Raw genomic sequence first — 115,343 nt, 5'->3', positions numbered from 1 at the left:
TGCCGGTATGACTGCGGGTGCCGGTGCGGCTACCAGTCCATGGGCTCGTCCGGCTCTTCGGGTTCTGGCCACTCGTCGTCGGCCGTGCCTGAGCCCCAGGCTGCGCCGCCCTTCGAGGTGGGTTTGGGCTTTGGTTTTGGCGAGGGGGCCGGGACAGGCTCGGTGGTTACGCCGTCGGGTGGGGTGGCGGTGGCGACGGCTTCGAGGATTTGGTCGCCGTATTTGGCCAGTTTGGCTTGGCCTACGCCGCTCAGGGCGCCCAGGGCTGTGAGGGTGGTGGGGCGGGTGGCTGCTATGGATTTGAGGGTGGCGTCGTGGAAGATCACGTAGGCCGGGACGCCTTGCTCGCGGGCCTGTTGGGCTCGCCAGTCTCGTAGGGCCTCGAAGAGTGGAGCGGCCTCTTCGGGAAGGTCTACCGTTTGCCTGGCCTTCGCGGTTGGGGCCGCCGCCCTTGTGGTTGCGCGGGGTGGTGTCGGGTCCTTGCGCATGAGGACCTGGCGTTTGCGGGAGAGGACCTCGGTGCTGGTTTCGGTCAGCACCAGAGTGGAGTACTCGCCCTCTACGGCCAGGTGGCCTTGGGCGAGTAGTTGGCGGACTACGCCTCGCCACTCGCTTTCGTTCAGGTCGTCGCCTATCCCGAAGGTGCTGAGCTGGTCGTGGTCGAACTGGATGACCTTGGCGGTTTTGCGGCCCAGGAGGATGTCGATGGCCTGGCCCGCGCCGAACTTCTGGCCTCGTTCGTTGCGCAGGCGCCAGACCGTGGAGAGGAGCTTTTGGGCCGCTACCGTGCCGTCCCAGGATTCCGGTGGGGTCAGGCAGGTGTCGCAGTTGTTGCAGGGGACGCCGGACTCGCCGAAGTAGTCGAGCAGCATGGTGCGGCGGCACGTGATGGTCTCGCAGAGGGCCAGCATCGCGTCCAGGTGAGCTTGGGCGCGGCGGCGGAAGGCCAGGTCGCCTTCTGAGGACTCGATCATCTTGCGTTGCTGGACCACGTCGCTCAGGCCGTAGGCCAGCCAGGCGGTGGACGGCAGGCCGTCGCGGCCCGCTCGGCCCGTTTCCTGGTAGTAGCCCTCGACCGACTTGGGGAGGTCGAGGTGGGCCACGAAGCGGACGTCCGGCTTGTCGATGCCCATGCCGAAGGCGATGGTGGCGACCATGACCAGGCCGTCCTCGCGGAGGAAGCGGGCCTGGTTGCGCTGGCGCGTCTGGGCGTCGAGGCCCGCGTGGTACGGGAGGGCCTGGATGCCGTTGGCCACCAGGAACTCCGCGATCTTCTCCACCGAGGCGCGGGAGAGGCAGTAGACGATGCCCGCGTCGCCGGGGTGTTCGGTGCGCAGCAGGTCCAGGAGCTGCTTCTTCGGCTCCTTCTTCGGGACGATGCGGTACTGGATGTTGGGGCGGTCGAAGCTCGAGACGAACTGGCGGCCATCGCTCAGGTCGAGGCGCGTGAGGATTTCCTCGCGCGTGGCCTCGGTGGCGGTGGCGGTGAGGGCGATGCGGGGGACCTTGGGCCAGCGTTCGTGCAGCTGGGTCAGGGAGAGGTAGTCGGGGCGGAAGTCGTGGCCCCACTGGGAGACGCAGTGCGCCTCGTCGATGGCGAACAGGGCGATCTCGCCCTGGTCGAGCAGGCGCAGGGTGGCCTCGGACGTCAGGCGTTCCGGGGCCAGGTAGAGCAGGTCGAGCTCGCCGTGGACGAACTCGGCTTCCACCATCCGGCGCTCGTCGTAGGACAGCGAGGAGTTCAGGAAGCCCGCGCGCACGCCCAGGGCGCGCAGGGCGTCGACCTGGTCCTGCATCAGGGCGATGAGCGGCGAGATCACCACACCGGTGCCCGGCCGGACCAGGGCGGGGACCTGGTAGCACAACGACTTGCCGCCGCCGGTCGGCATGAGCACGAGCGCGTCGCCGCCCGCGATCACGTGCTCGACGATGTCGGCCTGGTCGCCGCGGAACTCGGGGTACCCGAAGACGCGCTGCAGCACCTGCAGCGCGTCTCCGAGAACGACATCGTCGGTGGAACCCATGCCGCCGATGCTAGCGAGCAGCACCGACAGTGCGGGCCGCTAGCCCAACTTGCTCGTCGTACCAGCGGAAACGCTGGTGGCGGTCAGCTGGTCGGCCGATGCCGACGGCACCGAGCCGGCCAACGGGATCCGCACCGTCGTACCCGCCAGGTCGACGGTCAGCTTCGGCAGCTGGCTCGGCCGCACGATCGCGCTCGAGTCGGTTCCGCCGATCAGCAGGCCCAGCCGGTGGCCCACCGGGAGGACGTGGTCCGTTGTGGACAGTCGGAACGTCATGCTGTACTTCGTTCCCGGCGTGATCGTGCGCGGGGTGGAGAGCGACGAGTAGTTCGCGAGGTCCGCCCAGCCGCGCGCGATGATCTGCGCGTCGACCTCGCCCGACGTCGCTTCCGTATCGCGGTAGCAGGCGTCATCGCCCGTACGGCTCTCGCCCCAGCACGACTCCGTGGTCAGGGTCCGGATGCCCTCGCCGGTCCGCACCTGAGCCGGGCCGTAGTCGATGAGGTACGCCGTCAGGTGCGCGGTCGGCGTCGACGACGACACGCTCACCGTGATCGACGACGTGCCCGCGACGCGCAGGTCCGACGTCAACGGTGCCGTCGAGTAGATCACCCTGCCGGTGTTCGAGCCGGAGAGCCAGGTGGACGGCGTCGCGTTGCCGTTGTCGGTGAACACCGCCGTGCCGGTGCCGGGTGTCGTGCCGAGGCCCGAAGCAGAAGGACGCAGCACGGTGCCGACGGTGCCTGCGGGTGGCCACTTCTCGTCGTCCGCCCACTGGTTCGGCGCGCGCTCCGCGGACACCTGCGGTTCGTTCTCGATGCCGTTCGGCACGTTCAGCAGCCAGCGGTCGAACCACCGGTGCAGCGTCGCGACCCACTCGCCGCGCCGGAAGTCGAACGGGTCGACGTGCGCGGTCTGCGAGAACCAGAGCTTCTTCGGCACGGCAGCGGGCACCGCGTCCCAGAACTGGCCGAACTGCAGCGTCTTCACGTTCAGGTCGTTCTGCCCGTGCACCGCGAAGATCGACGCCTTCACACGCGAGGCGTTGCGCACGAAGTCACGGGCCTGCCACATCGCCGTGTAGTCGCCATTGGCAGGAGAACCGTTGGTCATCTGCGTACGCACGGCACCACACCGCGAGCGCGCGTTGGAGTTCTCGAACTGCGAACCCAAACCGGTCGGCGAGCTGTAGCTGGGATACGCGACGCCGTCCGAGCGGAACCAGTCGTACCACGAGCTGATGGCCGCGATCGGCACGATGGTCTTCAACCCGTCGATACCCGTCGACGCGACTCCGTTGGCGATCGAGCCGTCCCACGACTTGCCGATCATGCCGACGGCGCCGGTCGACCACGAGGCCGTCTTCGTCGTGGTGCCGCTCAACGTGGTGTAGCCGGTGCGACGGCCGTTCAGCCAGTCGATCACTGCGGTGCCGGACGCGATCTCCGACTGGCCGCCGACGTCGACGCAGCCGCGCGACCGGTTCGTGCCGAGGAAGTCGACCAGCACGACGGCATAGCCGCGCGGCACGAAGTAGTTGTCGTAGAAGAGCGGGAACTTCACCGGCACGCCGGCGGAGTCGTAGGTCTTGACCTCGCTCTCGTTCCCGCGGCCCGCACTCTGGTAGTACGGGCTGGCCTCCATGATCACGGGCACGCGCCCGGTCGTGGACGGCCTGATGATGTCCGCGGTCACCCGGTCTCTGGTGCCGTCGCCGTCCAGGTCGAGGCCTGAGTCGACGTAGACGGTCTCGCGGACCGCGTCGGCCATCGAGTGGATCGGCGCGGACACGCCGCCGGACAGGGAGAACGCCGGTGTCGCCGCTGTGGCAGGGATTGGCGTGAGGGTCAGGGCCCCTGCTAACGCCACTACAACACGAACACGGTTCATGAAGATTCACGCTATGGAGTGACGTTGTCACCCGTCAGAGCCGAAAGGATTGATCCTTCCCGGTTGCGTCAACCACGTCCGGTGGCGAATATTCGACCTTTGTGGGCTTCACCTTCGAACCGGCGCGGACCCGAGTCGTCTTCGGCCGCGGCACCGCCGCCTCCGTGCGCGACGAGGCCGAGCGGCTGGGCGCGACGAGGGTTCTGCTGATCGCCCGGCACGGCGGCGACGAGGTGGCGGCCGAGCTCGGCCCGTTGCTGGCGGCACGGTTCACGGGCGCGGCGATGCACACGCCGGTCGAGGTCACGGAGCGCGCGCTCGCGTTGTTGCGCGAACACGGCGCAGATGGCGTGGTGTCGGTCGGCGGCGGGTCGAGCACGGGGCTGTCGAAGGCGCTCTCGGCGCGCGCGGGCGTCCCGCAGATCGTCATTCCGACGACCTACGCGGGTTCCGAGGTGACCCAGGTGCTCGGGGAGACGGCGTCAGGGCTGAAGAAGACACGGCGTGACCCGGCGATCCAGCCCGACACGGTGATCTACGACGTCGACCTGACGCTGGACCTGCCGTTGGACGTCACGGTCACGAGCGCGCTCAACGCTCTCGCGCACGCCGTTACCGCACGTGGCAACGAGAACCCGTTGATCGACGCCATCGCCACGAAGGCGATCGAGGGCATTTTGCACGCTTTGGGCGGAAATCCCTCCACTGTGGATGCCCGGACGGAGCTGTTGCACTCGGCCTGGCTCGCGGGGACATGTCTCGCCAACGTCCCCATGGGACTGCACCACAAGCTCGCGCACGTTCTGGGCGGTTCGTTCGGTTTGCCGCACGCCGCGACGCACGCGGCCCTGCTCAGCCACACGGCGCCCGCGGACCTGTCCGAACGGATCCACGACACGGCCACTCGGTTCGGCACGGCGACGTCACTGCGGGAACTGGGGATGGTGGAGTCCGATTTGTCCAGGGCTGCGGAGATTTCCGAGCATCCTGACGCCTTGCGGGTGTTGACCAACGCCTGGCGCGACGTGCCAAGTGACTGACGGGTTGTCATTCTTAAGGCTGATGTTCACAGCTCTGAACCAAGACCAACCTCCGATGTGAAACCTGAAGATCTGCTGATGAAATAGAGGGGTGCTCAGCCCTCTCGATCTGTCGCTGGTAAACGGGCCGATCCCTGTCGCCGCGACGGTCGCTGCCGCCGCAGCTCTGACCTACCTCGCGATCAGGAAAAACCGGACCTGGTGGACCAGGGTGCTTCCGATCGTGCTGCTGGCGTGCGCGGTGGCCGTGTCCGGGCTGACCTACGTGGTCGACCACGTGTGGAAGCCCTGGCCGGAGCCGTTGCCGATGATCCTGACGATCTGGGCGGGCGCCGCGTTGACCGCGCTGTCGCTGGCGGCCGTGCGGCTGCGCACGGGGCGATGGTACGTCCGCGTGCTCAACGTGTTGCTGGCGGTGGGCGTCGCCACGAGCGCGATGGTCGCGACGAACGCGCACTTCGGCCAGTACCCCAACATGCGCTCGGTGCTGGACGTCTTCCGGAACAACCGGGTCGATCTCAACGAGGCCGCTCCTCCCCCTGCCACCGTGGTCGACGTGCCCGCGAGCAGGAAGCTCGCCGACGTCTGGAAGAGGCCTGACGACCTGCCGGACAAGGGCACCGTCACCGAGGCTGGAATCCCCGGCGCCTTCCCGGCACGGCCGGCGTGGATCTACCTCCCGCCCGCGTACGCCACGACGCCGCGCCCGAAGCTGCCGGTCGTCGTGCTGCTCGCGGGTCAGCCCGGCCACCCGCGCGACTGGTTCGACGGCGGCCGGATCACCGACAACCTGGACGCGTTCGCGCGTCAGCACGACGGGCTCGCCCCCATCGTCGTGGTGGCCGACCAGCTCGGCGCGCCGACCGCGAACCCGCTGTGCCTGGACTCGAAGCTGGGCCAGTCGGAGACGTACCTGGCTCGTGACGTGCCGGCGTGGATCAAGCAACGGCTGACCGTCGACGAGCGCCGCGAGGCGTGGACCATCGCGGGCTTCTCTCAAGGCGGCACGTGCGCGGTGCAGCTGGCCGTGCGCGCGCAGGACGTGTACGGAAACTTCGTCGCCCTCGCTCCTCAGCGCGAGCCCACGCTCGGTACGCGGCAGGAGACGGTGAAGGCGGCGTTCGGCGGCGACGAGGCGGCGTTCCTCCGGGTCAACCCGATGGACCTGCTCGCGCGCCAGCGTTTCCCGCAGACCGCGGGCATCATCGTCGCGGGCCGCGACGACGCCACGTACCGCAAGGCGGACGCGGAGGTGTTCGAGGCCTGTCGCAAAGCCGGAATGGACGCGCTGTGGAAAGAACTGCCGAACGGACACGACTGGAACATGGCTCGAGAGGGCTTCTTCGGGTCGCTGCCGTGGCTCGCTGGACGAACAGGGCTGGTCAGATGATCAGCCGGCTGTTCCGCACGGCACCCCTGACGTGCGTCTTCCTGATCGTGTTCTGGACCGTCGGTGCGCTGACCGGCGGTATCACCGGCAATGACAACCAGCTGCTCGCGCAGGTTGGGTTCGGCACCGACAGTCCGTTGTGGACCGTGTTCAGCTCGGCGCTGTGGTCGATGGATCTGCTGGGCTATGTGGGGACCACGGTTCTGTTACTGGTCTTCGGCCCGTTGGCCGAGCGTTCGTTAGGTGGGCTGCGCACGACGGCGATCTTCCTTTCCTCGCACGTGATCGGCTCGTTCCTCGGGCTCGGGGTCGTGCTGCTCGGCCGGGACGTGCACTGGTCGTGGCTCGACTCGCTGGTGGGCGGTGTCGCGGCCGGGCCGTCGATCGGCGGGGTGGGACTGGTGCTCGCGCTGACGTTCCGGATGCCGCCGCTGTGGAGGCGCCGGGTCCGCCTGCTGACGATCTTGTCGGTGCTGGTGCTTACCCTGTACTCGGGTTGGCTGGAAGATGTGCTCCGGCTGTCCGGTGGCGTGGCCGGGCTGTTGATCGGGGCTTTGTTCCTGAAGAGCAAGACGGTGCACAAGCCGAGCTCGTTCCACGAGACGCGGGTGCTGGTGGCGCTGCTGCTCGCGGCGTCGGCGCTCGGGCCGGTGGTGGCGATGATGTCGCCGTACCCCAACGGTCCGCTGGCGTGGTTCACCGACGTCGTGGCGGTCACCCAGCCGTCGCAGGACTACGTCGACGAGGTGTGTGCCTCGGACGCGGTCGAGCTGTGCCGGACGATGCTGATCCAGCTGTCGTACGGCCGGTTCCCCGCGCTCGTGATGTCACTGCTGCCGGCGTTGCTGCTGCTCGTGCTGGCGGAAGGGCTGCGGCGCGGCCGGCGGTTCGCGTGGTGGTCGGCGCTCGTGTGCAACGTGGCGTACGCCGCGTTCATCGGGTGGTACGTCGTCGACACGGCGCGGATTCCGGACGCCGGTGCCCTGGAGATGACGTTCTCCTTCGGCATCACGATGCTGGCGCCGCTCGCGATCACCCTCGTGCTGCTGATGACGCGCAAGCACTTCGCCGTGCGTCTGCCTCGGCACGCCGTCAGGAAGTTCTGGCGGTTCACGCTGGGCAGCGTCGCGTTGCTGTCGGCGCTGTACGTGTTCGGCGGGTACCTGGTCCGCGACGAGTTCACACCGCAGCCGGGTTTCGTCGAGCTGCTCGCGGACCTGCCGACGCGGTTCCTGCCGCCGGGGTACCTCGACCTGGTGCCGCTGCAGTACTACGCGGAGGGCTTCGTCGGCTCGCTGCTGTACGAGTACACCGGCGTGGTGTTCTGGCTGATCGCGTTGGCCGGTCTGCTGATGGCGTCGTGGCAGGCGTGGCCGTCTTCGGGCGAGAAGGAGGCGGAGCACGCCCGTGAGCTGATGCGGCGCTACGGCGGTTCGTCGTTGTCGTACATGACGACGTGGCGTGGCAACCAGTACTGGTTCACGCCCGACGGCGAGACGGCCATCGCGTACCGGGTCGTGGCGACGATCGCGCTGACGATCGGCGACCCGATCGGTCCGGCGCGGGTCGAGGCCGTGCGCGGGTTCGCCGAGTTCTGCCAGGAGAACGGCTGGACGCCGTGCCTGTACAGCGTGGGAACGGAGACGAGGGAGGCGGTGGAGGGTCTCGGGTGGCAGGCGGTGCAGGTCGCCGAGGACACCGTGATCGAACTGGACGAGCTGAGCTTCACCGGCAAGAAGTGGCAGGACGTCCGCACGGCGCTGAACAAGGCCGCGAAGGCCGGCATCACCGCCGAGTGGTGCACCTATGCCGACGCGCCGTTCGCGATCACCGACCAGATCCGGTCGATCTCGGCGGAGTGGGTGGCCGACAAGGGTCTGCCGGAGATGGGCTTCACGCTGGGCGGGCTGGAGGAGCTGACCGGCGACGGTGTTCGCTGCCTGCTCGCGGTCGATGGTGACCGCACGGTGCACGGCATCACGAGCTGGCTGCCCGTGTACGCCGACGGTGAGGTCGTCGGGTGGACCCTCGACTTCATGCGCCGCCGCACGCACGGCTTCCGCGGCTCGATGGAGTTCCTGATCGCCTCTGCCGCACAACAACTTCAGACCGAGGGCGCCCGGTTCCTGAGCCTGTCCGGCGCGCCACTGGCCCGCCTGGACCGCGGTGAGCGACCCAGGGCGCTGCAGCGCGTCCTCGACTTCACCGGGCAGGTGCTCGAGCCGGTGTACGGGTTCCGCTCGCTGTTCGCGTTCAAGGCGAAGTTCCAGCCGTCCTACCGTCCGATGTTCATGGCGTACCCGGACTCCGCGGCGTTGCCCCGCATCGCGAACGCCATCAGCCGCGCCTACCTCCCGCACCTCAACGCACGCCAGGGACTTCGCCTCGCGACCAAGATGATCATCCGCACCCGTGGTCGCGTGACCACGCATGGCCGAACCGGCTAGTCCGAAAGGGTGGTGAGGTGATCCTCGCCGTCGCGGCGGTGCGCCACTGAGCGAAGATGCGCCGATGACCGTGCGGGGCAATCTGCCTGCCCAGACCACGACGTTCATCGGCCGCCGGGCGGTGCTCGCCGAAACCGAGGCACTCCTCGGCAGAGCCCGGCTGGTCACGCTGGCCGGTGTCGGTGGCGTGGGCAAGACGCGCGTCGCCGTGGAGATCGGGCGTGCCGTGGCACGAGCGGCGGCGTTCCAGCACGGGGTCTGGATGGTGCCGCTCGGAGAACTCGGCGATCCTGCGTTGCTGGCGCGCACGGTCGCGGCCGAGCTGCGGATCGTCGACAACTCGGCGGACGCGGGTCTCGGCCGGCTCGTGGAGTCGTTGTACGACAAACACATGATGCTCGTCCTCGACGGCTGCGAGCACCTGCTGGAGCCGGTGCGGCATCTCGTGCACCACCTGTTGCGCGACTGCGAGGGGCTGACGATCCTCACGACCTCGCGCGAGCCTCTCGGTGTCTACGGGGAGCACGTGCTGCGGGTGCCGCCGATGGCCGACGACGCCGTGGAGTTGTTCCTGGAACGGGCGTCGGCGGAGAACGCCCCGGCGCTGGACGGACTGCCGCTCACGATCGAACTGGTGGCCGCGTGGCCGGCCGACTTGCGCGCGCAGTTCGCGGGCGACGTGACCTTGGAGCAGGCGCTCGAGTGGTCGGCGCGCCACTGTACGGACGACGAACGGCGGCTGTGGGCGGCGCTGTCGGTGTTCCCGGCGGAGTTCGACGTGGCCGCGGCCGAGGCGGTGGCGGGCGGGGACGTGCGGGAACCGTTGTCCGCGTTGGTCCGCAAGTCGATCGTGGTGGCGACGACGAGCACCACCCGCTATCGGTTGCTGAACACCGTGGCGCAGTTCGGCGCACGTCTACTCACGGACGCTGACGAACCGTTGCGGCGGCACGCGTTGCACTACAGCGCGTTCGTGGACGAGGCGACGCGCTCGTGGTTCTCGCCGGACGAGGCGCTGTGGATGGGACGGCTGCGCGAGGAGTGGCCGAACGTCCGCGCGGCGATCGGGTACGCGCTGAAGACTCCCGGCCTGGCCGAGATCGGCGCTGTCATGGCGATGAACGTGCAGCGCACCCGTTTCACGACGTTCACGGGCATGCTCGGTCAGGCGCGCGACCTGCTCGCGATGGCGCGTGAGGTGATCACTGAGCCGCCGTTGCGCACCTCGCTGCTGGCCCACTGCGCGTACCTGGAGCAGGTTCAGGGCGACATGACCGCGGCGATTCCGTTGATGAACGAGGCCCGTGCGTTGCCCAGGCGCACGTTGACCGACATACACCTGATGATCGTCGAGGCCACGCATCTGTTCTTCGTCGAGGGCTCACCGGACTGCGTGCCGTTGTACGCGCACGTCGTCGAGTTGTGCCGCCAGTACGCGTCACCGGGCGACGCGTACATCACCGAGCTGATGCATGCCATGGCGTCGTGTTTCCTGCTGGATGCCGAAGCCGCGGAGAAGGCCACGACCGGTCTGATCAGGCTGGCTCAGAGCGACTGGTCGCACGCCTGGGGACTGTGGCACCAGGCCCTCTACGAGCTGCTGCACGGCGACCCGGCCCAGGTGCATCCGCTGGCGGTGGAGTCGTTGCGGCTCCAGCTGACGCTCGGCGACAGGTGGAGTCCCGCGTTCAGCCTGTGGCTGCTCGCCTGCGCGTGCGCCGAGCTGGGGGCGTACGACCGCGCGGCCCGGCTGCTCGGCGCGCTGCGCTCGCAGGAACGCGTCTCGCGGATCTCGTTCGCGAACCTGAGCCCGTTCCACAAGATCCTGGAACGCACGGACCGCACCGTCCGCCGCGCTCTCGGCGACGACTACCCGGTGATCACAACGCTGGGCGCGGACCTGCGCTACGAGCAGGCGATGGAGTTCGCGCTCGAACCGGTGCCGGACTCCGAGCGACGACCGGCCAAGCCCGCGTTGCCCGGCGGGCTGACCAGGCAGGAGTTCACGATCGCCGGTCTGGTCGCGGAGGGTCTCACGTCGAAGCAGATCGGGGCGCGGCTGTTCATCTCGCCGCGCACGGCGGACCGGCACGTGGTCAACATCCGCGTGAAGCTGGGGCTGCCGAACCGGATGTCGCTCGCCGCCTGGCACCGCTCGGCGACCGGCTCCTGACCGGTCAGCGGGCGTCCGCCGCCGTCTTCACGCCGAACGCGATCAGGGCGGACGCGGAGATGCGGTCGAGCACGTTTCGCTGGCGCAGCAGGAAAGCGCGGGCGCGACCGGCGGCGGTGATCAGGATCGGGAACCACAGCAGGCCGATGCCCAGGTGGATCGCCACGAGGACCCCGCCCCACGCCGGCTGTCCCACCGGGAGGAACTGCGGGAGCAACGAGATGTAGAAGACGCCCGGCTTGGGGTTGAGCAGGTTCGTGAGGAGTCCGACCCGGACGGCCGCGCGCACGGACGGCACCGGGGCGGGTTCGTCGAGCTCGGCCGGGCGCCGCGAGTTCCACAACGCCTTCACGCCCAGGTAGATCAGGTAGGCGGCGCCGAGCCAGCGGACGATGTTGTAGGCCAGTTCGGACGCCTGCAGAAGCGCGGTCAGGCCGACCAGGCCCGCGGTCGCCCACACGAGGCAGCCCAGCGTGCTGCCGAGGACGACGCCCATCGCGGCACGACGGCCCACCAGCAGGGCCGTCCGCAGCACCAGCAGGGTTTCCAGGCCCGGCGTGATGACGGTGAGCAGCGCGACGAGGGTGAAGCTCAGGAGCGCGGTGGTCGACATGGCGTCATGAGAACACGGGAAAGCCGTACCGCCGGAGGAATTAACACGGCGGACACGATCACACCGGCTTGGTGTGGCGGCAGATCGCCGGAGCATCCTCGGGGGTCGCGCGCCACAGCTCCACCATCACCGGTGCCAGGCCTTGACGCCCATCCGCCCGGTGCTGCCGAGGTCGATGTGGATGTCCTTCTGCGGCGAGGCCGGCGACAACGACTGGACGGTGCCGCCGGGCGCGGCCGCGATGTCGACGTGGCTACCGACCTGCGGCGGGTCGACCGACGTGTAGGTGTTCCTCCACATGAACGCGCTCTTCGCCGTCTCCCCCGGCTGCACCACGATCCGTTGTGGCGCGTCGTCGAACCCCTCGACGACGGCGATGCCACCCGAGCCGTCGATGATCTCGACGGCCAGCGGCTGCCAGTGCTCGTCGAGCAGCTTGACCTGCGGGTAGCCGTTGAGCTCGACCGGTTGCGTGCCGCAGTTGAGCATCTCGACCGACATGACGCGCAAGCCCATCGCCGCGTCGGTGTAGCCCGCGGTGAACCGCACCCCCGTGGCGCACGACGGTTCGCCCGACGTCGGTGTGGCCAGCGAAATCGGCTGTGCGACGGCCGGATCCGGCAACGGCCGCAAGTCCAGGCGCGATCCGCACCCGGCCAGGACGGCGAGCGCGGCCAGCACCACGAGAATCCTGCCCCCAGTTCTCATGCAGCCGATCATGCCACGAGCGGATACCCGAGTTGGCCGAACAGGTTGGTCGGTCAGCACGAGACGTCACACCAACAGCGTGATGTGGGGTTCCACGCCCAACAACGCGCGGCCGCACGCCTCCATGTTCCACGGCGGGTTGACCATCGCGTGCCTCACCGCACTGCTGCACGGCGTGGGCGACGCGGAGCCGGTGCTGGGCTCGCGTCCGGTAGTGCAGCCCGGAGGTGTCGATCCAGGCGGTGGCCTCGGCGATGGCGATCTGCAACGCCGGGGAGTCGCACTGGCGCTGGTAGGTCGTGAACGAGACGGGCCGATCAGGTAGGTGAGCAGGGTCGGGAGCAGCACCGAGCAGCTGGTGAAGTACCCGATCACCCAGGGGAGTGGTCAGATCCGCGCAGATCACGACCGGTGGTGTCGTAGACGATGCCGGGTTGACGAGCGCGACCACGACGAGACCGGCGATGGTCACGAGGGCCGCCAGCAGGGAGAGGATCTTTCCGGAGAATCTCTTCATGACGAACCTCATGCAGAGAGGTGGCCTTGGCATCAAGCACCGAACCGGGACACGTCCCGGCCGATACGAGGTATAGACCAATCAGACTTATAGTTGACATCGACTAGTCAGAGTTGGATAGTTGACTTCAACCAAGGAGGTCGAGTTGCGCCGCAAGGTGTCGAACCCGCTGGCCCTGGCCGTGCTGGCCCATCTCGTGATGGGTCCGCAGCACCCGTACGAACTGGGCAAACAGCTCAAGGAGACGGGCAAGGACCGCAACATCAAGTTCAACCGCGGCTCGCTCTACATGGTCGTCGAGCAGCTGCGGAAGGCCGGGTTCGTGGCCGAGCAGGAGACCGTCAAGGACACCCAGCGGCCCGAACGCACGATCTACGCGCTGACCGACGAAGGCCGCGCCGAGCTGTACGACTGGATGCGCGAGCTCGTTCGCGACCCGGTGCACGAGTACCCGCAGTTCGGTGTGGCGCTGTCGTTGATCTCGGTGCTGGATCCGGCGGAGGCCGTGGAGTTGCTCCGCGCCCGCTCCGCCGCACTGACGAAGGACATCGAGAACACGCGCGCGATGGTGGGCAAGGCGACCGGCGACGGGGTCGAGTGGATCTTCCTCGTCGAGGAGGAGTACCGAATCTCGTTGCTGGAGACCGAACTCCGGCTGGTCGAGAAGCTCACGGGGGAACTGGCGAAAGCCGACTACCAGCACAGGTGGCAGGAGATCTTCGGGAGGTAGCAGTGAAGGCGTTGATCATCGGGGGCGGGATCGCTGGGCCGGTCACGGCACTCGCCCTGCGCAAGGCGGGCATCGACTCGGTCGTGTTCGAGGCGTACGACGGCACCGCGGACGGCGTCGGCGGGATCCTCAGCGTGGCGCCGAACGGCTTGGCGGCGTTGCGGATCGTCGGGCTGGACTCCGATTTCGGCGAGCCCGTCCGTCGCATGGTCATGGCGGACAACAGAGGCCGCGTGCTGGGCAGCATCGAGGGTGAGCCGAGCCGGGTGGTGTGGCGGCCCGATCTGTACCGCCGCCTGCGTGATCTCGCGACGGCACAACAGATCAAGGTCGAGCACGGCAAGCGCCTGGTGGACGTGCAGACCCACGAAGACGGTGTCGTCGCGACGTTTTCCGACGGCAGCACCGAATCGGGCGATCTGCTGGTCGGTGCCGACGGCATCCGCTCGACGGTCCGCACGATCATCGACCCGGCCGCTCCCGGTCCCGAGTACGTCGGCCTGCTGGGGTTCGGTTCGTACGCCCTGAACAGCGGCGTGCGCTGCGATCCCGAGACGATGTACTTCGTCTTCGGCAGCTCGTTCCTCGGCTACTGGGCCCAACCGGACGGCACCATCGCGTGGTTCAACAACCTCGCGGTCCCGGAACCGATGACGACGGCCGAGATCGCCGCCGTTCCGAGCAGCACCTGGATGGCGCGGCTGCGCGAGGCGTACGGGGACGACATGCCGGCGAAACAACTGCTGGCGCACAGCGAAACGGTGATCGGCGGCCTTCCGCTGGAGATCATGCCGAGCGTCCCGCGCTGGCACCGCGACCGCATGGTGCTCGTCGGCGACTCGGCCCACGCGCCCAGCGCCAGCTCCGGCCAGGGCGCCTCGCTGGCTGCGGAGTCCGCCGTGCAGCTCGCCCGGTGCCTGCGCGACATCCGGGACATCCCAACGGCTTTCGCCACCTACGAACGCCTGCGTCGACCACGTGTGGCCGCCATCGCGGCTCGCGCGGCCCGCACCAACAGCAACAAGCGCGGCATCGGCCCGATCACCCGGCTGCTGATGCCGTTGGTGATGAAGACCGTGGGACAGCGGGCGTTCACGAGGGACCAGAACTACCGCATCGACTGGGACGCTCAGGTCAGCCGGTAACCGTGCGCGGGCCGGTTCGCCATGCCGTACCTCGGCTGCACCTCGGCTTTCCCGATCGTCACGAGGTGCTCCAGATAGCGGCGCGCACTCACGCGCGACAACCCGGCCCGTTCGCCGACCTCCTGTGCCGAGAGGTCGTTCTCGCTGTCTCGCAACGCATCCGTGACGAGGCGCAGCGTCACGGCCGACAAACCCTTGGGCATCGACGGCGTGCGCGGGCGGTTGTGCAGCATCTGGTCGACCTCGTCCTGGTCCAGCACCTGCCCGAGCCGCTCCACCTCGATGCGCTGGGCGAGGTACTCGCGCATCCGGTCGACGAACGCCGTGCGCGTGAACGGCTTCACGAGGTAGTTGTCCACTCCCCTGGACATGGCCTGCCGCACGGTTTCCCGTTCCCGCGCGGCCGTGACCGCGATGACGTCGACCGGCGGGCCGCTGCGAGCGCGCAACCGGGCGAGCACCTCGAGCCCCGACATGTCCGGGAGGTGGATGTCGAGCAGCACCAGATCGGGCCGCAACTCCTCCACCGCCCGCAACGCCTCGCCGCCGCGGTGCGCCTCGCCCACGACCTCGAACTCGGGCATCGCTTCGAGGAAGCCGCGGTGGATCGCCGCCACGGCGAAGTCGTCGTCGACGACCAGGGTCCGCACGCTCATCGGTTCCCCGTTTCCGGCAGCCACACGTCGAAGGACGCACCGCCGAGCTCCGAGTCGGTGATCGCCACGCGGCCGCTGCGCCGGGTGACCACCCTCGACACCAATGCGAGACCAATCCCCCGGTCGGCGTCCTTGGAGCTGACGCCCAAGTCGAAGATCCGGCCGCGTTGCGACTCGGCCACTCCCGGCCCGTCGTCGTCCACGACCATCCGCACACCTCGATCCGACGAACGGACCAGCACGCGCACGATGCCTCCGGTCTCCACGGCGTCCACCGCGTTGTCCACCAGGTTGCCGAGCACGGTCAGCGCGTCGTCCCCCGCCCGGATGTCCACCGAGCTCTCCGGATCCAGGCGCAGCTCGACGCCGCGTTCGTGTGCGGTCGAGGACTTGGCGAGCAGCAACGCCGCCAGCGCCGGATCCGCGTTCGCGCCGTCGATGATGTCCGCGGTGATCGAGCCGGCTCCACCGACGCGTTCGATGTAGGCGACGGCGTCTGCGGGCCGATCCAGTTCCAGCAACCCGCCGATGACGTGCAGGTGGTTGGAGAACTCGTGAGCCTGCGCGCGCAACACCTCGGTGACGGTGCGCTGGCCGTCCAGTTCGCGCAACGCGTCGTGCAGTTCGGTGCGGTCGCGCAACGTCAGCACGACGCCGACGGCCCGGCCGTGCGTCTTCGCGGTCATCCTGTTCGCGACCAGAACCCGTTCTCCCGCAAGGACGAGCCGGTCCGCGACGTCGTCGTCGCCGCGCGCCAGGTCAAGCAGCCCGTCGTCGAGGACCTCGGCCGCCGGTTGTCCGCTCGGATCCTCCGTCAACCCCAGCAGGCGCATCGCCTCGTCGTTGACCAGCGCCAGCTTCTCCCGATCGTCAACGGCGACAACGCCTTCGCGGATGCCGTGCAGCATCGCGTCCCTGGTTTCCAGCAGCTGCGCGATCTCCGCCGGTTCGAGCCGGAACGTGCGGCGCCGCACCAGTTGCGTGACCAGGGCCGCACCGAGCACGCCGACCAGCGCGGCGGCGGCCAGCCAGCCGATCAGCTCCGGCAGGTCCTCCGCCAGGTCGTCGGACAACTGGCTCTCCAGGATCCCGACCGAGGCCATGCCGATGATCCGTCCGTCGGTGGCGCGCACCGGGACCTTCGCCCGCAACGACGTGCCGAGCGTGCCGGTCTCGGTACCGACGAACACCTCGCCGGACAACGCGGTGCTCGGGTCGGTCGAGACGCGCTCGCCGATGCGACTGGGATCCGGGTGCGCGTACCGGACGCCGTTGCGGTCGGTGACGACGACGTACGTCACCTGTGACGCCTTGCGAATCAGTTCCGCCAACGGCTGGATGGTCGCGGCCGGGTCCGGCGCGTCGAAGGCCTGCACGACGGTGGGCAGCTGGGCCACGCTCTCCGCCACCGACAGCATCCGGTCCTTGTACGCCTCGCGGATCCGATCACTCTGCAACTTGGCCGCGAACAGCCCGGCGGCACAGGTCGTCATCAGCACGATGACCACCTGCAACACCAGCAGCGACACGCCCAGCGAGACGGACCGGCGAAACATGGAGTGCATTCTTGCTCAATCCCTGTGAAACAGGTCACGAACAAAACGACCAATACGTCTTTTACGACCGATGCTCGGCTTCTCACTCCAGCGCTACCTACCGTTCCCGCCCAACACCGGCAACGAAGCTGAGGAGTGGGCTCGATGAGTGCAGGCTGGAGACGCGCGGCAGTGGTCGCCGCGGTCGGACTGGTGCTCGCGGGATGCGGTCAGGCGGCGAAGAGCTCCGGCGGTGGTGACACCATCGGCAAGCTGGAGATCATGGCGCCGGCCGACCCCGGCGGCGGCTGGGACCAGACGGCGCGTGCCATGCAGGCGGCGGTGACCGGGTCGAAGCTCGCCGGATCCGTGCAGGTCAGCAACGTCGGCGGCGCGGGTGGCACGGTCGGTCTGCAGAAGCTGTCCAACGAGAAGTCCGACTCGTACCTGATGATCACGGGCTTGGTCATGGTCGGCGCGGTCGAGACGAACTCGTCGAAGGCGCGGCTCGAGGAGACGACGCCGATCGCCCGGCTGACGGCCGAGGACGAGGTACTCGTGGTACCCGCGGACTCGCCGTACAAGACGACGGAAGAACTCCTGGCCGCCGTTCAGGAGAAGGGCAAGGGCGTGTCGATCACCGGCGGTTCGGCCGGCGGCACCGACCACATCCTCGCCGGGATGTTGCTCAAGGCGAAGGACATCGACCCGGCCAAGCTGAACTACGTGCCCTACTCGGGCGGTGGCGAGTCGCTGGCCGCGTTGCTGGGCAAGAAGGTCGACGCGGGCATCTCCGGCATCGGCGAGTACCGCGAGCAGATCAAGGCGGGCAAGCTGCGCGCGCTCGGCACGTCCGGGCCCGCCCAGGACCAGACGCTGAAGGTGCCGACGTTCAAGGAGCAGAACCTCGGCGTCGAGCTCACGAACTGGCGCGGTGTCGTGGCACCGGGCGGAATCTCGCCGGAGGCCAAGAACCGGCTGACCAAGCTCGTGACCGACATGCACGCGAGCGAGCAGTGGAAGGCCGAGCTCACGAAGAAGGGCTGGACCGACACGTTCCTGAGTGGCAGCGAGTTCTCCACGTTCCTCAACAAGGAGATCGGCCGCATCCGCCCGGCGCTGCAGAACATCGGGCTCGTGAAGTGATTGCCGAGAAGGTCGAGGAGTACGCGTTCGGCGGTCTGGTCGCGGCGATCGGTGTTTTCACCCTCGTCGACGCGACCACGATCGCCGCACGTGCGGACAACGCGGTCGGGCCGCGCGCTTTTCCTTACGCGGTAGGGGCTCTGCTCCTCGCGACGGGAGTGGCGGCGATCGTCGCCACCGCCCGCGGCAAGCTCGGCCAGGCGGAGGAGGGCGAGGACGTCGACGCGGGCGTCCGCACCGACTGGGTCACCGTGGGCAAGCTGGTGGCCGTGCTCGTGGCTCATCTGGTGCTGATGGGCCTGGTCGGCTGGCCGGTCGCGGCGGCCGTGCTGTTCTTCGGGGCGGCGTGGACGCTCGGCGCGGTGTGGTGGCGCGCGCTGCCGGTCGCGGTGGTGCTGGCACTGGTCGTGCAGGTGGTGTTCGCGTGGGGTCTGGGCCTGTCGCTGCCCGCCGGGATCTTCGAAGGGGTGCCGTTCCTCGATGGATAGCATCACCGCTCTGCTGGAGGGTTTCGCCACCGCCGCGCAGCCCGCTTACCTGCTGTACGCGCTGCTGGGCGTCACGCTCGGCACGGCCGTCGGCGTGCTGCCGGGCATCGGTCCCGCGATGACGGTGGCGTTGTTGCTGCCGTTGACGTACTCGCTCGACCCGACCGCGGCGTTGATCATCTTCGCGGGCATCTACTACGGCGGAATGTACGGCGGGTCGACGACGTCGATCCTGCTGAACACGCCGGGTGAGTCGGCGTCGATCGTGACAGCGTTGGAAGGCAACAAGATGGCGCGCGCCGGACGTGGCGCGGCAGCACTCGCGACGGCGGCGATCGGGTCGTTCGTGGCTGGCACGATCGCCACCGTGCTGCTGACGCTGCTGGCGCCGACGATCGCCGACATCGCCGTGGCGCTGGGTCCTGCCGACTACGTGGCACTGATGGTGGTCGCGTTCACGACCGTGGCGGCACTGCTCGGATCGTCGCCCGTGCGCGGCCTGGCGTCGTTGGGTCTCGGGCTCTTCATCGGCCTGATCGGCACGGACACCCTGTCGGGACAGCAGCGGTTCACGCTCGGTGTGTCGACGCTGGCCGACGGCATCGACGTGGTCGTGGTGGCAGTGGGCGTGTTCGCGGTCGGCGAGGCGCTGTACGTGGCGTCACGGCTGCGGCACGGGCCGATCGAGGTGATCCCGGTCGGCGGGAAGTGGATGACCCGTTCGTTCTGGGCGCGTTCCTGGAAACCGTGGCTGCGCGGCACGTTGATCGGGTTCCCGATCGGCACCGTGCCGGCCGGTGGCGCGGACGTGTCGACGTTCCTGTCCTACGCGGCCGAGAAGAGGCTGTCGAAGCGGCCGGACGAGTTCGGGCACGGGGCCATCGAGGGCGTGGCGGGTCCGGAGGCGGCCAACAACGCCGCCGCGGCAGGCGTTCTGGTGCCGTTGCTGACGCTGGGCCTGCCGACGTCGGCGACCGCCGCGGTGATCGTGGCGGCGTTCCAGAGCTACGGCATCCAGCCGGGACCGTTGCTGTTCACCAACAACTCGGCGATGGTGTGGGCGCTGATCGCGTCGCTCTACATCGGCAACGTGATGCTGCTCGTGCTGAACCTGCCGCTGGTGAAGATGTGGGTGAAGGTGCTGCAGATCCCGCGGCCGTACCTCTACGCGGGCATCCTGCTGTTCGCGGCGCTGGGCACCTACGCGGTGAACTTCGTCGTCGACGACCTGATCGTGCTGCTGGTGATCGGTGTGGCCGGGTTCTTCATGCGGCGGCACGGTTATCCGGTCGCGCCGCTCGTCGTCGGGCTGATTCTCGGGCCGATGGCGGAGGAACAGATCCGGCGCACACTGCAGATCAGCGAGGGCTCGCTCGGCGCGTTGGTGACGAGCCCGTTCGCGGCGGTCGCCTACAGCGTGCTCGTCGTGCTGCTGGCCGTGGCGATCGTGGTTCGGCTGCGCCGGAAGAAGGTGGAGTCGCTGGTGTGAATCTTCGGATCAAGTGAATTAATCTCTGGAACACCATAGAAATGGTTACCAGGCACCAGGACCTGCTCTAAGGTCTCGGCGGTGAAATTCGGAGTGCTCGGCCCGTTGACCGTGACCACCAGCGACGGTGTGCCCATCACGGTCGGCGGTGCCAGGCAACGCAGCCTGCTCGCCGTGCTGCTCTTCCACGCCGGCAACCCGATCTCGGTCAGCCGCCTGATCGACACGATGTGGGACGGCGCACCGCCGAAATCGCATCTGTCCAATCTGCACACTTACATCTCCCGGCTGCGCGACCGGCTCGACGGCGTGCGAATAGATCACTTCGACGGCCAGTTCTGCCTGCGCCTGCCCCCGGACTCGCTGGACCTGCTGCGGTTCCGGGACGAAGCGGAGGCGGGCAGGCGAGCCGGCCGCAGCGGTGATCCGGCCGCGGCGGCCGAGCACTTCCGCACCGCGCTGGCGCAGTGGCGGGACCGGCCGCTGCCCGACCTCAGCGTTCCGGGGCTGGAACCGGAGATCACCGAGCTGGAGGCGACCAGGCTGAACCTCGTCGAGGAATGCTTCGCCGCCGAGCTCGCGATCGGGCGAGGCGGTGAGCTGGTCGGCGAGCTGCAGGCGGCGGTCGCCGAACATCCGACCAGGGAACGGTTGTGCGGCCAGCTGATGACCGCGCTGTGCGACGCGGGCAGGCAGGCCGACGCGCTCGCGGTCTACCGGACCGCGCGCGCCACCCTGGTCGACGCGCTCGGTGTCGAGCCGGGCCCCGAACTGCGGCAGTTGCACGAGAAGATCCTGCGCGGTGAACCGCCGCGCCCCTCGACGGTGGCACGCACCGGGTTCCCGATCTGCCAGCTGCCGCCGGACGTCGCCGACTTCTCCGGCCGGGCAGCGCTGCTCGCCGAACTCACGAACGCCTTGCGCGCCAAGACTTCCACCGTCCCCGTCGTCGTGCTGACCGGCAAGCCGGGCGTGGGGAAGACCGCACTGGCCATGCGCGTCGCCCATCAGCTGCGCGCCGAGTTCCCCGACGGTCAGTTGTTCACCCGGCTCTCCGGTGCCACGCGCGAGCCGAAGCAGGCACACGACGCGCTCGCCGGGCTGCTGCGCGCCACCGGGGCGTCCGGGTCGTCGATCCCGGACGACCCGGAGGAACGCGCCGCGCTGTTCCGCGCCAGGCTGGCCGACCGCCGGGTGCTCCTCGTGCTCGACGACGCCGCGAGCCCGCATCAGGTGCGGCCGCTGCTGCCCGGCACGCCCGGCTGCGCGGTCCTGGTGAGCAGCCGGGCCAGGTTGAGCGGTCTGGCCGGCGTGCAGCGGTTCCCGGTGCTGCCGTTCACCGACGACGAAGCGCGGCACTTCCTGGAACAGGTGGCCGGGCCCGCGCGCGTCGGTGCGGAACCGGCCGCGGCGAGCCGGGCGGCGGCGATGTGCGGCAACCTGCCCCTGGCGTTGCGGATCGCGGCCACCCGGCTCGCCACCAGGCCGCAGCTCAGCCTGCGGTACCTGGCCAGGCGGCTGAGCGACGAGCGGCATCGGCTGGACGAGCTCGCGATCAGCGACCTGCAGGTCCGGGCCAGCCTGGCGGTCAGCTACGACGCGCTGACCCCGTTGGGGCGCAAGGCGTTCCGTCGGCTGAGCCTGCTCGGCCCGCACAGCGTGCCCGGCTGGGTCGTCGCGGTCCTGCTGGACACGACGGACGCGGACGGCGTGCTCGAGGAGCTCGTGGAAGCCAGCCTGCTCGACCCTGCCGGCTCCGACGCGACCGGGGAGCCCCGCTACCGCATGCACGACCTGCTGCGGGTCTTCGGCACCGAACGCGCCGAGACCGAGGACACCGAGGCCGACCGGCTGCGCGCGTGCCGCCGCGTGGTCGACGCCGCGCTGTCGTTCGCCGACGCGGCCGCCAGGCGGATGCCGCGGACGTTCACCCTGTCCAGGTTGACCGACGTCGTCGCCGCACCGGCGGTTCCGGTGCACGACCTGATCGACGACCCGGTCGCGTGGTTCACCGCCGAGCAGTCGAACCTGATCCACCTCGTGCGGATGGCCTGCGCCCGCGGGTGGCACCACGAGGCCGCGCTGCTCACCGAACGCCTCGACGTGAAGCTGTGGAGCAGGAGCGAGTGGGCGGAAATGCGCACGCTGCACGAAGTTCTGCGGGACTCCGACGAGCGCACCGCGGCCAGGGCCGAGTTCGTGCTCACCCTGATCGACGCGCATCGCGGCCACCACGACCAGGTCGCCGTCCGGTTCGAGCGGTGCTGCAAGGAGTTCGAACGACTGGGTGACCTGCACGCGCTGGCCTGCGCGTTGAGCAACTACGCCCACTTCCTCGCGCTGACCGGGGAAGCCGAACGGTCACTGCCCGACGCCGAGCGCGCGATCGAGCTGTTCCACGCCGAAGGTGACGGCTTCGGCGAAGCCGCGGCCTGCCGGTCGGCCTCGATCACGCTGGGCAGGCTCGGCCGGTTGCCGGAAGCGCTGGCGCACAGCGAGCGTTCGCTCGCGCTGGCACGGGAGCTGAACGAGGACCGGCAGATCGCGCTCGCTCTGAGCGAGGTGGCCTGGGTCCGGCTGCTGACCGGTGAACTGCCCGGTGCCCGCACCGCCGGAACGGACGCGGTGACGCTGTTCCGTGCTCTCGGCGAACGTTCCGCGCTGGCCAACACGTTGTACGACCTCGGTCTGGTCGAGGCCAGGCTCGGGCACCGCGACGGCGCCGTGCGGTGCTTCGAGGAGAGCGGCCGGCTCGCCCGCGAGATCGACGAACGACCGCTGATGGCAGCGACCGCCCGTGGCCTCGCCGCCGCCCGGATCGGCACCAGGGAAGCGGTTTCCGCGTTGCGGGACAGCCTCGAGATCTTCCGGGACCTGGCCGTCGACTCGGAACAGGCCATCACGTTGCACCTCCTCGCCGACGCGCTCGACGCAACCGGTTCGTCCGGTGCCGACGCACGCGCCGAGGCCGACCGGTTGACTGACCGGCCGGACCTCGTCACGAACGTCAAGCTGGACGCGCTGCTCGCGCTGTCCACTGAGGACTGAGCGTCAGACTCCGGTGCAGACGACCGACGCGAACGGACCCTTGTCCGTCTTCGTCGACACGACCTGGCCGTCGACGGTGATCTTGCACGTCACCGTGCCACCGTCCTCGCCCGCGGTCACGGTGAGCATGCCGCCCTTGTAAAAGCCCTTGTTCTCGGTCTCCTTCGACCACGGCAGGGTCGCCACGGTCTCTTCCTTGGGGTTGAGCGTCTCGCCGTAGCTCACGTCGACGTTCTTGGCGTCACCGGTCACCTCGTACTTCACCTTGGCGACCTTGTTGACCTCGTCGTTGACCTCGTTGACCGCGGAGCCGATCACGGCGACCCACACGATGCAGACGGCGAGGCCCACCACGGAGGCGATGATGCCGATGATCGAAAGCCACTTGTTGGTGGCCTTGCCCTTCTTCACGCGGACGACACCGACGATGGAGAAGACCAGGCCGAGGATGACCAACGGCCAGGCAATCATCCCGACGAACGGGATCGGCGACAACACCAGACCTGTCAAGCCGAGCACGAACCCGGTGATGCCCAAGCCGTTGCGGGGCTGCTGCTGCACGGGGTTGTGCGGCGGCACGGGCGGCTGGTAGGTCTGCTGGGACACGGGTGTTCCTTTCAACTGACAAATGCGAATGACCCGGAGGTCGTGGAACACCCTGCCGAGCGCCACCACACGCACCGTGCACATCTCGCACACAGTTCGTGGTTCCGCCCACAGCAGAACGGCTGCCCCGGGCCGCCCGGCTGCTGTCACCATGACGTCATGGCGGAGATCCTGGACTTCAACCGCACTCCCGAGCCGTTGTGGCGCGAGGCTCTGGGCCGGAAGCTGCGCGAGGCCAGAGAGGAGCGCGGCGACCGCCTGGTCGACGTGGCCGAGCGGGCCGGCATCTCGGTGCAGTACCTGTCCGAGATCGAGCGCGGCCGCAAGGAGCCGTCGAGCGAGATGATCGCCGCGGTCACCGGTGCGCTGGGCATCGACCTGGCCGATCTGCTGATCGGGATCGCCGGCCAGGTCCGCCACTTCCACCAGCAGGTGCAACACTTCCAGACGTCGCGGCCGATCGGACGTCCGTCCGGCCCCGTGCTCATGGCTGTCGCCTAACGCTGTTCGAGCACCTGGTCCGCGAGGCCGTACTCGACGGTGCCCGCCGCGTCGAACACGCGGTCCCGGTCGGTGTCGTGGCGCAGTTCGGCCACGCTCCGGCCGGTGTGGCGGGACAGGATCTCCTCCAGCTGCGTGCGCACCCTGACCACCTCGTCCGCCGCGAGGATCAGGTCGGGGATCGTGCCACGCCCTTGCGCCGCGGGCTGGTGCAGCACGACCCTGCTGTGCGGCAACACGGCCCTGCGCCCCGCCGCGCCCGCCGCGAGCAGCACCGCACCGGCCGCCACCGCCTGGCCCACGCACGTCGTCGCGACCGGCGCCTTGATGTAGCGCATGGTGTCGTAGAGCGCGAGCATCGCCGACGGGTCGCCGCCCTCGCAGTTGATGTAGAGGTTGATCTCCAGGTCCGGGTTGTCGGACTCGAGGTGCAGCAACTGCGCGATCAACGCGTTGGCGACCCCGGAGTCGATGGCGGTGCCGAGGTAGACGATCCGCGAGCTCAGCAGGTGCGAGTAGACGTCCATGATCCGCTCGCCGCGCGCGTCCCGCGTGATCACGTTGGGAATCGTGTAGCTGCTCATGCGACGGCTCCCGAGTGCAGACCCAGCTTGTGCGTGCGAACAGGAACGACCTGCGCGAGGTCGCTGACGATGTGGTCGATGAAGCCGTACTCGCGCGCCTGCGCGGTGGTGAACCACCTGTCGTGCAACGAATCCGTGAAGATCCGGTCGAACGGCTGCCCGGTGTCCTCCGCGATCAGCCCGAGCACGGTGTCCCTGGTGTAGCGCAGGTCGTCCGCCTGCACCTCGACCTCGACCGCCGAACCGGCGATGCCCGCACTGCCCTGGTGCATCAGGATCCGCGCGTGCGGCAACGCGAACCGCTTCCCCTTGGTGCCTGCGGAGAGCAGGAACTGCCCCGCGCTGCACGCCAGACCGAGCGCCAGCGTCGCGACGTCGCACGGCACCAGCCGCATCACGTCCCGGATCGCGAGCATCGAGGGCACCGAACCGCCCGGCGAGTTGATCCACAGCGCGATGTCCTGCCGCGGATCCTCACTCGCGAGCGACAGCAGCTGTGTCGCCAGCACCGTCCCGTTGTCGTCGTCGAGCGGGCCGTCGAGAATCAGCACCCGCTGACTGAAGAACCGTTCCCGCAGCCCAGGGCTGAAGAGCTTCTCGTTGTTCGTCATGCCTCCGACGATGCCGTTGCGCCTCGGCGGTTCGCTGCTTTCTCTGCTCTGGGCAGATCAGCTCTCAGCAGGCACGTACAGCGGTGGTGATGAACGACCGCGTCATGTCCGGGCCGTCGGGGCACACGCTCGTGGGTTGGCGGATTGACTAGTAGAGCGTCGCGGCTTGGTTGTGCTGCACGTCGCTGCCGAGATGGCGGTAGAGAAATGCCGACGCAAACGTTTGCTGATCACCCCGACTGCCGCCAACCGTGCAGTTGGCAGCCAGGAGAGCGCGATCTTCATGATCGAAGCGCGGCTGCCTGCCCGCATCACCCTCACTGTCACATCCCAAGAGATAGCTGCAACAAGCTACTGGTCTTGCCACGTTCGATCGCGGGGACCACTACCTCACCCCGTCGCGCAGGCCGTTCCGTTGAGCGTGAACGATGCCGGGGCCGCGTTCCCACCGCGCAGGGATCCGAGGAACCCGATCGACACCTCGCCGCCGGGCGCGATCGTCGCCGTGTAGTGGACGTTGGTCGCCGTGACGGCCGCTCCGCGCTGCGACGAGGTCGCGTTCCACATCTGCGTCACGGCCTGACCGTCGCTGAACGACCATCGCAGCGTCCAGCCGTTGATCGCGGCGGAGCCCGTGTTCCTGATCGTGACGCCGCCCTGGAACCCGCCCGGCCACTGCCCGCTGATCCGGTAGGCGACCGTGCACGGCGGCGGCACAGGAGCGGGAGCGGGGGCAGGCGCGGGGGCAGGCACGGGCGCGGGCGGAGTCGTCGCAACGGGAGGCACATCCGTCGTCACGACGACCGGCTTCGTCGGCTGAACACGCTTCGGTGACGTACCGGCCGTGGCGATCGTCGGCGTGGCGGCCACGCCGTTGCAGGGCGGCCCCCACAGCCCGCGCTTCTCACGCGCCGCGGTGGCTTCGGCGTCGGCAAGCGCACCGGCGGCGTCCTGCGCACGCAGCACACCCTCGCGCACGGCGAGAGACGCGTAACTGGTTCCGTCCTCAAGCCACAGATTGACTTCGCCGGGAATGATCGAGGTGACGCGAACCGGCTTGTCCACCAACGTTTTCGTGGCAAAGGCGATGGCCGCGGCAGCCCAGCACACCGCAGGTTCCGCCAGGAACGAAATGCGAGCCCGCTGACCGCTCTCGAGTTCCACGGTGCGCCCGTCGACCACCTCGCGCACCAACATCGGCACGTTCTCCTGCGCCTCGGTGATCAACGTGGGCGGTCTCAACGGCACGCGGGTGACCAACGGCGGCGCCGGGCTCTCCGCCGTGCACGCACACACGAGAAGAACCATGAGAAATGACAAGAACTTCCGCACCACCAGGGCTCCCGACGCGGTCGTTGAAACTTTGACGACCGTAGCGCCTCCCGGCCACCACCGAATCCGCCGTTCGGCCTTGATCAACTACGCGAAAGGGAGTTGTGGACAGTCCTCAAGCGACCGACGTCCTTTGTGGACCAGCCCCCACCGAGCCACACCACGGCCCCGCACACCCACAAAGCCGAGAGCGATGCCGCGGGCGAGATCACCCAGCACGCCGAAGCCGTACCCCGTGTAGAGGTTCCGACACGGCGACAAAACAAACAGCCGGTCATCCAAAGTGGTTGACCCGAGGCGGGGTCCGGGGGCGTAGCCCCGGCTGGGGTCTGGAGGCTCGGCCCCCAGAAAACACTCGAAGGGCGAGGTGGTCCGCGCTTTTTGCGGACACACCTCGCCCTTCGACCTTCGATGCCCCCGGTGCGACTCGAACGCACACTGGACGGATTTTGAGTCCGCTGCCTCTGCCGATTGGGCTACGGGGGCGTAGCTGAGTGAACTCTAGCGGATCACGCCAGCCAGTTACGCGCGGGGCTCCTATGACTTGACGAGCCGCCCGATGGCCGCTGACGCCTCCGCCAGCTTCTCGTCGGCCACGGATCCCCCTTCGGCGACCGCCTGCGCCACACAATGCTTCAAGTGCTCGTCGAGCAACCCCAGCGACACGGCCTGGAGGGCCTTCGTGGCCGCCGCGATCTGAGTGAGGACGTCGATGCAGTATTCGTCGTTCTCGACCATGCGCTGCAGGCCGCGGATCTGTCCCTCGATGCGGCGCAGTCGCTTGAGGTATGCGTCCTTGTCCGCGGTGTACCCGTGCATCGCTCCTGACCTTCCCTACCCCTGGTGGGTATGTCGAGGATACCTGGACCGGATGGGGGTGCGTTATGTGCAACGCTGCTCCGTCAGCGGGAATGGTGAAGCGTCCGGCAAGCCCAGCAACAGGCCGAAGTGAGACGACTAGCTGCACATTTTGGACCCATAACACCCGTGTGGTTTACCGGGGTAAATGCCCCGACCGGGCGGTTGGGGTCACATTTTAGCGGCGAAAGGTTCGCCGTTTTTCCTCTTGTGGACTATGGTGTTGTCGGAGCACGTGGTTACGTCGAGGATCCGCGTGCTATGTGAGTACCCAACGGAGGAACAGTGGCACAGCAGACCGTCGTCCAACTCATCGACGACCTCGACGGCGGAGAAGCCGACGAGACCGTGACCTTCGCACTTGACGGTGTCGAGTACGCCATCGACCTGTCGAAGGGAAATGCGGAGCGGCTTCGCGAGTCGCTGGCGGACTTCGTCGCCAAGGCTCGTCGTGCGGGTGGCCGCAAGCAGCGCAAGGGCACCGGCAAGTCCACGGTGAAGGCCAGTGACAAGGCGGAGGCGCAGCGCATTCGTGACTGGGCTCGTGCGCAGGGGCACCAGATCTCGGACCGCGGCCGGATTCCGCAGAACCTGGTTGTGCAGTTCCAGGAAGCACACGCCTCCTGACCTGCGCAAACACGCGAGGTTTCCACACGTCGGCCGGGTCTCCGGCCGACGTGTTAACCCGTCTGAGGATCAAACACACTCTTGTTCGTTCACACTCGCGCTATACCCCGGAACGTGGGATCAACGACCGGGAAAGTGCGCTCCGAACAGGCGTAACACCGCAGTCGCCTTGACCGCTGTCTCCTCGAATTCCTCGTCGGGGTCGGACAGCGAGATGACCGCTCCGCCCACGCCGAAACTGACCCGCTCGCCGTTCGCGACGAGCGTTCGGATGACGATGCTGAAGTCGGCGGCTCCGTTGAGCGAGAAGTAACCGAGCGCTCCCGAGTACACCCCGCGTGGACCGGCTTCCAACCCATCGAGGATCTGCATGGTCCGGATCTTCGGGGCACCGGTCATCGAACCACCGGGAAACGCGGCTCGAACACATCGGACGGCAGAACTGTCCGGCCGAAGACGTGCCCGCACGGTGCTCACCAATTGGTGCACGGTCGCGTAGGTCTCGACGTCGAACAACCGCGTCACCTCGACAGAACCCACTTCCGCGCACGTGCCGAGATCGTTGCGGACGAGGTCCACGATCATCAGGTTCTCCGCACGGTCCTTGACCGAACGGGCCAACGCAGTGCGCAACATCTCGTCGTCCCACGCATCAACACCTCGGGGACGCGTGCCCTTGATCGGCGATGACTCGACGACACCATGTCGGTCTACCCGGATAAATCGTTCGGGTGACGTGCTGAGCACGGACAGTTCACCGAAACGCAGCAACGCGCCGAACGGAACGGGATTGGCGGCGCGAAGCAGCCGATAAGTGTCCCAAGGGTCGAGCGGGGCTCGACCGGACGTCACGCACGACATCATGTTCGTCAAGCACGCCTCGTAGGTCTCCCCCGCCGTGATCGCTTCCTGGCACGCGCTGATCAGCTTCAGGTAGTGCGCGCGCGGATGCCGCAACGTCACCTCGGACACCGCGGGCCGGGAAGGCTCATCCGACGGCCGCAGATCGGCCAGAACGGCCAGAACGTCGTCGAACCAGGTGTCATCGGTCAACGACAGCAAATACACGCACTCATCAACGTGGTCGATGACCACCGCACGGTCCGCGAACACGAACGACGCGTCGGGTTGTTCCGCGCGGTGGGCGAAGTCGCCGCCGCACTCCGCTTTCAGCTCGTAGCCGAGATATCCGACCCACCCGAGTGCGAAGTCGAACGGCACATCGGGCTGTTCGACTCCCCACGCCGCGACGTCGTCGTCCATCCACGAGAAGAAGGACGGACACGGCACAGCCTTGCCGTCGATGGTGAGCATCTGGTCCGGCACCGAGTACTGCGCGACACGCGCGAGAGGCCCCGACGCGTCCCCCATGAACGAGAAGCGCCCGCCGGACCCGCTGTCCAGCCAGAACGCGGTCCCAGAAGCCCCGTGGAGCGCCGAGAACGCCTCCTCCGGGTCCACTGCCACGTCGAGCCGCCGGACGTGCACAGGGCGCTTCTGAGGCGCTGGACGAACCAGCACCGGTTCGGGCACGGCGGCGGTCCGCGTCGGGGTCAGCGCGCCGAAGTTCGCGAGCATCTCCCGCCCGAAGTCGGTGCAGATCGACTCGGGGTGGAACTGCACACCCCACGCGGGCCGGTCGAGTGCGCGCACACCCATCAGCACGGAGTCGTCGCTCCACGCGATGGCTTCCAAAGAAGAAGGCAGATCCGTGACGGCCAATGAGTGGTACCGCACGACGTCCAAAGGCGACGGCAGCCCGGCGAACACGTCGACACCCGTATGTGTGACCGGCGAGACGATCCCGTGGCGCGGCACGGGCGCGGGACCGACCGTGGCGCCGTACGACAGGCACAGGCCCTGATGCCCCAGACAGACGCCAAGCAACGGGATCTCGGCGTGGTCGATCACCGCGCGGCAGATGCCGAAGTCGGCGGGCTCACCCGGCCGGCCCGGTCCTGGTGAGATCACCACGTTGTCGAACGACCGCAGCGAGGCAAGCCGAAAGCGCGGGTCGTCGTTGTGGACGACCACGGGCTCGACACCGTTCACCTCAGCGAGGTGCTGGAAGAGGTTGAACGTGAACGAGTCGTAGTTGTCGATGAGGAGAGTCCGCATTGCAATACGGCACTCTACCTGCCAAAACACCCGAACAGAGCAACGAGAGAGGGCGGCCACAGACGTGACCGCCCTCCGGACTGCTTCGGCGACTCAGCTCCCGAGGACGAACTTCGGATCCGCCGCGAGCGCCGCCAGTTCAGGAGACAGGAACGGCTCCGCGTCCAGCGCCGGATACCCCCCGTAGCGGTACTCGGCCTCCTGCATGATCGTGACTGTCCAGCCGTTGGCCGCCCGGTAGGACGCCCAGGTGCCGGCGCCTCGTTCGGGGCTCGCGGCAGAGGCGACCCCGACCTGCTTCCCGCCGACCTCGACGATCTTGCATTCGGCGTTGTCCACGCCCTGGAAGCGCTTGGCCAGGGCGCACGGGTCGGTCGGATCCTTCGGGTTCGGCATCGACACGTTGGCCATCAGCCTGCCGACCTTCTCTCCCTTGCGCACCGGCACGTACGCCGTGTACGTCCATACTTCCGGCTTCTGCCCCTTGTCCGTGGAGATCTGCGCCTGGGCGTGGAGCATGCCGCCGTGCATGCGGGGATCCTTGTACTTCAGATCCGGTGTGTCGTACCCGGCCGGCGCGGACGCCATGAGCAGGTTCAACAGCTGCTTGCCCCGGTCGGCCTGCGGGCCGTTGGTGGCCGTGCGGTCGCTCTGTCCGACCGGCCACTTGTCGCCCCACTGCGTGTCCGGCATCCCCGCGTTGGAGCTGCTGCTGCTCGGCCCTGCACCCGTCAGGTACTCCTGCGTACCCTTCGGGTTGAGCGCGAACGCCGACCCGAGGCCGACGCCGACCACGAGCACCGCGACCACGGCACCGACGATCGACGACCGCCGCTTCGACCTGGCCCTGCGGGCCACGTCGAGCGCCCTGCCGGGATCCATGGCAGGCGGCGGGCTGCTCGCCACCACAACGTCCTCGAAAGCCCTTTTGAGGTCCTGTTCGTTCATCGAACCCTCTCCTGCTGTGAGAGCAGGCCGCGCAGCGTCTGCAGCCCCCGCGCGGCCTGACTCTTTACCGTTCCTTCCGAACACCTGAGGACAGCCGCCGTCTGTTCGATCGACATGTCCTCCCAGTACCGCAGGACGAGGCACGCACGCTGTTTCGGAGGCACCTTCGCCAGAGCCTCCAGCAACATCATCCGGTCCTCGGGGTACGTGCCCGGTGGAGCTGCCGAGTCGGTGAGCTCGTCGCTCGCCGACTCGAACCGGAACCACCCGCGCCGTCGCTCGGACAGGAACGTCCGCACCAGAATCTGCCTGGTGTAGGCGTCCAGCGCCTCGTGCCGTTCAACCCGCTTCCACGCCAGGTAGAGCTTCGTGAACGCCTGCTGCACGAGGTCTTCCGCGCGATGCCAGTCACCGCACAGCAGGTAAGCCGTGCCGCGCATGGCGTCGGAACGGGCCGCGAAGTAGTCCTGGAACGCGGCGTCCCGATCACTCATCAGGTTTCCCCCTATCTGCGGTACCGGGTTACTCACGCCGCCTGCGGCCCTGCGGGTTGCATCAACCTGAACGACTTTTCCGGCGTGGCTTGGCGAGGGTGCCACCGGCTGTGACGGTTCGCGTGCCGAAAGTGAGATCACGGCGTCGTCGATCAAGTCCGCAGCGGCGAAACGCATACTGATGTCGTGATTTTCCTGTTGCTCCTGGGGGTCCCGACCGCGCTTGGCCACGTGTACCTGTGGCGTCGGCTGGTCGTGGACACGACGCGCCCGCTCACGCTCGGCCGGCGTATTGGCACGTGGGCCATCGTCGGGGCGTTCGCGCTGTTGATGAGCACGCTGGTCGTGACGCGACGGGTGCCACCGGAGTACGGGAAGTTCTTCGCCTGGCCGGGGTTCGTGTGGCTCGCCGTGCTGTTCTACCTGGCCATCGCGCTGGGAATCGCGGAGATTCCCCGCCGGATCCTGCTGAAGCGAGCAACGCTCGTGCCGGCCGCCGTGGGCGCCGAGCCGGTCGAGGTGGTGCCGGACCCGTCGCGGAGGCTGTTCATCTCGCGGTCGGTGGCCATCGGCTCCGGCATCGCGGCGGGCAGCGTCGTCGGCTACGGCATGACGCAGGCCCTGGGCGCGCCGCAGCTGCTCACCGTGCCGGTGACGCTGGACAAGCTCCAGAAGTCCCTGTCGGGCTTCCGGATCGCGGTGGTGAGCGACATTCACCTCGGGCCGCTGCTCGGCCGGTCGCACACCGAACGGATCGTGCGGATGATCAACGAGCAGGACGCCGACCTCGTCGCGATCGTCGGTGACCTGGTGGACGGCACAGTCGCCGAGCTCGGCGAGGCCGCGGCGCCGTTGCGGGACCTCGTGCCCAGGCACGGCAGCTTCTTCGTGACGGGCAACCACGAGTACTTCTCCGGGCACGAACAGTGGATCTCGGAGCTGGACCGGCTCGGCGTGAACCCGTTGCGCAACGAGGGTTTGACAGTTGCCGGTGGCATCGAGCTCGCGGGTGTGAACGACGTGACCGGCAAGTCCTACGGCGACGCGCCGGACTTCGAGCGCGCTCTCACGGGCCGCGACCGGAAGAACCCGCTCGTCCTGTTGGCACACCAGCCGGTGCAGGTCGGCGACGCGGCTTCACGCGGCGTCGACCTCCAGTTGTCCGGCCATACACACGGTGGACAGATGGTGCCGTTCAATTTCGTGGTGCCAGTGCAGCAACCCAGCGTCGCGGGGCTGTCGAAGGTGGACGACACGTGGCTGTACGTCAGTCGTGGCGCGGGTTTCTGGGGTCCGCCGGTGCGCGTCGGCGCGCCGCCGGACATCACGATGATCGAACTGCGTTCTGCTGGCTAAGTCACACTCGGCCGGATGGATTGCGCACTTGGGGTGTCCAGGCCGTAGAGTGGACGGCCGTGCCCGCGTACGGACCGCGAGGCGGATGAAGGGGGAACCCTGGGGAAATGACCGAGAGCTTCGCCGTTGACCGGCGTTACGAGGCAGAGGCTCGTATTCGGCGTTTCCTGGACCAGGAGAACCCGTCGACACCGTGTCTGGTGATCGACCTCGAGACGATCCGCGCGCGCTACCAGGCCATCCACGCGGCACTGCCGTCCGTCGACATCTACTACGCCGTCAAGTCGAACCCCGAGGCGGACGTGGTCGGCACGCTCGTGGCCGAGGGTTCGCGGTTCGACGTCGCGTCGCCCGCGGAGATCGACCTGTGCCTCGAGCGCGGCGCCTCGCCCGCGACGATCTCCTACAGCAACCCCATCAAGAAGGCCGCGGACATCGCGTACGCCTACTCGCGCGGGGTGCGACTGTTCGTGTCGGACAGCGAGCAGGACGTGCGGTTCGTGGCCGAGCACGCGCCCGGTTCGTCCGTGCTGGTACGGATTCTCGTACAGAGCAAGGGTTCCACCTATCCGTTCGGCAACAAGTTCGGTTGCGATCCGGAGATGGCGACGGATCTCTTGCGGCTGGCGCACCAGTTGGGACTCGTTCCTTTGGGTGTCGCTTTCCACGCGGGCTCGCAACAGATGTCCGTTTCCGGCTGGGACTCCGGCATCGCCGACGCCGCGCTGATCGCCGCCAAGCTGCGTGCGGAAGGCATCGAGACGTCGACGGTCAACCTGGGCGGCGGCCTTCCCGCCGTGTACCAGGACTCCACGCCCTCACTCGAGGCTTTCGCCTCTGCCATCGAGGCGTCGATCGCACGACACTTCGGTGATGTGCGTCCACGCGTGATGATCGAACCCGGCCGTGCGATCTCCGCGGAGGCCGGGATGATCCGCTCCTCCGTCGTGTTGGTGTCGCGCAAGTCCTATTCGGACGAACGCCGCTGGGTGTACATCGACATCGGCCGCTACCAGGGCCTCGCCGAGACCGAGGGCGAGGCGATCGCGTACCGTCTGCGGACCTCGCGCGACGGTTCCGCGACCGGCCCGGTCGTGCTGGCGGGCCCGACGTGCGACGCGGACGACGTGATCTACCAGCACACCCGCTACGACCTGCCGCTCGACCTCGAGGCCGGTGACCACGTGGACATCCTCCACGCGGGCGCCTACACGTCCTCGTATTCGTCCGTGTGCTTCAACGGCTTCCCGCCGTTGGCCACGTACTGCATCTAAGTCCGTAGTTATTCACATAGTTTGGAGTGATTGATGTCCGAAGCGCCCTGTCAGACCGAGGAGACCGTCGGTTTGTTCGCGGGACAGCACGTACTTGCAGAGCTCTCGGGTGTGAGTGCCGAACTGCTCGATGACGAGCAGTTCCTGAAGCACGCCCTTGGTGAGGTTCTCACGCAGGCCGACGCAACGGTGCTGGAGGTGATCTCCAAGAAGTTCGATCCCCAAGGAGTCACCGTGCTGGCTTTGCTGTCGGAATCCCATGCGTCGATCCACACCTATCCCGAAGTCGGGTCGGTGTTCGTCGACGTGTTCACCTGCGGTACTCGTGCGAAACCCGCGCTGGCCGTCCAGCTACTCGCTGACGCCCTGGGCGCCGCTCACGTGAGCACGGATCTCGTCACTCGTGGCATCAAGGAGCACGCCGCGTGAACACCATCAACGAGCCGCTCGCCGAGGGCATGACGCGCCACTGGCGAGTGGACGAGGTGCTGGTCGACACCAAGACCGACTTCCAGCACCTGGTGATCGCCCGCACGGCCCAGGGCGTGTCGCTGTTCTGCGACAACGACCGCCAGTCGACGGAGTTCAGCCAGCTGACCTACCACGAGGCCCTGATGGTGCCGGCGCTCCTGCTGGCCGACCAGGTCGAGCGCGTGCTGGTCATCGGCTCCTCCGAGGGCGTCGTGTGCCAGATGGCGGTTCAGCACGGTGCCTCCGTCGTCGACCACATCGACATCGACGAGCAGGCCGTGAAGCTGTGCGCGGAGCACCTGCCGTACGGGTACACGCTGGAGGAGCTGGCACTCGCCGAGAAGGGCGAGGGTCCGATCCGCGTCCAGTACATCGACGGGTTCGAGTACATCCGCACGACGTCGGAGAAGTACGACATCGTGCTGGTGGACCTGCCCGACGAGCGCGAGGAGGAGGCGCAGCACAACCGCTTGTACGGCGCCGACTTCCTGCGCATGTGCAAGGCCCTGCTGCGTCCGGGCGGCGTCGTCGTCAACCAGTCCGGCTGCCAGACGATGTGGCGCAACACCACGCTGATCCGCTCCTGGCAGCGGTTCAACGAGGTGTTCGATACCGTTGCCTACTACGGCTCCGACGAGCACGAGTGGGCGTACCTGTTCGGCCGCGCGGACGTGGTCGAGGACCCGACCGCGCTGATGGTGGAGCGGTTGCGGACGGCCGGGTACCAGCCGGAGTCGATCGACGACCTCGCGCTGGTCGGGAACAGCATTCCGCCTTACCGGGTGCGGCAGTCGCTGGCCTGACGGTTCGGCTTGTGAGAGGGGCGCTTCCCGTTGCGGGAGGCGCCCCTTTTGCTGTTTCCGATCGCGCCCTGGTGGTGACTGCGGATCCATGGTGTCGGGGTGCGGGCGGGACCGGTCCTGGTCCCGCCCGCATCGCTCAGGACAGGGACTGCTTGAGGAAGTCGACCTGCAGGAGGAGCAGGTTTTCGGCCACCTGTTCCTGCGGCGTCATGTGCGTGACGCCCGAGAGCGGCAGCACGGTGTGGGGGCGGCCCGCGGCCAGCAGGGCGTTGGAGAGGCGCAGGGTGTGGGCTGCCACCACGTTGTCGTCGGCCAGGCCGTGGATGATCATCAGTGGGCGGGAGAGCTTGTCGGCGTCGGCGATCAGGGAGTTCGCGTCGTACACCTCGGGCTTGTCGTCGGGGTGGCCCAGGTAGCGCTCGGTGTAGTGGGTGTCGTAGAGGCGCCAGTCGGTCACCGGGGCGCCGGCGATGCCCGCGTGGAAGACGTCCGGGCGGCGCAGGACGGCCAGGGCGCTGAGGTAGCCGCCGTACGACCAGCCTCGGATGGCCACGCGGGTCAGGTCCAGGTCGGGTTCGAGGGCCGCGGCCGCGTGGAGGGCGTCCACCTGGTCTTCCAGGGTGGCGCCGGCGAAGTCGTGGGCGATGGCGCGTTCCCAGGCGAGGCCTCGGCCAGGGGTGCCGCGGCCGTCGGCCACCAGGACGGCGAAGCCCTGGTCTGCCAGCCACTGCGAGGCGAGGAACGCGTTCTGGGCCGACACCACGCGCTGGGCGTGCGGGCCGCCGTACGGGTCCATCAGGACCGGGAGCTTGGTTCCCGACGTGTGGCCGGTCGGGAGCAGGAGGGCCGCGCGGATCTTGCGTTCGCCCAGGGTCAGCATTCGCGGGGACGCCTTGAGCACCGGGGTCTCTGCCCACGACTCGATGACGTAGTCGCCGACGGTCGCTCGGGCGCCGAACCTGTCCAAAGTGGCCGAAATCAGCACGATCGTGCTGCCGCCCCGGACTGCGGTGTGCACACCGTCCTCAGTGGACAGTTGCTCCACCTTGGCGCCGACCGAGTAGACGTGCGTCTGGGTCGGGTCGTCCGACGACGCGGCGATCAGGATCGAGTCGCCCGCGATGTCGAGGACACGGCGCACCTGGAGGCCCTCGGTGAGGATGTCGTCGCCCACCTGCAGTGCGTACTCGTCGCCGTTGCCCACGATCCGCACCAGGCGGCCGTCCGGGGTCCACGCCGGAGCGCCGTCGGTGACCTCGAGCCACGTCGGGTCGGTCTCGGTGACGAGGTCGGACACCGCGCCGGTGTCCGGGGTCAGGGCGTGGATCTTACGAGTGCGCTGGTCACGGGTCTGGGTGGTGATCAGCGGGGCGCCGCCGGAGGACCAGTGCACGTCGTTCAGGTAGTCGAACTCGAGCAGCACCGGGACGAAGGTGCCGTCCAGCGACACCACGTGCAGCGACACGGTGGCGTTGGTGGTGCCGGCGGCCGGATAGGCGATCTCGGTGGCGGCGGTGGCCGGGTTGGCCGGGTCGGCGATGTACCAGCGCTGCACCGGGGCGTTGTTCACGCGCGCCGCGATGAGGCGGGTGCCGTTCGGCTCCCACCAGTAGCCGCGGTAGCGCGACATCTCCTCGGCCGCGATGAACTCGGCCAGGCCGAACGTCACGTCCTCGCCGTCGGGGACGGCCACGGCGTAGTCGTCGCCCGAGTCGAGCTCGACCACGCGCAGGGTGCCGCGGGTGACATAGGCCACACGCGAGCCCGTCGGGTCGACGCGCGGGTCGATGACGCCGCCCTCGGTCGGCAGTTCGCGGACGGCGCCCTTCACGAGGTCGGCCACGAACAGGCGGCCGGACAGCGCGAACGACGCGACCGTCGCGTCCTTCGACAGCGCGTAGCCCACGATGCCCGCGCCGGACTCACGCGTGCGCTCGCGGCGGGCCTTCTCCTCCGCCGGCAGGTCCTCGGGGTCGGTCAGCAGCTGCGCCGGGTCGGCGAGCAGCCTTTCGGCGCCGGTGGCCGTGTTCAGCTCCCAGAGGCCGTTCGCACGGCTCGTGGCCGTGGCCGGACGCAGGAAGAAGACACGTTCCCCGTCTGACGACACCGCGAAGGTCCGGGGTGCGCCTACGGTGAACCGCTGGGTGCGCGCCTGTTGGCGCGGGAAGGAGATGTCGTTGCCCACCCGCCCACACTAACCCGCGGGCCTGCGCCAGACCGGTGCCGTGAGGCTTTCTGCCTGGCGCGATACAGACCAGTCGGCGGGTTGTGAACACGCGAGGGCACGACGCGAGCACGGCCCGCGAGGAGCTGTGGCGAGACGAACCGGGTGGCGCATGGAACACGCCGCGTGGCACGAATCGGCTCGTGCGTCGAACGCACTCGGCACAGCCGAAACGAGCCGGACTGCGCGGAACATGCTGCACGGCACGAAACCGCCGCGCGCGAACCACACCGCAGCCCAACCACGTCACCGCGCAGCCGACACCGCCACACCTACCCCACGCGACTGCGCGGAGGCAGCGGCACGAACCCGCTCGTGCGCCGGACGTACTCGGCGTAGCCGGGACGCCGGGACATGATGTCCTTCTCCAGCAACGGTTTGCCGGTGCCCTTCGCGAGCAGCCACGTCATGATCACCGGGCCGATGATCGTGAGCGCGGCGGGCCACGAGTGCAACGCGAACAGGTACAGGCCCCACCACACGACGGCGTCGCCGAAGTAGTTGGGATGCCTTGTGTAGCGCCACAGTCCGCGGTCCATCACGGCGCCCTTGTTCGCCGGGTCCAAGCGGAAACGGGAGAGCTGCCAGTCGCCAACGGCCTCGAAGATGAAGCCGACCATCCACACGCCAGTGCCCGCCCAGTCTAGCACTCCGATCGGGGCCGAAAGATGCTGTGCGGCCTGGATCGGGAGCGACACGATCCACATCAGAGCGGCCTGGATGAGGTAGACGCGGTACATCCGCAGGCGCGGGTTTCCGTTGGCACGCCTCAAAATGTCTTGGTAGCGGGGGTCTTCGTCCTTGCCGGAGTTGCGCACGAAGATGTGCACTCCCAGGCGTAGGCCCCACACCGCGGTCAGGGCAGTCACGAGCCACTGCCGAGTTGGTTCGCCCTCCGCGAACAGCAAGGTGATCACCGCGATCACTGCGAAGCCGGGACCCCACGCGGAGTCGATCAGGTCGTATCTGCGTCGCGCGTCCGCGTACAGGAACAGGCCGCTGAGCAGCAGGAAGACAGCTGCCAAGCTGATCAGGAAGCTCATCACGCCACCAGTTCGCGGCGCACGCTCGGCATGCCGCTGCGGCCGTGTTCGCTCCTGCGCACCGCGAGGATCTGGTCCACGCCCATCCGCCCCTCCTCGAACGTCAGCGCGCCGCCCGCGAGGTAGAGCCGCCACACGCGCGCCTGTCCCTCGCCGACCAGTGCGACGACCTCGTCCCACCGGTCTTCCAGTGTCTGCGACCACGCCTGCACGGTCCAGACGTAGTGCTCGCGCAACGCGTGGACGTCGCGGATCTCGAAGCCGGCGCTTTCCAGAAAGCCTGTTGTCTGGCTGACGGGTCGCATGTGCATGTCCGGCGCGACATAGGACTCGATGAACGCGCCACCGCCGGGTGCGTTGCGGCCACGGGACATCTGTTGCAGCAGCAGGCGGCCTTCCGGCTTCAGCAAACGGAAGAGCGTGGAGGCGTAGGTCGGGTAGTTCTGCTCGCCGACGTGTTCGCCCATCTCGATGGTGGAGATCGCGTCGAACGGGTCGTCGCGGACTTCGCGATAGTCCTGCAGGCGCACCTCGACGCGGCCCTCCAGGCCCTCTGCGGCGATGCGCGCGAGGATGTGGTCGCGCTGTGAGGCGGAGATCGTGACGCCGGTGGCGTGCACGCCGTAGTCGCGGGCCGCGTGGATGATCACCGATCCCCAGCCGCAGCCGACGTCGAGAAGCCTCATCCCTGGTCGTAGATCCAGCTTGCGGCACACCAGATCCAGCTTGTTGTGCTGGGCCTGGGCCAGCGAGTCCGATGAGGACGCGAAGTAGCCGCACGAGTAGGCCATGCTCGGGTCGAGCACGATCTGGTAGAACGCGTTGCTGAGGTCGTAGTGGTGCGAGATGGCGTCCCGGTCGCGCGGCTTCGTGTGCAGGGCGCCGCGCAGCCGTGCCTCCTCGCGAGGCGCGGACGGGTTGGGGCCCAGCACTTTCAGGCGCAATGCAAGTTTCACGACCTCGGAGATCCGCGGCCGGCGGGTGACGCCGCGCCGCACGAGGCCCCAGATGTGGGACAGGCCGACAGCGAGGTCGCCCTCGACGTCGAGCTCGCCGCTCACGTACGCGCGCGCGAGACCCAGCTCGTTCGGGCTCCAGACGAGGCGGCGGAGAGCGTCGCGAGAGCGGATCACGAGCACCGTGCCGTCCTGCGGGCCCGCCGCGCTTCCGTCCCACGCCCGAATTCCGATCGGCAGCGGCGCGCCCAGCACGCGTTCGGCCATTCCTGCCAGCTGACCAGCGACGACCACCCTGCACCTCCTGCGTGACCTGGCTCCGCCAGACGTTCGAGACGGGAGAAGGTTCGGTTCGTTTCTGAACCGAGACGCGACCACGCCCGTATGGCCTCGATAGAGCGAACGACGGACAAGGAGGACATGAGTGTGATCCGACGTAACCGCATTGCCATCGGGCTCGCCGCGGGGCTGGCAGTTGTGCTGGGTCTGGGTGTCTGGAGTGCCACGGGAAGTGGCACGAACTCGAAACCGGTGGCACAGACCGAAACCGACCTCGGCGTCCTGGGCGACTACGGCGACACGGGTCAGGCCCCGGTACTCCAGGAGCCCGCTCAGGCGCCACAGACCCCTGTTCAGCAGCAGGCACCCGAGACACCGGCCGCGCAGCCCCCCGCCGCGCAGCCCCCCGCCGCCGCCCCGGTGAGCACTCTGCGCCTGGTCGGCAAGGCGGTCGACAAGATGGGCATGGTCGTCCAGGACGGCGACGGCCGCACCATGTACCGCTTCGACAAGGACACCCCGAAGCCGGAAGGCAAGTCGAACTGCAACAACCAGTGCGCCGTCACGTGGCCGCCACTGCTGTCGGACACCATCCCGCAGCTCGAGGGCATCGACCCGAAGCTCGTCTCGCTGATCACCCGCGCGGACGGCAAGAAGCAGGTCGCGATCGACGGCTGGGCCATCTACGCCTACTCGAAGGACCCGGCTCCTGGCAAGTGGGCCGGCCAGGGCGTTGGCGGCACCTGGTTCGTGATCCAGCCGGACGGCAAGCGCAACGTCGAGTGCCTCCCGCCCGGTGTGACGGCTCCCGCTGCGTAAAGACTCCCGTTAGGACGGTCCATCTGAGACACACAACACCCTGACACGGTGACACCCCGGCCCTGGGGAAGGGGCCGGGGTTCCCGTCGTTTCGCTCTCCTGCAAGAGCCCGCCTGAGCCGAGCCAGGCGGGCTCTTGCGTGTCCATCGTGCGGACGACGATCGCAGAATCGGCCACGACAAGGCGACGTGCGGATCGGCCTCAACCCCGCGGTGTGCGACGTGGTCGCGCGCACGAAGGCGATGAGTGGCGGCTCGGTGCTGGTGGTGGCGAGCATCGCCGGCCTGACCGGTGCGCCGGACATGCGGCGAAGCACCCCAGATCGGGGCTGGTGCGGTCCGTGGCTTGGACCGCGCCGCACCACGCGGTACCCGACGGTCTGGTCGGCACGAGGGCGCTGGCAGCCTGCCTCTCGGATCTGCCGACCGCCAGCGGTGACGAGTCGAGGTCACCGACGTGTGCACGCTCGCGCAGGGGTCCCCCTGGCCGGGAAACCCCTCGCAACTCACCCTACTCAGCAGGTCTGACAGTGCCCTGAACAGCGAAAAGGGGGCCCGTCGGCCCCCATTCACGTCAAGCGGTCAGAGCGTCGGGTACAGCGGGTGCTTGGCCGCCAGCACCTCGACGCGGGCGCGCAGCTCGTCGAGTGCGGCACCCGGCTTCAGGGCCTCCGCGATGATGTCGGCGACCTCGGTGAAGTCCACCTCGCCGAAGCCGCGCGTCGCGAGTGCCGGCGTGCCGATCCGCAGGCCCGAGGTGACCATCGGCGGGCGCGGGTCGTTGGGGACGGCGTTGCGGTTGACCGTGATGCCGATCTGGTGCAGCACGTCCTCGGCCTGCTTGCCGTCGAGCTCGGAGTTCACCAGGTCGACCAGCACCAGGTGGACGTCGGTGCCGCCGGTCAGGACCTTCACGCCCGCGGCGGCGACGTCCGGCTGCGAGAGGCGGTCGGCGAGGATCTTCGAGCCCTCCAGCGTGCGGCGCTGGCGGTCGGCGAACTCCGGCGAGGCGGCGTGCTTGAACGCCACGGCCTTGGCGGCGATCACGTGCTCCAGCGGGCCGCCCTGCTGGCCGGGGAAGACCGCAGAGTTGATCTTCTTGGCGATGTCCGCGTCGTTCGACAGGATCACGCCACCGCGGGGGCCGCCGAGGGTCTTGTGCGTGGTCGTCGTCGTCACGTGCGCGTGCGGGACGGGCGACGGGTGCAGACCCGCGGCCACCAGGCCGGCGAAGTGGGCCATGTCCACCATCAGGTAGGCCTCGACCGAGTCGGCGATGCGGCGGAACTCGGCGAAGTCCAGCTGGCGCGGGTAGGCGGACCAGCCGGCGACGATCAGCTTCGGGCGGTGCTCCTGGGCGAGGCGCTCGACCTCGGCCATGTCGACGCGGCCGTCCGAGTCGGAGACGTGGTACGGCACGACGTTGTAGAGCTTGCCGGAGAAGTTGATGCGCATGCCGTGGGTCAGGTGACCGCCGTGCGCGAGGTCCAGGCCGAGGATCGTGTCGCCCGGCTGCAGCAGCGCGAACATCGCGGCCGCGTTGGCCTGCGCGCCCGAGTGCGGCTGGACGTTGGCGAAACCGGAACCGAACAACGACTTGATGCGCTCGATGGCGAGGCGCTCCACGACGTCGACGTGCTCGCAGCCGCCGTAGTAGCGGCGGCCGGGGTAGCCCTCGGCGTACTTGTTGGTGAGCACCGAGCCCTGCGCCTGCAGGACGGAGACCGGCGTGAAGTTCTCCGAGGCGATCATCTCGAGGGTGCCCTGCTGGCGAGCCAGCTCGGCCGCAACGGCCTGCGCGACCTCGGGGTCGTACTCCGCGAGGGAGGCGTTGAACTGGTCGGACATCTGGAGGATCTCCCTACTTGGCGCGCTTGTAGAACGGAAGTGCGACGACCTCGACCGGCTGCTTCTTGCCGCGGACGTCCACCAGCAGTTGGGTGCCGGGCTCGGCACTCGCCTTCGTCACGTAGGCCATGGCGACGGAGTAGCCGAGGGTCGGGGAGAGCGCACCCGACGTCACCTCGCCCACGACCTCGTCGCCGTTCAGCACCGCGTACCCGTGCCGCGGGGCGCGGCGCTCCGGCGTCTTCAGTCCCACGAGGACCGAGTCCACACCGGACTCCGCCACCTTCGTCAGCGCGTCGCGGCCCACGAAGTCGGCGGGCTTGTCGAGCTTCACGACGCGGCCGAGGTTCGCGTGGTACGGCGTCAGCGACGTCGTGAGCTCGTTGCCGTACAACGGCATTCCGGCTTCGAGACGCAACGTGTCGCGGCAGCCGAGACCGCACGGCTTGAGCTCGTGCTCTGCACCGGCCTCCAGCAGTGCGTTCCAGACGGCCGCGGCGTCGGCGGGCGCCAGGAAGAGCTCGAAGCCCTCCTCGCCCGTGTACCCGGTGCGCGCCAGCAGCGCGTCGACGCCGGCGACCTTCGACGGGTAGGACGCGTAGTACTTGACCGTGGAGAGGTCGGTGTCGGTCAGCCCGGAGAGGATCTCGACCGACTTCGGGCCCTGGATCGCGATCAACGCGTAGTCGGTCGACTTGTCCGTCACGACGGTGTCGAACCCCGCGGCGCGCTCGACGAGCGCCTCGGCGACCACGAGAGCGTTGGAGGCGTTCGCGACGACCATGAACTCCTCGTCGCCGAGGCGGTACACGATCAGGTCGTCGATCACGCCGCCGTCGGCCTGCGTGATCATCGTGTAGCGGGCCTTGCCGACCGCCAGCGCCGAGATGTGGCCGACGAGCGCGTAGTCGAGCGCCTCGCCCGCCTGCGGTCCGGTCAGCACGATCTCACCCATGTGCGTGAGGTCGAACAGGCCTGCGGTGGTGCGCACCGCGTGGTGCTCGGCGAGCTCGCTCGAGTAGCGCAGCGGCATCCGCCAGCCCGCGAAGTCGGTGAACATCGCGCCGAGCTGCTCGTGCTCGGCGTTCAGAGGCGTGAGGCGGGACATCAGAACGCTCCTCCAGGGTGCGCCGAAGAGCCGGACGAGGCCGGCTGAGGCAACAGAAGAATGACACGGTCCATCGGAGACTCCTCTTCCAGAGCAGCCTCCCCCTCTGTCATGAGCCTGAGAGCTTCGCCACCGGAGTGGCTTGCACCGTGGGCGAGGCCGATGGGCCTGCTTTCCAGAGTTGCCTTCGTCGTGCGGTATCTGTGCCTGAGAGATTCCGGGGAGGAGTTGCTCCTTCGGCGTCCCCACCGAAGGGGACTCTCCCGCGCGACATCGACGGCCGTGTTCAGTTGGTAGCCCCAGACGCTAGCAGGCCAAACGTCACAGCGGCACGCCCTGCGCGGTCTTCTCGACCACCTTGCGCTCCGCCCAGAACGACAGGAACGGCACGGTGCCGGCGAGCAGCACCAGCGCGGTGCCCTTGATCGACCAGCGCAGCTTCAGCGCCAGGTCGACGGAAATCACCAGGTAGATGGCGTAGAGGAAGCCGTGCACCGGGCCGACGACCTTCATGAACTGGCCCATGTCCGCCGCGTACTTGAGCACCATGGCCACGCACAGCAGCAGCAGGAAGACACCGACCACGTAAGCCATGACCCGGAACCGGGTCAACGCACCCTTCATCTGCCCGCCTTCGCTCAACGACCGTCCCGCGCGTTGAGGTCCGCGAGCATGCGGTTGTAGGCCGCGAGCTCCGCGTCTTCTTCGTCGTCGAAGTGCTCGACAGGCGCGGGTTTGACGGCGTCAACCGTAGTCACCGGCTCCCGCGCCGACACAACCGGCTCCGGCTCGGAGAGAGCCTCGTCACGGCGCTGCCGTGCGAGCTTGCGGAAGCGCCACACCATGAAGGCGGGGAAGAGGCCGAAGAGCGGCCACTGGAGCACGTAACCGAGATTCTGGAACGTGCCGCTGGCGGACTCGAAGCGCTGCCACTGCCAGTACGCGAGCCCGCAACACACAACGAGAGCGATCAGGCAGAGAAACCCGATCAGGATCCGCTGGGGAGTGAGGAGGCCGCGCACGACCTCCAGACTACTTGGGGATGGCTCCCGCCTCCGAGAGCCTGCCCCTCGAACCACTTGGGTGAGGCCCCCGATCAGGAGGCCGCCCGTGAGGGATGAAACTCAGGGCTGCCGAATCCTCGACAGCCCGTTCACTACTACGCCACGCCGTCCCGGCGCTGCCTCTGCAGACGTGCGACACACCAGGCCGCGGCCGAGCCACGGCGGAGGTGCTGGAGAACCGTCATCGGTCCCAGGCGCCTCCCGAGGTCGGCAGGGGTCAGGCCCGCCGCGCGGTAGTCGAGCGCGCGCTGGTCCAACGGGCTGATGCCCGCGTCCCACCACTGCTCGGCCTCGCTGACGTCGCCGACCAGCTGCCAGTAGCTCGCCGCGGCAGCGAGCAGTGCCTCGGGTGCCTCCGGCGCCCGCTTGCGCATCGCGGCCACGTAGGCCGGATCCGCCGAGTCGACCTTGACCAAGCCGCGCGACCCGCCCTTGTTGCCTCCCCGCTGCACGGGGATGCCAGGCGCCGAGGGGGGAGCCTCCGCGAGCCACGCGTTCTTGATCCGGTTCACCTCCTGCATCTCTGCGTCATCAGACCGTTCAGCCGCCCACTGCTTCAACAGCTCGTGGACCCCGGAGTCCTCGACCATCCATGCCTCCTCGTCGGTCGGGGATCGGCCATTGCAGCGGAAGGTATTCGGTAGGTCTGACAATCGCCAGACCCTGAATCCCCAGAACACCCGTTACCAGTGCGTGATTGGCCTCATTCCACCCATCCGGTCCAACGCGAACGGCCGAGGATCACCCTGGGTCACCGGCTGATCGGGGCGGCCGTCCCGAAGAGGCTCCTGATGAAGGTGATGATCGACTCCGCGCCCTGACGCAGCCAGCCGAGTACCTGCTGGACCGCGGCTGCGGACTGCTCGGGCTGGGTGATCAGGAGGAACAGCACCAGCGCGACGCCCGCCAGCACTAGCACCTTCTTGAGGTTCACAGGTACCTCTCCGTCCATGTCGCTCACAGCTGAGGCGGCGGACCGCCCATGTCACCCGTCATGGTCCCTCATTCACCCGCAAGATGAACAACGACCACGCCCAACTGGTCCTAGGATCCACCAGCGGCGCACGCCTACACGACGGGGAATGTCACCCGAATGGCGGCTAAAGAGGGCCAGATCCAGCGCCGATGTCCTGGTCACGAGGTGAACACGGACACCCTCGCATCCCACAGCTTGGACCAGACACTGTTGCACCGAGCCTCACCCGGATGCCGACCCACCGGCATCACGCTCTGTCACCCCGCCGTGTCCTTATTAATGCGCACCCGAGCATTCATCCAATTACTCCTGCCCGCTGCAGTTCCATAATTTGGGCATCCGCCACACCCATGTCGGCAAGCACTTCCCGAGTGTTCGCTCCGGTCGAAACCGGAGGCGTCGGAACGGACGTCGGAGTGCGGCCGAACCGGGGAGCGGGCGCCGGGTGCAGCGCGCCGGAGACGTCGACGAACGTGCCACGTGCCTCGTTGTACGGGTGCCGCGCCGCCTCGGAGGGCGTCAGCACCGGCGCCAGGCACGCGTCCGTGTCCCGGGCGAGGTCGGCCCACTCGTCACGGGTCCTGGTCTTGATCGCCGCCGCGATGCGTTCGCGCAGCTCAGGCCAGTTCGCCGGGTCGTTGCGCGACGGTGCGTCCTCCAGTCCCAGCACGCGTACCAGGTCGGCGTAGAACTTCTCCTCCAGCGCACCGATGGCCACGAACCGCCCGTCCGCGGCCTCGTAGACGTCGTAGAACGGCACACCGCCGTCGAGCATGTTCTCACCGCGCGCACCGGACCACATGCCCGCGTTCTTCATCCCGTGCAGGAACGTCGTCAGCAACGCCGCGCCGTCGACCATGGCCGCGTCCACGACCTGACCGCGCCCCGAGCGTTCCCTTTCATACAGTGCCGCGAGCACGCCGAGGGCGAGCAGCAGCCCTCCCCCGCCGAAGTCGCCGAGGAGGTTGATCGGGAACGACGGCGGCCCGCCGGCTCGTCCGAGAGGCTCCAACGCGCCGGCGACCGCGATGTAGTTGATGTCGTGTCCGGCCCGGTCGGCGAGCGGTCCGTCCTGGCCCCAGCCCGTCATGCGCCCGTAGATGAGGCGCGGGTTGCGGGCGAGGCACTGCGCCGGCCCGATGCCCAGGCGTTCGGTCACGCCCGGCCGGAAGCCCTCCACCAGCACGTCCGACCGCTCCACCAGCCGCAGCACCAGCTCGGCACCCTCCGGCTTGCGGGTGTCGATCGCGACCGACCGCCTGTTGCGTCCCAGGAAGTCACCGGGGACCGTCGAGCGGCTCCCCGGTTTGTGCACCTGGATCACGTCCGCGCCGAGGTCGGCGAGCACCATGCAGCCGAACGGCGCGGGCGCGAGACCCGCGAGCTCGATGACGCGAAGTCCCGCCAGCGGCCCGCTCCCGGAAATAGTCACAGGGACCTCGCGATGATTTCCTTCATGATCTCGTTCGTGCCGCCGAAGATCCGCTGCACACGGGCGTCGGACCAGGCACGCGCGATCGGGTACTCGTTCATGTAGCCGTAGCCGCCGAAGAGCTGCACGCACTCGTCGACGACCTTGCCCAACCGGTCACTGGCCCACCACTTGGCCATCGCCGCGGTCGGCACGTCGAGCTCGCCGCGCAGGTGCTTCTCGATGCACTCGTCGATGAACGCCCTGGTCACGGCCGCTTCGGTGGCGCACTCGGCGAGCTTGAACCTGGTGTTCTGGAACTTCATCAGCTCCTTGCCGAACGCGGTGCGCTCCTTCACGTACTTCAGCGTCACGTCGACGGCCGCCTCGATGCCCGCGATGCAGCAGACGCCGATGATCAGGCGTTCCTGCGGCAGCTGCTGCATGAGCTGGACGAACCCGAGGCCCTCGGTCTCGCCCAGCAGGTTCCCGACGGGCACGCGGACGTCGTCGAAGAACAGTTCCGCGGTGTCCTGGCCCTTCATGCCGACCTTGTCGAGCACGCGGCCGCGGCGGATGTCGTTCTCCACGACGATCAGCGAGATGCCCTGGGCGCCCTGCGACGGGTCGGTCTTCGCCACCACGATCACCAGGTCGGCGTGCACGCCGTTCGTGATGAACGTCTTCGAGCCGTTGATGACGTACTCGTCGCCGTCCCTGACGGCCTTCGTGCGGATGCCCTGGAGGTCGGAGCCCGCGCCGGGTTCGGTCATCGCGATCGCGCCGACGTACTCGCCGGACGCGAGCTTGGGCAGCCAGCGCAGCTTCTGGTCCTCGGAGCCGTAGGAGTTGAGGTAGTGGGCGACGATCCCGCTGTGGACGCTGTTGCCCCACGAGCTGTCACCGGCTCGCGCCTGCTCCTCGAGCAGCACGGCCTCGTGTGCGAACGTACCGCCGCCGCCTCCGTACTCCTCGGGAATGCTCAGGCACAGCAGCCCCAGGTCGCCGGCCTTGCGCCACAGGTCGCGGTCGACCTGCTTCTGCTCGGCGAAGCGATCCTGGTGCGGCGCGACCTCCTTCTCCATGAACGTGCGGGCCAGCCGGCGCAACTGGTCCAGGTCGCTGTCCATCCACCGCGATCGACGCTCTGCCATGCCTTCCACGAAACCACCGGGCGGTGATCCACGCCATGACCGGCGCGCCAGGCCGTCACCCGAAAAACTGAGCGAAAAAACCACCTCGGTCGGCCAGACTGCTCGATGTGCGGATCCACCAGATCACGCCGGACGAGTGGCGGCTGTGGCGCGACATCCGGCTGGAGGCGCTGGCGAGCGACCCCGCGGAGTTCGGCTCGACGCTGGCCCGTGAGCAGGAGTACGGCGAGAACGAGTGGCGCGAGCGCATCGTCGGAGGCCTGAACCTCGTCGCGCTGGACCCCGGCCCCGTCGGCCTGGTGGGCGCCACCTCGAAACCCGGCGACCTCCACCTCTACTCGATGTGGGTGCGGGACTCCCATCGCGGCAGAGGTGTCGGAGAAGCGCTGGTCAAGGCCGTGCTCGCGTGGGCAGCCGAGGAAGGCTGGAAGGTCGTGCGGCTGCGCGTCTGGGAGCACAACCTGCCCGCACGGAGGCTTTACGAGCGGCTCGGGTTCGTCGAGTCGGACCAGCCGGAACACATGGAGTTCCGCGTGAGCTAATCGGTCACCCTTCACGGTCATGGCGAGCCCGAGAAGCCGGGCCTAGCGTGGGTGCCATGAGCGAAGCCTTGATCTTCGACGCGGTGCGCACGCCGCGCGGCAAGGGGAAGCGCGGGTCGCTGCACAGCGTCAAGCCCGTCGCGCTGGCCGCCGGTGTGCTGCGCGCGCTGTCCGAACGCAACTCCCTCGACACCTCCGTGGTGGACGACGTCGTGTTCGGCGTCGTGTCACCGCTCGGCGAGCAGGGCGGTGACATCGCGAGGACCGCGGTGCTCGCGGCCGGGTGGGACCAGCGGCCGGCGGGTGTCCAGCTCAACCGGTTCTGCGCGTCCGGCCTGGAGTCGGTCAACCTCGCGGCCGCGAAGGTCGCCTCCGGGTTCGAGGATCTGGTGGTCGCGGGCGGCGTCGAGTCGATGTCGCGCGTGCCGATGGGGTCCGACGGCGGTGCGTGGGCGATCGACCCGCAGACGAACTTCGACCTGTCGTTCGTGCCCCAGGGCGTGTCGGCCGACCTGATCGCGACGTTGGAGGGCTTCTCGCGCACGGACGTCGACGCGTGGGCCGCACGGTCGCACGCCCGCGCGTTCGAGGCGCAGAAGAACGGCTTCTTCGAGCGATCCGTCGTGCCGGTCGTCGACCAGAACGGCACCGTCGTGCTGAAGGAGGACGAGACGATCCGGCCCGAGTCCACTGTGGAGTCGCTGGGCACGTTGAAGCCCAGCTTCCAGTTCCACGGCGACCTCGGCTACGACACGGTGGCGATCGACCGCTACCCCACCGTCGAGCGCATCAACCACGTGCACACGCCGGGCAACTCGTCGCAGATCGTCGACGGCGCCGCGGCCATGCTGATCGGATCCGAGGCCGCCGGGCGGTCGCTCGGGCTCACGCCGCGTGCCCGGATCGTGTCCGTTGCCGTGGTGGGAACCGAGCCGACGATCATGCTCACCGGGCCGGCGCCGTCCGCGCGCAAGGCGTTGGACAAGGCGGGGCTCTCGGTCGAGGACATCGACCTGTTCGAGGTCAACGAGGCGTTCTCGTCGGTCGTGCTGAAGTTCCTGCGCGACATGAACATTCCCGAGGACAAGGTCAACGTCAACGGCGGCGCGATCGCGCTCGGCCACCCGCTCGGCGCGACCGGCTGCATGATCCTGGGAACGCTGCTGGACGAGCTGGAGCGCCGGGACCTGCGCCGCGGTCTCGCCACGCTGTGCGTGGGTGGCGGCATGGGTATCGCGACGATCATCGAGAGGGTCTGACTGTGTCTAGTTCTTCGGGCACGTTCCACTACGAGAAGGACGCTGACGGCATCGTCACCCTGACGATGGACATGTCCGGCTCCGCCAACGTCATGAACCTCGAGTACCGGGATCTGATGAACGAGGCGCTCTCCCGGCTGGAGGGCGACGAGATCACCGGTGTGATCATCACGTCGGCCAAGAAGACGTTCTTCGCCGGTGGCGACCTGAACGTGCTGATCTCGATCACGCCGGAGAACGCCTCCGAGGCACTGGACGGCGTCGAGGAGGTCAAGTCGCAGCTGCGACGGTTCGAGAAGCTCGGCAAGCCGGTCGTGGCGGCGATCAACGGTTCCGCGCTCGGCGGCGGGTTCGAGATCGCGCTGGCCGCGCACCGCCGGATCGTCCTGAACGACAACGGCATCCGGCTCGGCCTGCCCGAGGCGACGCTGGGCCTGCTGCCCGGCGGCGGTGGCGTGACGCGCATGGTGCGGCTGCTCGGTGTGCAGAAGGCGTTGCCGTTGCTCATGGAGGGCAAGCAGCTGCGGCCGGAACGCGCGCTGCAGGCCGGAATCGTGCACCAGCTCGTGGAGACGCGCGAGGAACTGCTGTCCGAGGCGCGCGAGTGGATCAAGGCGAACCCGGCGCCAGTGCAGCCGTGGGACGTGCCGGGCGCCGGTGTGCCGGACCTGAAGTTCGGTGACCCCAACAGCTACGGCGTTCTCGCCGCAGCACCCGCCGTGCTGAGCAAGAAGTCGCACGGTACCTACCCGGCGCCGGAGAAGATCATGGCGGCGGCCGTCGAGGGTGCCTACGTCGACTTCGACACGGCGCTGAAGATCGAGGGCCGCTACTTCGTGGAACTGGCCGCCGGTCAGGTTTCCAAGAACATGATCACGGCGTTCTGGTTCAACCTCAACGAGGTCAACGGCCGCGCGTCGTCGTCGGGCAAGCGCGTGACGAAGCTGGGCGTGCTGGGCGCGGGAATGATGGGCGCCGGAATCGCCGAGGTGTCCGCGAAAGCCGGCATCGAGGTCGTCCTGAAGGACGTGACCCTCGAAGCCGCCCAGAAGGGCGCTGGGGGCCTGGAAGGCATCACGCCGACGGACTCCGACGACGACCTCGTGGGCTGCGACCTGATCATCGAGGCGGTGTTCGAGAACCGCGAGCTGAAGAACAAGGTGCTGGCGGCAGCGGAAGCACAGGCGCTGCCGGACGCGGTGATCGCGTCAAACACGTCGACGCTGCCGATCACCGGGCTCGCCACGGCGGTTCCGGACGCCGAGCGGTTCATCGGCCTGCACTTCTTCTCGCCCGTGCCGAAGATGCGGCTGGTCGAGATCATCCGCGGCGAGAAGACGTCCGAGGAGACGTTGCAGCGGGCGCTCGACTACGTGCGGCAGATCGGGAAGACGCCGATCGTGGTGAACGACTCGCGCGGCTTCTACACGTCGCGGACCTTCGGCACGTACGTGATCGAGGCGATCATGATGCTGTCCGAGGGCGTGGCGCCCGCGCTGATCGAGAACGTGGCCCGCAAGGCCGGCATGGCGGTTGGGCCGCTGGCCGTGTCGGACGAGGTGACGCTGTCGTTGCAGCTGAAGATCCACGACCAGACGCTCGCGGACGACCCGTCGCTGGTGTCGGACAGCGCGGCCCACGACCTGATCCGCGAGATGGTGTCGTTGGGCCGCACCGGAAAGTCCGGCGGGGCGGGGTTCTACGAGTACCCCGAGGGCGGCAGGAAGTTCCTGTGGCCCGAGCTCACGACGCGGTACGCGAAGGCCGACGCCGGGGTGTCCGAACAGGACGTGCGGGACCGGCTGCTGTTCGTGCAGGCGCTGGAAACCGTGCGGTGCCTCGACGAGGGCGTGCTGACGTCGGTGGCGGACGCGAACATCGGCTCGATCTTCGGGTTCGGGTTCGCGCCGTGGAGCGGCGGCACGTTGCAGTTCATCAACTCCTACGGCGTGCAGGCGTTCGTGGAGCGGGCGGACTACCTCGCGGACACGTACGGGGAGCGGTTCCGGCCGCCTGCCTCACTGCGGGAGCGCGACAAGTTCTAAGCACGGTAGGAGCCGGGCGATGACCCGGTCCACCTCCTGAAGGCCCGGTGGAAGGCGCTCGCCTCGGAGAACCCGAGGCGCAGCGCCAACTCCTCCACCGACTCCCCTCCTCGCACGAGTGACGCCACCGCCTGGTCGCGCAGGAGTTGCTCGCGCACCTCGCGGAACGATGTGCCTTCCGCGGCCAACCGTCGGCGCAACGTCGGAGCGCTCACCCCGAGACGGGCCGCGACGGCCTCCAGTCCGCTCACGCCGCTCCCGAGCAGCCGCCGCACGTGCCCGGCCGTGTCGGCGCCGTAGTCCCTGCGTGACAACAACTCCGCGGGCGAGTACCGCAGGAACCTGCGCAGCCCCGCTTCGTCCTGCACGACCGGCATGCGCAGGAACTTCCGGTCGAACGAGATGGCGGTGGCGGGTGCGTCGAACGTCAGCGGGCAGCCGAAGATCAGGTGGTACTCGGCGGCGTGTGCCGGTTCCGGATACGCGAACTCGGCTTCGCGCAGGGGAATGCGGCGGCCGATGAGCCACGACGAGAAGCGGTGCCACAGCACGAGCAGCGACTCGGTCAGGAAGTGGTCGGGATCGCCGGGGACGTGCAACGAGAAGCGGCCGTCGTCCAGCGAGAGTTCCAGCGGTTCGTCGAACAGGGCGTAGAACGCGAGGCCGCGTCTCAGCGCCGACTCGAGGTCCGGGCAGTGGACGGCGAGCAGGCACATCATCGCGAACGTTCCGCGCTTCGACGGGCGCGGGCCGAAGCCCATGAACTCGTCGTCGAGGACTTCCCAGAGGGTCTGGATCAGCTTCGTGTACTGCGCGGGCGTGACACGGGCGCGGTCGTCGGACAACAGGCTCGGCGGGATGCCCGCGCCGGCGAGGACCTCGGACGGCGACGGGCAGGCGCGCAGTGCCGCGCGCACATAATGGATCGCCACGGTCCTGGTGTGCACGAACCACACTAGAACGCCACCGGCGGTGACGCGGCTCCGGGGAGAGTTGGAGTCGCGTCACCGCCGATGAAGGCCCACCCAGTGAGCCGTGCTCCTCACCAACAGGGCTTCCGCACGCCCACTGGCAAGGGACGATGTTGCGTCCTTACCATCGACGCTATGTGGTCTAGACCAGGAAAGTCAATAGTGCGAAGAGAGCAGGTCCTGATCTGATGTTTCAGGCTTGTTCCAGCGGTGCTACCGCGAACCCCGCGGAGAACCGCTGACACCAGATCACCACGCTCCGAATGGACGACACGTCCACACCGGCCGGGATTTCGTACACCTGGTCGCCACGATTTCCCTTGAGCTTGCCGAGACTGGTGAATCCTTCACCGAACGTTTTCTCGGCCGAGCTCGACGGGTGCGGCGACAGGTAGACGTACAGGTCAGGGCCATCGCTGGTGTTCAAGGACGCGAACTGCACGGAATGCTTGCCGCCGGGCAGTTCGATCAGGCTCGCCCTACCGGTGGTGGCGTGTTCGAGTGAGCGCCACTCACCCGTCGCGACCTCCTTCGGCGTTTCCGCGGGCTTCTCCGCACTGGTCTGCACGCTCGTCGTGACCGGCGCCGAGGGCACGAGCAGCGCATCGTGGGTTTCGCGAACCGTGAGCAGCCGCCACGGCTGGAACAGGTACAACCCGATCCCGAGGGCGACGACGACCACGACTGCGACGGGGATCAGAAATCGGCGATGCGGCATACCGAAAATCCTGGCTCAAACCGGACCGAAAAGAGCTTACGGAGTTGTTAGGGTCCCTGCCGTGGCGACGCAGGCGAGGATCGGCCAGGCCGTGCTCGGTGTCCTGATGGTCGGCTGCGCTCTGACGGGCCTGTTCCCCAGACCTGTGCCGTTGCTCTTCGCCGTCGCCGCGGTCGGCACGGCCAACGCGGCGTTCCCGTTGATGCGCACGTTCGGCTCGGCGCTGCTGGGCGGCGTGGCGGCGGCGTCGATCGCCCTGTCGTCGGTCCCGTTCGTCACCTGCTCCTCGGAACGCTTCACCGAGGTGTTCACCTGCACGGGTGACGCTCCGACGTGGCATCTGACCGGAACCGTGCTGGTGGCAGGCCTTTCCGGGGCCAGTTTGGTGCTCGCCCGGATCACAGATCAGTGACGGCGATCACTCAACCGGAGGCGTAAGGACGCCGATAAGGCAAGGAGGTGAGCGTTCTCCTGCGCCTGGCCCAGCCGGTAATCTGCCGTTGAGCGTGATCGCCTTGCTTCCAATCGTGAGCAGTTGAGGAGGACCGCTGTGCGTGCACTGTGGGCCGCAGGTGGCTCCGCCGTGCTCGGGTCCGCGTTGCTCGGCGTGCTGGTGGGAGTGGCGATCCACGCCGCCGGTGAGGACGATCCGCTGAGCCCGACACCCGCGTCCACGTGGATCAAGTCCACGGCGACCACCCCGTCGAGCTCCGTCGAGAGCACGACCCCCGAGAGCAGCGCGCCGTCGAGCTCCAGCGCGGCGCCGAGCACGCAGCAGACGATCAGGAGGACGACGACCCCGCCGCCTGCCGTGGTCAACACGGCACCGCCGCCACCGCCCGCGACCACGACGAGAACCACGACGTCGCCAGGGTGGCCGTGCAGCCCTCTCAACCCGCTGCCGCCACCAAGCTGCAAGAACTTCGGCGACTAGCGCCGTTGATCAGGCCGACTCGCGGCGCACCAGCACCGTCGGGAGCATCTGCTTCTTCGTCTTGACGGTCTCGTCGCGCAGCAGCTTCATCAGGTGCGCGACCATGTGCTTGACCTGCTCGTCCGAGTCCTGCCGCACCGACGTGAGCGGCGGCGAGGTGTGCTCGGCGATCGTCACGTGGTCGTCGAAGCCGACGACCGCGACGTCCTGCGGCACCCGCTTTCCGGCCTCCTGCAACGTCTCCAGCGCACCGGCGGCCATGAGGTCGGACGCGACGAACACCGCGTCGAGGGACGGCACCTTCGCGAGCAGCGCGGCCATCGCCTTGCGGCCGCCCTCACGGGTGAAGCCGCCGTCCTCGGTGACCTTCGCGGCACCCTTGTCGTCGAGGCCCAGCGCGGACTTGAAGCCGTTCAGCCGGTCGATCGCGGACAACTCGTCCAACGGGCCCGACACGTGCACGATCTTCTTGCGGCCGAGCGACTTCAGGTGCTCGGTGGCGAGCACGGCGCCACCCTCGTTGTCGTTGTCGACGAGGTGCATGCCGCGCAACGAGCCCCACGGCTTGCCGGCGTAGACGACCGGCAGCGGCAGCTTCTTCACGATCGACACGAGCTCGTCGTTGCGGTGCGGTGCGAACACCAGTGCGCCGTCGACGTGGCCGCCGGCGAGGAAGCGGTGGGCGCGGGCCTGGTCGTCCGGCGAGTGCACCAGCATGAGGACCATCTGCACGTCGACGTCCGCGAGAGCACGCGCGCCCGCGCGGATCAGGCGGGCGAAGTGCGGGTCGTCGAAGATCTTGGGTTCCGGCTCGGAGAACACCACGGCCACGGCGCCGGTGCGCCGCGTCACCAACGCGCGAGCGGCGCGGTTGGGCTGATAGCCCAGGGCGAGCACCGCGGCGTTGACCGCTTCCAGAGCCTCTGGGCTGACCCGCGGCGACGCGTTCAGCACTCGTGACGCCGTGGCGCGGGAGACCCCGGCCCTCGCGGCCACGTCCTCCAACGTCGGACGCGTGTGGATGGACACGAGCACCACCACTCCTCGATGAAAACCTTTGAGTCGCAGGTCAGCTTAGCCGCAAGCGATCTCCGAGGAGGGTTTACGCGCTGTTCATCGTGTTTTTTCAGCAACAACCGTCGTGATTGGCGTCGAAAGTGCACTGCCGCGTGGCGCAATGGATACGCGCAGCAACCCGTCCTCCCGGCGAGTCGTGGTGTCCAAGCCCGCCCGTGCGGCCGTCCGCACCAGCGAGGTCTCCGACGGCAGGCACCACGCCACGAGCTCCTGGAACCCCGCGGCACGGGCGTCCGCCGCGAGCGCGCCGAGCAGTGCCGTGCCCACGCCCCGGCGCTGCCAGGTGTCCTCGACCAGCAGCGACACCTCGGCGCTCGTCGGCGTGCCGGTGTGCAGGAGCTGCCCGAGCGCCACGACCTGGTCCGCGCACTGGGCGAGGATCGTGGTGCCACGCGGCGGGTTCAGCAGCCGGTGCAGCCAGCGGCGCGGCACCGTGCGCATGCCGGAGTGGTAGCGGTTGAACAACGTCTTCATCGAGCACCGGGTGTGCAGGCCGGCGACGGCGTCCTCGTCCTCGCTGGTGCCGGGGCGCAGGACCAGCGCCACGCCGTCATCGCTGAGCATTCCGCGCATGGTGGGCGCCGGTGTGTCGAGCAGGTCGAGCAACGCCTGGCCGCGAGCCAGTTCGACCTGGGTGAACGACGACCAGCCGCGCCGTGCCGCCAGGTCGCCGAGCTGGACCTGGCCGTCAGCGGCCTCGCCGTGCGTCACCGCGTCGGCCGACAGCACCTGGCGCAGGGCCTCTGCCGTGCGCGACGGGTCGGAGAGCGCCATCCGGGCGGCGCGCAGGACCGCCGTCGGTTCGTCGACGAGGTCTCGCACGTCGGCACGGGTGATGCCCACGCACTTGCCGCCCTCGGTGCGGATGGCTTCGATGAGGTCGGCGGGCAGCACGCCGGGAGCGGCCTGCACCACGATCTCGTCCAGAACACCACCGGGCACCGGGATCACCTGCAACGCGAGGACGTTGCAGTCCGCGGAGGCGAGCCGGACCGTGACGCGGGCGAGCGCGCCGGGGCTGTCGCTGAGTTCGATGCGCATGCGCCAAGTCGTGGTCATGCGTCCAGAGTTCCCGCGACCTGTTGCCTCGGTGCGAACTGCGGGTAAAACGATCCAGGTCACACATTAGGGTTCGCGGCATGAGGAGAACACTGGCCGTAGGCCTCACCCTGCTCAGCGTCACCGCGCTGGCCACGCCCACCACCGCGGCCCCCGCGGCCGCGCCAAAACAGGCCACGCTGACGAACTTCGCCTCACTCCCCGCCGAGACCTACCTGCCCGGCAGCGAGCCGAGCGGCGCCGCACTGGGGACGAACCCGATCAACGGGGTCACGCCGCCGTTCGCCGACCAGCCGATCCAGGGCTTCAGCGGCATCGTCCGCAACAGCGACGGCACGTTCGACGCCATCTCCGACAACGGGTACGGCACGAAGGCCAACAGCGCGGACTGGCTGCTGCGCATCAACCGCATCGCGCCGAACTTCAAGACGGGTGAGGTCGACGTCGTCGGCGGCATCACGCTCACCGACCCGCACGGCCACATCCCGTTCCCGATCACGAGGGCCGACCGCGTGATCACCGGTGCGGACATCGACATCGAGTCGGTCACCAGGACCGCGGACGGCACGTACTGGATGGGCGACGAGTTCGGCCCGTACCTGCTGCACTTCGACCGCGCCGGCCGGCTCATGGCGCCGCCGGTGCCGTTGCCGGGCGTCCGCGCCCCGGAGAACCCCGCCGGCAACCCGAACCTCGGTGGCAGCAAGGGCTTCGAGGGCATCACGCTCTCCCCCGACGGCAAGACGATCAACGCGCTGCTGGAGGGCACGGTCGCCGGAGACGAGCCGGGTACGTTGCGGCTCAACGAGTTCGACATCGCGAGCAACACCTTCACCGGCAAGACGTGGCGCTACCAGCTGGAGGCCACGAACTTCGCCATCGGTGACGCCATCGCGGTCGACAGCAACCGGCTGCTGATCGTCGAGCGGGACAGCGCGCAGGGTGCCGACGCGATCGTCAAGCGCGTCTACCTCGCCGACAAGCGCGACCGGGACCACGACGGCAAGCTCGACAAGACGCTGGTCGCCGACCTGCTGAACCTCGCGAACCCCAAGCACGTCGGCGGGCAGGCGGATCCGTTCAAGTTCCCGTTCGTCACGATCGAGGACGTCACGATCCTCGACGACCGCACTCTCGCGGTGCTCAACGACAACAACTTCCCGTCGTCGTCGGGGCGCACGCCGGGCAAGCCGGACAACAACGAGTTCATCACCATCCGGCTCGCGCAGAGCCTGCACGCCGATCCTCGCGTGCTGAGCCGCAGGTAGTACAAGAGAGCGCTCTCACCTGCGGCACAGAGGTGCCCGCAGGTGAGAGCGCCAGACCCCCTGGGGTCTAGATGGTGTAGCCGTGCGCGGGAAGCCCGTTCTGCCCGATGATCCGGGACAGCGTGGCCGCGCTTTCCTTCACCGTGCGCTGCTGCGTGTCGTAGTCGACGTGCACGATGCCGAACCGCTGCGAGTACCCGGCAGCCCACTCGAAGTTGTCGAGCAGCGACCACGCGAGATAGCCGCGGACGTCGGCGCCTTCCGAGATTGCCCTGTGCACCGCGCGGACGTGGTCCACCAGGTACTTCGTCCGCTCGACGTCGACCACGCGGCCCATCGGGTCCACGACGTCCGGGAACGCCGAGCCGTTCTCCGTGACCACCAGCGGAATTCCGTCGGTGTCACGGGACAGCCGGAGCAGGAGCTCGGTGAACGCGTCCGCGTTCTGTTCCCACCCGAACCCGGTCAGCTCGCCCTGCGGAGGCGCGATGGAGACGCCGCGCAGACCCGCGTGCGGGCCGAAGGGCACGTGATCGGGGGCGGCGGGCTCGACCCGCGTCGGGCTGTAGTAGTTCACGCCGATCCAGTCGATCGGGGTCGCGATGATCTCCATGTCACCGTCGCGCACCACGTTCGTCCAGTCGCCCAGCCACGTCGTGTCCTGCAGGACGTCGAGCGGGTAGCCGCGGCCGCAGACCGGGTCGAGCAGGATGCGGTTCTGCAGCCCGTCGACCTTGCGGACGGCCTCTTCGTCGTCACCCCAGACGGTGCTGAAGTTGAGGACGATCGACAGCCGGTGCGACTCGGGTGCCTGCGCCCGCAACGCCTGGGTGGCGAGGCCGTGGGCCAGCAGCAGGTGGTGTGCCGCTTCCAGGGACGCCACGGCGTCGGTGATGCCCGGCGCGTGGATTCCGTTGCCGTAGCCCAGGAACGCGGACACCCACGGCTCGTTCAACGTCGTCCAGGCCTGCACCCTGTCGCCGAGCCGTTCGTGCACGATGGCGGCGTAGTCTGCGAAGCGGTAGGCCGTGTCCCGGTTGCGCCAGCCGCCGAAGTCCTCCAGGACCTGCGGCAGGTCCCAGTGGTACAGCGTCACCAGCGGCTGGATGTCCTTCTCCAGCAACGAGTCCACGAGGCGGTCGTAGAACGCGAGACCGCGTTCCTCCACCGCGCCGCTTCCCGTCGGCTGGATCCGTGGCCACGCGACGGAGAACCGGTACGCGGCCAGGCCCAGTGACGCCATCAGATCCACATCGGACTCATAGCGGTTGTAGTGGTCGCAGGCCGGATCACCCGTGTCACCGGCCAGCACCTTGCCGGGCGTCGCCGCGAACGTGTCCCAGATCGAGGCGCCACGACCGTCCACTGTGGTCGATCCCTCGATCTGGAACGCCGCGGTCGCTGCTCCCCACAGGAAGTCCGGCGGGAAGGTCAGCACCTCCCGCCCGACCTCGACGTCCGAGTCGGTCGTCATGCAGTCACATCCCTTGTGGCTTGATCCCTGCTGTGTTTCATCCTTTTAGGGCGCCCTGCATGATTCCGCCGACGATCTGGCGCGACAGCAGGACGAAGATCGCGATCACCGGCAGCACCGCGAGGGACGCGCCGGCGAGCATCAACGAGTAGTCCGTGTAGTACCCGCTGGCCAGCGTCGACAACGCCACCTGGACCGTAGGGCTGTCGTTGGGGTCCAGCACGATCAACGGCCAGAAGAAGTCGTTCCACGCTGTCATGAACGTGAACATGCCGAGCACCGCCGCCTGGGGACGCACCGCGGGGAAGCCGACGTGCCAGAACGTCCGCAGCACCGAGCAGCCGTCGACGCGCGCGGCCTCGATCAGCTCGTACGGAACAGTTTCCTCGCACGCCTGGCGCATCCAGAACACGGCGAACGACCCGATCAACGCCGGCACGATGACCGCCTGCAGCGTGCCGTACCAGTCGAGGTCGGACATCAGCATGTACAGCGGGATCACGCCGAGCTGCGTGGGCACCATCGCGGTGCCGAGCACGACGAGGAACAGCGAGTCGCGCCCCTTGAACCGCAGCCGCGCGAACGCGAAACCCGCGAGCGTGCCGAGGACGACGTTCGAGATCGCCACCGTCGCCGCCACGATGAACGAGTTCTGCATGGCGAGCCAGAAGTCGACGGTGTCGAAGACCCGGCTGATGTTCTCGAAGAGGTTCCCGCCGGGAACCAGCGGTGGCACCTCCTCGCCGAGGACCGAGTTGTCCTTCGACGCCACGATGAACGAGTAGTAGAGCGGGAACACCGAGGCCGCCAGCACGGCGACCAGGAACCCGTAGAGCAGCGGCCCTGCCTTGGCGTTCTTCATGCTCACTCCTTGCCCGCGATGCGCCGCGTCAGCGAGAAGTTGACGATCGCGACCACCAGGACGACGAGGAACAGCATCCACGCGACGGTGGCGGCGTAGCCGGCGTCGAACAGCCGGAAACCCTTCTCGTACATGTAGAGCACCAGCGTCTGGAACTGCCGGTCGGAACCGCCGGTGGAGTTGTTCGCGGCGAACCCGGGGTCGAACAGGGCGGGCTCCGCGAACAGCTGCAGGCCACCGATCGTCGACGTCACCACGGTGAACAGGATCGTCGGCCGGATCGACGGCACGGTGATCGACCAGAACATCCGCCACCGCGACGCGCCGTCCAAAGTGGCCGACTCGTACATGTCCTTCGGCACCGACTGCATCGCCGCCAAGTAGAGCAGCGCGTTGTAGCCAGTCCAGCGCCACATGACCATTGTGGACACCGCGAGGTGCGACGCCCACGTGTCCGCGCGCCAGTCGACGGGGTCGATCCCGACCAGGCCGAGCAGGTAGTTGACGATGCCGAAGTCGCGACCGAAGAACTGCGCGAACACCAGCGCCACCGCGGCGACCGAGATGACGTTGGGCAGCAGCACACCCGCCCGCCAGAACGCGCTTCCGCGCAGTCCCCTGTCGAGCAGCGCGGCCAGGCCGAGCGCGGCCAGCAGCTGCGGCACCGTCGACAGGACGAACAGGCTGAGCGTGTTGAACAGCGCGTTCCAGAAGTTGGCGTCACCGAACAGGTGCGCGTAGTTGGCGAGACCGACGAATCCCTGGTTGCCGTCGATCAGCTGCCAGTCGTGCAGCGACACCCACGCCGTGTAGACCAGCGGGTAGAGGCCGAAGATCGCGAACACCACGAAGAACGGTGCGACGATCAGGTACGGCGTGTACTTCGCGTCCCAGCGGCTCAACCCGAAACGCTTCGACTGTGTGGAAGAAGGAACCGAGGCGGCCGGAGCCGCCTCGGTCCGGGTGCGCAGGTCCGTCACTTGACGGCGTCCTGCGCTTCCTTCAGCGCCTGCGTCCACGCGTCCGCGGCGGACTGCTTGCCCTGCTCGACCCGCGTGAGCGCGGTACCGAACACCGGCCCGACCTTCGAGTCCTTCGTGCCGCGGTAGGTCGGCTTCAGCGACTCGGCCGAGGAGGCGAAGATCTGGCCCACCGGAGCCTTGTTGAAGTACTCGTTGACGGTCGCCTGCACCTCGGCGTCCTGGTAGACCTTCGGCTGGCTGGGCAGGTTGCCCGTCTCCTTGAAGATCCGCTTCTGCTGCTCGGGCGCCGTCAGCCACTTGGCCAGTTCGTAGGCCTCCTTGGGGTGCTTGCCTTGCTTGGGAATCGCGAGGAACGAGCCACCCCAGTTGCCGCCACCGCCGGGCGCCGTCGTCACGTCCCACTTCCCGGCAGCCGCGTCACCGGCACCCGCCTTGATCAGCGCGAGCGCCCAGGCCGGGCACGTGGTGGTGGCGAAGGAACCCTGCTTCAGCGCGACGTTCCACTCCTGGCTGAACGGTTCGAGGGCGCCGGTCTGCTTCTTGGTGCCGAGCGCCGCCGCCGTGTCGAACGCCGTCTTGACCTTGTCGTTCTTCTCCGCGATGTACGAGTCGTCCTTCGCGAAGTAGCCCTCCTCGGTCTGGTCGAGGATGGCCTTGTAGACGTTGCGGCCCGTGTCGACGAACTTCACGTTCGGCGTCTTGGCCGTGAACTGGTCGGCGACCTTCGCGTAGTCCGCCCACGTCGGCCACAGCTTCGCGACCTCCTTGCGGTCGGTCGGCAGGCCGGCCGCCTCGAACAGGTCGCGCCGGTAGCAGAGCCCCAGGCTGCCCATGTCCGTGCCCAGCCCCAGCACGAACTCACCGCCGTCCGCGGTGCCCTGGTTCCACTTCCAGTCGGCCCACTGCGCCTTGAGGTCCTTGGCCCCGTACTCGGCGAGGTTCACGAACTTGTCCTTGGAGGCACGGAACTGGCTCACCACGCCCTCTTCGAGAGCGACGATGTCCGCCGCACCACGCCCACCCGCGAGCTGCGTCGCGAGCTGCGTGTTGTGCTGCTCCATCTTGACCTTGCGCTGCTCGATCTTGATGTTCGAGTGCGAGGCCTGGTACTCCTCGATGAGCTTGTCGTAGCCGAAGTCGGAGAACAGGCCAAGCGACAGCTCGATCTTGCCATTGGCCTCGGAACTCCCGCCGCAGCCTGCGGCCAGAACCATCACGAGGGTCGCAGCGATGCTGCCGACCAGCCTTCTGCTCATCCGTCCTCCTCGACGGGCGGCGCCACGGGCGCAGCTGACTGTTGTGAGAGCGCTCTCACACTCAACCGGCGAGGCGCGGGTGTCAAGCGGTCGACATCGTTCCGTAACTTTGTCGGGGCAGGCAACAAAACCCGTTCCAGAACCAAGGGGTGTCTCGTTTCGGCCGCACGCGGGGGCCTCGCGTCCGCCAGGAGAGTACGAAAGCTCCCCGCGTACTGCTCCGGAGACGGCGAAGAGGGACGACCGGGCCCTCGCTCCGGTCGTCCCTCACCCCAGGTAGAGGGGTTTTCTGGCCGAAAGTGACGCGTGCTCCCGAAGTTTTTCCGTGAACTTTGGGTTCAAGTCCGACCACGGCGGGTAGTGGTCCCGAACGCGCCGGCAGACGCAGCGGAGGCCCGGCGCCCCGACAGCACCGGACCTCCACCGATCCCCCGGCCGTGCGGCCCCTGTTTCCGCACGGCCGAACCTGCCTGGTTCGGTCCCCGACCACCGCAGCCAGGCAGGGCGTTCCCTACGCCTCGGCCATCCCAGCGACCACGGAGTTCTTGGCCGCACGACGGGCGGGCAGAGCAGCGGCGATCACCGCCGCGACCACCGCGAGCCCGAGCATGATCCCGATCTGGCCGAACGGGATGGAGAAGCTGATCTGGAACTCCGGGTTGGAGATCGCCTCGACCAGCAGCCACCCGAACCCGGCGCCGAGCAGCACGCCGACGACCGCGCCGATCAGGGCCATCAGGATCGACTCGACGACCAGCATCTGCCGCAGCTGGCCTCGGGTGAGGCCCAGCGCCCGCAGCAGGGCCGACTCGCGGGTGCGTTCCAGGACCGAGAGCGTCAGCGTGTTCGCGATGCCGAACAGGGCGATGATCAGCGCCAGGCCGACGAGGGCCCAGATGAACAGCAGCACCTGGTCGATCTGCGAGTTCAGCTCAGCCTTGGTCTCGGCCGCGGAGTTCAGCACCGCGACCGGCGAGGTGGCGATGACGCGTTCCAGGTCGGCGCGGGCGGCCGTGATGTCGGTGCCCGGCGCGAGCTTGACCAGCAGCTTCTGGTAGCCCTTCGCGGGCTCCTTGAGGATCGACTGCGCCGACGCGAGCGTGACGATGCCGGTGCCGTAGCTGTTGTCCTTGATCAGCGCGACGACCTTGAAGTCCTTGCCGCTGATCGGGACGGTGGACCCGACGGTGAGGCCGGCTTCCTTGGCCTCCTTCTCCCGCATCGCGATCTCGTTGTCCTTGAGACCGGTCAGCGTGCCGCCGGCGACCTCGGGGCGCACCAGGGAACCGATCGCGTCGGACGGGTAGCCGGTGACGTCGGCGTACTTGAGCTTGTCGGACTCGCCGTACGCGGTGAGCTCGGGAGCGACCTTCGCGACGTTGCGCACCTTCGCGACCTCGTCGGCGAACTTCTGGGTCAGCGGCTGGCTGTAGACGTTCGAGCTGACCGCGTAGTCGGCCGGGAACCGCTTGTCCACCTGCTGGTTCATCGTCGCGCGGCCGCTGCCGGCCACGACCGTCACCATCGCCACGATGGTCACGCCGATCATCAACGCCGCCGTGGTGGCCGCCGTGCGCTTGGGGTTGCGGCCCGCGTTGGCAGAGGCCAGCTTGGCCGGGACACCGCGCAGCGCCTTGCCGAAGAGGCGGTTCACCAGCGGCACGTACAGCGGGCCGAGGAGCAGGACCGCGAAGAGCAGCACCATCGTGGCGCCACCGGTGAGGAACAGCGCGGGCTCCTCCTTCTCCTGCTGGAGGCCGAAGTACACACCGGCCGCGCCGATCAGACCGATCACGGCGGCGATGATGATCCGCGCCTTGCCGGTGCTGGCGACGTCGTCGTGGCTGTCCGGCTGCGAGCGCAGCGCGGCGACCGGGGCGACCTTCGTGGCGCGGCGGGCCGGCAGCACGGCCGACAGCACGGTCACCACGACACCGACGCCGAAGCCGGCGGCGATGGTCACCCACGAGATCGGCAGGCGGATCGGGGCGTCCTCACCACCGGGACCACCCACCGTGCTGATGAACGCCTGCAGACCCGCCGAGACTCCGAGGCCTCCGAGGATGCCGAGCACGGACGCCGCGAGGCCCATGAAGACCGCTTCGGCGAGCACGCTGCGGAACACCTGCCCGCGTTCCGCGCCGACGCAGCGCAGCAGCGCGAGTTCCTTGGTGCGCTGCGCGACCAGAATCGTGAAGGTGTTGTAGATGACCATGCCCGCGACGACCAGGGAGATGGCAGCGAAAGCGAGCAGAAAGGTCTTGATCTCGCTCGCGGCGTCACCGACCTGGGCCAGCGTCGCCTGGGTCAGCTGTTCACCGGTCTGCACCTGGTAGCCGGAGCCGATGGCCTTGTTGATGTTGTCGACGAGCTGCTGCTGCGTCACGCCGTCCTTGGCGACCGCGACGATCTCGTAGATCCGCTGGTCGGGAAGCACCGTGCGAACGCCTTCCTGCGACAGGATCACGTGGTCGCTGCCGGACATCGAGATGCTGCTCGCGCCCTGCTGGTAGGTGCCGACGATGGTGTAGGCGTGCTCGGCGTTGTCCTTGTCGAGCAGCTTGAGCTTGTCGCCGACCTTGAGCTTCGCGATCTGCGCGGTCTTGGTGTCGACCGCGGCCTCGTCGGCCTTGACCGGGAACTTGCCGTCCTTGAGGTTGAAGTCGCGCAGCTTCTCCACCGTCGGCAGCGGCTGGACCAGCGCGTTGCGGGCCTTGCCGTCACCGCCGAGCAGGGCAGCGCTGCCGAACTCACGCGAGTCCGCGCCCGCGACACCGTTGGTGCCGCGGATCTTCTTGAGCACATCGGCTGAGATGCCGTTCTGCATCTGCTCCGAGGTGGCGTTGTCCGGGAGCTGCACCGCCGCGTCGACGTTGCGGGCGCTGCGGGCGAAGTTGTCCCTGGTCTGTTCCCCGACCGCGTCGCCGAGCACGAGGGTGCCCGTCACGAACGCGACGCCGAGCGCGATGGCGATGCTGGACAGCACCAGCCGCGCCGTGCGGGCGCGCAGGCCCGCAAGGATCGTCTTCAGCATCTTTTCTCACGCCCCCAGGTGCGTGAGGGCGTTGACGACGGACTCGGTGGTGGGCTGGTGGATCTCGCCCGCGAGCCTGCCGTCGGCGAGCAGCACCACGCGGTCCGCGTAGCTCGCGGCCACCGGGTCGTGCGTCACCATGATCACGGTCTGGCCCAGCTTGCGGACCGACATGCGCAGGAAGTCGAGGACCTCGGCACCGCTGCGGGAGTCCAGGTTGCCGGTCGGCTCGTCGGCGAAGATGACCTCGGGACGGGCGACGAGCGCACGGGCACACGCCACGCGCTGTTGCTGACCACCGGACAGCTCGGTCGGACGGTGGGTCAGGCGGTCGCGCAGGCCGAGGACGTTGACGATCGTGTCGAACCACTGCTTGTCGGGCTTGCGGCCGGCGAGCTCGAGGCCCAGCAGGATGTTCTGCTCGGCGGTCAGCGTCGGCAGCAGGTTGAAGGCCTGGAACACGAAGCCGACGCGGTCGCGGCGCAGCTTGGTCAGGTCCTTGTCGTTCAGCCTGGTGATCTCGGTCTGTCCGATGTGGATGGCGCCGCCGTCCACGGTGTCCAGTCCCGCGAGGCAGTGCATCAGCGTCGACTTGCCGGAGCCGGACGGGCCCATGATCGCGGTGAAGCGACCGGCCTCGAACGCGACGTTGATGCCGTCGAGCGCCCGCACGGCGGTGTCACCCTTGCCGTAGACCTTCACCAGGTTGTGGGCCGCTGCCGCGGTCCGTGTCCCGACTGCGCCCACTTCGGACACCAGTGCAGACATGTCGCTTGCCTTCCTCGCAGGGGATCATTCCTTGACGAGGAAGAAGCTATGAGTCAGCTGAGTACGCGGACATCAACTCCGCGACGCGTTGCACATCAGCCTGAGGTATGACAACCGGGACTACTCCAGCAGACCCCGGTCGTACGCGATCGCCACCGCCTCCGCGCGCCGCGACGCGCCCAGCTTGGCCATGATCCGGGAAAGATGCACGGACACGGTCTTCTCGCTGATGTACAGCTCCTCGCCGACCTCGCGGTTCGTCCGCCCGGACGCGACCAGCGCGAGCACCGCGCGTTCGCGAGGGGTGAAGAGATCGAGGTGCTCCCGCGCGGGTTCGTCAGCCCTGAGGGTGATGCGGGCCCGCTTGGCGCACGACGCCACGGCTTCCTGCAACGGCACGGCCTTGAGCCTGGTCGCCACCTCGTCGGCCAGCCGCAGCTGTTCTGCGGCCTCCTCGCGGTGGTTCTCCTTGGATTCGGCGCCCAGCAACGCCTCCGCGAGCCGCCACCGGCACAGCGCCTGCTCGAAGACGAGGCCGTAACCGAACGCGTCGACGGCCTGCTGCCACAGCCACGGGTCACCGGGGCCCTGGAGCCGCGACTCCTCGGCGTTGGACCTGGCCAGCCAGGCACGCCCTTCCGGACCGAGGGTGCCGGTGCGCGGCTTGCCGTGCACCGCCGTCAACCGGACGTGCTCGGCGAGCTTGTGGCCCGCCTCTACGGCGTTCTTCTCGGCCTCGGTGTCGCGCTTGCGTCGTGCTTTCGCGGCGAGATCCGCGTACGCCGCGATGCCGATCGCGCCGATCCGGATGTCCGCGAGCATCCACGGGCCACCGAGCTTGCGGGTCCACTCCATCGCGTCCGTGATCCGCTCGACGGCGAGCTCCGGCCGGCCGCGCCACAACGCGACCTCCGCGCCCGTGCCACCGGTGATCAGCGCGATCTGGATGTCGCGGTGCCAGTCGCTGCGCAGCTTCGTGATCTGCCGCTCGGTCTCCGCCAGCTCACCACGCCCGACCGTGAGGTGCGTCCGCGCCGCCGCGAGCCTCGCCAGCACCGTCGACGACACGGACATGCCGGGCGGTTCACTGGCCCACGCCGCGTAGTCCCAGTCGCCGATGTAGTAGTGCACCAGCAGCTGCAGGATGCGGATCTCCAGCCCGAACGTGCTCCACGTCAGGCCGGTCTCCTTGGCCCGATTGCCCGCCTCGTTGAACACGCGGGCCGCATCGGCCAGTTCGCCCTGGTCGTAGTGCATCAGGCCGTAGTAGTACCAAGCCCTCAGCTCGTTGTTGAACGCTCCGACCTCACGCGCGCTCTTGATCGCGCGCTCGAAGCTCACCTTGGCCTCGGCGTGCCGCATCGCGTGGTCGTCGAGAATCGCCAGCGTGCCGAGCGCGTCCGCGACCGCACCCGGAGCGTTCGCCGTCTGGCCGTCCGCGATCGCCTGCTCGGCGGCCTCACGGGCGGCGTCGTCCCTGCGCTGCTGGCGCAGGGCGGAAGCCTTGCCCGCCAGCACACGGGCGCGGGTGGGGCTCGGATCGCGGTGGTAGACGAGGTCGAGCGCCTTCGCCAGGACCAGGAAGTGCTCCTCCTCGTTGCCGTCCAGGACCGACAACGCCTGCGCGAGCCGCAGCCACACCTCCGCGGCCTCTTCCGGCGTCTGCTCCGCGGTGAGCGCCTTGGTGGCGCTGCGGGCGAACGCCACGGCCCGTTCCGGCTGTCCGGCCGTACCCGCGACCCAGGACGCCCTGCGCAGCAGCACTGATTCGTCCACATCGGACGGACGATCGGTCGCAGGGACCGCGTTCCACAGGTTGAGCGCCTTTTCCAGGTACCGCAACGACTCGGCGGGAGCACCGGCGCGTTCGGCCTCCCTGGACGCCTTGATCGAGGCCTTCAGCGCGAGCGCCAGGTCGTGGCTTTCGAAGGCGTGGTGCGCGAGAGCGGCCGCGGCGCCGCGTTCCTCCAGGTGCTCGGCCAGGTAGCGGGCGTACCCGGCGTGCAGCCGGACACGTTCGCCCGGCAGGAGATCACCGTAGACGGCTTCCCTGAGCAGAGCGTGCCGGAAGATGTAGACCTCGTTGTCGTCCACCACCAGCAAGTGGTGCTGGACGAGCTCGCGCAACGCGGTGTCGAGGTCGACGTCGGACAGCCCGGCGACCTCGCGGAGCCGGTCGTGCCGGACCCTGCGGCCGCGCACCGAGGCGACCCGCACCACGTGCTGCGCCTGCGGGCTGAGGCGTTCGACGCGGCTGAGGAGCACGTCGGCCAGCGCGGACGGCAACGACCTGTCGTCGCAGGTGGCGACCGCTATCAGTTCCTCAGCGAAGAACGCGTTGCCCTCCGACCGTTGCGCGACCTGTGCGACGACGTCCTCCGGCAGGTCGTCGGACAGGGCCTCGACGAACCTGCGGGCGTCCGCCGCGTTGAACGGCGAGAGGTCGAGACGCTCCACCGCGGGCAACCGGACCAGCTCGGACAACAAGGGCCGCAACGGATGGCTGCGGTGCAGGTCGTCCGAGCGGTAGGTGCCGACGACGAGCAGGCGCTGGGAACGCAGGCGGGACAACAGGAACGACAGCAGGTAGCGCGTCGAGGCGTCCGCCCAGTGCAGGTCCTCGACGACGAGCAGCACGCGCTGGCGTTCGGAGAGATCGGTGAGCAGGCCGAGCACGGCGTCGAACAGCTGGAGCTGGCCGACGTCCTGCTCCGGCCGGCGTCCCGGGATGAGGCTGGGCGCGATCATGCCCTCGGTGCCGGGCTCGCGTTCGGCGGGAAGCGCCAGCTGCGGCAGCAACATCGCCAGTGCCGGGCGGTTCGGGATGTCCTTGAGACTGCCGAGCGCTTCCGCGAACGGCAGGTACGGCAGGCCGGTCTCGCCGGCGTCCAGGCACCGTCCCATCAGGACGAGCGTGTCCTCCGCGCTGGCGGCGAGCTCGTCCACCAGCCGCGTCTTCCCGACGCCCGCGTCACCGGCGAGCAGCACCGCCCCCGCGGTGCCGTCACCTGCCTGCGCCAGCATGGCGCGCAACCGGTCCAGCTCGCGGTCGCGCGCGACCAACGGAATTCCGGAACCGAGACGCGCCACGAGTGGCATGCTCGCATATGTCATGCCTCGGTGCTGCTGGGTTTCGTACTCGTGTGGTGGATCACCCGCCGCAGCCACGACGGCATGCGGCCGTGCGATCGCTGCCAGTTGCAACGGGCGTTGCCGCGCCGGTACTCGATCTCCGCCTTGATCGCCTCAGGTGTCCATTCCGTCATGGTGACCAGGTTCGTCCTGAGGCCTCACCGCGCACATCGGACGATCACGCAGTCCCGCGCCGCGAACCCCTTACCCCACCGACACGGCACGGGCCCTGGCCAACCTGGCCCTCACCCCGTCCGCCTCCGAGGCGCCCAGCTCGGTGAACAGCGCGAGCGCCCGCTGCCAGTGCGCCGCCGCCCCCGCCGCACCGAGCCGGTCGAACACCGCGGCCAGCCGGTCGTGCGCCAGCGCCTGGTGGTACGGCGACACCGCGTCGCAGGCCACCGCCAGCGCCGTGCGGGCCGACGACAACGCGCCGTCGGTGTCGCCGGTCTCCAGCAACGCCGTGGAGATGTCGACGTGGCACGCTGCCTCGCCGCACTCCTCGCCGACCTCGTGGTACATCCGCAGCGCCACCTGCAGCCACGGCATCGCGTCGTCGAAGCGCTGCGTCGCGAGGTACAGCAGCCCGAGGTGGTGGTGAGCGTTGGCCTCGGCCCACTTCGACCCGGCGATCCGCGAGATCTCCATGGCCTCGCGGTAGTGCACCTCGGCCTCGGCGGCCCTGCCCATGTCCTGCAACGTGTCGGCCACCGTCGTCAGCGCACGGGCCTGCTGGTGCACGTCCCCCTTGCGGCGAGCCACTTCCAACGCGCCGCGGTGGGCGTGCAGGGCCTCGTCGTAGCGTTCCAGCTGCAGCAGCGCCACACCCAGGTTGAACTGCATGACGAACCGGGCGTCGTCGTCGTTCAGCGCGATCGCGGCCTGCAGCGCGGCTTCCGTGATGCGCAACGACGTCTCGCGCTCGGTTCTCAGCCACAGGTACCGCGACAACGTGTACGGCAGCTGCCAGGCGTGGACGTGCCAGCCCGTGGCGGAGGCGTGTTCCGTCGCGGCGATCAGGTTGGCGCGCTCGGCGTCGAACCACGCCATCGCGTCCGCCGCACCGGACAGCGCTGGCACGTGGGCCGGGCGGTGTTCCGGTGCCACGAGAACGCTGCCGCGGTTGATCGGCAGCATGCCGTCGGCCAGGTCGGCGCAGTGCAGGTAGTAGTCGAGCATCCGGCCGGTGGCGGCGCGGCGTTCCGGTTCGGACAGCTCGCCCGCCAGCGTCTTGGTGTAGACGCGGACCAGGTCGTGAGCCACGTGGCGGCCCGGTTCGCTGACGGACAACAGGTTCGCGGCGGTCAGCGTGTCCAGGGCCCGCTGGGCTTCGGCCAGCCCGACGTCCCCCATCGCCGCGACCACGTGGGTGCTGAGGTCGGCGCCGGGGTGCAGGCCGATGATCGCCAGCAACCTGGACTCCACGGGCGGGAGCGCACGGCGTGACGCGTCCAGAGCGGCCCGCACGGTGCCCTCACCGTCCTCCAGACCGAGTGCGGCCAGCCTGCCGTGCTCGTCCTGCAGTTCCTCGACGAGCTCGGCCACGCGCAAACGTGGGGACACGGCGAGACGGGCGGCGGCGATGCGCAACGCGAGCGGCAGGCCGTCGCACAGCTCGGCCAGCTCCCGCAACGCGTGCGCCTCGATGTCCGGACGGCCGGCGATGCGGCCCAGCACGTCCACGGCCGCGTCCTGGTCGAGCATGTCCAGCTCGATCAGCTTGGCCTCGACCTGGGCCACCAGACCGACCAGCCGGCGGCGGGACGTCACCACGACGCACGACGGCGCACCGGGCAGCAGCGGCAGCAGGTCCGCGGAGCTGCGGACGTTGTCGAGCATCACGAGCATGCGGCGGTCGGCCAGCAACGTCCGCAGCAACGCCGAGCGTTCGTCGACCGAGACCGGGGTGTCGCTCGCCGGCACGCCCAGCGCGCGCAGGAACCGGTTGAGCACCTCGCCGATCTCGAGCGGCTCCCGGTTCGGGTCGTAGCCGTGCACGTCGACGTAGAGCTGGCCGTCCGGGAACTCCTCGCGGACCCGGTGCGACCAGTGCAACGCGAGCGCCGTCTTGCCCACGCCCGCCGGTCCGGTCACCAGCAGCACCGGGCCGTCGTGATCGCGCAGCAGCGCGTCCATGTGCGCCAGCTCGGCGTCCCTGCCGATCAGCGCGACGGGAGCGCGCGGGAGCTGCGCCGGGATCGTCACGGGAGCGGGTTCCGGCGCGGCGGGCTGCGGAGGGACGCGCACCGGCGCACGTTCCGGTTCTGGGCTGTCCCCCGCCAGCACGGCCTGGTGCACGCGGCGCAACTCCGGGCCCGGCTCGACACCCAGCTCCTCGATCAGCACGCGACGCGCCTCGCGGTAGGCGGCCAGCGCCTCCGCCTGCCGGCCCGCCTGGACCAGCGCGCGCATCAGCAGCCCGTAGCCGCGCTCCCGCAAGGGGTGGTCGACGACCATCGAGCTCAGCTGCGAGACCAGTTCGGGGCCCTGCCCGATCGCGAGCCCCAGCTCGGCGCGTTCCTCCAGCACGGCGAGTCGGCGTTCCACGAGACGACCGCGTTCGACGTCGGCGAAGAGGCCGGAGACACCGCCGAGGGGCTCGGCTCGGAACAACGCCAGGGCGTCGTCCAGCTCGACTGCCGCTCCGGCGAGATCACCTGCCGCGCGCATGCGGTTCGCGAGCAGCACCTGACGTTCGAACACGTCGAGGTCCAGCGCGCCGGACTCGACGCGCAACAGGTAGCCGTCGCCGACCGACGTCAGCAGCTCGGCAGGAGCCCTGCGAGCACGGGTCGGCTCCAGCGCGCGGCGCAGTCCCGCCACGTAGGTCTGGACCAAATTCACCGCGCTCGAGGGCACGTTGTCGCCCCAGACGGCCTCGATGATCTGCCCGCGGCTGACCGGTGTGTTGCGCGCCAACAGGAGCACCGCGAGGACGGCGCGCTGCTTCGCCGCACCGAGATCAACTTCGTGACCTGCGCGAACGACTCGGAGTAGGCCGAGAACCTCGAACCGCAGGGGCTCCTCGCCGTGCGTCACCGACCTGTCCTTCGCCTGGTGGTCACCTGGAGCTTGAAGATCACTTCAGTCGGGCTCCAGTCGTGCTGTAGAAGCCATTCTTACGCTTAGCGTGTCCAACCAACCACAGACGGCGAGATCAACGGAAACCGGAGATCGGACAGTCGGGAAAGATTGGACCGGACAGCGGATCACCCGCTGCTCCCCATGATCGACGTGGGTCGGCCGGCGTGCAAGGGGCATCCAGCCCGCGGCGGCGGAACGCCGGCCGGCCCACGTCCCCCCCCAAAACAAGCGAAGGGCCCAGGCTGACACACCCAGCCTGGGCCCTTCGAGTTTTGGTGATCAGCTGACGAAAGAGCCGGTCTTCGCGGCGGCGAGGAAGGTCTCCCATCCCGCGTCGCCGAACCTCAACCGCGCCCCGTCCGCGTTCTTGCTGTCACGCACAGCCGCGCCGGACGAGACGAGCGCGATCTCCACGCACTCGGGTCCACCGGCGGACGAACGGCTGCTCTTGCGCCAACGCAAGCTTTCCACTGTCTGTTCACTCCCGGTCGCAGTCACGCGAGAGTGCGAGCGATCTCAGTGATCAGGGTCGCCGATTCCCTCGAATTCAGGGCGGAGTTCACCAGACGCTCGAACATCTCGGCGTACCAATGGACGTCTGACTGTTGCTCCAGATAGACGCCACTCCTAGTACTTTCGATGTATACGACGTCGGGGTCGAGCTGCTCCGGGAAGCTCAGGATGACGAACGGGCCGTCCATCGCAGCATGACCACCGGCGCTGAACGGCACGACCTGCATCGTGACGTTCGGCAGTGCACCGACCTCGAGGAGACGCGCCATCTGGGCGCGCATCACCCCGGTGCCGCCGACGAGCCTGCGCAGGGCCGCCTCGTCGATCACGACGTGCAGGCGCAACGGGTCGTCTTCGCTCAGCAAGGCCTGCCGCGCCTTGCGCAACCGGACTCGCCGGTCGATCTCCGCGGTGCTCGAGTCCGGCAGCACCTCGGAGATCAACGCCCTCGTGTACGCCTCGCACTGCAGCAGGCCGGGGATCATCAGCCCCTGGTAGGTCCTGATCGAGTCGGCGTCGGCCTCGTACCCCACGTAACGACCGGGCACGATGTCACCGAACTCGTCCCACCACGCCTTGCGGCGGGCCTCCCTGGCCAGCTGAACCAGTTCGTCGAGGGTGGCGGTGTCCGCACCGTAGGCGGTGAGCATGTCCCGCACGTCGCGCGGGCTCACTCCCACCCGCCCTGTCTCGATGCGGCTGATCTTGGAGGCCGAGCACTCCAGACGCTCGCCCACCTCCTCGATCGTCAGCTCGGCCGCTTCGCGCAGCCGCCTGAGCTCACTCACGAGCCGACGCTTGCGCAGGGTCGGGCTGCTACCCCGCATGGCTCCTCCTGGATGCCATCCACACCTCCTGGTCGCGTCTCAGTTTGAGAGCAAAGGAGGGCGTCGCAAAGGGACGTCATCCATTCGTGTAGTGCAACTTGCAGATCTCGTATGGACCAGGACAGTCTGCATGGGTTGCTTACGCACGGACTGGAGCTCTGAGCCTGATGGCCGTCACGGTGTTCAGCCAACTGGACAAGTCGCTGCACTCACACCTGGCCACACTCACCGATCTCGCCCAGCACGGCGACGACCAGACCGCCCTCGTGCTCGCCAGGGTAGAGCTGCCGAGGGTGGTCGCGGTTGTCAAGGCGTTGCTGGACGAGCACCAGCCCGACGAGCACGGCCGGTGCGCGACCTGCAAGCGCAGCTGGTTCACCCGCAGGCTGCCCGCACCGTGCCGTGCGTACCTCTCGGCGCAACTGATCCTGACCGTGGTGGGCCAGGAGACTTCGCACGGCAAGCACCTGCGCTCGGTAGGCTGAATTCCGAAACTCGATAGTTCTTCAAGTTTCACTCTGACTCGGGCCGGCTCCGCACCCCCGACCGGGGCCGGCCCGTCTTCATCACTACCTCGCGTGACGTTACCGGGCAAGATCAACACGGTTGGCTGAAACCACTGCCACAAAGCCGATTCCGCCGTCATCATGGTGGCGACGCGGCCTGATCGAGACCCGATGCCTGTGCCGACACGGAGGTGCTCCCGTGCCGACCCCGCATGACCGCGCCGACGCGCTCGCCGCCGTTCGGCCGCGCCGTTTGCTGCCCTTAGGGCTCCTCTAGCGAACTCCCCCTTCCCCCCTCGCTCTGTGCTGCGCGCACAGGGCTATCCCGCATTTCAGGGCCGCTGTGCCACGAAAGGAAAACATTGCCGTGAACCATCTGCAGAAGTCCAACGCCGGCGATCACACCCCGCACGGTCCACCGGTGATCCTCCGGCACGACCTGCCCGCGAGCTTCGTCCTGTTCCTGATCTCGATCCCGTTGTCGCTCGGGATCGCGCACGCCACCGGTGCGCCGTTGATGGCGGGAATCATCTCGGCCGTCGTCGGTGGCGTCGTCGTCGGCGCGATCAGCGGGGCGCCGCTGCAGATCAGCGGACCGGGCACCGGGCTCGTGGTGATCGTGGCCGGGCTGGTGGCGCAGTTCGGCTGGGCGGCCACCGCGGCGATCACGCTGGCCGCCGGTGCACTGCAGCTCGCGTTGGGGCTCACCGGTATCAGCCGCCTGGTGATGTCGCTGTCCCCCGCCGTGGTGCACGGGATGCTCGCGGGCATCGGCATCTCGATCGCCGTCGGGCAGCTCGTGGTGGTGCTGGGCGGAACGGCGTTGTCGTCGGTGCCGGGGAACCTCGCGCTGCTGCCAGGAGAACTGGCCAGTTCGCAGATCGGGTCGTTGCTGGTCGGTGCCGTCGCCATCGCGGCTTTGCTGCTGTGGCCACGGGTTCCGCGCGCATCCCTGGTACCCGCGCCGCTCGTCGCCGTCGGTGCCGCGACGCTGGTGGCGTCCGTGCTGAAGCTCGACGTCGCACGCGTCGACCTGCCGGAGAGCCACGCGCTGGTGTTCCCGCAGATGCCGCAGGGCAGCGTCGGCGCGGTCACCGCGGCCATCGTCACCGTCGCGCTGGTGGCGAGCATGGAGTCGTTGCTGTCGGCGGTCGCGACCGACCGGTTGCACGACGGGCCGCGGGCCAGGCTGGACAAGGAGCTCATCGCGCAGGGCACCGGCAACGTGCTCGCCGGGGCGCTGGGCGGGCTGCCGATCAGTGGCGGGCTCGCTCGCAGCTCCACGAACGTCGCCGCGGGCGCCAAGACCCGGTACAGCGCGATCCTGCAGGGCGTGTGGATCGCGGTGGCGGTGCTGGCGTTCCCGGCCGTGCTGGAGCTGATCCCGTTGGCTGCGCTGGCGGGCGTGCTGCTCGTCGTCGGGATGAAGCTCGTGTCGGTGGACCGGATGCGGACGCTGTGGCGGCACCGGGAGTTCCTGGTGTATGCGGCGACCGTGCTCGGGGTCGTCCTCTTCGGACTGCTCGAGGGGGTGGTCGCCGGGCTCGCCATCGCGTTGCTGCGCGCGTTGTACCGGTTGACGCACTGTTCGGTGCGCGTCGAGGGCAACCGGGTGTCCGTGCGCGGATCGTTGGTGTTCCTCGGGGTCGGGCGGCTCGTGCGCGAGCTGCGGCAGCTTCCGCTGGGCGGGCAGGTGGTGCTGGAACTGCACATCGACTACCTCGACCACGCGTCGTACGAGGCGATCAACGACTGGCGCGAGGGCTACGAACGGCTCGGCGGGCAGGTGCGCGTCGACGAGGTGCACGACACCTGGTACGACCGGGCGAACCAGGGCAAACCGGGACGGCGCAAGACGTTGCCCGGCCCGCTGCCCCGCTGGTTCGCACCGTGGTCGCACTGGCAGGGCGAGCCGAGCTCGGTGTCGCTTCCCGCCCAACGGTCTTCCGCCGAGAGCGACCCGATGATCCTGGGAATGCACGAGTTCGAGCTGCGGTCGGCGCCGTTGGTGCGGCCGTTCCTGCACGAGCTCGCGCTGCGCGGGCAGCGACCGCAACAGCTGTTCATCACCTGCGCGGACTCTCGCGTGGTGCCGAACCTGATCACCACGTCCGGGCCCGGTGACCTCTTCTGCGTGCGCAACATCGGCAACCTGGTGCCGATGGCGTCCGCGGACGACAGGTCCGTCGGCGCCGCGATCGAGTTCGCGGTCGAGGTGCTGAACGTCGGCTCGATCGTCGTGTGTGGACACTCCGACTGCGGCGCGATGAAGGCGCTGGTGAATGGGTCCGCCGCACCCGGCACTCACCTGCACTCGTGGCTGCGCAACGCGGAACCGTCGCTGATCCGGTTCCACGCGCCGACGTCGCCCGGTTGCGCGGACCTGCCGGTGGCGGACCGGCTGGCCGTGGCGAACGTCGCGCAGCAGCTCGACAACCTGCTCGGCTACCCGAGCGTGCGGGAGGCGATCGCGGCGGGCACGCTGGCGTTGAAGGGCATGTACTTCGACATCTCGAACGCCCGCGTCTACCTGGTGGACCCGGACCGCAACGGTCTGGAGCCCGTCCCCTCCCCCGCCTGAAAACGACGAAGGGAACCTTCCTCCGCCTGACGTGCAGGAAGGTTCCCTTCATCGCAAAGCAGCGAGCTAGCAGGTGCCGATCCACGAGCACTCGACGTCGAAGCGCTCGTTGGCGGGGACCTTCCTGCGGTCCTGCGCGGGAGCCTTGCGCTGCTGTGGCACCGACTCGACCTTCTGCGTGGCCGCGGTGGTGGCACCGTCGGACGCCAGCCGGACGGCGACCTTGTCCTCGATCGTCTTGGGGCTGAACCACAGCACCAGGTTGTTCTGCGCGATCGAGAACACCAGCTGCCTGCCGGTCTGCGTGGTGACGTAGCCGGACAGCGCCGAGACACCGGACATCGATCCCGTCTTGGCCTGCACGTTGCCCTCGGCCTTGGTGCCCTTCATCCGGTTGACCAGGGTGCCGTCGCGGCCGGCGACCGGCAGCGACGCCGACCAGGTGCCGAACCACGGCTTGGTCTTCGCCTTGATCAGCACCGACGTCAGGTCGTCCGGCGAGATCTCGTCCATCCTGGACATTCCGGAACCGTCGAAGATCTCGACCCAGTTCGGGTCGACACCGAGACCGGACCACTTGCGGCTGAGCTGGTTGACGCCGTTGGCGAACGAGCCACCCGCCGACTTGACCAGCACCTCGGCCAGCATGTTGTTGCTGTTCTTGAGCAACGGGTTGATCAGCTGTCCGAGCGTCATGGACTCGTCGGACGCGAGAACCGCGGCACCCTGCGGCGCCGCGCCCCTGCGCACCCCGCCCTGGACCTGGATCCCGTTCTGCTCCAACGCCTTGGCGAACACCGAGCCAACCAGGCCGGTCGGATCCTTGACGGTGGACAGCGCCGTCTTCTCGACCCAGGTCGAACCGCTGACCTTGATCACGTTCGTGCCGTGCTCGCGTTCGACGGTGATCCCGGCGTCGCCGTTGGTGGTCGCCGTGTTCTGGATCTGCACCTGGTCGTTCGCCGGCTCGACGCTCACCTGCACCGGATCACCCGTCGCGGCACCGGGCCTGACGCGCACGACCACCGTGCCGGCGCTGAACTTCGCGTCCGGCGACAGCGTCAGCGCCGACGTCTCCGCGTTGTACGAGTACGGCTCGTCGTCCCACGCCCAGCCCAGACCGTAGGGCTGGGGGTCGAACGCCGTGTCGTCGAGCACGAGCGCGCCACTGATCGTCGTGACACCGCTGGCCTTCAACGTGTCCGCGAGCGCCTTGTACCGCTGCGCGGACATCGTCGGGTCGCCGGTGCCGCGCAGGACGAGGTCGCCGTTCAGCGTCGACCCGTTCCGCGTGCCCGAAGACTGCAGCTCGGTCTTCCACTTGTAGTCCGGGCCGAGCAGGTCGAGCGCGGCCGCCGTGGTGAGGACCTTCAGGTTCGATCCCACCTGCGAGCGCCTGCCGCCCGACCTCGTGTAGACGACCTCACCGGTGTTCGCGTCCCGGACGGTGACGCCGACGTCGGCGCCCTGGAGCCCGGGATCGGCGAGGATGGCGTCGAGATCACGAGTCAGTGCCTCGTCGCCACCCGCCACCGCGCCGCCGCTCGACGTCAGGGTCAACCCTGCCGTCGCAGCGACGACCGCCCCCAGCAAACGAAATTTCACGCTTCCACCTCTGAGCGATCACCCGACCACAACGTGTGGAAGCTACCGGGGCGATCAACACGGCGGTACGTGTGGGCACCGAAGAAGTCCCGCTGTCCCTGGACGAGCGCGGCGGGCAGACGCTCGGAGCGAAGACCGTCGTAGTAGGCCAGAGCGGACACGAAGCCAGGAGTCGGAACGCCGGATTCGACCGCACGGACCACAACGCGCCGCCATGCGGCCTCGGCGTTCTGCACCGCGTCGCGGAAGTAGTTGTCCACCAACAGGGACGCGAGGTCCGGGTTCGCGTCATAGGCCTCGCGGATGCGGTTGAGGAACTGTGCCCGGATGATGCACCCACCGCGCCAGATCGTCGCCATGGCACCGAGGTCGATGTTCCAGTCGTAGTTCTTCGACGCCTCACGGATCATGTCGAAGCCCTGCGCGTACGCGACGACCTTCGACGCGTAGAGCGCCTGGCGCACGTCGTCGACCAGTTCGACGTCCGGCTTCGCGACGACCTCGCTGGCACCGAACGCCTCGCGCACGGCCTTGCGCTGGTCGGTGTGGCCGCTCAGGCTGCGCGCGAACACGGCCTCGGCGATACCGGTGACCGGCACGCCCAGCTCCAGCGCCTCCTGCACGGTCCAGCGGCCGGTGCCCTTCTGCTCGGCCGCGTCCTCGATGACCTCCACGAGCGGGGTGCCGTTCGCGTCGACGTGCTTGAGGACCTCCGCGGTGATCTCGACCAGGTACGACTCCAGGTCACCCGAGTTCCACTGCGTGAAGACCTCGGAGATCTCGGCGGGGCTCTGGCCGCCGACGCGGCTGAGCAGGTCGAACGCCTCGGCGATGAGCTGCATGTCGGCGTACTCGATGCCGTTGTGCACCATCTTCACGAAGTGCCCGGCACCGTCCGGCCCGACGTGCACGCAGCACGGCTGACCGTCCACCTTGGCCGCGATCTCCTCGAACACCGGACCGACGTGCTTGTACGACTCGACGGGACCACCAGGCATGATGCTGGGGCCGTTGAGAGCGCCCTCCTCGCCACCGGAGATGCCGGCGCCGACGAACAGCAGCCCCTTCTCCTTCAGCGCGGCCTCACGGCGGCGCGTGTCGGCGTAGTGGGCGTTGCCGCCGTCGATGACCATGTCGCCGGGTTCGAGGATTTCACTCAGCTCGTCGATGACGGCGTCGGTCGGCCCGCCCGCCTTGACCATGATGATGATCTGGCGCGGCGTCTGCAGGCTGTCCACGAGATCCTGCAGCGTCTCGGCGCCGACGAAGTCACCCTCGTGACCGTGCTCCTCTAGCAGGGCCTTCATCTTCGCGGGCGTCCGGTTGTGCACGGCGACTTTGAAGCCGTGGCGCGCCAGGTTGCGCGCGAGGTTGCTGCCCATGGTGGCGAGACCGGTGACCGCGATACGTGCTTTGCCTTCCGTCATACGCGACAGCCTGCCGTGTTCTTCTTGTTTACGCGAGACGTCACAGGGTGTTCTCAGACTCCGTTTTGCCAGGTGAACCGCGTCACGCCGCAATACGTATGGCTAGGCGTAAGTTGGCTTCATGACGGAATTCACGAGCGTGGGACGCTCGGCGACCGACCGTGCCTCCAGGTACGGATCACAGCTGGTGAAGCACTTCACGCACAAGGACCTGGAAGGCTCCTGGGAGGACTCGCGCGGGTTCGTTCGCTTCTCTCTCGGTTTGGCCGAGTTCGAGGCCTCTCCCGACGCGTTGATCATGCGCGTGGTGGGTTCTTCGGAAGAGGACGTGGCACGGCTGCGTGACGTCGTGGAACGGCACCTGGTCCGGTTCGGAACCCGGGACGAGCTGACCGTCACGTGGTCCTAGGCGGCCAGAACTGACGCGGCCATCCCGATGAGAGCGGTACCACAGACCCGCTCGAACGTCGCGCGGATCTTCGGCTTGCTCAGCAGAGTGGCCAGCTGACGGGCGAGCGGCACGACGATGACCCAGAACCCCGCGAACACCCCGACCGTGACCGCGCTGAGGAGCGCGGCCTGCGGGAGCGGCGCGGCGTTCGGGTCCATCGCCTGCGGCATGAGGCTCAGGAACGTGAGCATCACCTTGGGGTTCAACAGGTCGCAGAGCATGCCGCGCAGGAACACGTTGCCCTTCTGATCCTGTTCGCCGAGCGGCTGCTTCGCGGACTTGAGGGTCATGAACCCGAGGTAGGCGAGGTAGAGCGCGCCAACCGCCTTGACGACGAACAGGGCGGTCGGCACCGCCACGACGAGCGCGCTCAGGCCGACGGTCGCGAGCGTCGCGTGGATCAGCAGCCCGGTGATCACACCGAGCGCCGCCTCGACACCCCGGCGCAGGCTGCGCACCGCGTTCCCCATGATCAGAACGAAGTCGGGACCAGGCACGATCGTGATCACCACGAGCGCGAGCAAGAACGACGTCCACGCGATGTGCATGCGACCGATCGTTGTGCGTTGTTCTGCCGCATTCCAGCTGGTCAGTACGATGTTCGGTTATGCGCGAACAAGCCGAACTCGATTCGGTCGACTGGCACATCCTGGAGGAGTTGCAGAACGACGCGACCCTGCCGAACCGCACCCTGGCGGAGATCGTCGGCCTGGCGCCCTCCTCGTGCCTGCAGCGGGTCCGGCGGCTGCGCGAACTCGGTGTGATCACCGGCTGCCACGCCGTCGTCGACCCGTCCACGACGGGCCTGCCGCTGGAGGCCGTCGTGTCGGTGAACGTGCGGCCGCACACCCGTCCCGTGGTGGCGGCGTTTCGCGCGTTCGTGATGGCTCAGCCGGAAACGCGGTCGATCTTCCACGTCTCCGGGCAGGCGGACTTCCTGATCCACATCGCGGTCGCCGACTCCACACACCTGCAGGCGTTCCTGATGGACAAGATCGCGTCGCGGACCGAGGTGAGGAACCTGACCAGCTCGGTGGTGCTGGAGCGGGTGGAGACTCGGGCGCTGACGCCGCCGGCGAACCTGCGGCCGACGCACCGGCGCCGGAAGGCCTGAGCTGTCAAGCGACTCGGAGAACGGCAACTCCGCCGTCCGCCCGTAGACGGCCTCACAGCCGGACAGTTGCCCAGCGTCGTCGACGGCCGCCATTCACTCAGCGACGCCGCAGCGAGCGGGTCGTCGTCGGGTCCCTGAATCTCGACCTGCCTGGTCACACGTCGTCGTCGAACGGTTCGTCGCTCCACCGCCACCCGGCGGTACCGTCCGCATGGATGTGGAGCAGGAACTCGGCCACCGGCCGCCCGTCCGGGAACGTCATGGTGAGCGACTTCCGGATTTCGAAGTAGCAGGCGTCGGACCGCTCGTAGTCCTCGTCATCGACGGCCTGCTCCTGCTCGGCGAACACCGGCCGGAACTCCTCGAACCCCGGCAGCGTCTCGACGTCCGCGTGCACCCACGGGAAGTCGGCGCCGGTCACCTTCAGCCTGGCGATTTCCTGACCTGCGTGGTGCAGCCGCCAGACGGCGCCGGTGGTCAGCACGCTGTCGCTCAAACGCTCATCACCGTCGTGACAACGCGTCGAGGTCGAACGCCAGCGAAGCAGGTCGGCTCAACTTGACTTGCCCCACGACATCCTCGACAACGTGGTAGACGCCAGCTACCAGGTCGTACGCAGTCAAGCTGACCGGCTCGTCGAGTTGGACCAGCCAGTAATGCGGGATTCCGGCTTTGGCATACTGCATCGGCTTCGTGAGGCGATCTGTGCGCTCTGAGCCAGGAGACACGATCTCAACCGCAAGCACGACGTCCGCCGCCACGAACCGCTTTGGTTTGCGCTCTGCGGCCTCCGTCGCGACCACGACGATGTCCGGCTTGCGCACCGTCGGCCGGTCCGAGTCATCGATCACCACGTCGACATCGTCAAAAGCCGTCAGATCTTCAGGCAGTTGCTCATCAAGCCAATAGGTCAACCGGTTCTGAGCCCTCTGGTGAGGGGGGACAGCGGGAGGTACCACGTGCAGGACTCCATCTACGAGCTCGAGGTTCTCGTCCTCTGGCATCGCGTCCCACTCGTCCAGGCTCACCAGGTGATCTCGCCACGCTCCCGCAGTCACGTGCGCACCTCTTTCCGCCCCGGAGTATCCGCTACCAGTCAGTCTAGGCATCGGCTCAACGCGGGCCCGGCTTGATCACTCGAACAGGGGTGCGAACTCAGACCCCGTCGGGTGACGGCTTGAGGACCCGGATCAGGCCCTCCTGCACGACAGTCGCCACCAGCTGCCCGTCCCCCGAGAAGAACTGCCCGGTCGCCAGCCCGCGATTCCCGGAAGCGGACGGCGAAGCGGTGTCGTACAACAACCACTCGTCCGCTCGGAACGGCCGGTGGAACCACATCGCGTGGTCCAAGGACGCGCCGAGGACCTTGTCCAGTCCCCAGTACACGCCGTGCTTGGCCAGGACTCCGTCCAGCAGGGTCATGTCCGAGGCGTAGGTCATGATGCAGATGTGCAGCATCGGGTCGTCCGGCAGCTTGCCGTCCGCCTTCATCCACACCCGTGACGCGGCCTCGCCGGGACCGTCCTCTCGCGACTCCCACGGCGGCTCGGTCACGTAGCGCACGTCGATGGGGCGCGGGAACTTCGACGAGTGCAGCAGGTAGCCCTCGGCTGCCTCGTGCCACGTCGGCAGCGACTCCGGGTCCGGCACCGCGGGCATCGGGGCGGCGTGTTCGACGCCCTGCTCCTCCAGCTGGAACGAGGCGGACAGCGCGAAGATCGCCTTGCCGTGCTGGATGGCCACGACGCGGCGGGTGGTGAAGGAGCGGCCGTCGCGGATGCGGTCCACTTCGTACACGATCGGCACGCGCGGGTCGCCCGGCCGGATGAAGTACGAGTGCAGCGAGTGCACGCGGCGTTCCACCGGGACCGTGCGACCGGCGGCTACCAGGGCCTGGCCCGCCACCTGCCCGCCGAAGACGCGCACTGGCGACTCGGCGGGCGACACACCGCGGAAGATGTTCTCCTCGATGCGTTCCAGGTCGAGCAACGCGACCAGGTCGTCCACTGCGGATTGTCCACTCAGCCCTGATGGGCTCGCGGCAACGGCGCGGGCTGCCTCGGTCACGTCGAACTCCTAAGCGTGGTCGTCCTCCCCCAGCCGGTGCACCCGGATGAGGTTCGTCGACCCAATGGTGCCAGGCGGCGATCCGGCGACGACGACCATGAGGTCACCGGCCGAGTAGCGGCCGATCTCCAGCATGGACGTGTCGACCTGGCGGACCATCTCGTCGGTGGACTCCACGCGAGGAACCAGGAAGGTCTCGGTGCCCCACGTCAGCGCGAGCTGCGAGCGCACCGACTGCTCCGGCGTGAACGCGAGCAGCGGGAGGTGCGTGTGCAGGCGGGCCAGGCGGCGGACCGTGTCGCCGGACTGAGTGAAGGCGACCAGGGCCTTGGCGTTGAGGCGCTCGCCGATGTCGCGGGCCGCGTAGGAGATCACGCCGCGCTTGGTGCGCGGGACGTGGGTCAGCGGCGGCACGACGACCGACTCGGTCTCGACGGCCTCGATGATGCGGCCCATGGTCTTGACCGACTCGATGGCGTAGCGGCCGACCGAGGTCTCGCCGGAGAGCATCAGGGCGTCCGCGCCGTCGAGGACCGCGTTCGCGACGTCGGACGTCTCGGCGCGGGTCGGGCGGGAGTTGACGATCATCGAGTCCAGCATCTGGGTCGCGACGATGACCGGCTTGGCGTTCTCGCGGGCGATCTGGATCGCGCGCTTCTGCACCAGCGGCACGTGCTCCAGCGGCAGCTCGACGCCCAGGTCGCCGCGGGCGACCATGACGCCGTCGAAGGCCAGCACGATGGCCTCGAGGTTGTCCACGGCCTCCGGCTTCTCGATCTTCGCGATCACCGGCAGGCGCCTGTGGCCGGACCGGTCCATGACCTGGTGGACCAGGTCGATGTCCGCCGGGGAGCGCACGAACGACAGAGCGATGAAGTCCACGCCCAGCTGGAGCGCGAACTCGAGGTCCTCGATGTCCTTCTCCGACAGCGCGGGCACGGAGACGTCCATGCCGGGCAGGGAGAGGCCCTTGTTGTTGCTGACAGGTCCACCCTCGGTGACCTCGCACACGACGTCGGAACCTTCGACGTCGACGACCACGAGGCCGACCTTGCCGTCGTCCACGAGCAGGCGGTCGCCGACCTTGGCGTCCTTCGCGAGCTCCTTGTACGTCGTGGACACGCGGTCGTGCGTGCCTTCGACGTCCTCGACGGTGATGCGGACCACGTCGCCGGTGTTCCAGTCGACAGGACCCGCTGCGAACCGGCCGAGCCGGATCTTCGGGCCCTGGAGGTCGGCCAGGATGCCCACGGCGCGACCCGACTCGTCGGCTGCCGCTCGGACCATGTCGTAGACCTGCTTGTGGTCGGCATGGCTGCCGTGGCTGAAGTTCATCCTGGCCACGTCCATACCGGCCGCTACCAGGTCGCGGACCTTGTCCGGCGTGCCAGTGGCGGGACCGAGGGTACAGACGATCTTTGCGCGTCGACTCACGTCTAGAGAGACTAGTCCTGGTTCCTGGACCGATCCCGAACTACCCGTGGGTAATGTTCTGGCAATGGGGCGATTCCTTCCGTTCGTGACCGCCGCGTTGCTCAGCGTCGTCGTTTTGTTCACCCCCGAGTCAGGTGTGCCCACCGCGCCGCCGGGTACGGACAAGGTCATCCACACCCTGCTGTTCGCGTTGCTCGCCTACACCGGCCTTTATGCGAAGATTTCTCGCATTCTTCCGCTGCTGGTGGTCTACGCAGGCGTTTCGGAAGTGCTGCAGCAACTGATCACGCCACTGCACCGCAGCGGGGACGTGCTGGACGCGCTCGTCGACGTGCTGGGCATCGCGCTCGGCTGGTTCACCTGGACTCGGATACGCCGACGTGGTCCTCGCACCACGCGTTGAAGTCCTTGAGCTGCCGCCACGACTTGCGCACGCGGTCGAGGCACGCCGGCTCGTGCAGCACGTCGTCCGGCTCCCAGACCTTCCGCACCCAGATCGACCGGTGCCTGAGCAGGTCGAGGTGCGGGTGGTCGTCGGCGAACCCGCGGGGCTTCGACTTCATCACGTCGCCGTGCAGCTCCCAGCCCTGTTTGACCAGCTTGTCGATGATCTTGCGCAGCAGCACGCCGTGCGCGTCGACTGAGGCGCGGTAGCGAGCGAGCTGGTCGGAAGCCATGTGGTACGACCCGCCACCGGTCGCCAGACCTTCCGAACTCACCTGCACGTAGTACGCGCCGCCGCCGCGGCCCTTCTCGACAACGCCTCCGCAGTGCGTCTTGTACGGCGTCTTGTCCTTGGCGAACCGCACGTCCCGGTACGGCCGGAACACCTTGCCCTCGCCGAACTCCTTCTCCAGCGCCGCGAGCAGGGCCTCCATGGGCGCCTTCACGTCGCGCAGGTACGTCTCCTTGTTGTCGTCCCAGTACGCCTTCGAGTTGTCCAGTTCGAGACCGTCGTAGAAGTCGATGGCGTACTCGCCGAAACCGCTGAACGTCACCGCAACAGCCTAGGCTGATCGCCCAAGCGCGTGAAATTCGTTTGAACGCACACAATCACGGCCATAATCAGATGAATGGCCCGCCGTATCAACGCGCTCGCGACCTGGCTTCACCGACTCGAGCCGGACGAGGTGGCCGCGATACTCCTGCACCGGCGCGACGTGGCGGACCGCTACATCCGGACGCTGAAGGACCTCGCGACGCAGCTCACCGACTCCGACTCGGTGCACGCCGCCGAGGACACACTGGACCAGGGCGCGCTCGACGTGCTCGGTTCGATCGTGGCGATGGGCAACACCGGGACGATCGATCAGGTGTGCTCCGAGCTGCACTGTTCCGTCGGCGAGTTCGAGCGGGCGTTCGGCCGGCTCAAGGAACGCGCGCTGGCGTGGCCGGACGGGGCGAAGCTCATCGCGGTGAACTCGGTGCGCGCGACCGGGGCCGTGCGCGACCAGCTCACGTCGCGACCTCCGGCCCCGCGCCTGCGCAGGGCGTCGGCGGTGACGCCCGTGGTCGTCGCGATGTCCACTGTGGACGGTGTCGCACGGTTGCTGGCGCACTGCGAGCAGGAAGGGTTCGACGCCCGCTACACCGGTGGCGTGGCAACGGTCGAGATCCGCCGGGTGGCGCGGGCGTTACGGGTCGCGGACTCCGTGCTGCGGCTGTGGCTGGAGCTCGCGGTCGAGGCCCAGCTCATCGGGGTCGAACGCCACCGGCTGCTGCCGACCAGGCACGGTGACGCCTGGCTCGACTCGCATCCGGGCGCCCGGCTCGCGGCGCTCGTCGACGCCTGGCGGCGGATGGACTGGCGGCCTGAGCCGGACCAGGCGCGGGCGGCGTTGCGCGACTACCCCGGTGCCGCCGGGCTCGCGTTGCGGCGCACGACGCTGGAGCGGTTCTCGGCCGACCAGGCCTTCGTGGACGTCACCGAACTGGTCGACGACCTCGTGTGGGAGCGACCGGCCGTGCACGATCCACGTGCGACCGCGGCCGTGATCAGCGAGATCGAGTCGCTGGGACTGGTCGCCGGTGGCGCGTTGACGCCGTTGGGAGTGGCCGTGAAGGACGAGGGTGACGTCGAGGCCGCCGCCACCGACCTGATGCCGCCCGCCACCGAGAAGGCCGCTTTCCAGACGGACATGACCGCGGTGGTGAACGGGCTGCCGTCGCCGCACCTGAGCGCGACGCTGAACCTGGTGGCGGACCTGGAGGACAACGACGCGGCACGGGTGTGGCGCCTGTCCGCCGGGTCGGTGCGGCGTGCGCTGGACACCGGGCTCACGGCCGAGCAGGTGCTGGCGAAGCTCGCCGCCGTGTCGGAAGCGCCGTTGCCGCAGGTGATCGAGTACCAGGTGCGGGACGTGGCGCGGCGGCACGGGCAGCTGACCGTGACCGACGTGGCGAGCTGCGTGCGGTCGCAGGATCCGGCGCTGCTGCAGGAGATCGCGAGGTCGAAGCGGCTGGCGTCGCTGAAGCTGCGGTTCCTCACGCCGACGGTGCTGGCGTCCGCGCAGCCGATGGCGGAGACGCTCGCGGCGTTGCGCAGGACCGGGTACGCGCCGACCGGGCTGGATGCCGGTGATCAGTCCATTGTGGAGCAGGTCGAACGACGGCGGGCGCCCGCTCGCGGCGAGCGGCGGCCCGACCGGTGGTGGCGCACCGAGATGGACGACCTGGAGCTGACCCAGCTCGCAGTCCGGCTGGTCGAGCAGGAACGGCCGACGGTCCGGCGGGGCACGCCGCGGGCCAACGCGGCGCGGATGCTGCGCGACCAGAACGTCTTCCTGCGTGACGAGGAGGTGCTGATCCTCGCGTCGGCGCTGGTGGACGGCAACCGGGTCGAGATCAGGTACGCGAGTGGTCCGCGGCAGCTGGAGACGCACGTGATCACGCCCGCCAAGCACCTGGAAGGCGTGCTGAGCGCGGAGTGCGAGGACGGGTCGACGCGGGAGTTCGACATCGGCCACGTCCGCAAGGTCGCGGTACCCGCATGAACACCTGGTGAAGTCCCGGTTCGGCCGGTGATCACGCGCTGATACTGGAGATATGGCCGATCCGTTTTCCGCCGGGCTGCTGATGGTGCTGGAGACCGTGCTGGAGCGCGTGCTGGTCGGTCTCTTCGACGTGGTGCACAAAGGCGCCAAGGACAAGAAGCGCCAACGAGAACTGACCAGGCCGGGACCGCTGGTCGAACGGGTGAGCGCCGAGCTCTCCCGCGGTGAGCTGAGCACCGTCGAGCAGCACGAGTGGCAGGCCGCGGTGGACGCGGCGCGCGAGTCGATCGAGGCCGCGTTGCCGCTGCGGGACGACGAGGCGCTGCGGGTGATGCTGACGCCCGAGTCGTTGCGGGCGCACGTGCTGTCCCGGTCCGAGAAGATCCGGCGGTCGGCCGGCCTGTCCGACCTGGCGACGGCCGTCTACGACGCGTTGCTGCTGCGGGTGTGCGTCGCCGTCGTGGAACTGGTGTGGTCGCAACCGGAGTACGCGCGGCGGCTCGCGGTGGAGACGTTCCGGATCGGCCGGGCGACAGCGGATGCCGTGGCCCGGCTCGCTGACCAGCAGCAGCTGGCTCTGGTGGCGGCGCATCGGGACTTCGAGGACCGCTACGCCGACCAGGTCGCGCACTCGCTGGGCGGGCTGGAGCTGTTCGGGGTGTCGCGGGGCCGGGCGCCGCGGCGGCACTCGTTCGACAGCTCGTACGTGTCGCTCGCGGTGGCACGGGTCGGCGACACCGACGAGCTGACAGGGGCCGGGTTGCCGGTGGCGGCCGCGCTGGCGGACACGCCTCGGGTGTTGATCCGGGGTGGTGCGGGCGCGGGCAAGACGACGTTCCTGCGCTGGCTCGCGATGAACGCGCTGGGCGAGACGCGGACCTCCGGCAACGAGTGGCTGGGGCTGGTGCCGTTCTTCGTGCCGCTGCGGCAGTACACGACGCTGCCGAAGCCCGAGGAGTTCATCTCGTCGACGGCCTCGATGATCGAGGAGGAGAAGCCGGCGGGATGGGTCACCGCGCGGCTGCGGGAGGGGCGGGCGCTGGTTCTCGTCGACGGCGTGGACGAACTGGTGTCGGAACGGCGGGAGGAGGCGCGCCAGTGGCTCTGCCGGCTGGTGAACGCCTATCCGGAGGCGCGGTACGCGATCACCACCCGTCCCGCCGCCGTACCGGAGGACTGGATGGAGGAGTGCGGCTTCACGGCGTTCGACCTGTTGCCGTTGAGCGACAAGGGAGTCCGCGACTTCGTGGAGGCCTGGCACACCGCCGCGCGCGACGAGCCTGGGCTGACCCGCGACGCGCGGGTGTGGCTGACCGAGTGCGAAGGGCGACTGATCTCAACGCTGGCGAGGCGGCCCGACCTGCGGCGGCTGGCGTCGAGCCCGTTGCTGGCCGGGCTGTTGTGCGCGTTGCACCAGGACCGGAACATGCACCTGCCGCGCGATCGGCGGTCACTCTACGAGGCGGCTCTCGACCTGTTGCTGGTGCGGTGGGACGAGGACCGCGGGCTGGCACTGCCGTCGTTCTCCAAGGAGGAGCAACTCGTTCTGCTGCAACGGTTCGCGTACTCGTTGGTGCGAAACCGGGAGCTGATGGTGCCGCGTTCGGAGGCCGTGCACCGGCTCGGGAACGCGATGCGCGGGTTGCGGTCGCACGACCTCGACCCGGACGAGGCGATGCAGCGGTTGCTCGAACGGGCGGGACTGCTGCGGGAGGTGTCGTCCGAGCGGGTGCAGTTCGTGCACCGGACGTTCCGGGACTACCTGGCGGCCAAGGAGGTCGTCGACGCCGGTGACCTGAACCTGTTGGTGGACAGGGCACATCTCGACGAGTGGCACGACGTCGTGGTGATGGCGGTCGCGCACGCCCGCCCGCGCGAACGGGCCCGCGTGCTGATGGAACTGTTGGCGGGCAACGACGACACGCGCAAGGACGAGCGCGGACGGGACAAGCTGCGGCTGCTCGCGCTGGCGTGCCTCGACCAGGCCGACGTGATCGAGCCGGAGACGGCACGGGAGCAGGTGACGCGAGCCGCCGCCTCGCTGATCCCGCCGAAGAGCTTCGCGCACGCCGACGCGTTGTCCGAGGCCGGGTCGTTCGTCGTGGACCTGTTGCCCGGCCCGGAAGCCGCGGAGGAGGCCGCGTACATCGTGCGGACGCTCGCCAACATCGGCGGTGAGGCCGCGTGGGAGCGGATCGCGGAGTTCGTGGCCGTCGATCACGCGATGGTCATCGACGAGCTGCTGCGGGCGTGGCGGAACACGCCGGACGCGGAGAAGTACGCCAGGTCAGTGCTGTCCAAAGTGGACTTCGGCGACCGCAGGGTGGACGTGCGGGGCTGGCACCGCATCCAGTTCATCATGCACCTGGAGAAGCTGCGGTACGTGCGGTGCATCGGCAACATCAACCCACTCCACCCGCTCGGCGCGATGCCGTCGCTGCACCGGCTCGAGCTGTGGCAGAACGAGGTCATGCGCGACCTCTCCCCGCTGGCGGGCTCCCGGTCGTTGCGGGAGCTGCACCTGAGCCGGTGCCGGCCGCTCGGCCGGATCGACCTGTCGCCGGTGAAGGACCTCGACGAGCTGCACCTGCACTTCAGCCGGGTCGAGCTGGCGTCGCTCGCAGGCGGCTCGGTGCGGCGTCTGCAGATCCGCGACTCGGGGACCGACGACGGGCTGGCCGCGCTGCCGGACCTGCCCGCGTTGCGCGAGCTGGCGATCGACCACCGCCCGCCCTACCCGTTGGCGGGGCTGGAGCGGTGGCCGACCATCGCGGTGCTCGAGGTGTTCGGCGTGCCGTCGGCGGACGACCTGCGCGCGCTCCCGGCGTTGGAACACCTCGTCGTGCACCAGCCGGAATCGCTTGCCCGGCTGGAGGAACTGCGTCAGCGACTACCTGCCGTGCGCGTCACCACCTGATGTCGGAGAGGCTGTCGAGCGGCTTGCGCTCGGTCTCGTCGAGCAGCTGGACCGACGCGGTGTCGGCGGCGTGCAGCTCGGCGGGGAAGGTGAGGTTCACCCGCTTCTCCAGCTCGGTGAGCGACACCTGGAACACGCGGAACTCGTCCAGGTCGAGCGCCTCGGCCAGGACGAGGTTCTGCGTCAGCAGGAACGCGCTGCAGCGCAGCTCGCCGTTCACCACGAACGCGATCGCCTTGTAGAACTCGCGCGGGATCGCGACGCCGCGGAACAGCCTGTCGTCGGCGTTGAAGACCGGCCCGCCGTACACGCTGACCTTGAGGTTGTCGACGTCGACGTCCGCGAGCACGGCCTCTTCGAGCCGGCCCCAGAGCCCCTGCTTGGTGCTCTGGTTGAAGTCGTCCATCTGCGGTGTGATGTTCGTGAAGAAGAACGAGTCCTTGTTCGCCTTCTGCGCCTCCGCCTTCTCGCCCCAGCAGAGGTCGGCCCGGCGGGCCAGATGGCCGCGGTCGAGCCTGTTGTCGCGGTAGAGCTCGTCGCCGACCTGGAACTCGGCCGGGACGCGCGGGTCCTTGACGAACGGGATGTTGCTGCGGCTCAGTGCCTTCAGCTCACCGCCGTCGATGTTCCACGCGACCCAGATCGCGAACCTGCGCGACTTGCTCATCGCGAGCGAGAAGTGCGTGTAGTGGATCGTCGTCGAGTCGTCGAGCTCGACCGCGTCCGCGGCTCCGGACTCGGTCAGCACCGGCATCCCGGCGATGGTCCCGAGGAACTTCGCGTCAAATCCTGCATTGGTCATGTGTCGCCCCCTACTGGTTCACCTTGGGGGTCGACTCATCTCATGTGACCGTTAGCCGGACACACCCGAATGGCTCAGTGTTCACACGGTCTTCTTGACCAGTTTGCCGTCCGGGGCGACCGCGAACCACTCGTCGTCGACGCCCTGGCCGTTCAGGTCGCCCGCGACCTTGTCCCCCACGTAGTAATAGAGGGGCCACTTTCCGTACACGGCCTGGGAGCTCTCCTCGACCTTGGAGACCAGCTTCGCGTCCACGCCGTCCTTCGCGTCCACTGTGGACTCGGAGGTGAGGGCAGGCCAGACGGCGATGCAGTCGGCGTCGCACGCGCTGGCCGACTTCTCGTCCTTGGTGAACGCGTAGAGCGTGCGTCCCGACTGGTCGACCAGGATCGGCCCGAGGTCGGACTGCGCGATCCTCACCTCGGCCTTCACCGGCGACTCCTGCTGCGAAACCTGTTGCGGTGCATCGTTTCCGCAGGCCACCAGTGTCGCGAGCAGTGCGGGCAAAGCGAGAATTCCCATACGTGCGTGCATCTTCGTCTCCTTGCGAGGTGTCCCTGTTCCGACGACGACACGGCCACGAGCCTCCTTTGGTTCAACCAAAATTGGTTGAACCGGATCTGATCGGCATCCGTGTTGGTGGTGTCGGGTCCGCCAGACCCCCCGACTCCCACTGAGGAGCCTTGGAGTAGATCCCATGTCTCGCAACAAAACTGTCGCTGCCGCATGCCTGCTGGGCGCCACGCTCGGCCTCGCGGTGGTGACGCCGGCGTCCGCCGCTCAGGACGCGGTGACCGTCAAGATCACGAACCAGGCCGGGTACGAGGCCACGTTCTGCGCAGCCGACGTCCTCGAAGGGCGTTGCCTGGACGGCGCGAAGAAGGGCGAGTCGCGCACCTTCACCGTGAAGCCTGGCAACGGCCCGATCGAGGTCCGCGTGGTCGTGAAGAACGGCGGTTCGGCCTTCCAGAACTTCACGCCGGACGGGCCGACGCTGAACATCGATGCCGGTGGTTCGGCCGCCGACCCGACGGCGACGAAGGTCGACAACGGCGGTGGCCACGGTGGCCACAACCCCGTTCCGACGCAGCCCGCGCCGGAGCAGCCCACACCCAGCCCGGTGAAGGGCAAGCCCGTCTTCTTCTCGGCCGACCTCGACGGCAAGCAGGAAGTCCCCACAGCGGGTGGTCCGGCTGTCGGTGACTCGGACGCCTCGGCGAAGGCACTGGTCGAGGTGCGCGGCGACCGCGTCACGTTCGCGGTCGAGTGGAAGAAGACCTCGCAGCTCACCCTCGGGCACATCCACCAGGGCAACGCCGGCCAGAACGGCCCGGTGAAGGTCAACCTCTTCAGCACGCCGATGCCGGAGACGCTGTCCGCGGCCGCCGGCCAGACCGTGATCGACCCGAAGCTCGCCGACGACATCCGCAAGAACCCGGCCGGCTTCTACGTGAACCTGCACAGCACCGAGAAGCCCGGCGGTGCCGTCCGCGCGCAGCTCAAGCCTCTCGGCAAGCACGTCAACCCGCTCGACATCATCAGGGGCGGCAAGCTCCGCGCGCTCTCCAACGGCCGCAACGAGGTGCCGGTACAGGACGGCCCGAAGGTCGGTGACCCGGACGGCCAGGCCGTCACGTTCGTCCAGCCCTCAGGCAGCGGCGTCGACTTCTCGCTGGCGTGGGTGAACATCGACGCGCCGACGCTGGGCCACGTCCACCAGGGCGTCGCGGGCCAGAACGGCCCAGTGAAGATCACGTTCTTCGGCACCGCCGTCCCGCAGGGCATCTTCGCGGTCTCCGGCACGGCCGCGGCTGACAAGGCCACGCTGGACGCGCTCAGGAAGTCGCCGAAGGACTTCTACTCGAACCTGCACACCGGTCCGTTCCCCGGTGGAGCCGTTCGCGGCCAGTTCACTTCTCACTAGCCAGACCATCCGAACAGAGGCGCCTCGGCCGCGACCCCCCCGGCCGAGGCGCCCCCCATTTCCGGGGTAGATTGCTCCGAATGGACGCCGCCGACAAAGCCCGCCTCCTCGACGAAGATCTCGAGGAGGATCGGGAGGGCTTTCTGCTGGACGCCGCCAGGGCGTGGCGCGAGGCGGGAGACCACGACCGGGCGATCGAGCTGCTGACCGAAGCGATCGAGCTCGGCATCGAGGATCACGACCACCCGAGAGTCCTCCTGGCCGAGGTCCTGTTCGACCTCGGCCAGGACGGCGAAGCTCGGGCTCAGCTCCGCGCTCTTCGCAAGACGTGGCCGGACTCCCCCGACCCGTACGAACAGGCCGGCGACCTGATGTGCAGACGCGGCGAGTTCGAGGAAGCGCTGAACTGGTACGACCTCGCGGTCGCTCAGGAGGAACCCCGCACCCTGGCCGACCGACCTCTCGCCATGAGCCGGCGCGAGGTGCGCCACAAGCTCGGCCTGCCGGAGGACGATCTGGACAAGGCGGCCGAGCCTGCGGCACGCCGCTTCGAGGAGATCGTGCGGCAGGCGAGGGCGACGATGGCCGCCGAGAGGGCCGCCAAGAAGTCCGACGAGGGCATCGAGGGGACGATCGTGGGGTTCTGGCCGCGTGCCGAGGTGCCGCGCGCCCACGAGAAATGGCCGGAGCTCGTGCCCCACGCCGATGTCGACACCTTGATGCGTGACGCGGAGCTGGACCGCCGCGAGATGTACGAATCCGGCGAGCGCTTCGTCATCGTGCCGCTGGTGGTGGACCGCCTGACCGAGCTCGCGAGCCGCACCGGCAGCGATCCGATGGACGAAGAGACCCTGTGTGCCTACCTCATCGAGGCCCTCAACGACGACCTCGCCATCGGGTGGCCGCCGGAGCCGAACGCGCCGTGCTGGTGCGGCTCCGGCAGCACCTACGGGCAGTGCTGCAGCCAACTGAGCCAGTAGACCGTCGCAGCTATCTCTTTGGATGGTGACGCTGAGAGTGATCTCGGCGGGGACCGCACTTCGATCATGAAGATCGCGCGCTCTCATGGCCGCCACCTGCACGGTTGGCGGTAGTCGCGGCGACGTGCGTGAGGGCGTGACGATCCGGGCTTTCGGTGACCAGTGACCAGACCGCAAAGCCCCTGCCCGGCTCAACGGAGCACAACCAAGCCACGACAGGCCACCAGGAAGGGGACCGCGCGATATACGAGACGTAGATCGCCTGCATCTCGCAGCATTCACCCGAAAGAACTTCCGTTCTCACTCAACGGAACGGCGAGCCGTACAAGATTCGTCCCAGATTCGTCCGATCCCCCGTCGCCACACTCGGATCCATGAATGCAGGGGGAAGCGGCGTCACGGTGCAGAAGGAGAACGTCCTCGCGATCGGTGCGGCCTTCCACGCCGAGGCCGAGCGCATCGACGGGCTCGTCAGCGCGTTCGCCGAGCAGGTGATGACGAGGCCCGCGATGGGTGATCCGGCGAGCGCCGACTACGCCGCGGCGCTGGGCCGGCTGCTCGCGACCAACCCCGACTCGTACGTCGCGCGGGCTCGCGCCTACGTGACGGAGCTGCGCGGGGTCGCGACGCAGTGCGAGGAGTCGGCGCGGGCCTACGGGTTCACCGACGAGGAGATCCGGACGGCGTTCAGGGGGTGAACGAGGTGATCGGGTACTACCGCTACGAGGGATATCCGCTGGAGCAGAAGATCGCCTGGATCAGGCAGGGCACCGGGCCGAGCGCTCTCACCGGAGCGCAGGACGCGTTGCGGAGCCTGAGCGTGGCGCTGATCGAGTCCGAGCAACGGCTGCACGACATCGTCACGAAGCTCGGCGGTGCGTGGTCGGGGGCCGCCGCGGACGCCGCCGGAGCGGCGATGAAGCAGACGGCGACGTGGTCCGGTGAGACCGGGGAGCTGACCGGGGACGCGTGGACCAGCGTCGAACTGCAGGCGGAGCAGGTGGAACGCGCCCGCAGCCTCACGCCCGGTTCGGCGCCGGCGGCAGAGTACGGGTTCGACGACGCGCTGGCGGACAGCTTCAACGCCACCAGCGGCGGGTTGTTCGACGTGCAGACCAACTTCGACGAGCAAGCCGCCCGGCGCAAGGCGATCGACGAGGAGGTCAACCGGATCCTCTACGCGCACGAGGCGGCGTCGCGCACGAACCTCGCGGCCGTTCCCGCGCTGGCGGAGGTTCCGCGGGTCACGGCCGACTCCGTGCCGCCCGCCACCGACTGCCTGCCGGTCGGCCCGGTGCAGACCACCGACCAGCAGCCGCCGGACATCGCGAAGACCGGCGACCAGCGCAGGAGCGGGGAACACGATCAGAAGCAGGACAAGGACGACGACAAGAAGACCAAGCAGGACAAGGAGGAGAACGACAAGCCCGGCCAGGTGGAGCCCCAGCCGGATCGCGAACGCACGACCACATCGGCGGTCACGACCCCCGAGGCCAGGCAAGCCGTTCAGGAGCAGCAGGGCCAGCAGCAGAACAACACCAGGGCCAGCAGTGTCCACAATGGACTTCCGACACCAGTGGGCGGAGCCGGTACCCCGGTGACCGAGAGGCCGGGTGTCCTGCCCCGCACCACTCCCGGCACGGTCTCGACGGGTTGGGCGAATGGCACCGGACCTGGCCGGACAGGTGCCGGGACAACGAGCCGGACAGGTGGCGGGACAACGAGCCGGACAGGTGGCGGGACAACGAGCCGGACGGGCGTCGGCGGTCTCGGGAGCAGCGCGATCACCGGCAAAGGACGTGACCAGGCCGTGGCACCGGGGAACAGGACCGGCGTGCACACCGCCTCACCGCAGTCCTCCGCCCGTGGCGGCCTGTCGGGCCAGAGCCGTGCGGGCCAGGCGCTCGGCGGGGGCTACGGGCCACACGCGGCCGCGCACAGGGATGAGGACGCCGAGCACACCGACAGGTACTACCAGGGCGACGACGGCATCTTCGGCCTCGACGACCTGAGTGGTGTCGCTCCTGCCGTGCTGGGAGAGGAGGCGGAGTGATCGCGTTGTCCACCACGGAGTTCGAGGTGTGCTGGCACGAGCTCGGCCTCGGGCCGCTGCCGCTGGTGCTGGACGTGCCGAGCGAGGGACGCACCGAGGCCGAGCGCCGCGAGGTGGTCGCGCGGGCGAAGCGCGTGCTGCGCCACCCCGACCTCGAACGGCACCTCGTCGTGCTGGCGAAACACGACTGGGCCGTGGACAGCCGGGTCCTGGGCGGCGGAAAGCGGTTGCGGGCGCGCGGGGCGGTGTCCGGCAACCGCGGGGTGGTCGCCGTGCACGAAGGCCACAACATCACGTTGAGGCCATTGGCGTCCGACACGGTGGCGATGAGCCTGGCGTTGCTGGCAGGGGAGGTGCCCGCGGCTCGCGGCAGTGCCGTGAACGTGCGTGCCGACGCTCTCGACGCCGTGCCGTCGGACGACCTGCGCCGGATGGCGGAAGCGTTGGTGGCACGGGGAGAACGCCCAGCCGACGTGCGGGGGCTGGTGCGGCTGTGCGAAGGGACGCACACCAGGGGGCAGTTCAGCACCCCCGGAGTCGCGGATGTCGTGGCGTTCCACGACACCCCGCTCGGCCGTTGTCTGCAGCTGCGCCGCGACGGGTGGGTGACGGTGCTGCCCGCCACGACCGCGCAGGTGGCCGGCCGGATCAGGCAGTTGACGCGAAGTGAGGGGGAAAGGCGTGCCGGACAAGAAGGTCGACATCCAGCTGTTGCGCGCTGAGGCCGACCGCGCGGCGAGCGCGGGACGGCAACTGGCCGCGGCCCGCGAGAAGCTGACCGCACTGCGGGAGCTGTTCGGCGGTGACCACTGGGGCGCGTCCGCGGAGGGGAAGGCCCTGCGGGACGCGTTGGTGGGCATCGTGGACAACCGGCTGCGGGAGGTGGGACAGCTCGTGGCGGCGGCGGACAAGATCCGGGACGGGCTGCGGGAGACGGCGGACCTCGAGGAGAAGACCGAAGAGGCGATCCTCGACTCGTTCAGGAAGACGCCGATCTCATGATCTCGCGGAATCCCGAACACACCGAGATCGTGACGATGGCGGGACCGCTGGTGCCGGTCATGGTGCTGGTGGGCCTGGATCCGGTCGACGACGTCGAGAAGCTCAACATCAACTACGACCTGTACGCGAAGGGCGAGGCGACCATGGAGGCGGTCTTCGCCGACGTGCGCAACGCCGCGAACGACCTGGACCGGCTCCGGGACGAGGTCGGGGCCAGGTGGGAGGGCAGTGCCGCCGGTCAGTTCGACCGCTACGCCGAGAGGGTCGTGGTGGCCGGTGCCGCCGAACGCTCGCTGATCGACGCGCAGGACAAGGCGACCACCGACTTCTTCAAGGAGGTCAAGAAGAACATCCAGGACGCGCACGGGGCGATCATGGACGCGCTCTCGGGAGCGCTGACCCTCGCCAATCCCGCGATGGGCGTCGGCGTGGAGATCAAGAGATGGCTGGGCGGAACCGGCGAGTTCCCGGACATCCCGGTGCCCACCGACCTCGCCGGTGTCGCCGAGATCGTCATCAAGGCGCTGGGAAACCTCGCCGACCTGCCCAAGAAGTTCGGCGAGGCCAAGATCGAGGCGGCGCTCGGCCCGCTCGCGTTGCGGGACACCGCCGACTTCCGGATCGCACCCGACTACTCGCAAGGTGCGGTACCGACGGGCTTGGACGGTAACGAAAAGAACGCCGAAGCCTGGAACATCCGGTGAAATGTCTGGGATCTTGGCCTCATGGGGCTGGGGTTCGAGGTGCTCGGGGACGTCGGCGCACGCATCGACGGCAGGTGGGTCGACGTCGGGCATGCGCGGCAACGCTGCGTGCTCGCCGTGCTCGCCCTCGACGCGAACCGGGTCGTGCCCGCCGACCGGCTGATCGAACGGGTGTGGGGCGACGACGCGCCGGAAGGTGCGCGCACGACGTTGTACGGCTATCTGTACCGGCTGCGCAGGCTCCTGCCGGACGGCGTGATCGTGCGCAGGGGCGGCGGTTATCTGCTGGCCGTGCCACCGGAAGCGGTGGACGTGCACCGGTTCACGGCGTTGGTGGAGCAGGCTCGTGCCACCGGGGACCTCGCGTTGTTCGAGGAGGCACTGGCGTTGTGGCGCGGGGAGGCGTTCGCCGGGCTGGACACGCCGTGGCTCGCCGAGGTCGCTGCAACGCTGGACCGCGCCCGTCTCGCCGCCGAGCTGGACCGCGCGGATCTGGCTCTGGAGCAGGGAAAGCACCTGCACCTCGCGACCACGCTGCCCGCCCTGGCGGAGGCGCACCCGACCGACGAACGCCTCGCGGCCCAGCTGATGCTGGCGCTGCACGCGAGCGGACGGCGGGCCGAGGCGCTGGAGCACTACCAGGTCGTGCGCGCCCATCTCGTGGAAGAGCTGGGCACCGAGCCGGGCGCGCTGCTGCGAGAGGTGCACATGCGCGTGCTGGGCAAGGAGGTCGCGCCGATCCCCCGGCAGCTGCCCGGCGCGCCCACGCCGTTCGCCGGCCGCACCACGGAGCTCGCCGAGCTGGACAAGATCCTCGACACCGCGAACGTCGTCGCGATCGGCGGCACGGGCGGCGTCGGCAAGACGTGGCTCGCGTTGCACTGGGCGTACCGCCGGCTCGACCGGTTCCCTGACGGCCAGCTGCACGTCGACCTGCACGGCTTCGACCCGGTGACCGCACCGACGCCGCCCGCGACCGCGCTGCGCTGGCTGCTCGACGGTCTCGACGCGCCCTCCGACGGCGAGATCGACGTGCTGGCCGCCCGGTTTCGCAGTGCGGTGGCGGACAAGCGGTTGCTCATCGTGCTGGACAACGCCCACGACGAGGACCAGGTCGTGCCGCTGCTGCCCGGCAGTCCGGCCAGCACGGTGCTCGTGACCAGCAGACGACGGCTGGACGGTCTGGCGGCGCGGCACGGCGCCCATCTGCTGAGCCTCGACGCGATGAGCCCCGCCGAATCCGCCGACGTGCTCGCAGGGCACCTGGGCGAGGACCGCCTGGCCGCGCATCCCACCGCCGTGACGGCGATCCTCGACCACTGCGCGGGTCTGCCGCTGGCGCTCGGCATCGCCGCCTCCCGTGCCGCCGTGCACGCGGACCTGCCGCTGTCGGTGCTCGCCGAGGAGTTCTCCGACGACCGGCTCGACTCACTGCGTTCGGTGTTCGCGGCGTCGTTCCGCGCACTGGACGACGAGGCGGCAACGGTGTTCCGTCTCGTCGCCGCCGCACCCGGCCCGGATATCGAGGTGCGTTCGGCCGCGGTGCTCACCGGACTGCCCCGCGTGCGGACGACGTTGCGGCGCTTGGAGAACGCGCACCTGGTCATCCGGCGCGGTGCCGCCCGCTACCGCATGCACGACCTGGTCCGCCTCTACGCCACGGAGAATCCGGCCGATCCCGCCGACGTGCGCCGCGTCGTCGAGTTCTACGTGGAGACCGCCTACGCCGCGGACGGGCCCGCCGACAACCGCCTGGACATCGTCGCTGCGCCGGGCAGGGCCGTGCCGCTGGAGTTCGCCGACGCGGACGAGGCACTGGCGTGGCTGACCGCGGAACACGAGTGCCTGCTCGCCGCCCAGGCCTGGGCGGAACGCCACGGCATGCCGGAGGCGGTCTGGGACATCGCCTGGACGCTCGACCAGTTCCACTGGCGCCGCGGCTTGATCGCCGCCCACCTGCAGACCTGGCGTGCCGCCACGGCCGTGCCCGTGGACGACTGGCGGCGCGCGCAGGGCCACCGCCGCTACAGCCACGTCCTGCTGCGGGCTGAACGCCACGACGAGGCGCTGGCACAGCTGCGGGCGTCGCTCGCGCTGCACGAACGCCTCGGATCGGTGCTGGAGCAGGGAAACGTGCACCACGACCTGGCCGCCGTCCACGGCACCACGGGCGACCTCGAGAAGGCCGTCGAACACGCCGAGCGGTCGCTGACCTTCTACCGCGCCGCGCCCAACGGCGCCAAGGGCGAGGGCAACGCCCTCAACACGCTGGGTTGGTTCCTGGCCAAGGCAGGCGACCACGAACGCGGCCGCGTCCACTGCGCCCAGGCCGTCGTGCTGTGCCGTGCCAGCGGATATCCGGACGGGCAGGCCGCAGCGCACGACAGCCTCGGGCACATCGCGCACACCGTTGGCGCGCACCGCAGAGCACTCGGTCACTACCGGGCCGCGCTGCGGCTGCGGCGGGCTCTGGGTGATCCCTACGAGGAGGCGGATGCGTTGGTGTCGCTGGGAAAGGTGCACACCGCGTTGGGTGAGCACGACGAGGCTCGGGAGGTGTGGCGGCAGGCGGCGGAGCTCTACCGCGGTCAGGGCAGAGATGCGCAGCTCGCGGAGGTCACCGAACTGCTGGGGTGATCCCGAACTTCTCCACGACCATGGCCCAGAACGCTTCGACGGCATCCTCGACCGGGTGCTGTTGAATCTCCTGACGCCCGTGCCTGCGTTTCTTGCGGCCGAAGAAGGTCAGCGCGAAGCAGCCGTCGTCGACAGGAGCCATCGTCGACGGTGAGATCACCTTGATGGTCTCGTAGTGCCCGTTGTTCGTCTCCAGCGACACCACGACGAGGTCGTGCATCGAGGTTGTCACGCCCAGCCGGTTCGCCACGCCACTGGCGCGCACACTCGCGACGATGTCGCGCAGGTACTGGTGCGACTCGAAACCTTCATGGTCCCGGAGAAGTTCCTCGTACCAGTCAGCGACGGCGTCCCAGGTCGTGCCTCTGAACTCGCCTCGGATCGACGCGAACGCCAGCTGGAACGGTTTCACGGCGTCAACCGTAGGGAAGGCGAACGCCCCGGTCGACTCCGTTGTCGGCCGGGGCGTCATGCTGCTCTCCGCTGATCTGACCCCGTTGTCAGACCACAGCGAGCGGAAGCTGGTTCGGAATCACGGGCGAGGGCAGGTTCGACGACCCCGTGAGGAACTTGTCCACGGCGTTGGCCACGGACCGGCCCTCCGCGATCGCCCACACCACCAGCGACGCACCGCGGTGGGCGTCGCCGCAGACGAACACGCCGGGCGCGGTCGTCTGCCAGTCGGAGCCGCACGAGATCGTGCCGCGCGTGGTCAGCGAGATGTCCAGATCGTCGAGCAGGCGCATGTGTTCGACGCCCTCGAAGCCGATCGCCAGCAGGACCATGTCCGCGGGCAGGACCTCGATCTCGTCGGACAGCGGCACGACCGAGCGGCGGCCGGACGAGTCCTTCTCGACGCGCACCTGCTGCAGTTCGATGAAGCGCACGTGGCCGTCGTCGTCGCCCACGAAACGGCGGACCGCCACGGTGAAGCGGCGTTCGCCCGCCTCCTCGTGTGCCGGGTAGGTGCGCAGGATGTGCGGCCACACCGGCCACGGCGAGCGTTCGTCGTCGCGGACCGTCGGGGGCATCGGGTACTGGTCGAGCTGCGTCACGGACAGCGCGCCCTGGCGGGTCGCGGTGCCGTAGCAGTCGGCGCCCGTGTCGCCACCGCCGATGACGATGACGTGCTTGCCCTCGGCCGAGATCGCGGACGGGCCGTCGCCCTCGCACGCGCGGTTCGCGGGGACCAGGTGGTCCATCGCGAGGTGGATGCCCTTGAGATGACGTCCCGGGGTCGACTTGTCGTCCCGGCCGCGCAGAGCACCCACGGCCAGCACGACGGCGTCGAACTCGGCGCGGAGCTGCTCGACCGTGACGTCGACGCCGACCTCGCAGCCGGTGACGAACTTGGTGCCCTCACGGCGAAGCTGAGCAAGTCGGCGGTCGAGGACCTTCTTCTCCATCTTGAACTCGGGGATGCCGTACCGCAGCAGACCGCCGAGGCGGTCGTCCCGTTCGTACACCACGACTTCGTGGCCGGCACGGGTCAGCTGCTGCGCGGCGGCCAGTCCAGCCGGACCGGAACCCACGACGGCGACGCGCTTGCCCGAGGACACGGTCGCCTGAGACGGCTGGACATAGCCGTTCTCCCACGACATGTCCGCGATGGTCTCCTCGACGCGCTTGATCGCGACGGCACCACCCGCGTCGTGCGAGATCGCGAGAACACACGCGGCCTCACACGGCGCCGGGCACAGACGACCCGTGAACTCCGGGAAGTTGTTGGTGGCGTGCAAGCGGTCCGAGGCGAGCTCCCAGTCGCCGCGGCGGACCAGGTCGTTCCACTCGGGGATCAGGTTCCCGAGCGGGCAACCCGCGGTTCCGCTGTGGCAGAAGGGAATGCCGCAGTCCATGCACCGCGTCGCCTGCGTCTGCACGGCGGCGTTGCGCTCGGCGGGATCCTCGGCGAGGTAGACCTCGTTCCAGTCCTGCAAGCGTTCCGGCTTCGGACGCTTCGGCGCGTCGGAGCGGGAGTACTTCATGAAACCCTGTGGATCAGCCACGAGACGCCTCCATGACAGCCTGGTCGACGTCCCGGCCCTCGGCGCGGGCGAGGCGCATGGCCTCGAGAACGCGCTGGTAGTCGCCGGGCATGACCTTCGTGAACGCACCGGCTCGGCGGGTCCAGTCACCGAGCAGCGACGCAGCCACGGCGGAACCCGTGTACTGGTGGTGCTTGGTGACGGCGTCCTTGAGCCAACGCAGGTCCTCGGCGCTGAGGCGCTGCAGTTGCACCATCTCCTGGTTCACCGACAACGGGTCCAGGTCGAGCACGTACGCGATACCGCCGGACATGCCGGCCGCGACGTTGCGCCCGGTCGGCCCGAGCACCACGGCCCGGCCGCCGGTCATGTATTCGAACGCGTGGTCGCCCACGCCTTCCGCCACCAGCAGGGCGCCGGAGTTGCGCACGCAGAAGCGTTCGCCGACGCGGCCGCGCAGGAACACCTCGCCGGACGTGGCGCCGTAGCCGATCACGTTGCCCGCGATCACCTGGTCCTCGGCCCGGAACGGCGCGTCGTCGTGCGGGCGCACGATGATCCGGCCGCCGGACAGGCCCTTGCCGACGTAGTCGTTCGCGTCGCCGACCATCTCCAGCGTGATGCCGCGCGGCAGGAACGCGCCGAGCGACTGGCCGGCCGATCCGGTGAGCTTCACCCGGATCGTGTCGTCCTCCAGGCCCTCGCCGCCGTAGCGGCGGGTGACCTCGGCGCCGAGCAGCGTGCCGACGGTCCGGTTGACGTTGCGGACGGGCAGTTCCAGGTTTACCTGGTGCGCGTCCTCCAGCGCCGCCTCGGCGAGCTGGATCAGCGTGCGGTCCAAAGCCTTGTCCAGGCCGTGGTCCTGCTCGCGGATCTTGCGCTTCGCCGTCGGGTACGGGGTCTCCGGCACCTCGAAGACCGGGGCGAGGTTCAGGCCCTCGGTCTTCCAGTGCTCGATCGCCTCGTCCTTGTCGAGCAGCTCGGCGTGGCCGACGGCCTCGTCGATCGTGCGGAAACCGAGCTCCGCCAGCAGTTCCCTGACTTCCTGCGCCACGAACTCGAAGAAGTTCACGACGTGGTCCGCCTGGCCGGTGTAGCGGGCGCGCAGGTCCGGGTTCTGCGTGGCGACGCCGACCGGGCACGTGTCCAGGTGGCAGACGCGCATCATCACACAGCCCGCGACGATCAGCGGCGCGGTGGCGAAGCCGAACTCCTCTGCACCGAGCAGCGCCGCGACGACGACGTCCCGGCCGGTGCGCAGCGCGCCGTCGACCTGGACGGTGATGCGGTCGCGCAAACCGTTGAGCAGCAACGTCTGCTGGGTCTCGGCGAGGCCGATCTCCCACGGCGTTCCCGCGTGCTTCAGCGAGTTCATCGGCGAAGCACCGGTGCCGCCGTCGTAGCCGGAGATCAGCACGACGTCCGCGTGCGCCTTGGCGACACCCGCCGCGACCGTGCCGACACCGATCGAGGAGACCAGCTTCACGTGAACGCGCGCCTGCTCGTTCGCGTTCTTCAGGTCGTGGATGAGCTGCGCCAGGTCCTCGATCGAGTAGATGTCGTGGTGCGGCGGCGGCGAGATCAGGCCGACGCCCGGCGTGGAGTGCCGGGTGCGCGCGATCCACGGGTAGACCTTGAAGCCGGGCAGCTGGCCGCCCTCGCCGGGCTTCGCGCCCTGCGCCATCTTGATCTGGATGTCCGTGGAGTTCACGAGGTACTCGCTCGTGACGCCGAACCGTCCACTCGCGACCTGCTTGACCGCGGAACGACGCTCCGGGTCGTACAGGCGCTCGCGGTCCTCGCCGCCCTCACCGGAGTTGGACCGGCCACCGAGCCGGTTCATCGCGATGGCAAGGGTCTCGTGCGCCTCGGCCGAGATCGAGCCGTACGACATGGCGCCGGTGTTGAAGCGCTTGACGATCGAGCTGACCGGCTCCACCTCGTCGATCGGGATCGGCGTGCGGCCCTCGGTGCGGAACTTGAACAGGCCGCGCAACGTGCCGCCCTGACGCGAGAGGCGCTCGACCTCCGCGGTGTAGCGGCGGAAGACGTCCTCCTTGCGCGTCTTCGTGGCGTGCTGCAGCAGGAACACCGTCTCCGGCGTGAACAGGTGCAGCTCGCCCTCGCGGCGGTACTGGTACTCGCCACCGACCTCCAGCCGGCGGTGCACGCGGTCGGTCGGGTTCTCCGGATGCGCGCGGCGGTGGCGCTGCGCGACCTCCTCGGCCAGCACGTCCAGGCCGGCGCCGCCGAGCTTGGACTGCGTGCCGGTGAAGTACTCGTCCAGCAGGTCGTTCGACAGGCCGACGGCCTCGAAGATCTGCGCCGCGGTGTAGGCGCCGACCGTCGAGATGCCCATCTTCGACATGATCTTCAGGACGCCCTTCACGAGCGCCTTGACGTAGTTGCGGACCGCCTTGTGCGCGGGCACGCCGGTGATGGCGCCCTGGCTGATCAGGTCCTCGATCGTCTCGAACGCGAGGTACGGGTTCACCGCGGCGGCGCCGTAGCTCAGCAGCGCGGCGACGTGGTGGACCTCGCGGCAGTCGCCGGACTCGACGACAAGCGCGACGCGCAGGCGTTCCTTGGTGCGCACCAGGTGGTGGTGCACCGCGGAGACCAGCAGCAGCGACGGGATCGGCGCCATCCGGTGGTCGGAGTCGCGGTCGCTCAGCACGAGCGTGCGGGCACCGTTCGCGATCGCCTCGGACGCCTCTCGGCGCACCCGCTCGATCGCCGCCGCGAGAGCCGCGCCGCCACCGTCCACTTCGTACAGTCCGGAAAGGACGGTGCACGCGAAGCCCGGCAGGTCGCCGTCGTCGTTGATGTGGATGAGCTTGGCGAGCTCGTCGTTGTCGATGACCGGGTAGTCGAGCGTGATGTGGCGGCACGACACCGGGCCGGGGTCGAGCAGGTTCTGCTCAGGCCCCATCACGCGCTTGACGGACGTGACGATCTCCTCGCGGATCGCGTCCAGCGGCGGGTTGGTGACCTGGGCGAAGTTCTGCACGAAGTAGTCGTAGAGCAACCGGGAACGCTGCGAGAGCGCGGCGACCGGCGTGTCCGTGCCCATCGAGCCCAGCGGCTCGGCACCCGAGATCGACATGGGCGTGAGCAGGATCCGCAACTCCTCCTCGGTGTAGCCGAAGGTGAGCTGACGACGCACAACCGACTCGTGGCTCTGCAGCACGTGCTCGCGGTCCGCGAGGTCGGCGAGGTCGAGCAGACCGGCGTGCAGCCACTCGTCGTAGGGCTGCTCCGAGGCAAGCACCGACTTGAGCTCGTCGTCGTCGATGATGCGGCCCTCGGTGGTGTCCACCAGGAACATGCGGCCCGGCTGCAGCCGGCCCTTCGCGACCACCTGGTCGGACGGCACGTCGAGCACACCGGTCTCGGACGCGAGCACCACGCGGCCGTCCGCGGTCTGCCACCAGCGCGCCGGACGCAGGCCGTTGCGGTCGAGCACCGCGCCGACGATCTCGCCATCGGTGAACGTGACACACGCCGGACCGTCCCACGGCTCCATCAACGAGGCGTGGAACTGGTAGAACGCACGGCGCTTCGGGTCCATCGTGGCGTGGTTCTCCCACGCCTCCGGGATCATCATCAGCACCGCGTGCGGAAGGCTGCGGCCGCCGAGGTGCAGCAGCTCCAGCACCTCGTCGAACGACGCCGAGTCCGACCCGTCCGGGTCGCAGATCGGGAAGAGCCGCGCGAGGTCGCCGGGGATGAGATCGCTGTCCAGCAACGCCTCGCGGGCACGCATGCGGTTGCGGTTGCCCCGCACGGTGTTGATCTCGCCGTTGTGTGCGACGAACCGGAACGGGTGCGCGAGCGGCCACGAGGGGAAGGTGTTCGTGGAGAAACGGCTGTGCACCAGCGCGATCGCCGTGTAGAGGCGCTCGTCGTGCAGGTCCGGGAAGAACGCCGGCAGCTGCTCGGTCGTCAGCATTCCCTTGTAGACGATCGTGCGCGCGGACAGCGACGGGAAGTACACGCTGCCCTCGTGCTCGACCCGCTTGCGCAGGCAGAAGGCCAGGCGGTCGAGCCCGATGCCCTCCTCGTCGCGCGTGCCCTTGACGAACAGCTGCGCGAAGTGCGGCGCCACCGACATCGCGGTCGGACCGACGTCCGCCTTCTCCGGGTCGACGGGCACGTCGCGCCAGCCGAGAACCACCAGATTCTCTTCCTCGGCGATGCGCTCGATCTGTTCCACCGCGGCAGCGCGTTCTTCGGCTTCAAACGGCAGGAAGGCGATACCCGCCGCGTACCGGCCGCGTTCCGGCAGGTCGAAGTCGACCACGGCGCGCAGGAACTCGTCCGGCAGCTGGAGAAGGATCCCGGCACCGTCACCCGAGGTGGGTTCGGCGCCCGCGGCGCCGCGATGCTCCAGGTTGGCGAGCGCCGTGAGGGCATCGCTCACGATGCCGTGCGAACGCCTGCCCTGGATGTCGGCCACCATGGCGACACCGCAGGCGTCGCGCTCATCAGCCGGGTCGTAGAGACCCTGGGGGCCGGGGATGGCGGAGAAGATCACTGCGCAGACCTCCTTCGTCGTCCTCGCGTAAAGAACGTATGTCCCTCGTGCTCAGACCTCGAACCAACAGGTGGAGCACGGGACGACGATGGCCCGCGTGTTGACGCGACTTTAACAGCCGCGAAACCTAGCGACACCCGCCAATGGGTGATCTAGGTCATGGAAGCGTAACGATTTCCCAGCGCTGAGCGACATTGCAGCGGACGTCGAGCTTCGTTACATCCGAGTAAGCGTAACCGAACGTTCAAGGTCATCCAGGCTGATGAGAGCTGCGCGACATTCGCGGTTTACCACTGGATCCGCCGGGTACCCGAACGTGTTGGCTGGTCAGCCGCTTGCCGTCTCAGTTAGCGGACGCTCACATCGCTGCCGGTAGTCGCGCGTGCACCGTCCATTCGCGCTAACCGGGATTGTTTTCCACCAAACGAGACCGAGGTCCCGTTCACCCCGCGCCGCATGCGGGGAGAGCGGGACCTCGGCATACATGGAGGTCGATGGTCGCGTGACCGGAGGCGGGAAGAGACGCCTCCGGTCACGGACGTTTCTCAGTGGGCAGCGGCAGTCCTGTCCGACTCCGCGTGCTGCTTCTCGAGCAGGTCGTCCACGTCGACCAGGTCCGGGTTGTCCAGCACCTCGTTCAGGCGCTCCTTGTCGAGGCCCTTCTGCCACGCGGCGACGACCAGGGTGCCGATACCGTTGCCGATCACGTTGGTGATGGCGCGGGCCTCGGACATGAAGCGGTCGATGCCGACGATCAGCGCGATGCCGACAGCGGGGATGGCCGAGTGGGCCTCGAACGCCTGCAGCGAGGCGGCCAGGGTGACGAGGCCGGCGCCGGTGACACCAGCCGCGCCCTTCGACGCGATCAGCATGAACAGCAGCAGGCCGATCTGCACGCCGAGCGACACGTCGTGGCCGGTCGCCTGGGCGATGAAGATGGCACCCATGGTCAGGTAGATGCAGGTGCCGTCGAGGTTGAACGAGTAACCGGTCGGGATGGTGAGGCCGACGACCGACTTCTGGGCGCCCGCCGCCTCCAGCTTGACCATCATCCGCGGCAGCACCGACTCGCTGGACGACGTGCCGAGCACGATGAAGATCTCGTCCTTGATGTAGCGCAGGAACTTCAGCAGGCTGAAGCCCGCGATCCGCGCCACGATGCCGAGCACGACGATGATGAACAGGATGCAGGTGGCGTAGAAGGAGCCCATCAGCCACAGCAGCTTGCTGAGCACGCCGCCGCCGAACTTGCCGACCGTGAAGGCGATGCCGCCGAACGCACCGATCGGCGCCGCGTACATGACGATCTTGATGATGCCGAACATGACCTTGGAGAGCGTCTCCATCGCGGAGACGACCCTGGCGCCGCGCTCACCCATGCTCGCCACCGCGACGGCCACGAGGATCGCGACGACGAGCACCTGGATCAGCTGTCCGTCGGTGAAGGCGCTGACGAACGACTTCGGCACCAGGCTGAGGATGAAGCCGGTGACCCCGGTCTCGGCGCTCGACGCGGACTTCAGCGTGTCCTTGGCCGCGTCGGCGTTGAGGTGGATGTCGCCGCCGTGGTGACCCGGCTGCACGATGTTCACGACGATGAGACCGATGGCGAGCGCCACCGTCGTCATCGCGGTGAAGTAGAGAATCGTGCGCAGCGCCAGCCCGCCGGCCTTGGCCAGGTTCCCGAGACCGGCGATGCCGACGATGATCGTCGCGAAGATGGTCGGCGCGATGACGACCTTGACGAGGTTGACGAACAGGTCGGCGAGCCACTTCATCTCGGATGCCTGTTTGGGGAACAGGAAGCCGACCGCGGCGCCCAGCACGATGGAGACCAGCACCCAGAAGTACAGGTGCTTGTAGATCGGTTTGCGGCCTGTGGTGGTGGTCGCCACGGTTCCTCCTTGAACTTCGTGTTGGGTAGGAGGGTGAGCCGCGCCACGGACAGCGACAAGCCGACGCACGGAAACTTCAGACAGCTCTGACGTAACGGCTAGGCTTCGTCCGTGTCGCTCAGCCGTCGCACACTTCTGCTAGGGGCCGGCCTGGCTCTTGCTGGGTGTACCCCGCGCAAGGTCGACGCACCCGCGGAACTGGTGCTCGCGACCGGGCCGGACGGCGCCGTGTTCCGCGAGGTCGGCGGCGCTCTGGCGGAGGCGCTGGCCGAGCAGCTGCCCGGCACGAAGATCATCCCGCTGCCCACCGCGGCCTCGGTCGAGAACCTCCGGTTGCTGAAGTCCGGCGGCGCCCAGCTGGCCCTGTCCTCTTTGGACCCGATCGACGAGCCCGAGAAGGTCCGTGCGGTCGGGCGGCTCTACGACAGCTTCATGCAGATCGCGGTGCCGAAGGCCTCTCCGATCGAGAAGTTCCGCGACCTCGCGGGCAAGCGGATCTCCTTGGGCCCCATCGGTTCCGGCACCGAGTTCACCGGCACGCGGATGCTGAACCACTTCGGCGTGTCCACAGTGGCCGAACGCATGGCGCACGCGGTGGCCTCGCGCAGGGTGGCCGAGGGGTCACTGGACGCGATGCTCGCACTGACGGGAATCCCGACGCCCGCGATCACCGATCTGCACGGCAAGGTCCGGCTGATCGACATCCCGGACGAGGCGACCGAGTTCTCCGACACGTTCCGCGGCCCCTACATCCCGGCGACGATCCCCGCGAAGACCTACGAGGCGCTGCAGTCGAACAAGACGTTCGCCGTGCCGAACCTGCTGCTCGCGCACGAGACGCTGAGCGCGGACGTCGTCGAGGTCGTGACCCGCACGGTGTTCACCGAGACCGCCCGGATCGTCGAGGGACACCCGGAGGCGGCTCGGATCAACGTCCGCACCGGAATCGCCACCGGCAACGTGCCGCTGCACGACGGCGCCGCGCGCTGGTTCCGGTCCGTCAAGCGCTGAGGGCGACCTTCACGTCGAGGCCGGGCCCGGCGTCGTGCAGCGTGAGCGTGCCACCCGCCGACTCGATCAGTTCCGCGCAGATGGCGAGGCCCATCCCGGTGCCCGCGATGTTCTGGTGCTTGGTGGCGCGCCAGAACCGCTGCAGCGCGAGCTCCCGTTCGTCGGCGGGGAGGCCCTCGCCGTTGTCGACGACGTGCAGCTCACCAGGCTCGCCGGTGATCTTGACCTCGGTGGCGCCCGCGAGCCGGATCGCGTTGCTGACCAGCTCGTCCAGCACGCTGCCGAGCCCGCCGGGCGGCTCCTGCATGGTGAGGCCGGCCGGCACGTCGATCTTCAGCGTGACACCGGACTTCGCCGCGAGCGCCTCCCAGGCGGGTTTGTGGGTCACGAGCAGCTGGTCGATCTCGACCGGCTCGGTCAGGCGGGCGCTGTCGAGGCGGGTCGCGGCGAGCAGCGTGTCGAGCACGCGGCCCATCTCCTCTGCCTCGTCGACGGCGATCTGGTGCGCTTCCTTGCCGTGCTCGTCCTCGACGTACGGCGCGAGGTTGTCGACGGCGAGCCGGAGGCTGGCGAGCGGGTTGCGCAGCTGGTGCGAGGCGTCGGCGACGAACGCCTTCTGCCTGTTCAGGGCCTTTCCGACGACGTCGACCATGGTGTTGAAGCTCCTGGCGAGCCTGCGCAGCTCAGGAGGCCCGCCGACCTCGTCCGCCCGCACGTCGAGGTTGCCGGCCGCGACCGCCGCGGTGGCCTCGTCGAGCCTGCGGACCGGCCGCAGCACCCACCGCGACATCGGCCAGGCGGCGGCGACCACGGCCAGCATCGGGGCGAGCCCGGCCAGCGCCATGAGACCCCACTGGCGCAGCACCTCGGCCCGGAGCGCACCCGTCGACGAGACGGTGACGACCGCGGCGACCGCCTCGCTGTCCCGCCCGACCGGCTCGACGACGACCATCGGGCCCGTCCGCCACGGCCAGCCCGCGTAGTCGGTGTCGGGCTGGATACCGTTGAGCGCCTCGGCGAGGACCGCGACGACCTCGGGGTCGTTGGTGGGGTTGAAGCCATGCCGGGACGTGAGCAGGAGCCGCCGGTCGGCGCTGACCAGGGCGACCGGGATGTCGAAGAGCTGGTCGTAGCGCTGGATCTCGAGGTCGAGCGGGAGAAGCCGGTCCGACTGCAGCGCGCTCTCCGCGAGCGAGGCGAACCGCCGCGCGTCACCGAGCCGGTCGAGGTAGGTGGTCTGTGTTTCGCGCTGCACCACCGCGGACGCCAGCGGAATGCCGAGCGCCGCGACCAGGGCGACGAGCAGCGGGACGGTGATGACGAGCAGTCGGCGGAGCATCAGCCGCGATTGTTCCGCACCCGCCTGTCGATGTCTCGCGGAGCTTCGTCACCCCACGAGCCGGTAGCCGACGCCGCGCACCGTCTCGATCTTGATGTGTCCGCCGAGCTTTCCGCGCAACGCCGCGATGTGCGTGTCCAGCGTCCGTGACGGCGCCTCCCAGTGCGCCTGCCACACCTGGTCCACGATGAAGTCGCGGCTCACGACCTCGCCCGCCCTGGCCGCGAGCAGCGCGAGGAGATCGAACTCCTTGCGCGTCAACGACAACGGCACCCCGGCCAGCGTGACCGCGCGCGTCGACGCGGAGATCTGCAGCGCACCTACCTGGATCGGCCCGTCGCTCTCCGGCTCGGCGCGGTGCGTACGGGTCCTCCTGAGGACGGCCTCGATGCGGGCGAGCAGCTCGGACGTGCCGAACGGCTTCACGACGTAGTCGTCGGCGCCCGCACGCAGCCCGAGCACGCGTTCCCGCTCCTCACCGCGCGCCGTCACCGTGATCACCGCGGTGCCTGGACGGTGCCGCAGCTCGCGCAGCACGTCCAGGCCGTCACGGTCGGGCAGGCCGAGGTCGAGCAGCACGACGTCAGCCGGCGCGGCTTTGAGGGCGTCGGCGGCCGTGGCCACCCGATGCACCTCGTAGCCGGCGTGCCGCAGAGCGGTCAGCAGGCCTCTGGCCACCCGGTCGTCATCTTCGACGACGAGCACGCGCACAGATCACTCCGGTTTGACGGACTCCGGGGAGTTGACGGACTCCGAGGACTTCTTCTCTTCCTCGACGTCGTTCTTCTCTTCGTTCTCTTCGGCCTTCTCCACGACGGCCTCGGACTCCGGTTCCGCGGTGGCACGCAGAGCCGCGAGGTCCTCACGCTCGCCGCGCGACCGGGCGAGCACGAAGTAGATGAGCGCGCCGAGGAAGACGAGCCCGGACACGAACACGTTGACCCGCTGACCGAAGATCAGCGTCGCCTCGTCCGTGCGCATGAGCTCGATCCAGAACCGCCCGGCCGTGTACCCAGCCACGTACAGCGCGAACGCCCGCCCGTGACCCAGCCGGAACTTGCGGTCGGCCCACACGATCAACAGCGCGACACCGAGGTTCCACAGCAGCTCGTAGAGGAACGTGGGGTGCACGACCTGGATCGGCGTGTGGTCGACGGCCACACCGGCCAGCGCGTCCTCCCGCCCCTCCGGCGTGACGCGGCGGTAGATCTCCAGACCCCACGGCAGCGTCGTGTCGCCACCGTAGAGCTCCTGGTTGAAGTAGTTGCCGAGCCGCCCGATGGCCTGCGCGGTGACGATGCCGGGCGCCAGAGCGTCGGCCATCGCCGGCAGCGGAATGCCCTTGCGGCGGCACCCGATCCACGCACCCACGGCACCGAGCGCGATGGCGCCCCAGATGCCGAGGCCGCCGTTCCAGATCTCCAGCGCCGCGAGCGGGTTCTTCCCCGGCCCGAAGTACTTCTGGTTGTCGGTGATGACGTGGTAGAGCCGCCCGCCGACGAGGCCGAACGGCACCGCCCACACGGCGATGTCGGTCACCTCGCCCTTGATGCCCCCGCGGGCGACCCAGCGACGCTCACCCCACCAGATGGCGACGATGATGCCGGCGATGATGCACAGCGCGTAGGCCCTGATGGGGAGCGGACCGAGGTACCACACACCTTGGTCGGGGCTCGGGATCGTGGCCAGGACGGCGTTCAACACAGCGCCCACCGTACCGGTGGGCCCGATCCCGTCTCGCCGGGATACACCTTCGTTAGTGGTTCGCGACCTTGACGGTCAACTTAGGGGGTTCGTGATCGCTGAGCCGAGATACTCGGACGCATGACGGTCCTGGTGGTCGGCGGCGGTATCGGTGGCCTGGCGACGGCACTCGGCCTCGCACGCGCCGGGCACCGCGTGACGGTGCTCGAAGCGGCCGCGGTGTTCGAGGAGATCGGCGCGGGCATCCAGGTGGGACCCAACGGCTTCCGCATGCTCGACGCGCTGGGCGTGGGCCCGGTAGTGCGGTCGCGGGCCGTGCATGTGGACGCCTTGCGCCTGCGGTGCGGAATCTCCGGCGGGTTGATCGCCCAGCTGCCGATCGACGCCGGGTTCCGCGACCGGTTCGGCACGTACGCCGTGGTGCACCGCAACGACGTGCTGACGCCGTTGCTCGACGCCTGCCAGGACGACGAACGCGTGGACCTCCGCGTCAACAGCGGCGTGGAGTCGTACGCGCAGGACTCCCTCGGCGTCACGGCCGTTCTTCGCTCAGGTGACCGCGTGCACGGCTCGGCGCTGGTCGGCGCGGACGGCCTGCGCTCGGCCGTGCGCCGTCAACTCGTCGGCGACGGCGACCCGCAGGTCTCCGGCCACACGACCTTCCGCGCGGTCATCCCCGCCCACGACGTGCCTTCGGGCTTGAAGGAGAACGTGGTCACGCTCTGGGCCGGACCGCGCTACCACGTCGTCTGGTACGTGATCGCGGGCGGACGCTACGTGAACCTCGTGGCCACCACCGACAATGGTGCGGCAGATCCCATGACCGGCAAGCCCGTCGACCACGACGAGGTCCTGCGCCACTTCTCACCGCTGTGCGACGACGCCGCGCGCGTCATGGAACTCGCCAGCGAGTGGCGCGCGTGGGTGCTCTGCGACCGGGCACCCGTCACCACGTGGCAGGACTCGCGAGTGGTGCTGCTCGGCGACGCCGCTCACCCTGTGCTCCAGTACGCCGCGCAGGGGGCGTGCCAGGCGTTGGAGGACGCCGTGTGCCTCTCGTCCGTGTTCGATCCGCGGGACGTGGTTGGCTCTTTTGCGCGTTATGTCTCGATGCGTCACGCGCGGACCGCGCGCGTCCACCACGCCTCACGGTTGATGGGACGGGAGGTCTACCACCCGGCCGGTGACGCCGCCGCTGACCGTGACGCGATGTTCGCCTCGTGGACCACGGCTGACCTGCACGATCGACTGGAATGGCTCTACGGCTAGAACCAACGCCGTGTAGTTAGGCGTTCGCGGTGACCGTCAAGGTTCTGGTGGGGCGAGGACGTCGATGCTGATAGTGGCGTTGTAGGTGGTGCGGTCG

General features: G+C 68.6%; 98 protein-coding genes, 1 tRNA gene and 2 riboswitches. Of the genes, 41 read left to right on the top strand and 58 right to left on the bottom strand.

Going from position 1 to position 115,343, the window contains the following annotated elements:
• Nucleotides 1-29: 29 nt before the first annotated feature.
• Both recQ and JOD27_RS33120 read right to left on the bottom strand, forming a co-directional pair.
• Complete coding sequence (recQ, locus tag JOD27_RS33125) at nucleotides 30-2,024, bottom strand: DNA helicase RecQ (protein ID WP_204766247.1); 1,995 nt, start codon at nucleotides 2,022-2,024, stop codon at nucleotides 30-32.
• Nucleotides 2,025-2,063: 39 nt separating this feature from the next.
• Nucleotides 2,064-3,914 (bottom strand): Xaa-Pro dipeptidyl-peptidase, encoded by a 1,851-nt coding sequence (locus JOD27_RS33120; RefSeq protein ID WP_204766246.1) that lies wholly within the window; start codon nucleotides 3,912-3,914, stop codon nucleotides 2,064-2,066.
• A gap of 101 nt (nucleotides 3,915-4,015) precedes the next feature.
• Between JOD27_RS33120 and JOD27_RS33115 the strand changes: the two genes are divergently transcribed.
• From JOD27_RS33115 to JOD27_RS33100, 4 genes are all read left to right on the top strand, one after another.
• A complete protein-coding gene (locus tag JOD27_RS33115; protein WP_204766245.1) occupies nucleotides 4,016-4,954 on the top strand; it encodes an iron-containing alcohol dehydrogenase in 939 nt (312 codons plus the stop codon).
• 91 nt (nucleotides 4,955-5,045) lie between these two features.
• Nucleotides 5,046-6,344 (top strand): alpha/beta hydrolase, encoded by a 1,299-nt coding sequence (locus tag JOD27_RS33110; RefSeq protein WP_204766244.1) that lies wholly within the window; start codon nucleotides 5,046-5,048, stop codon nucleotides 6,342-6,344.
• Entirely contained in the window at nucleotides 6,341-8,791 is a 2,451-nt protein-coding gene (locus tag JOD27_RS33105) for a rhomboid family intramembrane serine protease (RefSeq protein ID WP_204766243.1), read from the top strand. Before JOD27_RS33110 ends, JOD27_RS33105 begins: the two co-directional genes overlap by 4 nt.
• A gap of 64 nt (nucleotides 8,792-8,855) precedes the next feature.
• Entirely contained in the window at nucleotides 8,856-10,964 is a 2,109-nt protein-coding gene (locus JOD27_RS33100) for an ATP-binding protein (RefSeq protein WP_204766242.1), read from the top strand.
• A 4-nt stretch (nucleotides 10,965-10,968) separates the two neighbouring features.
• Here JOD27_RS33100 and JOD27_RS33095 read toward each other — a convergent pair whose 3' ends face one another.
• The gene (locus tag JOD27_RS33095) at nucleotides 10,969-11,577 is read right to left on the bottom strand and encodes a LysE family translocator (protein ID WP_204766241.1); all 609 of its coding nucleotides are present in this window, start codon (nucleotides 11,575-11,577) and stop codon (nucleotides 10,969-10,971) included.
• Between the two features lie 126 nt (nucleotides 11,578-11,703).
• Nucleotides 11,704-12,285 carry a DUF4232 domain-containing protein gene (locus JOD27_RS33090; RefSeq protein WP_204766240.1) on the bottom strand — a complete coding sequence of 194 codons (582 nt, stop codon included), beginning with the start codon at nucleotides 12,283-12,285 and terminating at the stop codon, nucleotides 11,704-11,706.
• An 82-nt stretch (nucleotides 12,286-12,367) separates the two neighbouring features.
• Here JOD27_RS33090 and JOD27_RS33085 point away from each other — a divergent pair, with 82 nt between their 5' ends.
• From JOD27_RS33085 to JOD27_RS33075, 3 genes are all read left to right on the top strand, one after another.
• Entirely contained in the window at nucleotides 12,368-12,610 is a 243-nt protein-coding gene (locus tag JOD27_RS33085; protein WP_204766239.1) for a hypothetical protein, read from the top strand.
• A gap of 313 nt (nucleotides 12,611-12,923) precedes the next feature.
• Complete coding sequence (locus JOD27_RS33080; protein WP_239570005.1) at nucleotides 12,924-13,532, top strand: PadR family transcriptional regulator; 609 nt, start codon at nucleotides 12,924-12,926, stop codon at nucleotides 13,530-13,532.
• Between the two features lie 2 nt (nucleotides 13,533-13,534).
• The gene (locus JOD27_RS33075; protein ID WP_307830470.1) at nucleotides 13,535-14,677 is read left to right on the top strand and encodes an FAD-dependent oxidoreductase; all 1,143 of its coding nucleotides are present in this window, start codon (nucleotides 13,535-13,537) and stop codon (nucleotides 14,675-14,677) included.
• On the opposite strand, the gene JOD27_RS33070 is transcribed toward JOD27_RS33075, so the two are convergent.
• Nucleotides 14,662-15,333, bottom strand: a complete 672-nt coding sequence (locus JOD27_RS33070) for a response regulator (RefSeq protein ID WP_204766237.1) — start codon at nucleotides 15,331-15,333, stop codon at nucleotides 14,662-14,664. The two genes, JOD27_RS33075 and JOD27_RS33070, sit on opposite strands and share 16 nt — an antisense overlap.
• On the bottom strand, nucleotides 15,330-16,889 hold the full coding sequence (locus JOD27_RS33065; RefSeq protein ID WP_239570003.1) for an ATP-binding protein: 1,560 nt from the start codon (nucleotides 16,887-16,889) through the stop codon (nucleotides 15,330-15,332). The genes JOD27_RS33070 and JOD27_RS33065 overlap by 4 nt, the downstream gene beginning before the upstream one ends.
• 144 nt (nucleotides 16,890-17,033) lie before the next feature.
• Here JOD27_RS33065 and JOD27_RS33060 point away from each other — a divergent pair, with 144 nt between their 5' ends.
• The 4 genes from JOD27_RS33060 to JOD27_RS33045 all read left to right on the top strand — a co-directional run bounded on the left by JOD27_RS33060 (nucleotide 17,034) and on the right by JOD27_RS33045 (nucleotide 23,039).
• Nucleotides 17,034-18,014, top strand: a complete 981-nt coding sequence (locus tag JOD27_RS33060) for a Bug family tripartite tricarboxylate transporter substrate binding protein (RefSeq protein ID WP_204766235.1) — start codon at nucleotides 17,034-17,036, stop codon at nucleotides 18,012-18,014.
• Complete coding sequence (locus tag JOD27_RS33055) at nucleotides 18,011-18,502, top strand: tripartite tricarboxylate transporter TctB family protein (RefSeq protein WP_204766234.1); 492 nt, start codon at nucleotides 18,011-18,013, stop codon at nucleotides 18,500-18,502. Before JOD27_RS33060 ends, JOD27_RS33055 begins: the two co-directional genes overlap by 4 nt.
• Nucleotides 18,495-19,991 (top strand): tripartite tricarboxylate transporter permease, encoded by a 1,497-nt coding sequence (locus JOD27_RS33050; RefSeq protein WP_204766233.1) that lies wholly within the window; start codon nucleotides 18,495-18,497, stop codon nucleotides 19,989-19,991. Before JOD27_RS33055 ends, JOD27_RS33050 begins: the two co-directional genes overlap by 8 nt.
• 81 nt (nucleotides 19,992-20,072) lie before the next feature.
• Nucleotides 20,073-23,039: an AfsR/SARP family transcriptional regulator gene (locus tag JOD27_RS33045; protein ID WP_204766232.1), complete on the top strand. Its 2,967-nt coding sequence runs from the start codon at nucleotides 20,073-20,075 to the stop codon at nucleotides 23,037-23,039.
• A 3-nt stretch (nucleotides 23,040-23,042) separates the two neighbouring features.
• Here the strand turns inward: JOD27_RS33045 and JOD27_RS33040 are convergent, their stop codons facing one another.
• On the bottom strand, nucleotides 23,043-23,645 hold the full coding sequence (locus tag JOD27_RS33040; protein WP_307830469.1) for an MmpS family transport accessory protein: 603 nt from the start codon (nucleotides 23,643-23,645) through the stop codon (nucleotides 23,043-23,045).
• Between the two features lie 159 nt (nucleotides 23,646-23,804).
• Here JOD27_RS33040 and JOD27_RS33035 point away from each other — a divergent pair, with 159 nt between their 5' ends.
• Entirely contained in the window at nucleotides 23,805-24,146 is a 342-nt protein-coding gene (locus JOD27_RS33035; RefSeq protein WP_204766230.1) for a helix-turn-helix domain-containing protein, read from the top strand.
• On the opposite strand, the gene JOD27_RS33030 is transcribed toward JOD27_RS33035, so the two are convergent.
• From JOD27_RS33030 to JOD27_RS33010, 5 genes are all read right to left on the bottom strand, one after another.
• Nucleotides 24,143-24,730, bottom strand: coding sequence for a ClpP family protease (locus JOD27_RS33030; RefSeq protein WP_204766229.1), 588 nt, complete (start codon nucleotides 24,728-24,730; stop codon nucleotides 24,143-24,145). The two genes, JOD27_RS33035 and JOD27_RS33030, sit on opposite strands and share 4 nt — an antisense overlap.
• Nucleotides 24,727-25,341: a ClpP family protease gene (locus tag JOD27_RS33025; protein ID WP_204766228.1), complete on the bottom strand. Its 615-nt coding sequence runs from the start codon at nucleotides 25,339-25,341 to the stop codon at nucleotides 24,727-24,729. Before JOD27_RS33025 ends, JOD27_RS33030 begins: the two co-directional genes overlap by 4 nt.
• 390 nt (nucleotides 25,342-25,731) lie before the next feature.
• The gene (locus tag JOD27_RS33020; RefSeq protein ID WP_204766227.1) at nucleotides 25,732-26,649 is read right to left on the bottom strand and encodes a cellulose-binding domain-containing protein; all 918 of its coding nucleotides are present in this window, start codon (nucleotides 26,647-26,649) and stop codon (nucleotides 25,732-25,734) included.
• Nucleotides 26,650-27,085: 436 nt separating this feature from the next.
• Nucleotides 27,086-27,159 (bottom strand) — tRNA-Leu (locus tag JOD27_RS33015).
• A 51-nt stretch (nucleotides 27,160-27,210) separates the two neighbouring features.
• Nucleotides 27,211-27,492, bottom strand: a complete 282-nt coding sequence (locus JOD27_RS33010) for a metal-sensitive transcriptional regulator (RefSeq protein WP_204766226.1) — start codon at nucleotides 27,490-27,492, stop codon at nucleotides 27,211-27,213.
• 324 nt (nucleotides 27,493-27,816) lie between these two features.
• Here JOD27_RS33010 and JOD27_RS33005 point away from each other — a divergent pair, with 324 nt between their 5' ends.
• Complete coding sequence (locus JOD27_RS33005; RefSeq protein ID WP_030466676.1) at nucleotides 27,817-28,158, top strand: histone-like nucleoid-structuring protein Lsr2; 342 nt, start codon at nucleotides 27,817-27,819, stop codon at nucleotides 28,156-28,158.
• A 120-nt stretch (nucleotides 28,159-28,278) separates the two neighbouring features.
• Here the strand turns inward: JOD27_RS33005 and pabB are convergent, their stop codons facing one another.
• The 3 genes from pabB to JOD27_RS32990 form a co-directional block, all read right to left on the bottom strand.
• Nucleotides 28,279-30,276, bottom strand: a complete 1,998-nt coding sequence (gene pabB, locus JOD27_RS33000; RefSeq protein ID WP_204766225.1) for an aminodeoxychorismate synthase component I — start codon at nucleotides 30,274-30,276, stop codon at nucleotides 28,279-28,281.
• Nucleotides 30,277-30,369: 93 nt separating this feature from the next.
• Entirely contained in the window at nucleotides 30,370-31,224 is an 855-nt protein-coding gene (locus JOD27_RS32995; RefSeq protein ID WP_204766224.1) for a hypothetical protein, read from the bottom strand.
• A complete protein-coding gene (locus tag JOD27_RS32990) occupies nucleotides 31,221-31,718 on the bottom strand; it encodes a SigE family RNA polymerase sigma factor (protein WP_204766223.1) in 498 nt (165 codons plus the stop codon). Before JOD27_RS32990 ends, JOD27_RS32995 begins: the two co-directional genes overlap by 4 nt.
• Nucleotides 31,719-31,904: 186 nt before the next feature.
• On the opposite strand from JOD27_RS32990, the gene JOD27_RS32985 reads away from it, so the two are divergent.
• The 4 genes from JOD27_RS32985 to JOD27_RS32975 all read left to right on the top strand — a co-directional run bounded on the left by JOD27_RS32985 (nucleotide 31,905) and on the right by JOD27_RS32975 (nucleotide 35,622).
• Nucleotides 31,905-33,074 carry a metallophosphoesterase gene (locus tag JOD27_RS32985; protein ID WP_307830468.1) on the top strand — a complete coding sequence of 390 codons (1,170 nt, stop codon included), beginning with the start codon at nucleotides 31,905-31,907 and terminating at the stop codon, nucleotides 33,072-33,074.
• Between the two features lie 107 nt (nucleotides 33,075-33,181).
• Complete coding sequence (locus JOD27_RS32980; RefSeq protein ID WP_239570001.1) at nucleotides 33,182-34,348, top strand: type III PLP-dependent enzyme; 1,167 nt, start codon at nucleotides 33,182-33,184, stop codon at nucleotides 34,346-34,348.
• Nucleotides 34,349-34,381: 33 nt separating this feature from the next.
• On the top strand, nucleotides 34,382-34,777 hold the full coding sequence (speD, locus tag JOD27_RS45390) for an adenosylmethionine decarboxylase (RefSeq protein WP_239569998.1): 396 nt from the start codon (nucleotides 34,382-34,384) through the stop codon (nucleotides 34,775-34,777).
• A gap of 29 nt (nucleotides 34,778-34,806) precedes the next feature.
• Nucleotides 34,807-35,622 (top strand): spermidine synthase, encoded by an 816-nt coding sequence (locus tag JOD27_RS32975; RefSeq protein ID WP_204766329.1) that lies wholly within the window; start codon nucleotides 34,807-34,809, stop codon nucleotides 35,620-35,622.
• A 136-nt stretch (nucleotides 35,623-35,758) separates the two neighbouring features.
• On the opposite strand, the gene JOD27_RS32970 is transcribed toward JOD27_RS32975, so the two are convergent.
• The 3 genes from JOD27_RS32970 to JOD27_RS32960 form a co-directional block, all read right to left on the bottom strand.
• Entirely contained in the window at nucleotides 35,759-37,807 is a 2,049-nt protein-coding gene (locus JOD27_RS32970) for a S9 family peptidase (RefSeq protein ID WP_204766222.1), read from the bottom strand.
• A gap of 311 nt (nucleotides 37,808-38,118) precedes the next feature.
• Nucleotides 38,119-38,889, bottom strand: coding sequence for a DUF1295 domain-containing protein (locus tag JOD27_RS32965; RefSeq protein ID WP_204766221.1), 771 nt, complete (start codon nucleotides 38,887-38,889; stop codon nucleotides 38,119-38,121).
• Nucleotides 38,889-40,112, bottom strand: coding sequence for a class I SAM-dependent methyltransferase (locus JOD27_RS32960; RefSeq protein WP_204766328.1), 1,224 nt, complete (start codon nucleotides 40,110-40,112; stop codon nucleotides 38,889-38,891). The genes JOD27_RS32965 and JOD27_RS32960 overlap by 1 nt, the downstream gene beginning before the upstream one ends.
• Nucleotides 40,113-40,265: 153 nt before the next feature.
• Here JOD27_RS32960 and JOD27_RS32955 point away from each other — a divergent pair, with 153 nt between their 5' ends.
• The gene (locus JOD27_RS32955; RefSeq protein WP_239569996.1) at nucleotides 40,266-40,943 is read left to right on the top strand and encodes a COG4315 family predicted lipoprotein; all 678 of its coding nucleotides are present in this window, start codon (nucleotides 40,266-40,268) and stop codon (nucleotides 40,941-40,943) included.
• 581 nt (nucleotides 40,944-41,524) lie between these two features.
• Here JOD27_RS32955 and glyA read toward each other — a convergent pair.
• From glyA to JOD27_RS32915, 8 genes are all read right to left on the bottom strand, one after another.
• Complete coding sequence (gene glyA / locus JOD27_RS32950) at nucleotides 41,525-42,790, bottom strand: serine hydroxymethyltransferase (RefSeq protein ID WP_204766220.1); 1,266 nt, start codon at nucleotides 42,788-42,790, stop codon at nucleotides 41,525-41,527.
• 13 nt (nucleotides 42,791-42,803) lie between these two features.
• Entirely contained in the window at nucleotides 42,804-43,898 is a 1,095-nt protein-coding gene (gcvT, locus tag JOD27_RS32945) for a glycine cleavage system aminomethyltransferase GcvT (RefSeq protein WP_204766219.1), read from the bottom strand.
• Nucleotides 43,899-43,997: 99 nt separating this feature from the next.
• Nucleotides 43,998-44,082: riboswitch (glycine riboswitch) on the bottom strand.
• A 1-nt stretch (nucleotide 44,083) separates the two neighbouring features.
• A riboswitch (glycine riboswitch) is annotated at nucleotides 44,084-44,174 on the bottom strand.
• Between the two features lie 45 nt (nucleotides 44,175-44,219).
• Nucleotides 44,220-44,522: a DUF3817 domain-containing protein gene (locus JOD27_RS32940; protein WP_204766218.1), complete on the bottom strand. Its 303-nt coding sequence runs from the start codon at nucleotides 44,520-44,522 to the stop codon at nucleotides 44,220-44,222.
• A gap of 14 nt (nucleotides 44,523-44,536) precedes the next feature.
• Entirely contained in the window at nucleotides 44,537-44,920 is a 384-nt protein-coding gene (locus tag JOD27_RS32935; RefSeq protein WP_307830467.1) for a hypothetical protein, read from the bottom strand.
• A 137-nt stretch (nucleotides 44,921-45,057) separates the two neighbouring features.
• On the bottom strand, nucleotides 45,058-45,552 hold the full coding sequence (locus JOD27_RS32930) for a helix-turn-helix transcriptional regulator (RefSeq protein ID WP_204766217.1): 495 nt from the start codon (nucleotides 45,550-45,552) through the stop codon (nucleotides 45,058-45,060).
• A gap of 161 nt (nucleotides 45,553-45,713) precedes the next feature.
• Nucleotides 45,714-45,896, bottom strand: a complete 183-nt coding sequence (locus JOD27_RS32925) for a hypothetical protein (protein WP_372441770.1) — start codon at nucleotides 45,894-45,896, stop codon at nucleotides 45,714-45,716.
• A gap of 337 nt (nucleotides 45,897-46,233) precedes the next feature.
• Nucleotides 46,234-47,370 (bottom strand): CaiB/BaiF CoA transferase family protein, encoded by a 1,137-nt coding sequence (locus tag JOD27_RS32920; protein ID WP_307830466.1) that lies wholly within the window; start codon nucleotides 47,368-47,370, stop codon nucleotides 46,234-46,236.
• On the bottom strand, nucleotides 47,367-48,503 hold the full coding sequence (locus JOD27_RS32915) for an acyl-CoA dehydrogenase family protein (protein ID WP_239569994.1): 1,137 nt from the start codon (nucleotides 48,501-48,503) through the stop codon (nucleotides 47,367-47,369). The genes JOD27_RS32920 and JOD27_RS32915 overlap by 4 nt, the downstream gene beginning before the upstream one ends.
• 107 nt (nucleotides 48,504-48,610) lie before the next feature.
• On the opposite strand from JOD27_RS32915, the gene JOD27_RS32910 reads away from it, so the two are divergent.
• The 3 genes from JOD27_RS32910 to JOD27_RS32900 are packed head-to-tail and all read left to right on the top strand — an operon-like array spanning nucleotide 48,611 to nucleotide 52,349.
• Complete coding sequence (locus tag JOD27_RS32910; RefSeq protein ID WP_204766215.1) at nucleotides 48,611-49,045, top strand: GNAT family N-acetyltransferase; 435 nt, start codon at nucleotides 48,611-48,613, stop codon at nucleotides 49,043-49,045.
• 56 nt (nucleotides 49,046-49,101) lie between these two features.
• Complete coding sequence (locus tag JOD27_RS32905; protein ID WP_204766214.1) at nucleotides 49,102-50,304, top strand: acetyl-CoA C-acetyltransferase; 1,203 nt, start codon at nucleotides 49,102-49,104, stop codon at nucleotides 50,302-50,304.
• A 2-nt stretch (nucleotides 50,305-50,306) separates the two neighbouring features.
• On the top strand, nucleotides 50,307-52,349 hold the full coding sequence (locus tag JOD27_RS32900) for a 3-hydroxyacyl-CoA dehydrogenase NAD-binding domain-containing protein (RefSeq protein ID WP_307830465.1): 2,043 nt from the start codon (nucleotides 50,307-50,309) through the stop codon (nucleotides 52,347-52,349).
• On the opposite strand, the gene JOD27_RS32895 is transcribed toward JOD27_RS32900, so the two are convergent.
• Together JOD27_RS32895 and JOD27_RS32890 are read right to left on the bottom strand one after the other, a co-directional pair.
• Nucleotides 52,346-53,296, bottom strand: a complete 951-nt coding sequence (locus tag JOD27_RS32895; RefSeq protein WP_204766212.1) for an AraC family transcriptional regulator — start codon at nucleotides 53,294-53,296, stop codon at nucleotides 52,346-52,348. The two genes, JOD27_RS32900 and JOD27_RS32895, sit on opposite strands and share 4 nt — an antisense overlap.
• A 217-nt stretch (nucleotides 53,297-53,513) precedes the next feature.
• On the bottom strand, nucleotides 53,514-54,038 hold the full coding sequence (locus JOD27_RS32890; RefSeq protein ID WP_204766211.1) for a DM13 domain-containing protein: 525 nt from the start codon (nucleotides 54,036-54,038) through the stop codon (nucleotides 53,514-53,516).
• A 61-nt stretch (nucleotides 54,039-54,099) separates the two neighbouring features.
• Here JOD27_RS32890 and JOD27_RS32885 point away from each other — a divergent pair, with 61 nt between their 5' ends.
• On the top strand, nucleotides 54,100-54,450 hold the full coding sequence (locus JOD27_RS32885) for a hypothetical protein (RefSeq protein WP_204766210.1): 351 nt from the start codon (nucleotides 54,100-54,102) through the stop codon (nucleotides 54,448-54,450).
• A 138-nt stretch (nucleotides 54,451-54,588) separates the two neighbouring features.
• Complete coding sequence (locus JOD27_RS32880) at nucleotides 54,589-54,972, top strand: hypothetical protein (RefSeq protein ID WP_204766209.1); 384 nt, start codon at nucleotides 54,589-54,591, stop codon at nucleotides 54,970-54,972.
• 9 nt (nucleotides 54,973-54,981) lie between these two features.
• Here JOD27_RS32880 and JOD27_RS32875 read toward each other — a convergent pair whose 3' ends face one another.
• Nucleotides 54,982-56,010, bottom strand: a complete 1,029-nt coding sequence (locus JOD27_RS32875) for a LacI family DNA-binding transcriptional regulator (RefSeq protein ID WP_204766208.1) — start codon at nucleotides 56,008-56,010, stop codon at nucleotides 54,982-54,984.
• A gap of 75 nt (nucleotides 56,011-56,085) precedes the next feature.
• Entirely contained in the window at nucleotides 56,086-57,108 is a 1,023-nt protein-coding gene (locus JOD27_RS32870) for a GNAT family N-acetyltransferase (protein ID WP_204766207.1), read from the bottom strand.
• A gap of 80 nt (nucleotides 57,109-57,188) precedes the next feature.
• On the opposite strand from JOD27_RS32870, the gene JOD27_RS32865 reads away from it, so the two are divergent.
• Entirely contained in the window at nucleotides 57,189-58,376 is a 1,188-nt protein-coding gene (locus tag JOD27_RS32865; RefSeq protein WP_204766206.1) for an esterase-like activity of phytase family protein, read from the top strand.
• Nucleotides 58,377-58,443: 67 nt separating this feature from the next.
• On the opposite strand, the gene JOD27_RS32860 is transcribed toward JOD27_RS32865, so the two are convergent.
• The 11 genes from JOD27_RS32860 to JOD27_RS32810 form a co-directional block, all read right to left on the bottom strand.
• Entirely contained in the window at nucleotides 58,444-59,850 is a 1,407-nt protein-coding gene (locus JOD27_RS32860) for a GH1 family beta-glucosidase (RefSeq protein WP_204766205.1), read from the bottom strand.
• A 37-nt stretch (nucleotides 59,851-59,887) separates the two neighbouring features.
• Nucleotides 59,888-60,712: a carbohydrate ABC transporter permease gene (locus JOD27_RS32855; protein WP_204766204.1), complete on the bottom strand. Its 825-nt coding sequence runs from the start codon at nucleotides 60,710-60,712 to the stop codon at nucleotides 59,888-59,890.
• Between the two features lie 2 nt (nucleotides 60,713-60,714).
• Nucleotides 60,715-61,614: a carbohydrate ABC transporter permease gene (locus JOD27_RS32850; protein ID WP_239570053.1), complete on the bottom strand. Its 900-nt coding sequence runs from the start codon at nucleotides 61,612-61,614 to the stop codon at nucleotides 60,715-60,717.
• Nucleotides 61,615-61,688: 74 nt separating this feature from the next.
• Nucleotides 61,689-62,951: an ABC transporter substrate-binding protein gene (locus JOD27_RS32845; RefSeq protein WP_204766203.1), complete on the bottom strand. Its 1,263-nt coding sequence runs from the start codon at nucleotides 62,949-62,951 to the stop codon at nucleotides 61,689-61,691.
• Nucleotides 62,952-63,462: 511 nt separating this feature from the next.
• Nucleotides 63,463-65,985 (bottom strand): ABC transporter permease, encoded by a 2,523-nt coding sequence (locus tag JOD27_RS32840; RefSeq protein WP_204766202.1) that lies wholly within the window; start codon nucleotides 65,983-65,985, stop codon nucleotides 63,463-63,465.
• 6 nt (nucleotides 65,986-65,991) lie between these two features.
• A complete protein-coding gene (locus tag JOD27_RS32835) occupies nucleotides 65,992-66,753 on the bottom strand; it encodes an ABC transporter ATP-binding protein (RefSeq protein WP_204766201.1) in 762 nt (253 codons plus the stop codon).
• Nucleotides 66,754-66,873: 120 nt separating this feature from the next.
• Complete coding sequence (locus tag JOD27_RS32830) at nucleotides 66,874-69,852, bottom strand: helix-turn-helix transcriptional regulator (protein ID WP_204766200.1); 2,979 nt, start codon at nucleotides 69,850-69,852, stop codon at nucleotides 66,874-66,876.
• Between the two features lie 11 nt (nucleotides 69,853-69,863).
• Nucleotides 69,864-70,019, bottom strand: coding sequence for a hypothetical protein (locus tag JOD27_RS32825; RefSeq protein WP_204766199.1), 156 nt, complete (start codon nucleotides 70,017-70,019; stop codon nucleotides 69,864-69,866).
• 70 nt (nucleotides 70,020-70,089) lie between these two features.
• The gene (locus JOD27_RS32820) at nucleotides 70,090-72,924 is read right to left on the bottom strand and encodes an AfsR/SARP family transcriptional regulator (RefSeq protein ID WP_204766198.1); all 2,835 of its coding nucleotides are present in this window, start codon (nucleotides 72,922-72,924) and stop codon (nucleotides 70,090-70,092) included.
• A gap of 324 nt (nucleotides 72,925-73,248) precedes the next feature.
• A complete protein-coding gene (locus JOD27_RS32815; protein ID WP_229812568.1) occupies nucleotides 73,249-73,431 on the bottom strand; it encodes a DUF397 domain-containing protein in 183 nt (60 codons plus the stop codon).
• 32 nt (nucleotides 73,432-73,463) lie between these two features.
• Nucleotides 73,464-74,309, bottom strand: a complete 846-nt coding sequence (locus JOD27_RS32810; RefSeq protein WP_204766197.1) for a helix-turn-helix domain-containing protein — start codon at nucleotides 74,307-74,309, stop codon at nucleotides 73,464-73,466.
• 167 nt (nucleotides 74,310-74,476) lie between these two features.
• Between JOD27_RS32810 and JOD27_RS32805 the strand changes: the two genes are divergently transcribed.
• On the top strand, nucleotides 74,477-74,794 hold the full coding sequence (locus JOD27_RS32805) for a hypothetical protein (protein ID WP_204766196.1): 318 nt from the start codon (nucleotides 74,477-74,479) through the stop codon (nucleotides 74,792-74,794).
• Nucleotides 74,795-75,182: 388 nt separating this feature from the next.
• Nucleotides 75,183-77,396, top strand: a complete 2,214-nt coding sequence (locus JOD27_RS32800) for a SulP family inorganic anion transporter (protein ID WP_307830464.1) — start codon at nucleotides 75,183-75,185, stop codon at nucleotides 77,394-77,396.
• A gap of 66 nt (nucleotides 77,397-77,462) precedes the next feature.
• On the opposite strand, the gene dacB is transcribed toward JOD27_RS32800, so the two are convergent.
• Nucleotides 77,463-79,001, bottom strand: a complete 1,539-nt coding sequence (dacB, locus tag JOD27_RS32795; RefSeq protein ID WP_204766195.1) for a D-alanyl-D-alanine carboxypeptidase/D-alanyl-D-alanine endopeptidase — start codon at nucleotides 78,999-79,001, stop codon at nucleotides 77,463-77,465.
• Nucleotides 78,998-80,428, bottom strand: a complete 1,431-nt coding sequence (gene gnd, locus JOD27_RS32790) for an NADP-dependent phosphogluconate dehydrogenase (protein ID WP_204766194.1) — start codon at nucleotides 80,426-80,428, stop codon at nucleotides 78,998-79,000. Before gnd ends, dacB begins: the two co-directional genes overlap by 4 nt.
• A 121-nt stretch (nucleotides 80,429-80,549) precedes the next feature.
• Between gnd and JOD27_RS32785 the strand changes: the two genes are divergently transcribed.
• On the top strand, nucleotides 80,550-80,837 hold the full coding sequence (locus JOD27_RS32785) for a DUF2218 domain-containing protein (protein WP_204766193.1): 288 nt from the start codon (nucleotides 80,550-80,552) through the stop codon (nucleotides 80,835-80,837).
• On the opposite strand, the gene JOD27_RS32780 is transcribed toward JOD27_RS32785, so the two are convergent.
• Complete coding sequence (locus JOD27_RS32780) at nucleotides 80,834-81,427, bottom strand: LysE family translocator (RefSeq protein WP_204766192.1); 594 nt, start codon at nucleotides 81,425-81,427, stop codon at nucleotides 80,834-80,836. The genes JOD27_RS32785 and JOD27_RS32780 overlap by 4 nt on opposite strands.
• A 59-nt stretch (nucleotides 81,428-81,486) precedes the next feature.
• Between JOD27_RS32780 and JOD27_RS32775 the strand changes: the two genes are divergently transcribed.
• The gene (locus JOD27_RS32775; RefSeq protein ID WP_204766191.1) at nucleotides 81,487-81,993 is read left to right on the top strand and encodes an Lrp/AsnC family transcriptional regulator; all 507 of its coding nucleotides are present in this window, start codon (nucleotides 81,487-81,489) and stop codon (nucleotides 81,991-81,993) included.
• A gap of 154 nt (nucleotides 81,994-82,147) precedes the next feature.
• Here JOD27_RS32775 and JOD27_RS32770 read toward each other — a convergent pair whose 3' ends face one another.
• The 4 genes from JOD27_RS32770 to pyk form a co-directional block, all read right to left on the bottom strand.
• The gene (locus tag JOD27_RS32770; RefSeq protein ID WP_204766190.1) at nucleotides 82,148-82,489 is read right to left on the bottom strand and encodes a hypothetical protein; all 342 of its coding nucleotides are present in this window, start codon (nucleotides 82,487-82,489) and stop codon (nucleotides 82,148-82,150) included.
• Nucleotides 82,490-82,496: 7 nt separating this feature from the next.
• Nucleotides 82,497-83,021, bottom strand: a complete 525-nt coding sequence (locus JOD27_RS32765; protein ID WP_204766189.1) for a Uma2 family endonuclease — start codon at nucleotides 83,019-83,021, stop codon at nucleotides 82,497-82,499.
• A gap of 127 nt (nucleotides 83,022-83,148) precedes the next feature.
• Nucleotides 83,149-84,060 (bottom strand): acyl-CoA thioesterase II, encoded by a 912-nt coding sequence (gene tesB, locus JOD27_RS32760; RefSeq protein ID WP_204766188.1) that lies wholly within the window; start codon nucleotides 84,058-84,060, stop codon nucleotides 83,149-83,151.
• Between the two features lie 9 nt (nucleotides 84,061-84,069).
• Nucleotides 84,070-85,494: a pyruvate kinase gene (gene pyk / locus JOD27_RS32755; protein WP_204766187.1), complete on the bottom strand. Its 1,425-nt coding sequence runs from the start codon at nucleotides 85,492-85,494 to the stop codon at nucleotides 84,070-84,072.
• A gap of 85 nt (nucleotides 85,495-85,579) precedes the next feature.
• Between pyk and JOD27_RS32750 the strand changes: the two genes are divergently transcribed.
• Entirely contained in the window at nucleotides 85,580-85,897 is a 318-nt protein-coding gene (locus JOD27_RS32750) for a VanZ family protein (protein WP_307830463.1), read from the top strand.
• Here JOD27_RS32750 and JOD27_RS32745 read toward each other — a convergent pair.
• Nucleotides 85,851-86,492 carry a DUF2461 domain-containing protein gene (locus JOD27_RS32745; protein ID WP_204766185.1) on the bottom strand — a complete coding sequence of 214 codons (642 nt, stop codon included), beginning with the start codon at nucleotides 86,490-86,492 and terminating at the stop codon, nucleotides 85,851-85,853. The genes JOD27_RS32750 and JOD27_RS32745 overlap by 47 nt on opposite strands.
• Before the next feature lie 75 nt (nucleotides 86,493-86,567).
• On the opposite strand from JOD27_RS32745, the gene JOD27_RS32740 reads away from it, so the two are divergent.
• Nucleotides 86,568-88,487 carry a helicase-associated domain-containing protein gene (locus JOD27_RS32740; protein ID WP_204766184.1) on the top strand — a complete coding sequence of 640 codons (1,920 nt, stop codon included), beginning with the start codon at nucleotides 86,568-86,570 and terminating at the stop codon, nucleotides 88,485-88,487.
• Nucleotides 88,488-88,539: 52 nt separating this feature from the next.
• The gene (locus tag JOD27_RS32735; RefSeq protein ID WP_204766183.1) at nucleotides 88,540-91,404 is read left to right on the top strand and encodes an NACHT domain-containing protein; all 2,865 of its coding nucleotides are present in this window, start codon (nucleotides 88,540-88,542) and stop codon (nucleotides 91,402-91,404) included.
• On the opposite strand, the gene JOD27_RS32730 is transcribed toward JOD27_RS32735, so the two are convergent.
• Nucleotides 91,394-92,206, bottom strand: a complete 813-nt coding sequence (locus JOD27_RS32730; RefSeq protein ID WP_204766182.1) for a DNA/RNA non-specific endonuclease — start codon at nucleotides 92,204-92,206, stop codon at nucleotides 91,394-91,396. The two genes, JOD27_RS32735 and JOD27_RS32730, sit on opposite strands and share 11 nt — an antisense overlap.
• Before the next feature lie 81 nt (nucleotides 92,207-92,287).
• Nucleotides 92,288-92,740 (bottom strand): COG4315 family predicted lipoprotein, encoded by a 453-nt coding sequence (locus JOD27_RS32725; protein ID WP_204766181.1) that lies wholly within the window; start codon nucleotides 92,738-92,740, stop codon nucleotides 92,288-92,290.
• A gap of 163 nt (nucleotides 92,741-92,903) precedes the next feature.
• Between JOD27_RS32725 and JOD27_RS32720 the strand changes: the two genes are divergently transcribed.
• The 8 genes from JOD27_RS32720 (at nucleotide 92,904) to JOD27_RS32685 (ending at nucleotide 101,506) form a co-directional block, all read left to right on the top strand.
• Nucleotides 92,904-94,130 (top strand): CHRD domain-containing protein, encoded by a 1,227-nt coding sequence (locus JOD27_RS32720; RefSeq protein WP_204766180.1) that lies wholly within the window; start codon nucleotides 92,904-92,906, stop codon nucleotides 94,128-94,130.
• Between the two features lie 80 nt (nucleotides 94,131-94,210).
• Entirely contained in the window at nucleotides 94,211-95,110 is a 900-nt protein-coding gene (locus JOD27_RS32715) for a tetratricopeptide repeat protein (protein ID WP_204766179.1), read from the top strand.
• Nucleotides 95,111-95,484: 374 nt separating this feature from the next.
• Nucleotides 95,485-95,808: a hypothetical protein gene (locus JOD27_RS32710; protein ID WP_204766178.1), complete on the top strand. Its 324-nt coding sequence runs from the start codon at nucleotides 95,485-95,487 to the stop codon at nucleotides 95,806-95,808.
• Nucleotides 95,805-97,163 carry a PPE domain-containing protein gene (locus JOD27_RS32705; protein WP_204766177.1) on the top strand — a complete coding sequence of 453 codons (1,359 nt, stop codon included), beginning with the start codon at nucleotides 95,805-95,807 and terminating at the stop codon, nucleotides 97,161-97,163. Before JOD27_RS32710 ends, JOD27_RS32705 begins: the two co-directional genes overlap by 4 nt.
• Nucleotides 97,160-97,885, top strand: a complete 726-nt coding sequence (locus JOD27_RS32700; RefSeq protein ID WP_204766176.1) for an ESX secretion-associated protein EspG — start codon at nucleotides 97,160-97,162, stop codon at nucleotides 97,883-97,885. The genes JOD27_RS32705 and JOD27_RS32700 overlap by 4 nt, the downstream gene beginning before the upstream one ends.
• Nucleotides 97,845-98,165 (top strand): hypothetical protein, encoded by a 321-nt coding sequence (locus JOD27_RS32695; RefSeq protein ID WP_204766175.1) that lies wholly within the window; start codon nucleotides 97,845-97,847, stop codon nucleotides 98,163-98,165. Before JOD27_RS32700 ends, JOD27_RS32695 begins: the two co-directional genes overlap by 41 nt.
• Nucleotides 98,162-98,869: a hypothetical protein gene (locus JOD27_RS32690; protein WP_204766174.1), complete on the top strand. Its 708-nt coding sequence runs from the start codon at nucleotides 98,162-98,164 to the stop codon at nucleotides 98,867-98,869. The genes JOD27_RS32695 and JOD27_RS32690 overlap by 4 nt, the downstream gene beginning before the upstream one ends.
• A 21-nt stretch (nucleotides 98,870-98,890) precedes the next feature.
• Nucleotides 98,891-101,506 (top strand): AfsR/SARP family transcriptional regulator, encoded by a 2,616-nt coding sequence (locus JOD27_RS32685; RefSeq protein WP_204766173.1) that lies wholly within the window; start codon nucleotides 98,891-98,893, stop codon nucleotides 101,504-101,506.
• Here JOD27_RS32685 and JOD27_RS32680 read toward each other — a convergent pair.
• The 4 genes from JOD27_RS32680 to dctA form a co-directional block, all read right to left on the bottom strand.
• Nucleotides 101,487-101,918 (bottom strand): hypothetical protein, encoded by a 432-nt coding sequence (locus tag JOD27_RS32680; RefSeq protein WP_204766172.1) that lies wholly within the window; start codon nucleotides 101,916-101,918, stop codon nucleotides 101,487-101,489. The two genes, JOD27_RS32685 and JOD27_RS32680, sit on opposite strands and share 20 nt — an antisense overlap.
• 88 nt (nucleotides 101,919-102,006) lie before the next feature.
• Complete coding sequence (locus tag JOD27_RS32675) at nucleotides 102,007-103,512, bottom strand: glutamate synthase subunit beta (RefSeq protein ID WP_204766171.1); 1,506 nt, start codon at nucleotides 103,510-103,512, stop codon at nucleotides 102,007-102,009.
• The gene (gltB, locus tag JOD27_RS32670) at nucleotides 103,505-108,028 is read right to left on the bottom strand and encodes a glutamate synthase large subunit (protein WP_204766170.1); all 4,524 of its coding nucleotides are present in this window, start codon (nucleotides 108,026-108,028) and stop codon (nucleotides 103,505-103,507) included. The genes JOD27_RS32675 and gltB overlap by 8 nt, the downstream gene beginning before the upstream one ends.
• Before the next feature lie 545 nt (nucleotides 108,029-108,573).
• Nucleotides 108,574-109,923 (bottom strand): C4-dicarboxylate transporter DctA, encoded by a 1,350-nt coding sequence (gene dctA, locus JOD27_RS32665; protein ID WP_204766169.1) that lies wholly within the window; start codon nucleotides 109,921-109,923, stop codon nucleotides 108,574-108,576.
• Between the two features lie 111 nt (nucleotides 109,924-110,034).
• On the opposite strand from dctA, the gene JOD27_RS32660 reads away from it, so the two are divergent.
• Nucleotides 110,035-110,934, top strand: coding sequence for a TAXI family TRAP transporter solute-binding subunit (locus tag JOD27_RS32660; RefSeq protein WP_204766168.1), 900 nt, complete (start codon nucleotides 110,035-110,037; stop codon nucleotides 110,932-110,934).
• On the opposite strand, the gene JOD27_RS32655 is transcribed toward JOD27_RS32660, so the two are convergent.
• The 3 genes from JOD27_RS32655 to lgt are packed head-to-tail and all read right to left on the bottom strand — an operon-like array spanning nucleotide 110,924 to nucleotide 113,974.
• Nucleotides 110,924-112,273, bottom strand: coding sequence for a sensor histidine kinase (locus tag JOD27_RS32655; RefSeq protein ID WP_204766167.1), 1,350 nt, complete (start codon nucleotides 112,271-112,273; stop codon nucleotides 110,924-110,926). The two genes, JOD27_RS32660 and JOD27_RS32655, sit on opposite strands and share 11 nt — an antisense overlap.
• Before the next feature lie 48 nt (nucleotides 112,274-112,321).
• Nucleotides 112,322-112,984 carry a response regulator transcription factor gene (locus JOD27_RS32650; RefSeq protein WP_204766166.1) on the bottom strand — a complete coding sequence of 221 codons (663 nt, stop codon included), beginning with the start codon at nucleotides 112,982-112,984 and terminating at the stop codon, nucleotides 112,322-112,324.
• A gap of 3 nt (nucleotides 112,985-112,987) precedes the next feature.
• Nucleotides 112,988-113,974 (bottom strand): prolipoprotein diacylglyceryl transferase, encoded by a 987-nt coding sequence (gene lgt / locus JOD27_RS32645; protein WP_204766321.1) that lies wholly within the window; start codon nucleotides 113,972-113,974, stop codon nucleotides 112,988-112,990.
• 123 nt (nucleotides 113,975-114,097) lie between these two features.
• On the opposite strand from lgt, the gene JOD27_RS32640 reads away from it, so the two are divergent.
• Complete coding sequence (locus tag JOD27_RS32640; protein ID WP_204766165.1) at nucleotides 114,098-115,246, top strand: FAD-dependent monooxygenase; 1,149 nt, start codon at nucleotides 114,098-114,100, stop codon at nucleotides 115,244-115,246.
• Nucleotides 115,247-115,343 lie beyond the last annotated feature (97 nt).

This window comes from Lentzea nigeriaca, from assembly GCF_016907955.1.
GTDB classification, from domain to species: Bacteria; Actinomycetota; Actinomycetes; order Mycobacteriales; family Pseudonocardiaceae; genus Lentzea; species Lentzea nigeriaca.
Note: the sequence above shows the minus strand (reverse complement) of the source record. Positions and strands in the feature narration are given on the sequence as shown.

Coding starts and splice junctions, on each gene's coding strand:
- recQ (WP_204766247.1), bottom strand. CDS start 2,024: ATGGGTTCCACCGACGATGTCGTTCTCGGAGACGCGCTGCAGGTGCTG.
- JOD27_RS33120 (WP_204766246.1), bottom strand. CDS start 3,914: ATGAACCGTGTTCGTGTTGTAGTGGCGTTAGCAGGGGCCCTGACCCTC.
- JOD27_RS33105 (WP_204766243.1), top strand. CDS start 6,341: ATGATCAGCCGGCTGTTCCGCACGGCACCCCTGACGTGCGTCTTCCTG.
- JOD27_RS33100 (WP_204766242.1), top strand. CDS start 8,856: ATGACCGTGCGGGGCAATCTGCCTGCCCAGACCACGACGTTCATCGGC.
- JOD27_RS33095 (WP_204766241.1), bottom strand. CDS start 11,577: ATGTCGACCACCGCGCTCCTGAGCTTCACCCTCGTCGCGCTGCTCACC.
- JOD27_RS33090 (WP_204766240.1), bottom strand. CDS start 12,285: ATGAGAACTGGGGGCAGGATTCTCGTGGTGCTGGCCGCGCTCGCCGTC.
- JOD27_RS33085 (WP_204766239.1), top strand. CDS start 12,368: ATGTGGGGTTCCACGCCCAACAACGCGCGGCCGCACGCCTCCATGTTC.
- JOD27_RS33070 (WP_204766237.1), bottom strand. CDS start 15,333: ATGAGCGTGCGGACCCTGGTCGTCGACGACGACTTCGCCGTGGCGGCG.
- JOD27_RS33065 (WP_239570003.1), bottom strand. CDS start 16,889: ATGTTTCGCCGGTCCGTCTCGCTGGGCGTGTCGCTGCTGGTGTTGCAG.
- JOD27_RS33060 (WP_204766235.1), top strand. CDS start 17,034: ATGAGTGCAGGCTGGAGACGCGCGGCAGTGGTCGCCGCGGTCGGACTG.
- JOD27_RS33050 (WP_204766233.1), top strand. CDS start 18,495: ATGGATAGCATCACCGCTCTGCTGGAGGGTTTCGCCACCGCCGCGCAG.
- JOD27_RS33035 (WP_204766230.1), top strand. CDS start 23,805: ATGGCGGAGATCCTGGACTTCAACCGCACTCCCGAGCCGTTGTGGCGC.
- JOD27_RS33030 (WP_204766229.1), bottom strand. CDS start 24,730: ATGAGCAGCTACACGATTCCCAACGTGATCACGCGGGACGCGCGCGGC.
- JOD27_RS33025 (WP_204766228.1), bottom strand. CDS start 25,341: ATGACGAACAACGAGAAGCTCTTCAGCCCTGGGCTGCGGGAACGGTTC.
- JOD27_RS33020 (WP_204766227.1), bottom strand. CDS start 26,649: ATGGTTCTTCTCGTGTGTGCGTGCACGGCGGAGAGCCCGGCGCCGCCG.
- JOD27_RS33010 (WP_204766226.1), bottom strand. CDS start 27,492: ATGCACGGGTACACCGCGGACAAGGACGCATACCTCAAGCGACTGCGC.
- pabB (WP_204766225.1), bottom strand. CDS start 30,276: ATGCGGACTCTCCTCATCGACAACTACGACTCGTTCACGTTCAACCTC.
- JOD27_RS32995 (WP_204766224.1), bottom strand. CDS start 31,224: ATGAACGAACAGGACCTCAAAAGGGCTTTCGAGGACGTTGTGGTGGCG.
- JOD27_RS32990 (WP_204766223.1), bottom strand. CDS start 31,718: ATGAGTGATCGGGACGCCGCGTTCCAGGACTACTTCGCGGCCCGTTCC.
- JOD27_RS32980 (WP_239570001.1), top strand. CDS start 33,182: ATGACCGAGAGCTTCGCCGTTGACCGGCGTTACGAGGCAGAGGCTCGT.
- speD (WP_239569998.1), top strand. CDS start 34,382: ATGTCCGAAGCGCCCTGTCAGACCGAGGAGACCGTCGGTTTGTTCGCG.
- JOD27_RS32975 (WP_204766329.1), top strand. CDS start 34,807: ATGACGCGCCACTGGCGAGTGGACGAGGTGCTGGTCGACACCAAGACC.
- JOD27_RS32965 (WP_204766221.1), bottom strand. CDS start 38,889: ATGAGCTTCCTGATCAGCTTGGCAGCTGTCTTCCTGCTGCTCAGCGGC.
- JOD27_RS32960 (WP_204766328.1), bottom strand. CDS start 40,112: ATGGCCGAACGCGTGCTGGGCGCGCCGCTGCCGATCGGAATTCGGGCG.
- JOD27_RS32955 (WP_239569996.1), top strand. CDS start 40,266: ATGAGTGTGATCCGACGTAACCGCATTGCCATCGGGCTCGCCGCGGGG.
- glyA (WP_204766220.1), bottom strand. CDS start 42,790: ATGTCCGACCAGTTCAACGCCTCCCTCGCGGAGTACGACCCCGAGGTC.
- gcvT (WP_204766219.1), bottom strand. CDS start 43,898: ATGTCCCGCCTCACGCCTCTGAACGCCGAGCACGAGCAGCTCGGCGCG.
- JOD27_RS32940 (WP_204766218.1), bottom strand. CDS start 44,522: ATGAAGGGTGCGTTGACCCGGTTCCGGGTCATGGCTTACGTGGTCGGT.
- JOD27_RS32930 (WP_204766217.1), bottom strand. CDS start 45,552: ATGGTCGAGGACTCCGGGGTCCACGAGCTGTTGAAGCAGTGGGCGGCT.
- JOD27_RS32915 (WP_239569994.1), bottom strand. CDS start 48,503: ATGGCAGAGCGTCGATCGCGGTGGATGGACAGCGACCTGGACCAGTTG.
- JOD27_RS32905 (WP_204766214.1), top strand. CDS start 49,102: ATGAGCGAAGCCTTGATCTTCGACGCGGTGCGCACGCCGCGCGGCAAG.
- JOD27_RS32890 (WP_204766211.1), bottom strand. CDS start 54,038: ATGCCGCATCGCCGATTTCTGATCCCCGTCGCAGTCGTGGTCGTCGTC.
- JOD27_RS32870 (WP_204766207.1), bottom strand. CDS start 57,108: ATGACCACGACTTGGCGCATGCGCATCGAACTCAGCGACAGCCCCGGC.
- JOD27_RS32865 (WP_204766206.1), top strand. CDS start 57,189: ATGAGGAGAACACTGGCCGTAGGCCTCACCCTGCTCAGCGTCACCGCG.
- JOD27_RS32860 (WP_204766205.1), bottom strand. CDS start 59,850: ATGACGACCGACTCGGACGTCGAGGTCGGGCGGGAGGTGCTGACCTTC.
- JOD27_RS32855 (WP_204766204.1), bottom strand. CDS start 60,712: ATGAAGAACGCCAAGGCAGGGCCGCTGCTCTACGGGTTCCTGGTCGCC.
- JOD27_RS32845 (WP_204766203.1), bottom strand. CDS start 62,951: ATGAGCAGAAGGCTGGTCGGCAGCATCGCTGCGACCCTCGTGATGGTT.
- JOD27_RS32840 (WP_204766202.1), bottom strand. CDS start 65,985: ATGCTGAAGACGATCCTTGCGGGCCTGCGCGCCCGCACGGCGCGGCTG.
- JOD27_RS32835 (WP_204766201.1), bottom strand. CDS start 66,753: ATGTCTGCACTGGTGTCCGAAGTGGGCGCAGTCGGGACACGGACCGCG.
- JOD27_RS32830 (WP_204766200.1), bottom strand. CDS start 69,852: ATGCCACTCGTGGCGCGTCTCGGTTCCGGAATTCCGTTGGTCGCGCGC.
- JOD27_RS32825 (WP_204766199.1), bottom strand. CDS start 70,019: ATGACGGAATGGACACCTGAGGCGATCAAGGCGGAGATCGAGTACCGG.
- JOD27_RS32810 (WP_204766197.1), bottom strand. CDS start 74,309: ATGCGGGGTAGCAGCCCGACCCTGCGCAAGCGTCGGCTCGTGAGTGAG.
- JOD27_RS32805 (WP_204766196.1), top strand. CDS start 74,477: ATGGCCGTCACGGTGTTCAGCCAACTGGACAAGTCGCTGCACTCACAC.
- gnd (WP_204766194.1), bottom strand. CDS start 80,428: ATGACGGAAGGCAAAGCACGTATCGCGGTCACCGGTCTCGCCACCATG.
- JOD27_RS32785 (WP_204766193.1), top strand. CDS start 80,550: ATGACGGAATTCACGAGCGTGGGACGCTCGGCGACCGACCGTGCCTCC.
- JOD27_RS32780 (WP_204766192.1), bottom strand. CDS start 81,427: ATGCACATCGCGTGGACGTCGTTCTTGCTCGCGCTCGTGGTGATCACG.
- JOD27_RS32775 (WP_204766191.1), top strand. CDS start 81,487: ATGCGCGAACAAGCCGAACTCGATTCGGTCGACTGGCACATCCTGGAG.
- JOD27_RS32740 (WP_204766184.1), top strand. CDS start 86,568: ATGGCCCGCCGTATCAACGCGCTCGCGACCTGGCTTCACCGACTCGAG.
- JOD27_RS32735 (WP_204766183.1), top strand. CDS start 88,540: ATGGCCGATCCGTTTTCCGCCGGGCTGCTGATGGTGCTGGAGACCGTG.
- JOD27_RS32730 (WP_204766182.1), bottom strand. CDS start 92,206: ATGACCAATGCAGGATTTGACGCGAAGTTCCTCGGGACCATCGCCGGG.
- JOD27_RS32725 (WP_204766181.1), bottom strand. CDS start 92,740: ATGCACGCACGTATGGGAATTCTCGCTTTGCCCGCACTGCTCGCGACA.
- JOD27_RS32720 (WP_204766180.1), top strand. CDS start 92,904: ATGTCTCGCAACAAAACTGTCGCTGCCGCATGCCTGCTGGGCGCCACG.
- JOD27_RS32715 (WP_204766179.1), top strand. CDS start 94,211: ATGGACGCCGCCGACAAAGCCCGCCTCCTCGACGAAGATCTCGAGGAG.
- JOD27_RS32710 (WP_204766178.1), top strand. CDS start 95,485: ATGAATGCAGGGGGAAGCGGCGTCACGGTGCAGAAGGAGAACGTCCTC.
- JOD27_RS32690 (WP_204766174.1), top strand. CDS start 98,162: ATGATCTCGCGGAATCCCGAACACACCGAGATCGTGACGATGGCGGGA.
- JOD27_RS32685 (WP_204766173.1), top strand. CDS start 98,891: ATGGGGCTGGGGTTCGAGGTGCTCGGGGACGTCGGCGCACGCATCGAC.
- JOD27_RS32655 (WP_204766167.1), bottom strand. CDS start 112,273: ATGCTCCGCCGACTGCTCGTCATCACCGTCCCGCTGCTCGTCGCCCTG.
- JOD27_RS32640 (WP_204766165.1), top strand. CDS start 114,098: ATGACGGTCCTGGTGGTCGGCGGCGGTATCGGTGGCCTGGCGACGGCA.